Genomic DNA, 113,987 nt, shown 5'->3' with positions numbered 1-113,987 from the left:
CATGTAGAGCCGCAGCGGCGAGTGCACGAACATCGAGCCGCCGCCGGGCAGCCGCACGAGCTCGTCGCCGATGGTGTGCAGCATGCGGGCGTCGGCGACCCCGACGAGCTGCAGGCCGGCGGCCTTGGCGCGGAAGCACCACTCCATGTCGACGCTGTCGATGAAGAGGCCCTCGTCGAACGAGCCGGCCTGCTCGAGCGCGGTGAGCGGGATGAGCGAGCCGGAGGAGATGAGGAAGTCGGCGTCGACGTCGCCGCCTGCGGGCGCGTGGAGCTTGTGATTGAGCGGGAAGCCGAAGCGCACGAACGGCGCGCGCTCGCCGCTGCGGGCATCGATGAAGGTGGGGCCGACGGCGCCGAGCGGGCCGCGGGCCTCGCGGCGATCGGCGTGCAGCAGCAGCGCGTCGACGCAGCCGGCGTCGAGCTGGGAATCCTGGTCGAGCAGCAGCACGAAGCGGGCGCCGCGCTCGCGCGCGATGGCGGCTGCGCGGTTGTAGGCGGCGCCGAGGCCGACGTTCGCCCGGCTGCGCTCGAGCTCGACGCCCGCGGGCAGCGCGACGCGGGCGCTCCAGTGGGCGCCGTCGACCTCGGGGCTGTCGTTGTCGAGCACGACCAGGGTGCCGACCTGCGCTGCCGCGCGCTCGAGCACGTCAGCGATGGCGCCATCGTCCGGCCGGTAGGTGACGGCGACGGCGACGACGTCTGCAGCGGTCGATGGCATGCGCACCAGTCTGCCGGATCCACGTGGGGCGGCTAGCCTGGTAGCCGCGATCCGCCATGGTGTAACGGCAGCACAGCGGCCTTTGGAGCCGTTTGTCCAGGTTCGAATCCTGGTGGCGGAGCAAGTCGCGACCGCAGGGAGCGACGGAGCGCAACGCAGAACCCGCGACACCGGCCGCCCAGCCGCAATGTGCACTCGGCCGCCCGCTCTGGCGGGATGAAGGTCGAGGGTCGTGGCGTGCGAGACTGACGCCATGGCCGCGCACCGCGATGACGTCGATCGCATCATGGAGCAGTGGATGCGCGTGCGGCCGGACGCCGACGTCTCGCCGCTCGACGTGCTCAGCCGCATGACCCGCATCTCGCGCCAGCTCGGCCGAGTGCGCGCCGAGGCCTTCCAGCTTGCCGGGCTCGAGTCCTGGCAATGGGATGTGCTGGCGGCGCTCCGCCGTCAGGACGGTGCGCTCAGCCCGAAGGACCTCATCGCGCAGACCATGGTCACGAGCGGCACGATGACGAACCGCATCGACAACCTGGTCGCATCCGGACTCGTCGAGCGCGTCGACGGCTCCAGTGACCGGCGCGTGCGGCTCGTGGCGCTCACCGACGAGGGCATCGACCGGGTCGACGTGGCGCTCGATGCGCTGCTCGAAGCCGAGCGCCGACTGCTGCGAGACATCCCCGCCGACGACCAGGCCCGGCTGGCAGAGCTGCTGCGCGTGCTCGCCGACGCGATGCTCTGAGCCTCCTGGCTCAGGCGGGATCGGCTCAGGCCGGATCGAGCGGCACCCTCGCGAGCCGCAGCTCGGTCTCGAGCTCCCGGGTGCCAGCCACGGACAGGCCGAGATCGGCAGCCTTGGCGAGCCTTGCCCCGTCGTGCCCGAGCACCTCCCACACCTCATAGCTCGATCCTCGGCTCGCCAGCACCAGCCGTCGCCGCACCAGCGCGATCGCCGCCAGCGGCACGCGCGCACGGCCGAATGCGCTGCCCAGCTCGAGCGTGGGCTCCGGCGAGGGCTCCAGCGCGAAGCGGGTGGTGCCGGCGCGCACGGCGAGCAGCCCGCAGACGACGGCCAGCGCGCCCAGCGGCAGCGCCAGCAGCCACACGGGCGTGCCGATCATCAGCAGCGCCATCGCGGCAGTCGTGAGGCCCAAGAAGACGTAGAGCAGCGGTGGCCGTCCCCGCAGCCGCAGCTCGCGCACGTCAGTAGCGGTAGTGCTCGGGCTTGAAGGGCCCCTCGACGGGCACGCCGATGTAGGCCGCCTGCTCGGGGCTGAGCGTCGTGAGGCGCGCGCCGAGCGCGTCGAGGTGGAGGCGGGCGACCTCCTCGTCGAGCACCTTCGGCAGCCGGAACACGCCCAGCTCGTACTCCTTCGTCGCCAGCTCGATCTGCGCCAGCACCTGGTTGGAGAAGGAGTTCGACATGACGAACGAGGGATGCCCGGTGGCGTTGCCGAGGTTCATCAGGCGGCCCTCGGAGAGCACCAGGATCGCGCGGCCCGAGGCGAAGCGCCACTCGTGCACCTGCGGCTTGATCTCGATGCGCTCGGCCCCCGATCGCTCGAGGCCCGCGATGTCGATCTCGTTGTCGAAGTGCCCGACGTTGGCGACGATCGCGAGGTGCTTCATCGACTGCAGGTGCTCGAGCGTGATGACGTGCTCGTTGCCGGTCGTCGTGACCCAGATGTCGGCCGTGTCGATCGCATCCTCGACGCGCGCGACCTGGAAGCCGTCCATCGCAGCCTGCAGCGCGCAGATCGGGTCGACCTCGCTCACGATGACGCGCGCGCCCTGGCCGCGCAGCGCCTCCGCAGCGCCCTTCCCGACATCGCCGTATCCGACCACGAAGGCCGTCTTGCCGCCGATGAGCACGTCGGTCGCGCGATTGATGCCGTCGGGCAGCGAGTGGCGGATGCCGTAGCGGTTGTCGAACTTCGACTTCGTGACCGAGTCGTTCACGTTGATCGCCGGGAAGAGCAGACGCCCTTCGGCGAAGAGCTGCTCGAGGCGGTGCACGCCGGTGGTGGTCTCCTCGGTGACGCCGCGCAGCTGCTCGGCGATGCGCGTCCAGCGCTGCGGGTCGTCGGCGAGCGTGCGAGCGATGAGCGCATCGATCACGTGCAGCTCATCGGGGGCGCCCGCCGGCGTGACCGGCGCGCTGCCCGCGAGCTCGGCATCCCGACCCCTGTGCACGAGCATGGTCGCGTCGCCGCCGTCGTCGAGGATGAGCGTCGGGCCGCCCTCGAAGTCGAAGATGCGGGTGGTGCAGGCCCAGTACTCCTCGAGCGTCTCGCCCTTCCAGGCGAAGACGGGCACGCCCGCGGGCGCCTCGGGCGTGCCGGAGCCGACGGCGATCGCCGCGGCCGCCTCATCCTGCGTGGAGAAGATGTTGCAGCTCGCCCAGCGCACCTCGGCGCCGAGCGCCACGAGCGTCTCGATGAGCACGGCCGTCTGCACGGTCATGTGCAGGCTGCCTGCGATGCGCTGGCCGGCGAGCGGCTGCGCGTCGGCGTAGCGGCGGCGCAGCTCCATCAGGCCGGGCATCTCGTGCTCGGCGAGGCGGATCTGGTGGCGGCCGGCCTCGGCGAGGCCGAGGTCGCGCACGTGGTGCTCGAGGATGCGGGGGGCGGTGTCGGTCATGCCGACCATCCTCCCACCACCGGAGCGGCGTGGCCTGATCAGGCGTCGTCGAACGTGGCGACGAACTCCTTGAGCCAGCTGCGCAGCCCGGGACCGAGATCCTCGCGCTCGACGGCGAGCTGCACGTTGGCCTTGATGTAGTCGAGCCGGTCGCCGGTGTCGTAGCGGCGACCACGGAACACGACACCGTGCACGCCGCCCACCGTGTCGTCGTCTGCCATCGTCAGCAGCGCATCCGTCAGCTGGATCTCACCGCCTCGCCCGGGACCTGTGCGCTCCAGCACCGGATAGATCTCGGGCTTGAGCACATAGCGGCCCACGACCGCCAGGTTCGACGGCGCCGTGCCGGGCTCCGGCTTCTCCACCAGCCCACGCACCCGCACCACGTCGTCCTCATCCGTCGCCTCGACCGTCGCGATGCCGTAGAGGTGCGCCTGCGAGGGCTCGACCTCCATCAGCGCCACCACGCACGTGTCGCGCTGATCGTGCACCTCGAGCATCCGCTCGAGCAGGTGATCGCGGCCGTCGATGATGTCGTCGCCCAGCAGCACCGCGAACGAGTCGTCGCCCACATGCGCCTTCGAGCGCAGCACCGCGTGGCCCAGGCCCTTCGGGTCGCCCTGACGCACGTAGTGCACGTTCGCGAGATCCGTCGACTCCGCGACCCGCTGGAGCTTCTGCTCGTCACCCTTGTTCCGCAGGATCGCCTCGAGCTCGGTCGCCCGGTCGAAGTGGTTCTCCAGCGCGTTCTTGTTGCGGCCGGTGACGAACAGCACGTCCTCGAGGCCGGCGCGCACCGCCTCCTCCACGACGTACTGGATGACGGGCTTGTCGACGACCGGGAGCATCTCCTTCGGGAGCGCCTTCGTCGCGGGCAAGAACCTCGTGCCCAGCCCAGCAGAAGGGATCACGGCCTTGGTGACGGAATGCGGCATGAGGAACAGGCTACTTCGGCTCGGGCTCACTGCTGCACCGCGACTGGCGGCGTTGGCACAACGGTAGGCGGAGATCTGCCGTCAGGCGCGGATGAGCGCCAGCACCTCGTCACGGATCTGCACCATGGTCGCCTCAGTCTCGGCCTCGGCGTTCAGCCGCAGCAGCGGCTCGGTGTTCGACGGGCGCACCGAGAACCACCAGGCACCGTCGGGCGAGGTGACGGTGAGGCCGTCGAGCTCGTCGAACTCGCCGCGGCCCGAGAACGCCTCGACCACCCGCGTGTAGGCGGCAGGCACGTCGGCGACGGTGGAGTTGATCTCGCCGGAGGAGCAGTAGGGCGTGTAGCGCCCGGCGAGCGCGGACATCGGCTCGTCGTTCGAGCCGAGCGTCGCGAGCACGTGCATCGCGGCCAGCATGCCGTTGTCAGCGCCCCAGAAGTCGCGGAAGTAGTAGTGCGCCGAGTGCTCGCCGCCGAAGACGGCACCGGTGCGCGCCATCTCGTCCTTGATGAGCGAGTGGCCGACGCGAGTGCGCACGGGCGTGGCGCCGGCATCGGCGATCACCTCCGGCACGACGCGGCTGGTGATGAGGTTGTGGATCACGACGACATCGCGCTCCCCCTCCGCCTGCACCCGCCGGATCTCGCGCTCGGCGACGATCGCGGCGACCGCAGAGGGTGACACCGCGCCGCCGAGCTCGTCGATGACGAAGCAGCGGTCGGCGTCGCCGTCGAAGGCGAGGCCGATGTCGGCACCGTGCTCCACCACGGCGGCCTGCAGATCGACCAGGTTCTTCGGCTCCAGCGGGTTCGCCTCGTGGTTCGGGAAGGTGCCGTCGAGCTCGAAGTACATCGGCACGATCTCCAGCGGCAGGCCCGGCAGCCCCGCAGCCTCGCCGAGCACCGCAGGCACCGTCATCCCGCCCATGCCGTTCGCCGCATCCACGACGACCTTCAGGGGCCGGATGCCGCGCAGGTCGACGAGCGAGCGCAGGTGCGCCGCGTAGTCGGCGAGCACGTCGCGCTCGGTGAGCTCACCGTGCTCGGCGACCTCGGTCAGCCCCTCGTCGAGGTAGCGCTGCGCGCCGTCGCGGATGCTGGCGAGGCCGGTGTCGAGGCTCACGCCGCGCGCGCCCGCGCGCGAGAACTTGATGCCGTTGTAGGCGGCGGGGTTGTGGGATGCGGTGAACATCATCGCGGGGGCGTCGAGGTCACCGGAGGCGAAGTAGGTGCCGTCGGTGGAGCACAGCCCGATGAGCACCACGTCGGCGCCGCGCGCCCGCACGCCATCGGCCGCAGCTGCGGCGAGCGCGGGCGAGGAGGGGCGCATGTCGTGCCCGATGACGATCGGCTTCGCCGTGCCCACCTCGTCGGCGAAGGCGGCGCCGAGCGCCCGCACGACCTGCTCGGTGAGCTGCCCGTCGACGAGGCCTCGCACGTCATAGGCCTTCACGATGTCCGTCAGCGCCATGGTTCCTCTATCGTTCGTCGAATCTGGTGTCGGCGGCAGGCTCGTAGCGGACGACCTGCCACCCGGTCGGTCCCGCGTGACGATCGGCGTGGGGCTCGCACAGGTCGTAGCTGCCCTCGATCGCGCCGCGCCTGCTGGCGGGCTGCAGGGGGCCGACGACGAGGAGCTGCTCCGCGTAGTCGACCGTCACGCTGCGGTCGGCGTACCGGCGGCACCCGGGCCGCGAGCACATCCTGTCATCCATCCGCCCAAGGGTAGCGGCGCCGCGGCCCACTGCCGCGCGACACGTAGGATGTCGCCATGCCTGCGCGCCAGCACTCCCGCGGATCGCGCCACGGCCGCGAGGTCCGTTCGTCCGTCGCCGGCCCCGTGCTCCCCTTCCTCTCCTCGCGCGAGACGCGCTTCGAGGACATCGCGGCGGATGCTGCCGACTACGTGCTGTCGCTGTGGCCCGCCGAGCTCGGCGACGTGCGGTTCCGCTGGGCCGACATGCCGCCGAAGGCGCTCGCCGATCACCTCGACGAGGTGCCGGAGTGGGCGATCGACCCGCAGCGGCGGACGATCACGATCTACCGACTGCCGCTGCAGCGGCTGCCGCGCGTGCACATCGACGACCCGTGGCACCGCCAGGTGGCCATCGAGGGCGCGGTGTTCCGCGCGGCGGCAGAGCTCATCGGTCGCGACCCCTGGGAGGTCGCGCCGGATCGCTGGCGGCACCATTGAGCCCGGAGGACGCAACGTCGCGAAGCGACGTTGCGTCCGGAGGGCTCAAGGTCGAGGAGCCCGCGGCCGCAGGCCGCAGGCGTCGCGAGACCTCGCCGCTCCCCGGGTCTCGTGACGCGTGCCCGCTCCGCGGGCGCGCTCCTCGACCAGCGGAACAACACGCCCCGGTCTCGTGACGCGTGCCCGCTCCGCGGGCGCGCTCCTCGACCAGCGGAACAGCGCTAGTGCAAGACCTGCACGCCCTGCGCCGCCGGCCCCTGCGGGCTCGCGGTGAAGCTGCCGATCTCCCTGTCGCTCCGGTAGGAGACCGACATCACGAGATCCTCGCCCGTCACCTCCACGGTGCCTTCGCCGACCGGTCGAGCGAGCGCCCCGCCGGCCGCGAGCGGCACGGCCTCGCCGTCGACCGTGATCTCCTGGTCGGCGCCCGCCGTGCTCACGATGTGCAGCGTGGCGCCCGGCCCGGCAGGCACGGCGATCGCAGCGCTGCCCGAGCGCGCCTGACCGCCGGCGATCCAGTCGAAGTCGAGCCCCTCGCCCGAGGTGGCAAGCGCCCTCGCGCCCGCGACGACCGGCGCATCCGACTCCACCCTGATCGCCATCACGCCCACCGGCAGCTCCTCGAGCGGGAAGTCCGTGACGATGCCGGCCTCGAGGGTGCCCTGCGACTCGATCGACTCGTCGTCCGCCGTCTGGAACACGAGGCGCACGTCGCCGCCGTCGGGCGAGAGCAGCCGCAGCACCGGCACGATGTCGTCATAGCCGTCCTGGGTCTCGAGCCCCGTCGCAGCCGACACCTCGACGCCGGGCAGCACAGCGCTCGTGAGCGCCGCAGCGGGGTCGATGACGTCGAAGCCGCCGCGCTCGAGTCCGCGAGTGGTGGTCTGCTGCAGATGGGCGACGACGGGGGCACCGGTGGATGCGACGTGCACGACGGCGTCGGCGACGCCCGGCGCGATCGCGGCGAGGTCGAGCACCGCTTGGGTGCCGGGTGCGACGGCGATGCCGGTCGAGCCGACCGATTCGATCGGCCCGTCCGGACCGTAGACGGTGACGTCGACGCTCGCGCCCACCTCTGCCGCGTTGGCGACCGTCAGGACCGTCTGCCTGCCGGTGCGCGTCGATCCGCCGACGAGCCACTGGTCGAGACTCGTCTCCGCGCACTCGCTGGCCGCGAAGCCGCGCACGCCGTCGAGCTCGAGCCCGAGGCTCTGGGCAGCTGAGAGCGTCGTGGCCTCGTTGCGCTGCACGACGGAGTCGCCGCCGTCCACCTCCTCGGGGCCTGCGACGCTCAGCGTCGTCTGCTCGACGTCGCCGCCGAGGCTGCCGATCGCGACGGAGGGGTCGCCGATGCCGGCGACGGCGAGGGCGTTGTCGCCGTCGGAGGAGCCGACGCGCAGCGCTGGCCCGGCGCAGACGCGCGACTGCAGCGGCGACGCGGGCTGCACGGTCGTCGCCGGGGCCGCGGACTGGATGCGCGTGTCCTGCGGCATGGCGTTCGCGCCCAGCACCGCGCCGACGCCGAGGGCCGCGGCGACGAGGCCGGCGGCTGCGCGTGCGCTCCAGCGCGCGACGTCGCGGCGCTCCATGCGCTTCGACTCTGCGCGGTCGTTCGCCGCAGCCTCGCGATCGGTCAGTGCGACGTCGCTCGCGATGTCGCCGGTCGGCTCGGCCCCTGCCTCGACGGCGAGCTCCTCGGGCGCGGGGCGGTGCCCGCGCGGCACCTCGTCCTCGATGGGCGAGGGGTCGTCGAACTCCTGCGAGTCATCGAGCGGCTCTACCTCACGGTCGCGATCGGTCACTGCCACTCCCCCGTTCCCTCGAGTCGTCGTGTGCGCACGCGCGCACCTCGGCGCAGCGACGGCAGCGCGGCGACGACTGCCCCGCCGAGCGCCACGAGCTGCGCGAGCAGCAGCCAACCCGCCCACGTGGGCCGGTCGGGCTGCGGGCTGCTCGGCACGTCGTCGCGCTGCCACAGCAGCCCTGCCTCGGTCTGGCCGATGGCCTGCAGGTCGCCGCGGGCGTCGAGCGAGCGCTGCGCCCGGTCGTGCTCGGCGGCGGCGCCCTCGCGCTCCTGCTCGAGCAGCACGAACTGCACGCCCTGCGCATCCAGCAGGGCTGCCACGTCGACGTCGCCGCCGGCGGCCATGTCGACGGCGACCTGCGCGAGCTCCGCCTCGATCTCGCCTGCCTCGTCGCGCACGAGCTCACCCGTGGAGACGCTGTCGAGCGTCGTGCCGCGGCCGCGCTCGATGTCGACGCCCAGCACGCCGGGTGCGAGCGGATGCAGCACGAGCGTGCCGATCTCGGGGTCGCCCTCCGCAGCCGCATCGACGAACGCGGGCATGCGGCGCTCGGGTGCAGCGATCACGGTCGCAGGCATGAGGAACGAGGTCGCGATGATCGGCACCGCAGCGGCGACCGCCGCCAGCGTGACGAGGCCGCCCGGGATGGCGCCCCGGCGGTCGTCGAGGTCGACGGCGACGACGGCGAGCGCGATGAGTGCCGCGAGGGTCAGCGATGCGCCAGAACCCGCCCAGACCGTGACGGGCTCGCCGTCCAGGCTCGTGACTGCCAGCCGTGCGGAGACGATCGCGGTGGCATAGCCGGCCAGCAGCAGCACCACCCACTGCCATGACCGGGTCGGGCGCAGCACGATGCCCGTGAGGGCGCAGAGCGCCAGCGGTGCCAGCAGCCCGAGCGCGAACCACGCGGGATCGGCGCCCGGAGCCAGCCACGCGATCACGCCCTCGAGCGACGCGAGCGTGCCGTCGGGCGAGAGCAGCGCCGCCTCGACGGCGGTCGGCGGCGTCGAGGGCATCGGCACGCCGGGGTCGGCGAGCGCCGCGAGCGGCGAACCGTCGACCCAACGGGCGATCGCGATCGGCGCGAAGAGCACGGCGGCAGGCAGGAGCGCCGCGAGCGGGCGCAGCGGCGTTCGCCAGCTCGTCGCGATCGCGAGCAGCACGAGCAGCAGCATCGCCGGCAGCAGCACCGGTGCGCCTGCCACGACGACGGCCACCGGGATGGCCGCAGCGCCCGCCGCGCGCCACGACTCCGCGGCGCGCAGGACGCCGACGATCGCGAGCGGCAGCGCGAGATGGGCGAGCACCGCGCCGAGCCGGCCCTCGACGATGGCAGCGAGCAGCAGCGGCGAGAGCGACCACAGCGCGGCCGCGACCGCCGGCGCCCAGCGTGAGGTCGTCATCCGCCGCACCGCGAAGAACCCGGTCAGCGAGGCGATCGCCGGTGCCAGGAACAGCAGCAGGACGATGGCGGTCGATGGCTGCCACGGGGTCAGCGAGCCCAGCAGCGCCAGCAGCAGCACGAAGGGATCAGCCGGCCCCGTGAGCTCGCCCAGCGCGTCGCGCGTGCCGGCGAGCGTGTGCGACCAGAGCTCCGCCAGCGAGCCCGTGAGCGGCAGCAGCGCACCGCCGGTCGCCGCACCCGCGCCGATCAGCTGCGGGGTGAGCACGATGCCGACGACGATCGCGAGCGCCGTGACCCAGAGCCCTGCGCCCTCGACGAAGCCGACGCGCTCGTCGACCACCGTCTGCATCCGCTCGGGGTCGCCGAGCGCCCGCCGCTGCGATCGCACCGTGCGCCACGACGCGCGCAGCGGCCGCAGCGAGCTCCATCCGGTCGTGCGCGCCGCCACGATCCGCCGACGCGCCCGCGCGGTCGCCGGGAAGGCGACGAGCGTCGCGAGCGTCGCCTGCCACTCGGCGACGACGGCGGCCGGGCGCTTCGCCAGCAGGTGCGCGACGGTGCGCACGAGACCGAACGGCACCAGCAGGAGCCACTGGAGCACCGACGCGATCGGGTTCGCGTAGGCGAGCCGCCTGTGGAGCTGCGCGCGACGAGCGGTCGCCACGCGCTGCGCATCGCTCACCGAGCGCGCCGCGAAGTGCTCTGGGCCGCCGGCGCGGCGCACCTTGGCGCGCGGCTCGACGGCGACGCGGTGGCCCGCCAGCCGTGCGCGAACGCCCACGTCGAGGCCCGCGTCGATCGAGCGCAGCGCCGGGTCGAAGCCGCCCAGCGCCTCGAAGACGTCGCGCCGCACGAGCATGCCGGACTCCGCCACGCCCAGGCGGTCGCTGTCGTCGTCGTGCTGGCCCTGGTCGAGCTCGCCCTCGTGCAGCAGCAGGCTCCTGCCGAACGGCGTGACCGTCTGGCCGAACTCCGCGAACCGATCGGGAGCGTCTGCCCGCATGACCTTCGGCCCGACGACGCGCACGCTCGGGTGCGATTCGACGTGCGCGAGCAGTGCCTGCAGCGCGCGCGGGTGCGGCGAGGCGTCGTGCGCCAGCAGCCAGAGCCAATCGCCGTCCTCGCCCGGGGGCAGCGACGCGACGCCCTTGGCGATCAGCTGGCCGTAGGGCAGCCGCTGCGCGGCGACGACGCTGCGCGCGCTCGACGCCTCCAGCATCGCGCGTGTGTCATCCTTCGAGGCGCCGTCGACGGCGACGAGTCGCTCGGGTGCGACGGTCTGCGCATCGACGGCGGCGAGCGTCGCCGGCAGATACGCGGCGCCGTTGCTGGCCGCGAGCACGGCGAAGACCCTCTGATGCACTTGGCAAGGCTAGGTGCCAACGGTGCCGTCACCTGCGGTTGCGGTCGGTGTGCCGCCGATCGCCTCAGCGACGGATGCGGCGGATCCTCGCCCCGGCACCGCGCACGACGCGCTTCGCACCGCGCACGAGCCGCTCCGGCGTGATCGCACGCCGCTCGAGCGCCTGCCTGCGCGCGATCTCGGTGGCGACCTCCGCATGGAACGCCTCGTCGAGCGCGTGCAGGTCGCGCTCCCTCGACAGCAGCGCACGCACCTCTTCGGGGTCGAAGGGTGCATCGCGCGCCGGGTCGACCGCCTCGGCGAGCCGCGCGGGCAGCACCGCCTCGAGTGCCGCGAGCCGCGTCGCCAGCCGGTCGTCGCGCACGAAGCCCTCGCCGAAGTCGGCCTCGTCGACGGGCGTCCTCGCCAGATAGAACGGCAGCAGGATGCCGGCCTTCCAGCGGCGCCAGTCGCGCATGCCGTGATGGTTCGGGCTCGGATCGAGCGACGGCGACGCCTCGTAGCCGCGTCCCATGCTGATGGTCTTGCGCTCGAACTGCTCCCAGGAGCGCCACGGCACGTGCAGCACCTCGAGCCCGAGCGCATCCGGCACCGCACCGCGCTGCGGCGTCGAGACGGCGTGGTTGCCCTGCGCGACCTCGACGTGCGGGTCGCCGACATGGATCGCGTTCGGAGTCGGATGCGCCTGCACGCCTGCGGCGGCGAGCTGCTGCGCTGAGCGCTCGTCGCGCCAGTGCATGCGGGTCGCGAGCCCTGCGCCGCTGCGCGCTGTCGGCCCGACGAGGTTGCGCACCGGCACGGGGAAGGAGCCGAGCGTCGCGGGCGCCAGCGCAAGCGCCTCGGCGACCGTGCGCTCCCCCGCCAGCACGAACTCGTCGGCGTCGCCGTTGATGACCCAGTCGGCAGCGTGCTCGGTCGCCGCGAGCCGGGCCATCCGCGTGACGACCTCCGCCTGCTGCTTGCGGTGCTCCGGATCGTCGAAGACGGTCACCGGTGCCGCCCGCGCATAGTCGGCGAGGATCTCGCGCGTGCCGTCGACGGATGCGTTGTCGGTCACGAGGATGCGGTCGACACCCTCGGCAAGATGGTGCTCGATCGTGGCTGCGATGACATCCGCCTCATCGCGGACCATCATCGTGAGGACGACCCTCACCGGGCTGCCGCCGCTCAGGCGAGCTTGCGCAGCTTGCGCCGCTCGCGCTCGGACAGGCCGCCCCAGATGCCGAAGCGCTCGTCGTTCTCGAGCGCGTACTCGAGGCACTGCTGCCGCACCTCGCAGGTGTCGCAGATGCGCTTCGCGTCGCGCGTCGAGCCGCCCTTCTCGGGGAAGAATGCCTCTGGGTCGGTCTCGGCGCACAGTGCGTCTGCCTGCCAGCCCAGTGGGTGGTCGTCCGCCTCGTTGCGGACGCCCGGGACCCCGAGCATGACCGGATCGACGAACCAGTCGCCGGGCACGCCGCGATGCAGCCCGCCATCGTCGATGCCTCGCGCTGCCGTCGTGCTGCGCTGCACTCCCTCTCGCATGGCTTCCCCCGATTCCTGCGAGACCCCGGCCGGGCTCGCGTTGGACCAATTACACCGGTGTAGTTCGCCCCGCGTCAAGTCGGGGATTCTAGGAGTGTCGCGGGCTCCCGGCGCGGAGGCCGCCGCTACGGCGTGTCGCGCTCGAGCGCCAGCCAGGCCTCCGCCGAGTCGACGGTGAAGGGTGCTGCGGTGTCGATCCAGGCCGCCTCCGCTGCAGAGAGCACGTGGCGCTCGCCGTCCACGTCGATGGTCGCGGGCGAGACCGCGAGCAGCAGCGCCCTGCCCGCCCCGACCGCGTGGACGCCCTCGACGCGGCGCAGCTCGAACGGCGCAGCCGGGCGGTAGGCGAGCGCGCCGTCGAGCTCCTGCGCGGGCAGCCGCGGCTCGATCAGCGGCGTCGCGTCGACGACCGCCAGCAGCTCCGGCACGTCCACGTGCTTGGGCGTCAGCCCACCGCGCAGCACGTTGTCGCTCGCCCCCATGAGCTCGATGCCGAGGCCCTCGAGATAGGCGTGCAGGTTGCCGGCAGGCAGCGAGAGCGCCTCGCCCGGCTTGAGCGAGACGCGGTTGAGCAGCAGGCCGACGAGGATGCCGGGGTCACCGGGGTGCGCGGCATGCAGCCGGGCGACGGTGTCGGCCTCGACGGGCAGCCGATCGGCGAGCGCCGCTGCTGCGGCGACGGCGCCGGCCACCGCGGGGGCCACCGCCGCGTCTCCGCCGAGCAGCCACTCGAGGGCCGCGCCCGCGCGCACGCGCTCCGCTGCCGGCACGACGCGCGCGTCGACGGCGGCGAGCGCGTCGAGCACCTCGGCGGCCTGCTCGGCCGGCCGGAACCCGCTGAGCGCCTCGAAGGGCGTCACCGCGACGATCAGCTCCGGCTTCGGGAACGGGTCCCGGTAGTTGCGGTGCGGGGCGTCGCGCGGGATGCCCGCGGCATCCTCACGCTCGAAGCCCTCTCTGGCACGCGCCGCATCCGGGTGCGCCTGCAGCGAGAGCGGCTCCGCCGCGGCCAGCACCTTCAGCAGCATGGCTGGCGGCCGGCCGTCCTCGGCGTCGATCGCAGCGCCCAGGTCGAGGCCCGCGTGCGCGCCGGTGGTGACCGTCGAGGGGCATCCGGGATGCGCGCCGAGCCAGAGCTCCGCCTCCGGCCCTCCGGAGGGGGTTCGTCCGAGGTAGTCGGCGAGCAGCCGGTCGCTGCCCCACGCGTAGTCCCTCGGCTCGTTGGCGATCGGCACAAACACGCGGCGGTCTCCTTCGGGCAGATTGGCACGAGCGTACCAACCGAGCGTCGGCAGACGCGCCTGCGACGTAGCCTGACGTCGACGGCCGTCGGCCGCGAGCACCGCGGCTTCGGCCGCCCATCGACAGGAACCGAGGAGCAATGACGTTCACGCCGCTCACGAGCGACTTCTACGGCTTCGCCGCCGATCTCACCGAGGCCGAGCAGGCATCGCTGGCCGAGATCCGCACGTTCATGGAGGAGCAGGTGCGACCCGTCATCGACGACCACTGGCACCGCGACGCGTTCCCGATGGACCTCATCCCGGGCATCGCCGCCCTCGGCGTCGTCGGGCCGGGCTGGGCAGAGACCGCCCGGTTCGAGAACTCCGCCGTCTACCGCGGCTGGGTGGCGCTCGAGATGAGCCGCATCGACGCATCCGTCTCGACCTTCGTGGGCGTGCAGAACGGCCTCGTCGCCGGCTCCATCGGCGTCGGAGGCAGCGACGAGCAGCGCGCAGAGTGGCTGCCGAAGCTCGCCGACTGCTCGGTGGTCGGCGGCTTCGGTCTCACCGAGCCGCTCTCGGGCTCGGACTCCGCGCAGGGCCTGCGCACCACCGCCCGGCGCGAGGGGGACGAGTGGGTCATCGACGGCGCGAAGCGCTGGATCGGCAACGCCACGCACGCCGACATCGTCGTCATCTGGGCGAAGGATGCCGCGGACGGCCAGGTCAAGGGCTTCATCGTGCCGACCGACACCGAGGGCTTCACAGCCACCAAGATCGAGCGCAAGATCTCGCTCCGCATGGTGCAGAACGCCGACATCGTGCTCGAGGGCGTGCGCGTGCCGGAGTCGTTGCGACTGCAGGGCGCCACCAGCTTCCGCGACACGGCGCGCGTGCTGCGCCTGACGCGCGCGGAGGTCGCCTGGAGCGCCGTCGGCGTGATGGTCGGCGCCTACGAGGCCGCCGTGCGCTACACGACCGAGCGCGTGCAGTTCGGCACGCCAATCGCCGGGCACCAGCTCGTGCAGGACCTGCTCGCGAAGTCGCTCGGGCACATCACCGCCTCGATCGCGCTGTGCGTGCAGGTGTCCCGGATGCTCGACGAGGGTCGGCAGGAGGATGCCCACTCGGCGCTCGCGAAGGCCTACGCGACGACGCGGATGCGCGAGGTCGTGTCGTGGTGCCGCGAGGTGTGCGGCGGCAACGGCATCGTCACCGACTATGACGTGGCGCGCTTCTTCGCCGACGCGGAGGCGCTCTACACCTACGAGGGCACCGCGCAGATGAACTCGCTCATCGTCGGCCGTGCGATCACCGGGCAGTCGGCGTTCGTCTGAGGGCAGCCCCGTAGGTTGAGGAGGCCGCGGGCGCAGCCCGCAGCCGTCACGAAACCGGAGGGTCGGCGAGCCGTGCGCGCCTGTCGATCTCGTGACGCGGGCGTGCTCCGCACGCGCGCTCCTCGATCTACAGGACGGACCGGCGGGTCAGGTCCCGTGTGGCGCGCAGCGCCCTTCCGACCGCCCAGCCGGTCACGCTCGTGAGCGCCTCGCGCACGATGCCGGGCGTCATCTTCGAGCTGCCGAGCTCCCGCTCACGGAACAGGATCGGCACCTCAGCGACCGTCGCGCCGACCTCGTGCGCCCTGCGCGTCATGTCGATCTGGAAGCAGTAGCCCTGGCTGCGCACCTGGTCGAGCGGGATGCGTCGCAGCAGCTCGGCCGTGTAGGCGCGGCAGCCGGCCGTCATGTCCTGCACCGGCGAGCCGAGCAGCACCCTGGCGTAGAGGTTGCCGAGCCGCGAGATCGCCTGCCGGTGCCACGGCCAGTCGACGATGCCGCCGCCCGGCACCCAGCGCGAGCCGATCACGAGGTCGGCGCCGCTGCCGTCCGCCCTGCGCAGCGCAGCGAGCATGCGCGGCACGGCCTCTGCGGGGTGCGAGCCATCGGCGTCGAACTCGACCACGACATCCGCCCCCCGCTCCAGCGCGACGCGCATGCCGTGGAGGTATGCGGCGCCGAGTCCTTCCTTCGCGCTGCGGTGCAGCACGTCGACGCGCGGATCGGCCGCAGCCATGCGGTCGGCGAGCTCGCCCGTGCCGTCTGGACTGCTGTCGTCGACGACGAGCACCTCGACCTCCGGTGCCGCCTGCAGCAGGTGGTCCATCGTCACCGGCAGCGCCTCGAGCTCGTTGTAGGTCGGCACGAGGACGACGACGCGCATGTGGCTCCGGTTCGATGAACGGTGAGGGCGAGCAATCCTCGCACACCGTCGCGGCGATGCCGCTGGGCGAGCGACCGGTTCGCTCACGGCCGCGGCGTGGCACGATGGTGCGGTGCCAGGGCAGAGCAGGAGGACGTTCCTCGCGACGTGGATCGTCGCCAACGCCGCCTGCGGCGACGCCGTGCGCAATGTCATCGGCTACCCCGCATGGGCAGCCATGGCGGTCGCCACCTTCCTGTGGGTCGGGATCGAGCTGGTGCTGCTGCGCGTGCGGCTGCTGCGGATGCCGGTGCCGGTGGTCGCCTTCGCCGCGATGGCGCTCGTCTCGGCCATCTGGGCGATCTCGCCGGCCTGGTCGCTCGTCGGCTCCTTCATCCTGATCGGCACCATCGCCAGCGCGCTGCTCATCGCGTCGCTGCCCTACCGGGTGATCCTCGACGTCACGCACTGGACCCTGCAGGGCCTGCTCATCGCATCCTTCCTGTTCGAGTCCCTCGTGGCCCTCGTGCTGCGGCATCCGCTCTTCCCGCTCTGGTCCGACTACCCGCCGGACGCCAGCGGCGAGCTGCACTGGTCGAGCGGGCTGCTGTTCGAGGGCGGCAGGGTGCAGGGCATCATGGGCAACGCGAACCTGCTGGGCATGGTGGCGCTCATCGCGCTCGTGATCGCCGGCTGCCGCGCCGCTGCCGGCCTTGACCGCTGGTGGCCCATCTGGGTCGCGCTGCCGGTGCTCGCCCACGTCGTCACACGCAGCGCCACGGTGCTCTTCGCGACCGCGATGGTCGCCGTGCTGACGCTGCTGGTGGTCTGCTGGGTGCGCTGGCGCGGCGCGATCTTCTATCGGATCTTCGGCATCGCGGTCGCCGTCGGCCTCCTCTGCATCGGGCTGCTGGTCGCGAACTGGGCGCTCGTGACCGACTTCCTCGGCCGCGATGCAGACATGACCGGCCGCTTCGACATCTGGGGTCGGGTCATCGACCTCGGCCTCACCAGCCCCGTGGTGGGCGTCGGCTATCTCGGTTACTGGCTGCCATGGGTGCCGCCCTTCGACTCGCTCGGCGAGATGCACGGCATGGTCTACCTGCAGGCCCACAACGTCTGGCTCGATGTCTTCATGCAGCTGGGCATCGTGGGCGTGCTGGTGTGGGGCGCGGTGCAGTACCGCGCGGTGGCGAACAGCCTCGGCACGCTCTATCGCGCCCCGGTCGGCCAGCGCGCGCTCAACGCCATCCCGCTGCTGCTGTGGGTCGCGCTGTTCGTGCAGGGGCTCGCGGAGTCCCGCCCCTGGATCGAGTTCGGCATGATGCTGCTGGTCATCTTCGCGATCGGGCCGCTGCGCAAGCAGATCGCGCCGCGGGCACCGCGCACGGAGGCCATGACGATCGTCGGCTGACCTGCCAAGCGCGAAGAGGCCCGGGATGCACCCGGGCCTCTTCGCGCAGCGGCAGCGTCAGCGGATGGTCAGCTGGTTCAGCACCGTGGCGTCGACCGTGAGGATGCGCTGGCCCTGTGCGGCGGCGCGCTCTGCTGCCGTGTCCACGAGGTTGCGCGTGCCGTTGGTGACGTACCAGACACGACCGTCGGCGTCCCTGACCCACCGCGACATCCAGCCGGAGACCGTCAGCTTGTTGAACAGCGTGCCCGAGATCGTCGTGAAGTTGCCGGTGCCGAACTGCACGGCGTCCTGCCACGGGAAGCGCACCAGCTCACCGTCGATCAGCGCGTAGCGGATGCCGTTGTGCTCGAGCAGCGTCGTCGTCAGCGCTCCACCGGAGGGGAAGGTGCGGATGACGGCGTCCGAGACTCGCACGGACAGCGGCGACTCGAGCTCGCGCACGATCGTCGCGTTGATCCGCAGCAGGCGGTGGTTGTCCACCAGGTACTGCTGACCGTTCGTCGTCGACGTCACGATGGTGCCCGAGAAGTAGTACGGGCGCATCGGCGTGCCCACGGGGCGGGCATGGAGCGCATAGCCGCTCACGCGCACCTGCGGCACGGAGCCCAGGCCGTGGTACGACGCCGTGCGCTGGGTGTCGATCGCCCTGCGCGTGCCGTTGTCGATCAGCCAGAGGCTGCCGTCGCTGTCGACCGCCACGCGATCCACCGCACCGGCGCGCGTGACCTGCGCGCAGACATCCGCAGGCAGCTGCTCGTGGGTCAGCGCCCACTCCGCGCGCGCCGTGGCGTTGCGGTACGGGTGCAGACCGCCCCAGAAGGCGACCCCGTCGACGCCGCAGCGCACGCCGTAGTCGGCGTCGATCGTGACCCCGACGCGCGGCAGGCCGTTGCGCACCGAGCGCGAGATCGAGGTCGGCGAGTCGTCGAGCCCGAGCTGCGTGAGCACCCGTGCATCCGTCACGCGCAGCGTGGTCGACGCCGAGGTGAGCAGCAGCTCGCCGTTCGAGGAGTCGCGCAGCAGCGTGCCAGCCGCGAAGCTCGATCGCTCCGGCACCCAGTTGAGGTAGCCGGCGACGCCGCGATGGATCGTCGACGGCACCGAGGTGCCTGCTGCAGCCCGATCGGCCTGCGGCACCGGCTGGCGCATGCCGTCGCGCATCAGCCACACCGTCGAGGAGCCCAGCTCTGCCTGGTAGTGCGGGCCGAAGGCGCGGCCGGCGATCGGGATCCCGCGCAGGCGCGGGCTCGGCACCTTGGTGAAGAAGCTCGGGCCGCCGAACTCCGCGGTCTGCACCTGCAGCAGCCCGCGATCGGTGAGCAGGTAGGCCGCTGTGCCGTAGTGGATGCGGTTCGGCAGGTCGGTCGCGGCCGCTCTGGCGGGGCTGAAGGCGAGCCAGGAGACGCGGCCGAAGTCAGCGAAGGCCGAGAGCTGCATCTGCTTCTGGTCGAGCCACACCAGCCCGCCGCCGGTGCGCATGACCGCCTGCGTGCCACCGTAGTTGCGGGCACCGTAGCCCTCTGCCAGGAACGGGATGCCGACGCCGAGCTCGTCGAGCGCGCCCGGAGACATCCAGCTGTTCGCGTAGGACATGTTGCGCGCACCGATGTTGGCGGTGTCGCCGATCGGGTGGCGGCGGCCGTCCTGCACGTACCACCACTCACCCTGCCAGCCGACGATGTTGCGCAGCTGGCCGCCGTCGCGCAGCGCGGCCATCACCTCGGCAGTCACCCCGATGCCGTAGCCGCAGGAGCGGCCCCACTCGCCCACCTGGTTGCAGTCGGCGAAGCGGTACCGGTTGCCGTCGTCGACGAAGTAGTTGCCGCCGCTGCCGTCGCGCAGCCAGCGGGTGACCGCTTGACCGATGGTGAACTGACGGAGCGAGCCGCTCGCGACGATCTGCGTCGCGCCCAGGGCTCGGCCGTACTCGTTCAGCACCGTAGTGCTGGTGAACGGATGGATCCAGGTGCCGTTGACGAGATAGGTCGTCGAGGAGCCCTGCTCGCGCACGATCAGCCGGTTGACCTCGCTGGTCGGGTTGCCGAACCAGTCGGTCCACATGCGCCAGAAGTTGCGGTTGCCGTACGAGGAGCAGGAGTCGCCCGTGCCGTAGAGGTTGCCGAGCGCCGCGGCGTTCGGCTGGTACGGCGTGTAGTTGTAGAGGCCCGCGGTGGCCTGGTTCTGGATCATGACGCTGCTCGAGCCGCACGCCGCATTGGGGTGCCAGAGCACGCGGTTGGTCTGACCGGCGCGGTGGTTGTAGCTGGTGGGATGCTCCGCGTAGCGCTGGAACTGCCTTGCGGCGTAGTAGATCTGGTAGAAGAAGCTGCCGTAGCTCGAGTCGCACGGGGCCGTGTCGGGGCAGGCGAAGCCGGTCGCGCGGTCGTAGCGGATCTGGGTCGGACGCGTGAGCGAGACGAGGCTCTGCTCCTTCTGCAGCAGCACGAGCAGCACGCGGGGGCTGATGTCGCAGGCGACCGAGACGCGCGTGATGATCGAGGCGGCGGTGTCGTTCGCCCGCGCGGGCATCGAGGCGCAGTAGGCGTTCGCCGGCATCGCCGGCGCGTTCTGCCGGTAGTCCTTCAGGCAGGTGTAGCCGGTGTCGCACCGCGGCACCTGCTGATTGAGGAAGGACTGCACCTCGGTCGCCGACATGGCCCGACCGTCGAAGAAGTTCTCATCGCTGATGATGTTCCCGGCGTTGAACGCCGACGCCTCTGCGGCCTCTGCAGGCTCGTCTGGCGTGGCGACGAGGAACCCTGCGGCCAGCGCGAGCGCGAGTGCGACGGCGAGGCTGCGGCGGAGGAGGCGCATGGACGGCATCCAATGTGTCGTGACAAGGGGGACAAGGAGAGGGTAGCGAACCTTCGATGCTTCGTCGAAGGTTAATCTGCTCCGCGCGTCGCGGGCCCGACAGCTGGCTGCGGCGGCCGACTATGTTGGAGGCAGCATCACGCACCGGGATGAGGAGGTCAGGGATGTCCAATCTCCTCGCCGTGCGAGCCGACAGCAACCGGGCAGCGGCAGTCGAGGCGTGGCTCGGCCAGCAGGCAGACGCGACCGACGTCGCCGTCGTCGAGCTCGGCGCAGGCGCCCGCCTCTTCCTCGTCAGCGCAGGGGTGGAGCGCTCGCTCCGCCGCGAGCAGTCGGTGCTCTTCCGCGGCTTCGCGGTCGACACGGAGCGCGCCACGATCGCGATCGGTGCAGACGGCTGGCTCGACGCCCCTGCGGCGCTGCGCGACGACCCGTGGTCGCTCGGCGGCACTTTCGCGATGGTGCGCTGGCACGAGGGAGCGGTCGATGTCAGCCGTGACCTCTGGGGCAACCAGACGATGCTGCGCACCGATGGCGCGGGGTGGTCTGCCGCCTGCGACTCGATGCTCGTGCTGCGTCGGCTGCGCGACGCGCTCGGCGAGCCGTCGACTCCCGACGAGCGGGAGCTGCTCGCGCGCACCGCACTCTCGGGCATCGCCCAGACCGCGTTCGGAGCTGGCACCTCGCTCCAACAGATCGCGTTCGTGCCGAACGGCTGCTCCGTCAGGCTGGATGCGCACGGCGCCACCACGGTCGGCCGACCGGTCACCGCGGTGCTGCAGCAGCGCGCCGGCGACTACCGATCCACCGTCCGCGCCGCGGCCGAGGGCATCGCCGGAGAGATCGGCGCGATCCTGTCGCTCGACGCCACGACGCCGCGACTGCGCATCTCAGGCGGTCAAGACTCACGGGTCGTGCTCGCCGCCGCCCTCGCGCTCGGGCGGTCCGAGCTGCCGCAGCTCGTCGTGCAGGATCAAGCCGAGACGCATCGCGAGGATGCGAAGGTCGCCGCGTCGCTCGCGCGCCGGTTCGGACTCGAGCTGCAGACGATGCGTCCCATCGACGTCGACTACGCGGGGCAGCTGGAGCTGTGGCTGGCGACGCTCGCCGGCACCTACGACGGCTTCGGCATCGACGCCGACGCGCAGGTCGATGGCGTCTTCGGCATCAGCGGCATCGGCGCGGAGACCTACAAGGGCAACTTCGGATGGCGCAGCTGGTGGCAGCTGCGCCAGGATCTCGACCTGCCGCTGCAGCTCGAGCTCGCCTTCCTCGAGCAGACTGACCGCGGCCTCGCAGCGATCGGCGTGCAGCCATCGCAGGACGACGCCACAGAGAGCCACTACCTCGCGCACCGCGCCGGCGTGCACTGCGGTGCCGGATACGTCGGCCTCTCCCCACTGACGGCGAACCCGCTCCAGCGCGCAGACCTCGTGCGACTGGGCCGCACCCCCTGGAGCGACGACCCGCAGATCCCCGGCCCGGAGCGACGACACGTCGGGCATCCGCTCATGGTCGCCGACCTCGCCGCGCTCCTGCACCCGGAGGCCGCAGCGCATGCCTACGAGCGCGACGTGGGCGTCGACGCCGCGCTCGTGGAGCAGCGCCTCAGCACGCTCGGCGGCCCCGTCGACGTCGTCGGCAGCGCGTTCGCCGTGCACGGCTCACCCGCATCCGTGCCGCTCGGCCCGAGCTCGCTCGCGCGGCGACTCGCCGCTGCCGAGGCGCCAGGCGACTTCACGTTCGAGGCCGTCGAGGCGCTCGGCAGGCGCGGCATCGACCGGCTGCAGGCATCGCCGGTTCGCGAGCGCTACCTCGAGGTGCTCGAGAACGCGAGCTGGCGGGCCGAGGAGCGCGCGCTGCCGCTGATGTTCGCGGGTCAGTCCCCTGCGCGCTTCGCCTCGTTGGCGTTGCTCGGCTGAGCGCCGCGGACGACGCGCTTCGCGCCGCCGATCGCACTCGCCACGACGCGCTGCAGGCGCGGATCGAACCGACGGGCGACCGCGCGCGCAACGCGGCGGCGGGTGGTCGCGAAGGCGTGCAGCTTGACCTCGTAGCGCTCGCCGACGCGGCCGTGCACAGTGACGCGGTCGGCCTTCGACGATGGCTCCGCGAAGGCCTCGGCCGACCACCGCAGGCGCGAGACGAACTCTGCTTCGGGGCCCTCGGCATCCGCCAACCTCACCAGCAGCCGCCAGACACCGTCCGGCAGGCCGCCGGGCTCGACGACGAACGACCACGCGGCGCCATCGCCCGAGCGTTCGATGGCGATCTCTGCCAGCGACTGCGCGGCACCGCCCGCGTCGGGCTCCGCCATCACCCGCAGCCGAGCGCCGACCGCCCGCAGCGGCGCAGCGCCCTCGATGCGGAGGCCGCCGGCCGTGCGGCGCGCGAGCTGCACGACGATGCTGCCGCTGCCGAGCGCGCTCAGATGCTCGAGCACCGGGTGCTTGCCTGACAGGCTCGCAGCGACGATCACGCCGATGCGCGGATCCTGCGACGGCCCGTCCGCCGGTGCGCGCCCTGCGATGCGGGCGACGGCAGCGGCGGCGCTGGCGGCGTCGCGCTCGCCGTTGTCGACCGCGGCGAGCGCGACGCGGGCGGAGGCGAGCGCGAGCGCGTTGTGGAGCGCGGTGTCGGCCGAGCCGGTCGCGAGCGCGTCTGAGGCTTCCACCAGCCGGTCAAGGCCGCCGATCGCGCGAGCGGCGTCGAGCAGCGTCTGCTCTCCCAGTGCCGCGGCGGCGCCGCGCAGGTCACCGGCGGCGATCAGCGCGAAGACGATGGCGCGCTCGAGCGGCATGGACGCGATCGCGTGCGGCGAGAGGCCGGCCAGCAGCACGCGCATGCGGTCGGCGATCGCGGCCTCATCCTCGGCCGACGACTCGATGAGCGTCTCGAGCACGCGCGTGATGAGCACCCAGCCATCCGACTGCACGATCATGCGCGTGTACTCGGCCAGCAGCGCGGCGTCGCCCGTCTCCCTGACGAGCTCGAGGCACAGGCACTCCTGCGTCAGATAGCTGCGCAGCCCACGAAGCTGGCCCGCCTTCGCCGTCATCGAAGTGCCGCCGGGGCGGTCGCGGTAGAGGTAGACGCGGTCGCGCACCACATCGATCGTCTTCGCGCGCACATATGCCGTGACGACGGGCACGATGTCGTTGGAGCGCGGCACATCCGGGAAGGTGATCTGGGCGCCGCGGAAGAACTCGGCGCGGTAGAGCTTGTTCCAGCAGGCGCGACCGCGGATGATCGACGGCTGGCTGACGAGGTCGACCCCCGAGCGCTCCTCGCGGAAGACCGCCCAGGCTCGCGTCGGATCCCAGGTGCTCGAGGCCGAGAACTTGAGGAAGCGGCCGAGCACGAGGTCGCTGCCGCTGCGCTCCCCCGCGTCCATGAGCGCACGGTAGGCGCCGGCGGGCACGAGGTCGTCGCCGTCGGCGAAGGCGAGATAGGTGCCGCGGGCGAGCTCGACGCCCAGGTTGCGGGCGCTGCCGCCGCCGGTGACGGCGCCCGCGATCACCCGCACCCGCCGATCCCGTCTGGCGACGGCGCGTGCGCGCTCGACGGTGCCGTCGGAGGATCGGTCGTCGACGACGATCACTTCGAGGTCGTCGAGCTCTTGCGTGAGCAGCGAGTGCAGACACTCGTCGATCCAGGTGGCGACGTTCGAGGTCGGCACCACGACCGAGACCGCGGGCGCGCGCCACAGCTCTGCCGGGAAGGCGGTGCGCAGCGCCTCGATCTCGATCCGAGGGGCTGGCAGGGGCTCGCCCTCGAGCGCCTCGGCGACGGATGCGGCGAGGTCGGGCCGCTGGCGGCCGGTCGCGAGCGCGTGGTCGTCGATGTGCGCGCGCAGGGTGGCCGGGTCTCGCACGAGCCGCACAGGGATCCCGAGCGCGTCGGCGATCGCGAGCGACTCCGCGTCGGCGACGATGAGCGACTCGCAGGCCGCGAGCTGCGCGACGGCGCGGAAGGGGTCGGGATCGAGCACGATCGCCCGCACGCCTTCCAGCGCGGCGAGCGCGGCGGGGTCGACGTCGGCGAGCACACCGACGCCGGAGCGCACCTCCGGCGCCGTGCGGAGCTCGGGGAAGAGCGCCCCCAGCATCAGCAGCGGGTCGCCGGTGGACTCGATGCCGTCATCGCCGCTCGCCTCCCGGATCGCCCGTGCGGCGAGCGGGCCCGCCGCCCCGCGATGCTCGACGCCGGCAGTCGCGACGAGTCGCTGCTCGAGCGCTCCGCCCAGACCGCCGCCCCAGACGATGTCGCCCGGCTCGGCCTCGGGGAGCGCGCCGGCGCCGACCAGCAGACGGCCTCGCGTGTGCGACAGCGCATTCCCTGCACCCGGGGGGACGAGCGCCTCGACGATCGCGGCGCGCAGCGCGGCAGCCAGGCGCGCGATGGCGGTCTGTGCGCGACCGGTACCATCGATGCGCACACCCGTGAGGATCTCGACGCCGACGATCGATCCGCTGTTCGCTCCCTGGAGCGACTCGCCATCGGCATCGGTCATGATCACCGAGTATAGGGATCGGGCTCCCCACCGACATCGACCAAGAGGCCATCATCTCCGGTACCACCGCCACCCGCGTCCAGCGCAGGGACATCCAGGGACTGCGGATGATCGCGGTCGTCGCCGTCATCGCCAACCATCTCGCCGGCTGGCCGATCGGCGGCTTCGTCGGCGTCGACGTCTTCTTCGTGATCTCGGGCTTCCTGATCACCGGTCTGCTGATCCGTGAGCACGAGCGCAACGGCCGCATCTCGTTCCTCGACTTCTATCGGCGCCGCATCAAGCGCCTGATGCCGGCTGCGCTGCTGGTGCTCGCGGTGACGGTGGCCGCCGCAGCCTTCCTGCTGCCGCAGCCGCGCGCGATCTCCGCGGCGATCGACTCGGCCTTCGCCGCGCTGTTCACCGTCAACTGGCGGCTGGCGGCCGTCGGCACCGACTACTTCGCCGCCGGCCAGGCTCCGTCGCCGGTGCAGCACTACTGGTCGCTGTCGGTCGAGGAGCAGTTCTACATCGTCTGGCCGATCATCATGGTCATCGTGCTGTGGCTGGCCGCGCGCATCGCCGGCGAGTCGAAGGGACGTCGCCGGGTGCTGTTCGGCTCGGCAGCGCTCATCTCGGTCGCCTCGTTCGCCTGGGCGATGCACGAGACGGCGACCGCGCCTGACATCGCCTACTTCTCGACCCTCTCGCGCGCCTGGGAGCTCGGAGTCGGCGCGATCGTCGCGATCGTGGTGCAGACGACGAAGGTGCGCATCCCTGCGCGACTGGCGCCGTGGGCGGGACTGGCGGGCACCGCGGGCATCGTGCTCAGCTGCTTCGTCGTGCTCCCGATGCCGGGCTTCCCCGCCCCGAGCGGCCTGCTGCCCGTGCTGTCGACCGCGCTCGTCATCTGGGCGGGCGTCGAGGGCGGCAGGGTCTACGAGCGGGTCAACGTCGTGCTCACGAACCGCGCATCGCAGTTCCTCGGCGACATCTCCTACTCGCTGTACCTGTGGCACTTCCCGGTCATCATCTTCGGCCAGGCGCTGCTGCCGACGGACTCCATCGCGCTCTACGGGGCCGCGCTGCTGACCACGCTGCTGCTGTCGTGGGCGTCGTTCCGCTGGGTCGAGGACCCCGCTCGCAAGTCGGCGTGGCTCACCGACCGCTGGCGCTGGCGGCCGCGCGTCGTGGTGGGCTGGGTGGCGGCCGCGGCCGTCGTGCTGGGGGGCGGCATCGCCGTCACGAACGAGCTGACGCGACCGGCGGAGGCCGTCGCGCCCGAGGAGGTCGCAGACGTCGACTGCTTCGGCGCCGCATACTTCGCCAACGACTGCTCGCCCGACGACCTCACCGGCGAGATCGCACCGGCCGTGGATGTGATGGCGGAGGACACCGCCGGCGCATACGACTGCTGGACCGTGCAGGGCGGCGAGCTGCAGACCTGCACCTACGGCAGCGAGGAGGCCGATGCGACGCGCGTCGCCATCGTCGGCGACAGCCACGCGGCGATGCTCATGCCCGGGCTCCTGCCACAGCTCGAGGAGCAGAACTGGCAGCTCGACACCTACCTCGGCTACGGCTGCCAGTGGCGCGACACCGGCGGGGCGAGCGACTGCGCCGAGGTCATGACCGGGATCGACGAGCGACTCACGAGCGGTGACTACGACCTGATCATCACCGGCTCGGCCCGCTGGGCTGCGGGCGGCAACGCGGCGGAGGGCTTCGCCTCGTCATGGACGAGAGCGATCGATGCCGGCACGGCGGTGGTCGCGGTCGCCGACGTGCCGACGGTCTCGGAGGAGACGCTCACCTGCATCCAGCGCGTGAGCGGCGACCCGGCCGAGTGCGTCACGCCGCTCGCCGAGGCATCGGAGCCCGTCGACCCGCTCGTCGAAGCGGCCGCGCTCGAGCCGCGAGCCGGTCTCGTCGAGGTCGTCGACCGGTTCTGCACGGCGGATGGCTGCCCGGGTGTCATCGGCGGCGTGATCGTCTACCGCGACGCCGTCAGCCACACCACCGGCACCTACATGACGTCCTTCGGTCCGGAGCTCGTGGAGCGCATCCGGAACGCGGCCGGGCTGTGAGCCCGGTGGTATCGTCAAGGCTGTCAAATTGCCCGGTTCGGGCCGGGCGAGTGGAGGAGCATGTCGGCGACCGCTGAACCTGCACGATCGCGGTCCCGCAGGATCACGCTGAACCTGCTCAAGAACCTGACGCTCCGTGAAGTTCGCTCGGAGTACAAGCGCACCGCACTCGGCCGTGCCTGGTCGCTCATCAACCCGCTGGCCCAGATCACCATCTACGGCATCGTCTTCGGGCTGCTGTTCCGAGCGCAGCCCGATCCCGGCATCAACTCCGGCATCAACATCTTCGCCCTCTGGCTCGGCATCGGCATCGTCACGTGGGGCTTCATCAACATCGGCATCCGCGAGGCCATGCAGTCGTTCCTGGGCTACCAGGGCCTGCTGAAGAAGGTGTCGCTCCCGCGCTGGACGCTCCCCGCATCCAAGGTGCTCGCGCGCGCGATCACCTACCTGACGGAGATCGCCGTGGTCGCGGTCATCTGCGGCATCATCGGCGGCTGGGAGATCATCCTGCGCATCTGGATGCTCGTGCCGCTCATCGCGCTCACGACCGTGTTCGTCTACGGCATCGGCCTGGTGCTGGCGATCGGCATCGTCTACTTCCGCGACATCGAGCACTTCTGGGGCATCCTCACCCAGGTCTTCTTCTACGCATCCGGCATCATGATCCCCCGCAGCACGATCGAGACGGTGCAGGTCGAGACGCTGAACGCGGGCGGCTACACCTTCCTGGGCGGGCCTGTGCCGCTGCTGCAGCTGTTCGAGGCGAACCCGGTCTACCAGTTCCTGACGGCATACCGCAGGGTGCTGTACGACTTCGCCTTCCCCGAGTGGCAGCTGCTGCTGTCGCTGACGCTGTGGTCGGCCGGCACGCTGATCGTCGGGCTGTTCGTCTACACCCGCTACCAGGCCAGGATCGTGGAGGAGCTCTGATGAGCGAGAACGCCGTCGAGGTGCGAGACGTCTCGAAGACCTTCCGCGTCTATCACGACCGGAACCAGTCCATCAAGGCCACCGTGCTCAAGGGCGGGCGCGCGAAGTACGAGGAGTTCTGGGCGCTGCGCGACGTCTCGCTCGATGTGCCGAAGGGCGAGACCTTCGGGCTGCTCGGGCTCAACGGCTCTGGCAAGTCGACGCTGCTGAAGTGCATCGCGGGCATCCTCAAGCCGAACGCGGGGTCGATCACGACCCGCGGTCGCATGGCCGCGATGCTCGAGGTCGGCTCGGGCTTCCACCCAGAGCTCTCCGGCCGCGAGAACATCTACCTCAACGGCGCCATCCTCGGCATGTCCGACAGCGAGATCGACCGCAAGCTCGACGCCATCATCGACTTCGCCGGTGTCGAGCGGTTCATCGATCATCCCGTCAAGAACTACTCGAGCGGCATGTATGTGCGGCTCGGGTTCTCGGTCGCCATCCACACGGAGCCAGACCTCATGCTGGTCGATGAGGTGCTCTCGGTCGGGGACAAGGACTTCCAGGCGAAGTGCCTCGCGAAGTTCGACGACTTGAAGTCCGAAGGCAAGACCGTCGTCGTCGTCTCGCACTCGATGGGCACCATGCGCACGTTCTGCGACCAGGTCGCCTGGCTCGAGGACGGCGAGCTGCAGGCGGTCGGGCCGGCCAGCCAGGTGGTCGATCGCTACACCGGCAGCGGGCTCGAGATCCTCGAGCTCGAGGGCGGCATCAAGCGCTTCGGGTCCGGCGAGGTGCGCTTCACCGACATCGAGGTGCTGAGCCCCGATGGTCGCCACCTCGAGTCCGTCGACCCCACGAGGCCCATCGTCGTGCGGCTGTCGTTCTTCGCCGAGACGGCGGTCGAGCGCCCGAACTTCGCGGTCTCGATCCGCGACTCGCAGCGGGTCAACGTCTTCGTGATCTCGGGCCAGGACCGCGACTGGATCCCCGAGCGTCTCGAGCCCGGCCACGGCTCGGTCGAGATCCACATGTCGTCGCTGCCCGTGCGCGCAGGCGGCTACAGCCTGATCGCAGACGTGCGCACCAAGGGTGCGGAGGTGCCGTCCGACAACGTGCGCGGCGCTGCCAGGTTCACGGTCGACCGCGGCGACCACAGCACCAGCGGTGGCACCCTCTACCTGCCGTCGGGCTTCGAGTCGCTGCGGATCGGCGAGAGCGTGGCGACCGGCACCATGCGGCTCATGCCGGATTGAGCTCGCGCTCCACCACGCCCCGCCCTGCCTCGACATCGCGCACCAGCTCGAGGAATGCCTGCGACATCGGATACGGGCTCCACGTGCGGGCGGCATCGAGCGCTGCACGCTGCGCCTCGACGTCGTTCACCGGTGCCGCTGCGATCGCCTCGGCGAGCGCGTCGACCGGGCGCGTCCTGTCGTACAGCCGCACCCATCGCTCGTCGCCGTAGTGCGCGACGAGGTGCTGCTCGTCCGGCACCAGCACTGGCGCGCCGAAGGTCTGTGCGAGCAGGATGCTGCTCGAGTTCAGGATCTTCCGGTACGGCAGCGCGACCAGATCGGCGGCGGCGAACCACCACGGTGTCTCCGCATCCGGGACGAAGCCGAAGTGGCGGATGATCCGCACGTCCAGTGGCATCGCAGCGTCGAGCGGCGCGACGTCCTCCGGTCGCACCTTGCCAGCGAGCATGAGCACGACGCGGCCGCCTCGCAGCCGCTGGGCCGCGCTCGCCGATCGCAGCAGGTCGAGCACACCCTTGTACGGTCGCAGATGACCGAGGAACACCACGGCGAGCTCATCGGGCGCGAGCCCGAAGCGACGGCGAGCCCGCGCACGCTCGATCGGCGAGCCGTACACACCCTGATAGCTTGAGAGGCGGATGCAGCGCGTGCGGTCCGCCGGCAGCTCGTAGTGCTCCGACACGATCTCCGCTGTGCTCGGGTTGATGATGTGCACCGCGTGCGCGAGCCGTGCGAGCACCCGGTGCAGCTCGATCTCCAGGTCGCGGTGGATGGCGTCATGGGGCAGTGCGTTGTGCACCGTCCAGATGATCTTGAGCCCGGCCCGCACGCCATCCTCCAGCGCACCCAGGAACAGGTCGACGCGTTCGCGTGCCTCCTGGGGATCGGGCGTGTGCTGGCAGATCGGCGACGTCCAGTTCATGTGCAGGATCGTTCTGGCCGGATCCTCGGCGATCGACTCGAGCATGTCCTCGAGCGTCTTCACGCGGTCGAGCCAGTAGCCGTCGGCGCCGGTCGCCAGGTGCAGCAGGTTGAGGTAGGGATTGTCCTGCCACGCGGGGAAGATCACGATGCGCATGGGCACCGCGTCGCTCATGCGGCCGATCCTGCCCGGCCCGAGCGCCTCGTCGTCATCGTCGTGCCTTCGCGGCGAGTCGCTGCGCGGCGAGCCGCACGGCGAGCCGCACGTGCCGGGGGCGCGTCTGCTGCGCGATCGTCACGAGATCGTGGGGCCGGACGTCGCGAGCCGCGCGCACGCTGCGGCGGACGTCGCCCCGTGCAGCGGCTGCGGCGATGTCGCGCAGCTTCCGCGCGCTCGTGCCGAGCGACCCCACCTCGACCGCGCGCTCGGCGGCCGCCCGGATCGTGGTCGGCGACGACTCAGGGGGCAGATCGACGAGCGTGCGCGTGTGCCGCGTGAGCGCCGCCGGCGAGACCCCCGCGCGCGCCACGGACTGCAGCAGCCGGTGCAGGCGCACGACCTCGTCGTCGGGCGTCGTCACGTCGGTCATCGGCACGATGAGCTCGGATCGGAGGACGATGGCCAGCGACCGGTGCGCCTCGCGGTCGGCGAGCACCGCGGCCGCGATCTGAGCGTCGAGATCCCGGGCCGCGAACGCCTCGAGGGTGCCTTCGTGGCCCGCGACGACCGCTCTGGCGAGCTCCCAGGAGCGGCGAGCGATGAGACCGTAGGCGAGGCGGCGGATCGGGTCGAGCGCCGCGAACGACGATGACGGCGCAGCCGCGACGAGCTCCACCAGCAGGTTGCGCGCCTCGTCGAACTCCGGCGAGTCGTCGAGCACGGCCGCGATGCCGTGCGCCCAGATGTCGAACTCGAGGATGCCGGCGTAGTAGCGCTCGATCAGGGCTCGATCTCTCAGCCGCGCGACCGCGTCGCGGCAGGCGATCTCCTGCGTGAAGTGGTCGCGGAGCGGCCCGGGCTGCTGCTTGGACGATGTCATCGAGGTGGAGCCGACGCGGCGCCGGTAGGCGTAGACCGGCTGTGGCACCACGTCGAAGGCGAAGGCGCAGTAGGCGTGCGTCATGGCCTGGATGTCGTTCGACCGGCGCGAGTCGGCGAACTCCATGCCCGTCGCGACCCAGCTGGCACGACGGATGACGCGGTTCCAGCAGATGCGATCGCGCAGGAACTTGGGCTCGTCCACGATCGTGATGCCGGTGCGCAGTCGGTCGTAGACCGGCAGGCTCTGCGCTCGGGTCGTGACGCGCTGAGGCTCCACGACCAGGTAGTTGCCCACCACCATCTCTGCGCCCGTGCTCGCGGCCTGCTCGTAGAGGATGCGATAGGCGTCGGCGGGGACGACGTCGTCGCCGTCGGCGAAGGCGAGGTACTCGCCACGAGCGTGGCTGATGCCGAGGTTGCGTGCGCTGGCAGCTCCGCGGCCTTCGCCCTGCAGGATCTGGAAGCGCGGGTCCCCGGCGATCGCGGCCTCGGCGCGCGCGACGGTGTCGTCGCTCGATCCGTCGTCGACGAGCAGGATCTCGATGCGCTCGAGCGTCTGGTCGCGCAGCGAATCGACGGTCTGCGACACCCATTCGCCCACATCCCGCATGGGCACGACGACGCTCACGGCGGGAGCGGCTGCGCCCGTCGCTCGCGTGGCTTCGCGTGCTGGACTCACCCTCGGCTCCCTAGACTTGCTGTGCATCCCGACGAACAGGAGCACATGGTGGCAACCTCGCCGACCGAACTGCGGCACGACCAGGCACTGGTGTCGATCATCGTACCCGTGTACGGCACAGAGGCCGTGCTGCCGGAGCTGCTCGACTCGTTCATCGCGCAGTCCTGGGAGTCGTGGGAGGCGGTGCTCGTCATCGACGGCTCACCCGATGATGCTGCGGGCGTCGCTCGGCGATACGCGGAGCGTGACGCGAGGTTCCGGGTGATCGAGGTGCCCAACGGCGGCATCGGTCGTGCACGCAATCTCGGTCTCGACGCCGCACGAGGCGAGCTCATCGCATTCTGCGACTCGGACGACATCCTCGAGCCTGACGGCCTGCAGGTGCTCGTCGCGGCGCTGCAGTCGTCGCGCGCCGACATGGCGACGGCGATCGGCGTCGACTTCTTCCCCGGCACCCGCAAGCGCCGCTCTCGCTACTGGACGATGCGCGGCAAGCAGTTCCGGCGCACCTGGGCGACCTACGAGCTGTCCCAGATGCCCTCGCTGCTGGAAGACCACGTCGTGTGGGCGAAGCTCTTCCGCCGAGACCTGCTCGAGCGGATCGGACTGCGATTCCCCGAGGGCGTCCAGTGCGAGGACATCCACCCGATGCTTCGGCTGCAGCTCGCCGCTCGCGAGATCGCGGTCGTGCCCGTCGAGATCTACCTGCACCGCCGCCACGAGCAGACCATCAGCGCCGACTACCTGCGCCCGAACACGCTCGGCGACTGGCTCGGGCAGGCGACCGCGAGCCTCGAGGAGGTGGTCGCGCACGGCGATCGCGCCGCGGTCGTCCACTACGTCGGCATGCACATGCTCGGCCAGTGGTGGACGCGAGCCGAGCTCATGCCGCTCGTGGAGGACGGCGCGCTGGTCGAAGGGATCGAGCTGCTCGCCGCCAGGATGGTGGAGGTGCTCGGCGACGACCTCGACGACCTCGACCCGGTTCGTGCCGCCGCGCTGCGATTCTTCGCCGAGTCTGGCGCGAGCCGAAGGTGGTCGGGCCTCGCGGCATCGCTGACGCGGTTGGGCTCGTCGTCGCGCAGGTCATGGGATGCGCGATCGGCCGATGTTGTGGTCAGCCCGCTGGTCGCGCCGACGCCGCGCACGGGCCGGGTGGTGGCCGAGGCAGCGCTGGAGGCGGCATCGCTGCTCGACCTCGATGCGCCCGTCGAGGCGCGGCTGGCAGCCGAGCTGCTGGTCTGCAGATCCTTGGTGCCCATCGCGCACGGCTTCATCGACGATGACGACGCCGTCGAGCTGCTCGACCGCATCCAGGTCGCGCTCGCGGCGGTGCCCGGGTCGGCGTACGCAGCGGTCGCGCTGCCGAGCGCTCCCCTGCGACGCGTTCGGACCGAGCTCGCGCGCGCTGCGTGGTCTGCGATCGACGCACTGCCGCTGCGGCACGGCAGGCTCACCACGGTGCGCTTCGAGGCCGACCACCTCGTCCTCAGGGGCGAGCTCGAGCTGCCCGCCGGACTCACCGACGAGGACGAGCTCTCCGTGGCGCTGCGGTCGGCCGACGGACGCCATCAGCACGTCACGCCCAGCTGGGCGCGCGCGACGGACGGCACCACCAGCACGTGGAGCGCTCGTGTCCCGCTGCAGTCGATGGCTTCGGATCGGACCATCGCTGTGGCGCTGCGACGTCAGCGGCGCGGGCGCGGCCCGATCGAGGTGCCGCTCGTGGCGAGCGAGGCGCCCACGCTGCGCCACGACGGCGCGGTGGCCGTGCGATTGACCTTCGAGTCGACGTCCCCCGTGACGCTGCGGATCGAGCGGCGCGCGGGCTCCGGCCCATCCGCCCCCGCCGCCGAGCTGCCCGCCAAGGGCCGCGTCTTCACCTTCCCCGACTGGATGTCGAACCCCTACGTCACGATGCTGCAGATCGGCGCTCGTGCGCAGGGTCGACGGTTCGACGGCACCCAGGATGCGCGCGCGCTCCTGGCAGAGCTGCGCAGCGGCCGCGATGGCATCGTGCACGTGCAGTGGACGAGCCCGATCACCGAGAAGGCCCGTGACGCCGCCGAGGTCGAGGCGCTCGTCGACGAGGTGCTCGCGGCGCTGGAGCATGCCCGCGCCGCGGGACGCCCGATCCTGTGGACGGTGCACAACGTGCTGCCGCACGACACGCGCTCCCCAGAGGCTGCGATCCGGCTGCATCAGGGCATCGCCGACCTGTCGCACCTGATCCACATCTTGGGCACGACCGCCCAGGAGGCGATCGGCGACCTGTACCGGCTGCCGCCGGAGAAGCTGCGCGTGCTGCCCCACTCGTCCTACGCCGGCATCTACGGCGCCCGCATCCCTCGGTCGGATGCGCGTGCCGCGCTCGGCTCGGGCGCCGACACCACGCAGGTGCTCTTCTTCGGGCAGATGCGGCCCTACAAGGGCCTCGAGCACCTGTTCGGTGCCGCTGTCGAGCTCCAGGCCAGCGCTCCGGTGGAGCTGCTGCTGGCCGGAAACCCGACGCCCGACGTGCGCGCGCAGATCGAGGAGCTCGAGGCCACCGACGTCGCCGTCACGAGCGCGCCGCGCTTCATCGAGGACGACGAGGTCGCCGACTGGTTCTCGGCGGCCGACGTCGCGGTGTTCCCGTACCGGCGCATCCTGAACTCGAGCTCGATGCAGCTGGCAGCGACCTACGGACTGCCGGTCGTGCTCCCTGACGAGCACACGATCACCGCCGACTTCGGCGACCAGAGCTGGATCCGGTTCTACGACCCGGAGGACGCCCAGGCATCGATCGCGGCGCTGCTGCGCGACGACTGGTACCGGGACCCGGCCGTGCGCTCTGCAGCGCTCGAGTACGCGCAGGAGCGTTCGCCGCACGCGATGGCTCGCGGATTCGTCGAGCTGCTCGCCGAGGTCGAGGAGATCGCGGCTCGGGGTGCCGACGCGACGCGCTGAGCCTCACCGGGCCGCACACGCGCGTCAGCGCGGGTGATCGAGCTCTTCCAGCAGCGCGAGGAAGGCGTCGGATGCGTCTGCGGCCGTCCACGCGGCCGCGGCTGCGAGGGCTGCGGCCCTGGCCGCGCCGTCGTCGACGCGAGCCTCCTCGAGGGCGCGACGCAGCCCATCCGCACCGTCGAAGAGCGTGACCCACGCGGCATCGCCGTGCTCGCGCACCAGGTGCGGCACCGCGGGCAGCAGCACCGGCACGCCGTAGGTCGCCGCGAGTAGCAGGCTGCCCGAGTTCAGGATGTGCCGGTAGGGCAGCGCGACCACGTCGGCGGCTGCGAACCATCCCGGCAGCTCGGCATCGGCGACGAAGTCGAGGTGGCGCACAGCGGTGAGCTGCGGATGCGCGGCGAGCGCGGCGTCGATCGCCACCGTCTCGTCGGCGGTCGCGTTGCCCGCGAGCAGCAGCACGAGCTCGCGGCCACCGGCTGCCTGCCCCGCGGCCTCGATGAGCTCGAGCACGCCCTTGTAGGCGCGCATCTGGCCGAGGAAGAGCACCGCGAGCGCACCGTCGCTGATGCCGAGGCGAGCGCGCGCGGCCGCCCGATCGGCCGCGGGCGGCACCGCGTCGATGTAGCTCGGGTGCGGGATGTGGCGCACGCGCTCGGTAGGCAGCGTGTACTCGCCAGCCGCGAGCGCCGCCGTGTCGGGGTGCATGACGTGGATGCGGTCGGCCGCCCCCGCGAGGAAGCGGTGGATGCCGCGCTCGACGCGCGCGTGCTTGGCGTTGTGCGGCAGCACGTTGTGGACGGTCCAGACCACGCGCGCCCCCTGCCGCTGCGCGCGCTCGACCATGCGGCGGAAGCGGTGCGCGTTGCGAGCGGCGACGATCGGGTTGTTCGTCGACTGGGCGATCGGATTGGTCCAGTGGGCATGCAGGACGGTCTCGGCCGGGCGCACGGCGAGCGCCGCCTCGAGCTCGTCGAGGGTGCGGGTGTCGACGATCTCAGCGCCGGCCCGCTCTGCGGCGCCCAGCAGCATGCCGAGGAACGGGTTCTCGCGGTAGGCGGGGAAGACGACGATGCGCATCGGGCGGCTCACCGGCTCCGGCGGAGGCGTCCGAGCGCGCCCTTCGCGCCCTGCACGGCCCGGCCGCCGAGCCTGCCGGCCTCGCGTGCGGTGCGCACGACCGCGCCGGCTGAGACGGCTGCGGCGCGCGTCGCTGCCTTCGCGAGCTGCACCTGCTGGCGCGAGGTGCCGGGCACGTCCTGCAGGATCTCCTGCAGCTTCCACTCGAGCATCTGGTGCGACTCTGCGGCGATCTCGGGCGTCGTCACGGTGCGCACCGTGTAGCCCTCGCTGATCGCCGCGTAGGCGAACAGTCGCTCGACGGCGTGCGCCGTGCCGCCGTCCTTGTAGCCAGACTCGTCGGGGAAGTCCTGCCAGCCGAAGGCGTCGACGAGCGGCCGCAGCGCTTCGGGGCGAGCGGCGAACATCGAGCCGAAGGGCGCGAGCGGCGAGCCCTCGTCGAAGGGCACGTCGATGCCGAGGCGGCTCGCGAGCTGCTCGGCGAGCGGCCGGTTGCCGAACCAGGCGCGGCCGAGGGTCGGGTAGCCGACGTGGATCTGCGGCGGCATCGCCATGCCGAGCTCTGGCTCGTCGATGAAGAGCGATGCGACCGCGTCGAACCGGCTCATCAGGCTTCGCATCAGGTGCTCGCTGAATCGATTCGCCCGCGGGTAGGGGTCCTGCGGAGAACGCTTCGAGTGCAGCTTCACGATGAGGTCGTGCGCATATTCGCCGTCTGGCCCGGGGCGCAGCACGTCAGCGCACGTCAGCAGGAACGCCGTGACGTCACGCCCGCGATTGGACTCGACGACCCGGATCTCGATCGCCTTCGGGCCGGGGATGAAGGAGTTGTCGGCGACGAGCTGCTCGAGGCGCGCTCTCGACTCCTCGCTGCCCGTAGTGATGATCCAGGTAGTGTCCTTCGGCAGGTCCTGGAGCCACAGCTGCATGGCGACGAATGCATCCGAGTAGTAGAGGTGCGTGACGACGGCGATGCGCAGCGGCTGGAAGGGCGGATGCTGGACGCGCTCGAGGATGGTCAGCGCCTGCAGATTGGTCATGGCCTGCCGGGGGGTCGTCACGCGTCGGAGATCACGCGCGACCAGATCCATCGCATACGCCTCGCGACGCAGGCGATGCATGGCAGACGCACTGCGCAGCGCGTGCTCCTCGAGCGCTAGCGGGTCGGCAGTGAAGAGCAGCCGTTCCAGGAACGGCACCGGCATCCAGGGCTCCTCCAGCGTGAGCCGCTGGATTCTCGAGTCGGAGTGGCTGACGAGCGGCACCACATCGATGCTCGCATCGCGCAGGGCGAGCACGAGGTCGTGCAAACCGAGCGATCCCGTGTCGTCGCGGGACGACCTCCACCATGCGCGCCAGGTTTCCGCAGCGAGGGTTTCTCGGTCGGCCCAGAGCCACGGCGATGGCTCGAGCGCCTGTCTCGGCGCCGTCTCGACCCAGGTCCACGCGCCCGACGCAGGCGCACGTCTCACGACTTCCTCAGAGAGCGTGAACTCGCCGCGGACAGGCCCATACCGCTCGGTGTCCGTCACGAGCACCGACGCCGCCGCCCGCACCTCGTCGTCGACGGCCGCGAGCCCCGCCGCGAGCAGCGCGATCGCCGACCTCGCCGGTGCCTCCACGACCCGGTCTGCGAGCGCGTCGGCCCGCTCCCGTCCGACTGCATGCAGCCCATCCGCGACCAGCACGACGCGGTCGACGATCGTGCGCAGGCCCTCGACCAGCAGGTCGACGCGCTCGCCCACCTCGCCGCGGGGATCCCGGTGGGCGACGATGGCGAGTCTCAGCGGCGCAGCAGTCATCGGGCCAAGGCTAGCGACCCGCGCCCATGGCCGTCTCAGAGGATCCGCCGAGGCGGCACCGACCGATCCGGCGGTACGCTTGGGCCTCGGATCGCGCCCCGCGCGCCGAACGCCACGGAGGGCATCCCGATGACTGACGAGCACGCCGAGAGCGCCACCGCGCTGCCCCTCGTCGCCGTGCTCATGGCGACCCACAACGGTGCCGAGTTCGTCGAGGAGCAGGCGCGCACGATCCTCGATCAGCAGGGCGTCGACGTGCGCCTGATCGTCTCGGACGACGGGTCGACGGATGCGACCCTCGAGATCCTGCGCGGGCTCGGCGACGAGCGGGTCGTCATCCTGGAGCCCGGCAGGTTCGGCACGCCGCAGTCCAACTTCCTGCGGCTCATCCGCGACGCCGACGTGGCCGGCGCCACCGCCGTCGCGCTCGCCGACCAGGACGACCGCTGGCACCTCGACCGCTTCCAGCGGCAGCTGGCGCTGATCGCCGAGCACGAGCTCGACGCGATCTCCTCGAGCGTCACCGCGTTCTGGCCGCAGCCCGACGGCAGCGAGCGCAGCGAGTATCTCGAGAAGTCGCAGCCGCAGACCGAGCTCGACTACCTGCTCGAGTCGGCGGGCCCCGGCTGCACCTTCGTGCTGACCGCCGCGAGCTTCCAGTTCGTGCGCGAGGTCATCGAGGCGCACCCGCTGGTCGACGAGACCGTGCCGCACGACTGGATCGTCTACGCCATCGCGCGCGCGACCGACCGCCGGTGGCGCATCGACCCGACCCCGACGATCGACTACCGCCAGCACGGCGCCAACGCGACCGGCGCCAACATGGGCCTCACCGCCGCGATCTCTCGCGCGCGCAGGCTCGCGAGCGGCGACTACCGGCGCCAGTGCGCCTCGGTCGCGAGGCTCGCGGCCGCGCTCGCCACCGGTGAGACGGGTGCGCGGCTCGAGCGCATCGCACCGCTGTTCGAGCGCAGCGACCGCGGCTCCCGCGCGGCCCTGCGCAGGCTGGTGCCCGAGCTTCGCCGCGAGCCGGCTGAGCGCCGCTGGCTCGACCTGGTGCTGCGGCTCGGGCTCTGGTGAGCGGCCGCTACGCCATCTGCGGCAGCCGCTGCAGGTACTCCCCGTAGCCGCTCTTCACCAGCGGCTCCGCGAGCGTCGCCAGCTGCACGTCGTCGATCCAGCCGGCCCGCCAGGCGATCTCCTCGATGCAGCCGATCTTCGTGCCCTGTCGGTGCTCGATCACCCGCACGTACTCGCTCGCGGCCATCATCGACTCGAAGGTGCCGGTGTCGAGCCATGCGACGCCGCGATCGAGCGTCTGCACCTGCAGGCGCCCCTCGCGCAGGTAGTGCTCGTTGACGGCGGTGATCTCGAGCTCGCCGCGGGCGGAGGGGCGGATGCCGCGGGCGACGTCGACGACGCCCGCCTCATAGAAGTAGAGGCCGGGCACCGCGTACGACGACTTCGGCTCCTCGGGCTTCTCCTCGATGGAGACGGCGATCCCCGCCTCGTCGAACTCGACCACGCCGTAGGCGCGCGGGTTCGAGACCCGGTAGGCGAAGATCAGCCCGCCGTCGACCTCGTGGTGCTGTCGCAGGCTCGACCCAAGGCCCGAGCCGTGGAAGATGTTGTCGCCCAGCACGAGCGCCACGGGCTGGTCGCCGATGAACTCCTCGCCGATCAGGAAGGCCTGCGCGAGGCCCTCGGGCCTCTCCTGCTGCGCATACTCGATGCGCATGCCGAGCTCGCTGCCGTCGCCCAGCAGCCGCTGGAACTGCTCGGCGTGCTCCGGCGTCGTGATCACGAGCACCTCGCGGATGCCGGCCATCATGAGCGTCGACAGCGGGTAGTAGATCATCGGCTTGTCGAAGATCGGCACGAGCTGCTTCGAGATGCCGCGCGTGATCGGCCACAGCCTCGTGCCAGACCCGCCCGCCAGGATGATGCCGCGCATCCGGACCCCTCTCGTCAGCCGCGAGTCTACGGTGCGGCGACGGGCCGGTGAGGCAGGCCGGCCCCTGGGCGCGCGCCCGTAGACTGTGGCTTCACGCGCCGGCGAGCCGGCGCCAGGAAGGGAACGACGCGTGCAGATCCTCGTGACCGGCGGCGCCGGCTTCATCGGCTCGAACTTCGTCCGGATGGCGCTCGACGACCGCCTGCCAGGGCTGGAGGGCGCCTCGGTCACCGTGCTCGACGCCCTCACCTACTCCGGCAACCTCGCCAACCTCGCGTCCGTCGCCGAGCACCCGCACTACAGCTTCGTGCACGGCGACATCCGCGACACCGGCCTGCTCGACCGGCTGCTGCCCGAGATCGACGCCATCGTGCACTTCGCGGCCGAGAGCCACGTCGACCGCTCGGTGCGCGACGCATCCATCTTCGTCGAGACCAACGTGGTCGGCACGCAGCGGCTGCTCGACGCCGCCCTGCGCCACGACGTGCGCCGCTTCGTGCATGTCTCGACCGACGAGGTCTACGGCTCCATCGAGGAGGGCTCGTGGGCCGAGGATCGCCCGCTCGAGCCCAACAGCCCCTACTCGGCGTCGAAGGCCGGCAGCGACCTGCTGGCCCGCAGCTACCACCGCACGCACGGGCTCGACGTGCGCATCACGCGCTGCTCGAACAACTACGGGCCGTACCACTTCCCCGAGAAGCTCATCCCGCTGTTCGTCACGAACCTCATCGACGGCCTCGACGTGCCGCTCTACGGCGACGGCAGGAACGTGCGCGACTGGCTGCACGTCGACGACCACTGCCGCGGCATCTCGCTCGTGCTCACCGGCGGCCGGCCGGGCGAGGTCTACAACATCGGCGGCGGCACCGAGCTGACGAACCGCGAGCTCACCGAGCAGCTGCTCGAGGCGACCGGTCGCGACTGGTCCGCGGTGCGCCAGGTCGAGGATCGCAAGGGCCACGACCTGCGCTACTCGGTCGACATCTCGAAGATCTCCGCCGAGCTCGGCTACGCGCCGCAGGTGCCGTTCGAGCAGGGCCTCGCCGACGTCGTGCAGTGGTACCGCGACCACCGCTCCTGGTGGGAGCCGCTCAAGGAACGCGCGGCGCTCTAGATGGTGGGGCGGATGCGCATCCTCGTCACGGGCGGGACAGGCATGCTGGGCGTCGACGTCGTCGATGCCCTCGCCGGCCACGACGTGCGCGCGGTGGGCTCTGCCGAGCTCGACATCCGCGACGCCGAGGCGTGCATGCGGGCAGCGACCGACCACGGCGGCGCCCCGGTCGACGCGATCGTGAACTGCGCTGCCTACACGCGCGTCGACGACGCCGAATCCGATGAGGGGGCCGCCTTCGCGCTCAACGCGCTCGGGCCCGCCAACCTGGCGGCCGCGGCGCGCGCGGTGGGCGCCGTGCTCCTGCAGGTCTCGACCGACTACGTCTTCGACGGCGACGCATCCGCCCCCTACGCCGAAGATGCGCCGGTCGCCCCGGTCTCTGCCTACGGCCGCACGAAGGCGGAGGGCGAGCGCCTGGCGCGCGAGGCCAACCCAGACACGATCGTCGTGCGCACCGCGTGGCTGTATGGCGCGGGTGGCCCGAGCTTCCCGCGCACCATGCTGCGCCTGGCCGGCGAGCGCGAGACGCTCACGGTCGTCGACGACCAGCGCGGCCAGCCCACCTGGACGCGCGATCTCGCGGCACAACTGCGAGCGCTGCTCGAGGCGGATGTGCGCAGCGGCGTCTTCCACGGCACGAACGAGGGGCAGGCCACCTGGTTCGACTTCGCGCGCGCGGTCTTCGCCGAGGCAGGGCTCGACCCCGAGCGCGTTCGGCCGACCGACTCCGCCGGCTTCGTGCGCCCCGCTCCCCGACCCGCGTGGTCGGTGCTCGGCCACGACGGCTGGGCGGCGGCCGACATGACGCCGATGCGCGACTGGCGCGAGGCCCTGCACGACGCATTCGCACGAGGAGAGGTGACGGCAGCATGAACGACCGGCTCACGGTGGTGCTCGACGAGGTCGCGGAGCGCTCGCGGACGATGGTGGGCCGCTACTCGGCCGAGCTCACGCGCGGGCTCGTCGAGACCGCGCCGGAGGGCTTCGAGATCGGCGCGCTGTCGGCGAAGATCTCGGAGTCGCGCGAGGCGCGGCTGCGCGAGCAGGTGCCCGGGCTCGCCGAGCTGAAGCAGACCGCCGTGCCCGCGCGAGAGCTGCGCGAGGCCTGGCTGCACACCATCACGACGATCCCCGTGCGCGGCCTCGTGCACGCCACGAGCCTGATGGCGCCGCTCGTGCGCGAGCCGGAGCCCGGCGACCAGGTGACGGTCACCGTGCACGGCCTGCAGTCGTTCTCCGACCGCTCCGAGCGCAAGCAGCGCTGGTTCGACCGGGCGCTCAAGCGCGCGCTCGCGCGCGCCCACGGCATCATCGTGCCGACCGCTGCGGTCGCCGAGGATCTCGCGCTGCTCGACGACGTCGAGGGTCGGGTGCGCGTCGTGCCGCCCGCGCCGTCCGCATCGCTGCGGCTCGCATCCGCCACCCCGCCCGCGCGGGAGCTCAGCCTGCCCGACGAGTACGTGCTCGCGCTCACGCAGCCGGGCAGCATCGGCCAGGCGGAGCGCCTGGTGGAGACCGTCGCGAGCTCGCAGATGCCGGATGTGCGGGTCGTCGTCGCGGGGCCGGTCGGCTGGGGCGAGGCTCGGCTCGCGGGGCTCGCGGTCGAGGCCGGGCTGCCCGCCGGACGGCTCGTGATGCTGGGCGAGCTCTCGGACGCCGATCTGGCGGTCGCCTACCGCCGCGCGCTCGCGCACCTGCACGTCTGGGAGCAGGATGCCCTCGGGCTGTCGCTGCTGGACGCCGCGCTGCTCGGCACTCCGACCGTGCACCCATCGACCCGCTCGCTCGACGAGATCGCGGGCGACGCGAGCGTGCCGGTCGCGGGCGGCGCGCATGAGCTCGCGGCGGCGCTCGCGCAGCTGCTCGGAGACGACGCCGAGCGCGCCCGCCTCGGCATGCATGCGCAGGACCGCGCGCAGTCGTTCACCTGGGAGGCTGCGGCCCACCAAGTGTGGCAGCTCCACGCGGAGCTGTAGCCTCCGGAAGCAGACGACCTCGGCCCGAGACGGGCCTCGACGCTGGCGTCGCGGCGGCGGCCCGAAAGGGCCGCCGCTCCAAGCTCCAGCGCGCTACGGCGTCGGCGTCTCCGTCGGCGGCACGATCGCGTCCGCCTCGGCGAGCGCCTGCTGCACCATGGCGTGGATCTGCTCGAAGTCGGGGGCGCCCGTGTTCACCCCGGAGTCGGGCACGAGCTCGAGGTTCGTGATCGGCAGCTGGCGGGTCTCGAGCGCGAGCTCGGAGAGCGAGCCGATCATCGCCTGCGGCACATCCGACTGCACCATGTCCTGCCCCGCGCGCGAGAGTTCCGTGTACTTCGTGAGCAGCGTCTGCGGCGTGAACTGGCGGATGATCGCCTCCTGCACCTCACGCTGCCGCGCCATCCGGTCGTAGTCGCTCGTGCCGGCGCGGCTGCGGGCGTACCAGAGCGCGTCGTGGCCGTCGAGCGTCTGCGTGCCAGGCTCGATCCACTCGCGCACGGGCTCGCCCTCGATCGCGATCGGCACCCGCTGCGTGACCTCGAGCTCGAGGCCGCCGAGCGCGTCGACGAGATCCTCGAAGCCGTGCATGTCGACGAGCACGTAGAACTGCATCTCGAGGCCGGTGACGCCCTCGACCGCGTCGCGGGTGGCCTCGATGCCGGGGCTCGAGCCGTTCGCCTCCGCATCCGGGTACAGCTCGGGGTTCGCCTCGCCGTAGGTGTAGGTGCCGTTGAGCAGGCAGTCGCTCGACTCGCAGTTGAAGCCGTTCGGCCACGGCCCCCACATGGGCGAGCCCTCCGAGAAGGGCGCGTTGCGCATGTTGCGGGGCACGCCGATCATCGTCGCGGCGCCCGTCTCGGCGTTGACGGTGACGGCGGTCATCGAGTCGGCGCGCAGGCCGACGCGGTCGTCGCCGGCGTCGCCGCCCAGCAGCAGGAACGTGTAGCGGCCGTCGATCGGCTCGACGGCGGGGCGGGCGAAGTCGAAGATGCTGCCGACCAGGCCGCGGGTGGCGTCGACCAGCGTGGCGCCGTAGCCCGCGAGCGCCACGGGCGCGACCGTGACGAGCACCGAGACGATCGCGATCGCTGCGCGCGCCCTGCCCTGGATCTTCGGCAGCCGCGCGAGCCGCAGGGTGTCGAGCCCCAGCACCAGCCAGAGCACCGCGTAGGCGATGAGCAGCACCTCGACGACCAGCAGGCCGATGGAGTTGCCGAGCAGCGTGAGCAGCGCGCCGCGCCACGCGAACCACATGATCGCGGCGATCACGAGCAGCACGAGCAGGGTGATCGTGGCGGCCAGGCCGAAGCGGCCGAGCCGCTTGCTGCCAGCGAGCACCTGGGCGCTGCCGGGCAGCAGGAAGCCGACCGCGACCAGCCACCAGCCGCGACGCTGCATGACCTCCGGGTGACGCGCATCCGGAGTGCGCAGCGGCGTGCCGGCCTGCAGCAGGCTCATGCGCCAGCTTCCACGCGGTCGCGCAGCGCCTGCGCCTTGTCGCCCACCTGGCGCTCGAGCTCTGCGGCGTAGGCGTCGAGGCGCGTCGCCAGCTCGGCGTCGAAGGCGCCCAGGATGCGGGCGGCGAGGATGCCGGCGTTCTTGGCCCCGCCGATCGAGACCGTGGCGACCGGGATGCCGGCGGGCATCTGCACGATCGAGAGCAGGCTGTCGAGCCCGTCGAGCTGGCCGAGCGGCACGGGCACGCCGATGACCGGCAGACGGGTCATGGATGCGACCATGCCCGGCAGGTGCGCGGCGCCGCCGGCGCCCGCGATGATCACGCGCACGCCGCGGTCGGCAGCGCCGTGGGCGAAGTCGACCATCTTCTGCGGTGTGCGGTGCGCCGAGACGACGTCGACCTCCGATGGCACGCCGAGCTCATCGAGCACGGCCTTCGCCGCCTCCATGACCCGCCAATCGGAGTCTGATCCCATGATGATGCTGACCTGCGCAGGCATGGGGACAAGGGTACGCGTGCTCGCGCCGCCGCCCGACCGCGCCTCGCCGCGTGCCTCCGCGTGCCTCGCGCCTCCCCGTGCCCCGCATCCGCCCGGTTGGCCGCCCTCGCTTGCTTCGGCCGACCCGTTCCACCGAAACCGACCCGGTGCACCAGGTCGCGCTCGGTGCAACGGGTCGGCACGCGAGGGACGCTGAGCGGCACGACGGCGACGGAGCGACGACAGGCGGCGGGCAGCGGGCGACGGGCGGCGGGCAGCGGGCAGCGGGCAGCAGGCGGCGGGCAGCGGGCAGCGGGCGACGGGCGACGGGCAGCGGGGCGCGGGGCGCCGCTCAGGCGTCGAAGTGCGCGGCGGCGGCGCGGGCGCGGTAGGCGACCTCGTCGAGCTCGTCGCCGACGGCCGTGACGTGGCCGACCTTGCGGCCGGGCCTGGTGGCCTTCGCGTACGAGTGCACCTTCACATCCGGGTGCGCCGCGAGCGCAGCGGCGTAGCGGTCGGTCATCGCACCTGAGGAGGGCCCGCCGATCACGTTCACCATCACGCTCGCCGGCGCCACGATGGCCGTCGCGCCCAGCGGCAGGTCGAGCACCGCGCGCAGGTGCTGCTCGAACTGGCTGGTCACCGAGCCGTCGATCGTCCAGTGGCCCGAGTTGTGCGGGCGCATCGCCAGTTCGTTCACGAGCACGCGGCCGTCGCTGGTCTCGAACATCTCGATCGCCAGCACGCCGGTCGCGCCGACGCCGTCCGCCACCTTCCGCGCCACGTCGTCGACGACCGGCTGGATGCCGGAGGCGTGCGGCGCGGGCGCGAGCACCTCGACGCAGATGCCGCCCTCCTGCACCGTCTGCACGAGCGGCCACACCATCGCCTCGCCGGAGGGCCGGCGCGCGATCAGCTGCGCGAGCTCGCGTCGGAACGGCACGAGCTCCTCGACCAGCAGCCGCGGCCCGCCGCTCGCGGCGCCATCGAGCCAGTCGCTCGCCTCCGAGACGCTCCGCACGACGCGCACGCCCTTGCCGTCGTAGCCGCCCGTCGCGGTCTTCACGACCCCGACGCCGCCGTGATCGGCCAGGAACCGCTCGAGGTCCTCCGGCGCATCCACCGCCGCCCAGTCGGGCTGCGGCACGCCGAGCTCGGCCATGCGCGTGCGCATCTCGCGCTTGTCCTGCGCGAAGCGCAGCGCGTCGGGCCCCGGGTGCACCGCGACACCCGCGTCGACCAGCGCGCGCAGCACCTCCTGCGGCACGTGCTCGTGGTCGAAGGTGATGACGTCGACGCCCTCCGCGAAGGCGAGCACGGCGGATGCGTCCCGGTAGTCGCCGACGGCGGTGGCGGCGAGCGAGGCAGACATGCCCTCCGCCTCGGCCAGCACGCGCAGCTCGACGCCCAGCGCGACGGCCGCGGGGATCATCATGCGGGCGAGCTGCCCGCCGCCCACGACGCCGACGATCATGCTGCGGCAGCGGTGTCCGGGCGGCCCAGCCCGATCACCTTGAAGCCCGCCGCCGCCCATGCCTTGGCGTCGAGCGTGTTGCGGCCGTCGACGACGACGCGCGCCTCGGTCTTCGTGGCGACCTCCGCGGGGTCGAGGTCGCGGAACTGCTGCCACTCGGTGCCGAGCGCGATGACGTCGGCATTCTGGATCGCCTCGTCGATCGAGCCGACGATGTCGAGCGTCGGCACGGAGCGGCCGGCGGTCTCGGAGGCCTCGGGGTCATAGGCCTTGACGACGCGGCCGCCCTCCTGCAGCATGCGGGAGACGTCGAGCGCGGGCGAGTCGCGCACGTCGTCGCTGTTGGGCTTGAACGCCAGGCCCAGCATGGCCACCCGGTCGCCGCCCACGCGGGCCAGCTCGCCCTCGATGAGCTCGACCATGCGGTCGCGGCGGCGCAGGTTGATCTGGTCGACCTCGCGCAGGAAGCCGAGGGTCTGGCCGTGCCCGAGCTCTTCGGCGCGCGCCTGGAAGGCACGGATGTCCTTGGGCAGGCAGCCGCCGCCGAAGCCGAGGCCGGCGTTCAGGAAGCGGCGGCCGATGCGGGCGTCGAGGCCGATCGCGTCGGCGAGCTGCGTGACGTCGGCGCCCACCGTCTCCGACAGCTCCGCCATCGCGTTGATGAACGAGATCTTCGTGGCGAGGAAGGCGTTGGCGCTCACCTTGACGAGCTCTGCGGTGGCGAAGTTGACCACCAGGCGGTCGGTGCCACGCGCCAGGATGCCGGCGTAGACCTCGTCGAGCTTGGCGACGGATGCGTCGTCACCGTCGGCGACGCCGTAGACCAGGCGGTCGGGGGCGAGGGTGTCCTCGACGGCGAAGCCCTCCCGCAGGAACTCGGGGTTCCAGGCGAGCCGTGCGCCGCTGGGCGCCAGCACCTCGGCGAGCCGCTGCGCGGTGCCGACCGGCACGGTCGACTTGCCGGCGACGAGCGAGCCCTCGCCGATGTGCGGCAGCAGCGACTCGATCGAGGCGTCGACATAGGTGAGGTCTGCCGCGTCGGAGCCGGCGCGCTGCGGCGTGCCGACGGCGATGAAGATGACGTCGCTGCCCGCGACCTCTGCGACGTCGGTCGTGAAGCGCAGCGTTCCTGCGTCGACGCCTGCCCGCAGCAGCTCCGGCAGGCCGGGCTCGTAGAAGGGCGGCTCGCCGCGGCGCAGCCGCTCGATCTTCGACGCGTCGACGTCCACGCCCACGGTCTCGTAGCCGAGCGACGCCATCGCGGCAGCGTGCACTGCGCCCAGGTAACCGCATCCGATCACGGCGATCTTCATGTGAGCTCCTCTTTGCCTTGCGCCGAAGGCGCGGGTGGTGGTCAGTGTGCAGTCTCAGCCGGCGTCGCCGACGTCAGGGGTCACGATGCCACGCGAGCCCAGCTGCTCGGACAGCATGCGCTGCACGAGCGAGGCGACGGGCACGTCGGACAGGATGACCGCGCGGTCGCCGCCAGTCGACAGCAGCACGTCGCCGGCGCCGAAGAGCGCCTGCAGCCCGCGCCGCCGCACGGTCACGTCGTGGACGCGCGAGAGCATCGTCTCGCGCCTGGTGCCACCGAAGCCGGTGCGGATGATGACCCGCTCGGTGGTGAAGGTGAAGCCGCGCGAGAGCCACGCGAGCGTCGGGACGACGGTGAGCAGCACGACGACGACCGCCGCGACCGTCAGCACCGAGATGTTCCAGAGCGCCCACTCGACCCGATCGAGCAGCAGCACGGCCAGCCCGACGCTCAGCCAGAGCACGAGCACGGGCACGACAAGGGCACGCCCATGCGGTCGCATGCGCGCGATGACTCGCTCCTCGCCGGCTGGCACCCGACGATTCTCTCGCATCAGCGCACGTGCACGACGTCACCGGCCCGCACGTCGACGATTCCGTCGCCGCTGTCGACCTGCAGCTCGCCAGCGGGGCCGAGCCCGACGGCACGTCCGAGCAGCTCTCCGTCGGGCAGCTCGACACGCACGTCGCGGCCGATCGTGGTGAGCGCGGCGGTCACGGCAGCGTGCAGGCCCTCGCCGCCCAGCGCCGGCAGCAGCGCATCGAGCGAGCGCAGCATGTGCCACAGCACGGCATCGGCGAGCACCGCGGGGGTGCCCTCCGCGCCCTCGAGCGTCAGCGAGGTGGCGTGCGGGGTCGGCAGCTCGTCGCGCTCGAGCGTCAGGTTCACGCCGAAGCCCACCGCCACCGCGCCCTTGCGGCGCTCGCAGAGCACCCCGGCGATCTTCTTGCCGTCGATCAGCACGTCGTTCGGCCATTTGAGGCCGGCGCGGTCGCCCACGAGCGTGTCGAGCGCATCGGCCAGCGCCAGCCCTGCCGCCAGGGGCATCCATGCAACGGCGTCCTCGCGCATCCGCCGCGTGTGCACGAGCACGGTCGCCGACAGGCACTTGCCTGCGGGGCTGACCCACTCGCGCCCGAGCCGGCCGCGCCCGGCGCGCTGATCGAGCGTCGCCCAGGTGGTGAGGTGGTCGGCGCGCTCGTCGACGGCATCGAAGGTCGAGCCGATGGTGTCGAGCTCGACGACCCTTGCGATGCGCGCAGCGCCGGGGAACAGCATGCGTCCAGGCTAGGCCGCACCGCGCTGCGACGTGCGCATGAGATGGAGAGGATCGCCACCGATCTGCCGCCGGACGCTGTGGGAGTCCACAAAGGCCGCGCATGCGGCGACCTCTAGAGTTGCATCCGTGACCGACGACACCGCGACCGATGGCCCAGTGACGAGTGAACCAGTGACCGACGAGAGCACCGCCGCCCGCCTCTCCACCACCGCCGACCGCATCGCCGATCTGCGGGTGCGCCACCGCGAGGCGGTGACCGACAAGGAGTCGCGCGCGAAGGAGCGCCAGGGCGCCAAGGGCAAGAAGACCGCACGCGAGCGCATCGAGCAGTTCGTCGATCAGGGCTCGTTCGTCGAGTTCGACGCCTACGTGCGCCACCGCACCACCGCGTTCGGCATGGAGAAGAACCGGCCGTACGGCGACTCCGTGGTGACCGGCATCGGCACGGTGCACGGCCGGCGCGTGGCCGTCTACTCGCAGGACTTCACGACCTTCGGCGGCTCGCTCGGCGAGGTCGCGGGCGAGAAGATCACCAAGATCCAGGAGTACGCGATGAAGGTGGGCGTGCCCATCGTCGGCATGCTCGACTCGGGCGGCGCGCGCATCCAGGAGGGCGTCGTCGCGCTCGGCAAGTACGGCGAGATCTTCCGCAACAACACCGCCGCCTCCGGCGTGATCCCGCAGATCTCGATCATCATGGGCCCGGCAGCCGGCGGCGCCGTCTACTCCCCCGCGCTCACCGACTTCGTCATCATGGTCGACAAGTCGAGCCACATGTTCGTCACCGGGCCGGATGTCATCAAGACGGTCACGGGCGAGGAGGTCGGCTTCGAGGAGCTCGGCGGCGGGCGCGCGCACAACACCGTCTCCGGAGTCAGCCACTACCTGGCCGCCGACGAGGACGACGCGCTCGACTACGTGCGCGCGCTGCTCGCCTTCCTGCCCGACAACAACCAGTCGGAGGTGCCGGCCTACGACCACACGGCCGAGCGTGTCGTGAGCGACGCCGACCGCCGCCTCAACACGATCATCCCCGACTCGCCGAACCAGCCGTACGACGTGCTCGCGATCATCGAGACGCTCGTGGACGACCGCGAGTTCCTCGAGGTGCAGCCGCTCTACGCGCCCAACATCGTGATCGGCTTCGGCCGCCTCGAGGGCCGCACGATCGGCGTGATCGCCAACCAGCCCAACGCCATGGCCGGCACGCTCAACATCGAGGCCGGCGAGAAGGCCGCGCGCTTCGTGCGGTTCTGCGACGCGTTCTCGATCCCCATCCTCACCGTCGTCGACGTGCCCGGCTACCTGCCCGGCACCGATCAGGAGTGGTCGGGCGTCATCCGCCGCGGCGCGAAGCTGCTCTACGCCTACGCCGAGGCGACGGTGCCGATGGTGACGGTCATCACCCGCAAGGCCTACGGCGGCGCATACATCGTGATGGGATCGAAGCAGCTCGGCGCCGACATCAACATCGCCTGGCCGTCGGCCGAGATCGCGGTGATGGGCGGCCAGGGCGCCGTCAACATCCTCTACCGCAACGAGATCAAGGCGGCGGAGGCGAACGGCGAGGACGTCGCGGCCGTGCGCCAGCGCCTCGCGAGCGAGTACACCTACAACGTCGCCTCGCCGTTCCTCGCGGCGGAGCGCGGCGAGCTCGACGGCATCATCGAGCCGGCCGAGACCCGCGTCATGATCACCCGTGCGTTCCGCGCCCTGCGCACGAAGCGCGTCCAGCGCCCGGAGCGCAAGCACGGCAACATCCCGATGTGATCGAGCCGACGATGACCGAACCGCAGCAGCCTGCCCCGCACCGTCCGGCACACGCCGACGCATCCGAGCCCATCATGCGCGTCGTCGCGGGCTCGCCGACCGCGGAGGAGCGCGCCGCGGTCGAGGCCGTGCTCGTCGGGCTCGCCGAGGAGTGGGCCGAGACGAAGCACCGCACGGTGCTCGACGCCGAGAGCGAGTGGCAGGCGAAGTCGCGCACGGCCACCGGATTCCGCTGGAAGCAGGACTGAGCAGCCGCAGGGCTAGCATCGGGCCATGACGAGGCTGCGCCGCGCGCACCCGGGGTCGGATGCGGGCATCCGGCGCCGCAGGTCGGGGCGCGGCTGGGCGTACACGCACGACAGCGGTCGGCGGGCGTCAGGGGCGGATCGCGAGCGGGCCGAGGCGCTCGCGGTGCCGCCGGCCTGGACCGAGGTGTGGATCGCCGCGGACCCGCTCGCGCACATCCAGGCGACGGGCATCGACGACGCCGGCCGCATGCAGTACCGCTATCACCCCGATTGGCGGGAGCGGCGCGACCGCGTCAAGCACGAGCGGGCGCTCGATCTGGCCGAGGCGCTGCCGGCCATGCGGCGCCGCGTCACCAGGGATCTCGCGCTCGACGGGCTGCAGCGCGAGCGGGTGCTGGCGGCGGCGCTGCGCATGCTCGACGCAGTCGCGGTGCGCGCGGGCGGCGATGCCTACGCCGAGTCGAACGGCTCGCGCGGGCTCATGACGCTGCTCTGCAGGCACGCGCGCGTCGACGGCGACGAGGTGCGGCTGCGGTTCCCCGCCAAGTCGGGTCAGCGGTTCGACGTCACGATCACGGACGGCGCGCTGGCCGCCTGCCTCGCGGCGCTGCGCGACGGGCGCTCGGGGGCGTCGCGTCTGCTCGCCTGGCGCGACGAGAGCGGCGCGCATCCGCTGCGTGACGCCGACCTCAACGACGCCGTGCGCGAGGCGACCGGCGGCGAGTTCACGGCGAAGGACTTCCGCACCCTGCACGGCACCATCGTCGCGGCGGTCTCGCTCGCGAGGGCGCGCGAGGTCGGCACGCAGGCGGCGCGACGCCGGGCGGTGCGGGCAGCCGTCGAGGAGGTCGCCGAGGCGCTCGGGAACACGCCGGCGGTGGCGCGCTCGAGCTACATCGACCCGGAGGTCTTCGAGCGCTTCGAGGCCGGCACGACGATCGGGCTGCAGGGGTCGAGGGAGCGCGCCCTGCTGGCGCTGCTTCGGTGAGTCCGCCCGAAGACTGCCGCGCTGCAGGCGAGTAGCGTCGCGGGTATGCATGCGATCGTCTCGGGCGCCGGTGTCGCCGGCCTCGCGCTGGCCGGCCGGCTGGCGCTCGACGGATGGACCGTCGAGGTCGTCGAGCGCGCCTCCGCACCCCGTGCATCCGGGTACCTGATCGACTTCTTCGGGCCCGGCTACGAGGCGGCAGACCGGCTCGGGCTGCTGCCGGCACTCACGCAGCGCGCCGAGTCGTTCGACGAGCTGCGGTCGGTGGATGCGTCGGGGCGGGTCCGCGCGACCTTGCCGATCAGGCTCGTGGGCGATGCCGTGGGCGGGCGGTACATGACCATCCTGCGCCAGCAGGTCGTCGACGCGCTGCACGCGCAGCTGCCCGCATCGGTGCGCATCCGCTGGGGCGTGCAGGTCGAGACGGCGCATGACGACGGCACCCACGTGCAGCTGCTGCTCTCGGACGGCGAGCGCGTGCAGACCGACCTGCTGGTGGGCGCCGACGGCGTCGGCTCGCGGGTGCGCCAGCTCGGCTGGGGTCGCCACGAGCGGTTCGTGCGCCCGATCGAGCGGCTGCTGTTCGCCGCCTGGTTGGGCGAGGATGCCGGCTTCGCCGCCGACCTCGACGGCAAGGTCGCCATGCAGACCGAGCTCGACCGGCAGCTCGTGGTCGCCCCGCTCGGCGACGGCCGCGTGACGGGCTTCGCGGTGCTGGGCGGCGTGGCGCCGGCGGATGCGAGGCAGGCCATCGCCGGCATCGGCGTGCTCGGCCGCCGCGCCGTGCGCGCGATCCGCGAGCCCTACATCGACGACGTCGCGCAGACAGTGGTCGAGCCGTGGGTGCGCGGCAGGATGGTGCTGCTCGGCGATGCCTGCGCGGCCGTCTCGCTGCTCGCCGGCCAGGGTGCGTCGCTCGCGATCGCCGGGGCGGAGCGGCTCGCCGAGGAGCTCGCCTTCGCCAAGCATCCGAGCGACGTCACGGCCGGCCTGGCCACCTACGAGCGCGACTGGCGGCCGGTGATCGAGCGCGAGCAGGCGCGCGGGCGGGCGGCGGCCGGCACCTTCGCGCCGCACACCCGCTTCGAGCTCGAAGCGCAGCGCGCGGTGCTGAAGGCCACCGCGCTCCCGGGCGTCGCGCACCTCGTCGCGCGGGCGGCGGGCGGCGTCACGAAACGCTGACTAGACCCAGCCGCTGCGGCGGGCGATGCTGAGCGCCTCGCCCCGATTGCGCGCCCCGAGCTTGCCGATCGCGGCCGAGAGGTAGTTGCGCACCGTGCTCTCCGAGAGGTGCAGCCCGATCGCGACATCCGCGATCGTCGCGCCGTCGGCGGAGGCCACCAGCACCTCGCGCTCTCGCTCGCTCAGCGGGTCGGGGCCGGCGCGCAGCGCCTGCGCCGAGAGCGCCGGGTCGACGACGATGCCGCCGGCGCACACCTCCCGGATCGCGCGCGCCAGCTGCTCGACCGGGTCATCCTTCACGAGGAAGCCGCTCGCGCCGGCCGCCATGGCGCGGCGCAGGTAGCCGGGCCTGCCGAAGGTCGTCACGATCACGACGCGCATCCCCGGCGCCGCCTGCAGCAGCTCCGCGATGAGATCGAGCCCGTTGCGACCGGGCAGCTCGATGTCGAGCAGCACCACATCGGGCACGGTGCGCTCGACGGCGGCGAGCACCTCGTCTCCGCGCGCGACCTGCTCGACGACCCGCAGGTCGTCCTCGAGCTCGAGCAGGCTGGCGAGCGCCGAGCGCATCATGCCCTGGTCCTCGGCGATGAGGATCGAGATCGGCGCGGTCACGAGGTGCGCTCCGGATGCGTCGGGCCGGTCCCCGCGGGCAAGTCGCGGAGGGGCACGGTGGCGGCCAGGCGGTAGCCGTCCGGGCTCGCACCGGCGGTGAGCACGCCGCCGAAGCGGTCGACGCGCTCCCGCAGGCCGGCGAGGCCGCTGCCGTCAGCGTGCGCGTCGACCGGGTCGGCGCCGCCGTCGTCTCGCACCTCGATGCGCACCGTGTCCCCGTGGACGGCGACCGTGACACGGCATGTGGCCGCGCCGCGGGCATGACGCAGGACGTTCGTGGTGCCCTCCCGCACGATCCAGCCGAGCAGCGCATCCGTCTCCTCCTCCAGCGGCTGCTCAGGCAGGTTCGCCCGCAGCGCGATGCCGCGGGGCGCAAGCGCGGATCGCGCGGCCTCGATCGCGTCGGCCAGGCTCGCGGCGCGGTAGCCGGAGACCACCTGCCGCACCTCGGCGAGCGCGTGGCGGCCGACGGTCTCGATCTCGGCGGCGTGGGCGGCCGCGGCGCGAGGGTCGCGCTCCGCCAGGCGGCGCACGGCCTCCGCCTTGACGACGATGACCGACAGCGTGTGGCCGAGCAGATCGTGGAGGTCGCGGGAGAAGCGCTGGCGCTCCTCGGCGACGGCAGCCTGCGCCAGCTGTCGCTGCAGCCGGCGCAGCGCGCGGTTCTGCTGCACGAGGCGCTGCACCAGGAAGCTCGTGCCGCCCGCCATGAGCGTGGCGAAGCCCAGCAGCATGGCGTCCTCGAGCGAGCCGCGCTCGATGCCGAGCGCGGTGGCGCCGCTGATCGTGAGGCCGACGACGACGCCGAGCGCGAGGCGCGGGCGCACGGCGACGGCGGCGCCGATCGCCATCAGCGGGTGGAGGAAGGCGCTGTCGCGCTGCCAGAGCGCGAAGTAGACCACGAACAGCACGATCAGCCCAGCGAAGGCGAGCTCTGCGTGCCAGCGCCGCCCTGCGCGGAAGGGCAGCTGCACCGTGCCTGCGAAGGCAGCGCCGAAGACCAGCAGGGCGAGGCCGCGCAGCCAGTCGAGGTCGATGGCCGCCTGGATCACAGGCCCGGCGAGCAGGATCGGCAGCCAGAGCAGCGGGAACCACGCCCCCGGCCAGCGAGCGATGCGCTCGAGGCCGGGGACGTGCTCCCGGTGGGGCAGGACGCGGGTTGCGTCGTGCGGCATGGGCACCTCCGTCGCGCCCACGCTACGCACCAGCTCGGGGGTGCGCGAGGCCGAGGATCACGGTGACACCCACGACGAGGTGCATGGCGAGCAGGGTGAGCAGCACGGCCGGCGCGCCGCCCATCGCGATCGGGCCGGCGAGCGAGAGCACCAGCACGATCCAGCCCGCCGCCTGCCAGAAGCGCCGGCCGCGCTCGCCCAGCTTCTCGAGCAGTACGAGCAGCGCCCATGCCGCGAGGCCCAGCAGGAGCGAGGAGACCGCGACGCCGTCGGGCCCGATGACCTGCGTGCTCGGGCCGGTGCCGACGGCGAGCTCGAGGCCCGCGATCGGCACGGCGAGGGCCCAGACGGCCGTGGCCAGCAGCACGGCAGCCGCGATGGTGCCGAGCCGCCACAGCCGGCGGCTGCGCGTTGCGGACTGCGCCGCGAAGACGTCTCCCGCGGTCTCGGCGGTGGTGTCGAAGTCGGTGGACATGGTGCCTCCCTGAGACTTTTCCAATGGGTCGACTTCGACGCTAGGAACCGGGGCGGCCTCAGCCCAGGGCGGGGTGTCCTGTCTCGAGCAGGACGAATGTCACGCCCGAACTCCTCGCGGCCGTCGCCGGTTCAGGCGGCAGCGGGGCACAACGCAAGCTCGCGCGTCGGAACCGGGGGCGCACCAGGGTCCGGCGAGGACGACCAGCGGAATGGAGCCAGAGGGCTTGCGTTGTGCGCGACGCGCCGGCTCGCGGGATCAGCTGCGGCGGAAGGCCGCCACCGCCTCGACGTGGTGCGTGTGCGGGAACAGGTCGAACGCCTCCAGCGAGTCGATGCTCCAGCCCTGCTCGCCGAGCAGCTTCGCGTCGCGCGCGAGTGCCACAGGGTCGCATGCAACATAGATGATCTGCGCCGGCTCGATCTCGACGAGCCGCTCGATCACCTCGCGCCCCGCGCCCGCGCGCGGCGGGTCGAGCACGACCACGCCGTTCGAGAGGCGCTCGCGCTCCTGCGCGCTGGCGCGCCCGACGAGCTCGCGCAGCCAGCGGTCGACGCGGCCGGTCTCTGCGGACGCCCCCAACCACTCCGCGAGATTCTCGCCCGCGTGGTCGGTGGCGACCTCGTCGCCCTCGACGCTCGTCAGGCGGGTGCGCTCCCCCAGCGACTCGGCGATGGTGGCCGCGAACAGGCCGACGCCGCCATAGAGGTCGAGCGACCAGCCCGCGGGATCGACGCGAGCGACGTCGATGACGCGACGCACGGCATCCGTCAGCACGCCCGCAGCCTCGCGGTGCACCTGCCAGAAGCCCGAGCGATCGACCTGGAACTCGCGCTCGCCGACCGTCTCGACGATGGTGTCGGTGCGGCCGCGCTCCGGCTCGCCCTCCATCGCGATGACGTCGACCTCGCCGTCGCCCCACTCGACGTAGTCGACGGCGGTCACGCCCGGCAGGCGCTGGTCGAGCTGCGCGGAGCGCTGGATGCCCTCGGTCGCCAGCGGCAGGCTCGTGACCGGCACGACCTCGTGGCTGCGGGGCGCGAACGGGCCCTGGTTGCCGCGATCGTCGACGCGCAGGCGCACGCGCGTGCGCCAGCCGAGACCGCCGCGCTTGTCGTCGCCGGGCGCCGCCTGCACGTGCACTTCGCGGGTGATGCCGCCGGTGCGCTGCAGGGCGTCCTCGAGGACGCGCTGCTTGAGCTCGCGCTGTCGGGCGAGCCGGATGTGGCCGAACTCGGCGCCGCCGGCGCGCTCGGCAGGCGTGCGGTCGATCGCGGCCTCTGGCCAGATGTGCGGAACGCGATCCTCGGATGCCGTGACCACCTCGATCGCGACGGCGGTGGCGAACGACTTCTTCACCTCGACGATCTGCGCCCGCACGGTCTCGCCGGGCATGGTGTCCGGCACGAAGACCACGCGGCCGCGCTCACTCTCGCTGGCACCGTATCGGCCGACGAAGCGGCCGCCGTGGGCGACGTTGTCGATGGTGAGCTCGACGATCTGACCGGGCTCGATGGAGTCGTTCGTTGCAGGCATGCACCCATCCTCCCGCATGCGCCGCGCGCGAGCGGCAGTCAGAGCAGGAAGCTCCAGAGCAGCACCGCGACGCAGAGGACGAGCATGCCGGTGGCGTTGACGAACAGGTTGCGGCTGAAGTCGCGCGCTCGGATGTGGAAGGCGATCGCGACGACGAAGTAGGCGACCAGGCACGCCGTGGTGAGCAGGCCGAGGAACGGGATCCAGAGCCCTGCGATGAGGCCGACGCCCGCGGCGATCTTCAGCCACGCGAGCACCCGCCAGTAGCGCTTCGGGAACCGCACGTCCTCCCAGCACTGCGCCACGAACGGCACCGGCTTCCAGCTGATGGCTGCGTCGCCGAGGCTGATCACGGCGAGCACGACGACCGGCCAGATCGGCTCGGGGAGGATGAGCGTCATGCAGTGACCGTACCATACGGTACGGTATGGCGGATGGATGGGGCCGGCACACGCGGGCGACGACGACGGGAGCGACGATGCCGAGCAGGGACGACTGGATCCAGGCGGGGCTGCGCGCCCTGGCCGACGGCGGCGAGCAGACCATCCGCGTCGACCCGCTCGCGGCGGCGCTCGGCGTGACGAAGGGATCCTTCCACCACCACTTCCGCGGCGCCGGCGCGCTGCGCGAGGCAGTGCTCGAGGCGCACGAGCGGTCGCAGGCCGAGCTGGTCGAGGCCGTCACCGCCGAGGTCGACGGCCTCGAGGCATCCGACGCCATCGCTCGGCTCGGTGCGCTCGTCGCGCGGGTGCCCGACGACGGGCTCGAGCGGGCTGTGCGGGCGTGGGCCGCGACCGACGAGGCGGCCGCGAGCGTGCAGGCGCGCATCGACGGCGGCAGGCTCGCGGCGCTCGAGGCGCTGTGGCGGCGGGCCGTGCCCGCAGCGGATGCCCGCACGGCGGCGCTCGTGCCGCTGCTGGTGCTGATCGGCGCGAGCGCCTCGACGGTGGCCTCCCGCGCCGATCTCGAGTCGGTGCTCAGCATGCTCGCCGGGCTCGCCCAGCACGTGCCAGCGGCCGTCGCCGAGCGCTGACGTTCCTTCCACAGCAGAGCGGATGCGAGGATCGACGCGTGCAGCTCATCCTCGCCTCCGCCTCCCCCGCCCGCCTCGCGCTGCTGCGGCAGGCGGGCATCGAACCGCTCGTGCGGCCGACCGACCTCGATGAGGAGCTGCTGATCGAGTCGCACGAGGCCGAGCACGGGCCGCTCTCCCCCGCCGACTACGTGCTGCTGCTCGCGCGCGCGAAGGCCGAGGCGCTGCTCGACCAGGATCCGCTCACGGGCTTCGACGGCCTGGTGCTGGGCGGCGACTCGTCGCTCGAGCTGGACGGCGCGATGCTCGGCAAGCCGCACACACCCGAGCGCGCCCGGGCACGCTGGCTCGCACAGCGTGGACGCTCCGCGACGCTGCATTCGGGGCACTGGATGCTGCACGTGCGCGAGGGGCGGATCCAGGATTCCGCGGGCACCACGACCGCGACCCACATCGACTTCTCCGCCGACATCGACGAGGCCGAGATCGACGCCTACGTCGCCACCGGTGAACCGCTCGAGGTCGCCGGCGCCTTCACGATCGACGGCAGGGGCGCAGCCTTCATCGACCGCATCGACGGCGATCCCTCGACGGTCGTCGGCATGAGCATCCCCGCCGTGCGGCGGCTCGCGCGGGAGCTCGGGGTGGGGTGGCCGGCGCTGACGAGCTGATTGGGGCGGCGTGATCTCGAGACGCGTCCGGTCTGCGGCCGGGCGCTCCTCGATCAGCGGAGGCCCGGCCGGGGTGGGGCTGCGCTACGTCGTCTGCTGCGTGGGGATCGTGCCCGTCTCCGCCAGCTCGTCCTCGAGGTCGAGATCGTTCGCCGCCTGCTCGAACTGCGCGTTGAGCAGTCGCCAGTAGGCGCCCCGCTGCTCGACCAGGTGCTCGTGCGAGCCCTGCTCGACGATGCGACCCGCCTCCATCACCAGGATGAGGTCGGCGTCGCGGATCGTCGAGAGCCGGTGCGCGATCACGAACGAGGTGCGGTCGGTGCGCAGCGCCGCCATCGCGTGCTGCAGCAGCAGCTCGGTGCGGGTGTCGACCGAGGAGGTCGCCTCGTCGAGGATGAGCACGCTCGGTTGCGCCAGGAAGGCGCGGGCGATCGTGATCAGCTGCTTCTCGCCTGCGGAGAGGTTGGATGCCTCCTCATCGATGACGGTGTCGTAGCCATCGGGCAGCGAGTGCACGAAGCGGTCGACGTAGGTGGCCTCGGCGGCCTCGCGGATCTGCTCCTCGCTCGCGTCGGGCCTGGCATAGGCGATGTTCTCGCGGATCGTGCCGCCGAACAGCCACGTGTCCTGCAGCACCATCCCCGTCTGCGCGCGCAGCGCATCCCGCGTCATCGTCGAGGTGTCGACGCCGTCGAGCGTGATGCGGCCGCCGTCGAGCTCGTAGAAGCGCATCAGCAGGTTCACGAGCGTGGTCTTGCCCGCGCCCGTCGGGCCGACGATCGCGACCGTCTGGCCTGGCTCGACCTCGAGCGAGAGATCCTCGATGAGCTGCCGCTCGGGAGAGTACGAGAAGCGCACGTGCTCGAAGGTGACGCGGCCGGAGCCCGCTGCGGGCGTCGTGCCGCCTGCATCCGAAGACTCGTCCTCTGCGTCAAGCAGCTCGAAGACGCGCTCTGCGCTCGCGACGCCCGACTGCACCATCGTGATCGTCTGACCGATCTGGCCGAGGTTCTGCGAGAACTGCTGCGAGTACTGGATGAACGCCTGCACGTCGCCGACCAGGATCTGGCCTGCGGCGACGAAGAGCCCACCAGCGACCGCGACGAGCACGTAGCCGATGTTGCCGACGAAGGTCATGAGCGGGAACACCAGGCCAGAGATGAACTGTGCCTTGAAGGAGGCGGCGAAGACGCCGTCGTTCTCCTCCGCGAAGCGTGCCCGGACGGCCTCTTCGCGGCCGAAGACCTTCACGAGGGCGTGGCCGGTGAAGGCCTCCTCGACGATGGCGTTGAGCTTGCCCGTGCGCTTCCACTGCTCCTTGAACAGCCCCTGCGCCGGCCCCATCACGACGCCCAGGATGATGCCGGTCAGCGGCACGGCGATGAGCGCGATGAGCGCCAGCCAGACGTTGATCGACAGCATCATGACGAGCACGCCGACCACCGTCAGCAGACCGGTGACGATCTGCGACATCGTCTGCGACACCGACTGCGAGACGTTGTCGAGGTCGTTCGTGACGCGCGAGAGCAGCTCGCCGCGCTGCGTGCGGTCGTAGTACGACAGCGGCAGGCGGTGGATCTTGTGCTCGACGTCGCGGCGCAGGCCCTGGACGGTGCGCTGCACGACGCGGTTGATGACGTAGCCCTGCAGCCACTGGAAGAGGGCGCCGATGAGGTAGACGCCGAGCACCAGCAGCAGGATGCCGCCGAGCGCCTCGAAGTCGATGCCCTGGCCGGGCTGCAGATCGGGCATGCGCTCGATCATGTTGGCGAAGTCGCCCTGGCCCTGCTGCCGCAGCCCTTCCACGACCTGCGCCTGTGTGGCACCGGCCGGCAGCGAGCGCTGGATGAATCCCTGCACGATGACGTTCGTCGCCTCGCCCAGGAGCCTGGGGCCGAGCACGACGAGCACGACGCCGATCGCGCCGAGCGTGAACACCAGTGCGAGCCACCAGCGGTAGGGGTGCATGAGGCCGATGAGTCGCCGGCCGGAGGACCAGAACGACTTGGCCTTTCCGGGCGGCGGCTCCCAGTCGCCGGCCCCCAGGCGCGCGGCCTCGGCGAGCTCCTCCTCGAGGCGCTCCTCCTCGGTCAGCTCCCGCTCCGGCTTCGCGAACCGCGCCTTGCGCGCTGCGATCTTCTCCTCGCGGGTGAGCTTCTGCTTCACGACGTCATCCTTCGCGGCGCCATCCTGCGCGGCGCCTGCATTCTCGTTGCGTGCCATCTCAGGCCTCCACAGCCATCTGCGACTCGACGATCTCGCGATACGTCTCGCTGCTCTCGAGCAGCTCCTCATGGGTCCCGGTGCCGATGACCTTGCCGGCCTCGAGCACCACGATGCGGTCGGCGTCGACGATCGTCGACACTCGCTGGGCGACCACGATCTGCGTGGTCTGCCCGACCGCCTCGGTCAGCGCGGCCCGCAGGCGCGCATCCGTCGTCAGATCGAGCGCCGAGAACGAGTCGTCGAAGACGAGCACGTCAGGCTCGGCGACGAGCGCTCGCGCGATCGAGAGCCGCTGGCGCTGACCACCGGAGACGTTCGTGCCGCCCTGCGCGATTCGCGCGTCGAGCTGCCCATCCATCTGCTGCACGAAGCCGGCGGCCTGCGCGATCTCGAGCGCTCGCCAGAGCTCCTCGTCGGTCGCCGCCTCGTTGCCGTAGCGGAGATTGGATGCGACGGTGCCGCCGAACAGGTAGGGCCGCTGCGGCACGATCGCGATGCCGCGCCAGAGCGTCTCGGCGTCGACCGCCGTGACGTCGGCACCGCCGACGAGCACACGGCCGCCGGTGGCGTCGAACAGGCGCGGGATGAGGTTCACCAGCGTCGTCTTGCCGGCGCCGGTCGAGCCGATGATCGCCAGCGTCTCGCCGGGGGCCGCCTTGAGCGAGACACCGTCGAGCACCGGCGTGTCAGCGCCCGGGTACCGGAAGACGACATCCTGCAGCTCGACCGTGCCAGGCGTCGGCATCGGCGCGCCCTGGCCCGGCGCGACCTGCACGACCGAGGCCTCGGTCTCGAGCACCTCGCCGATGCGGTTTGCCGAGACGGCGGCCCTGGGGATCATGATCGTCATGAAGGTCACCATCAGGATGCCCATCAGGATCTGCATGAGGTACTGCAGGAACGCCATCATGGTGCCGACCTCGAGCTCGCCCGTCTCGACCAGCCCGGCGCCGAACCAGATCACGGAGATCGACGAGACCTCGACGATCAGCATGATGATCGGGAACATCAGCACGAACAGGTTGCCGGTGCGCAGCATCGCATCGGTGACATTGTCGTTGGCGACGGCGAAGCGCTGCTTCTCGCGCTTCTCCTGCACGAAGGCGCGGATCACGCGGATGCCGGTGAGCTGTTCGCGCAGCACCTTGTTGATGGCGTCGATGCGCTCCTGCAGCTGACGGAAGATCGGCACCATGCGGGAGACGATGATGCCGAGCACGACGAGCATGAGCGGCACCGCGATGGCGATCAGCCACGACAGCGTCGGGTCCGCACGGATCGCCATGATGACGCCGCCGATCGCGAGCATGGGCGCCGACAGCAGCATCGTGCAGCTCATCAGGATGAGCATCTGCACCTGCTGCACGTCGTTGGTGTTGCGGGTGATGAGGCTCGCGGCACCGAAGCGCTGCACGTCCTGCTCGCTGTAGTCGCCGACCTTGCGGAAGATGTCGGCGCGCAGGTTGCGGCCGGCGCGCATCGCGAGGCGGGCGCCGAACAGGATCGCGAGGATGTTGGCGGCGACCTGGCCGAGGCTCAGGCCGAGCATGACGAAGCCGAGCCGCCAGATGAGCTCGGTGTCACCGGCGAGGACGCCGTCGTTGATGATGTCGGCGTTGATGGTCGGCAGCATGAGCGACAGCACCGACTGCGCGAACTGGAACAGGACCACGAGGATGAGGGGAAGCCAGGACGGCTTCACGTAGCGGACGATGAGCTTCCAGAGCATGATTCAGGCCTTCTGGTTCTCGGATGCGGATGCCGGGACGCCGGCGGGGGAAGGAGCGGCAGGAGCTGCTGCCGCCTCGGATCGGACGATGCCGTGCAGGAGCACCTGCAGGATGTCATCGACCGATGACACGGGGCTGTGCTCGCCCCAGCCGGAGGCAGCCGACCAGGCTAGCGTACGGAGCACCTCTGCCGCCACCAGGGGCGGCACTCGCAGCTCAGCGCCGAACGGCTCGAAGTGAGCGGCGAGCCAGAGCTTGGACCGATCGAAGACCTCGCGGTGCTCTTCGGCAACGCGCTGTGCGATCGGACCGAGCGCCACGACGAGCTGGAACATGAACCGCATCCGCTCGACCAGCACGACCACGAGCGTGGCGACGAGCTCCTCGAGCGAGTCGCTCGTGAACTCCGCGATCGCGTCGTCGTCGGTCATGTGGTGCTCGGCGAGCGCGACGAGCAGCGACTCCTTGTCGCCGAAGGCCTTGAACAGCGTGCCCTCGGCGACCCCGGCGGCCTCGGCGAGCTGGCGGCTCGTGATCGCGGCCCCGTGCTCGAGCACCGCGGGCGTCACCGCCTCGATGATCTGGGCTCGACGGTCGTCGCCGCTGAGGCGGGGGATGGCGTTCACAGACTCGATGCTAGGTGAGTGAGCGCTCACTTACCAAACTCGGGGTGCGCGGCGCGTCGCCGCCGCGCTCAGCGTCCGCGGCGCCTGCGCCGGCGGTCGCGGTCCGCGCGCTCCCACGCCTGCGCCGACCGCTCGAGCGCCTGCTGCGCCGTGTCGAGCAGCCCCTGCGCGAGCGCGCTCCAGTCGGAGCGCTCGCCGATCGGCTCGCCGCGCCCGGCACCGCGTCGGGCCTGGCGCTCCGCCTCCTCGAACGCCTGTGTCGCCTGCCGCACCGCATCGCGATACGCCGCGAACTCCTGCGGAGCCATGCGCGCGTCGCGGCTGGCGGGCCGCAGTCGCATCGCGTCCTGCTGGGCGCGCAGGAACGCCTGCAGCGCAGGCGACGAGGCGTCGCTCATCGCCGGGAAGTCGATCGCCAGCGCGGGATCGGTCTCGTACGCGATCCAGCGCGCCGTCAGCGCGTCGTGCTCCGATCGCAGCCGGACGAGCGGCATCGCCTCGAGCGGAGCACCGCTCGGGGGCATCATCGCGCGCGCGACCTGCACCGAGGCGCGTCGCACGCGCAGCTCGGCGACGGCGGCCTTGGCCGCGCGCTCCGCCGCCTGGAGGCGTCGCTTCGCCTCGTGGCCCACCCCGAACGCCCCGCCGGCTGCGGGCTGCTCCGCGCGCGCTCGCAGCAGCTCGGCCTGCGCGACCTTGAGCTCCGCGCGCGTGCGCGTCACCTGCCGATGCGCGTCGCGCACGTCCTGCCTCGCCGCAGTGAGCTCGAGCAGTCGCCCCGAACGCCGTCGACGACGGAGCCCGACCCAGCCGAGCGCTCCCGCTCCGGCACCGGCAGGCGCGACCCACCACCACTCGGCAGCGAGCAGCAGCACGGGTTCCACACCTGCATGCTAGGCCGCCTGGCTGGGCGAGCGAGCGGTTGCGCTCCCGCTCGCGGGCGACCACCACTGTGGGATTCGGCAACGGAACGCCCGTGTTCTGTGTGCCGAGTGCACGCATCCGTCATGCTCCGCCACCTAGGCTGAGGAACCATGCCCCGCATCACGAAGGTCCTGATCGCCAACCGCGGTGAGATCGCCGTCCGCATCATCCGCGCAGCGCGTGACGCAGGCATCGGCTCGGTCGCCGTCTACGCCGACCCCGACCGCGACGCGCAGCATGCGCAGCTGGCCGACGAGGCCTACGCGCTCAACGGATCGACCAGCGCTGAGAGCTACCTCGTGATCGACAAGATCCTCTCGGTCGCCAGGCGGTCTGGGGCGGATGCGGTGCACCCGGGCTACGGGTTCCTGGCAGAGAACGCCGACTTCGCCCGCGCGGTGATCGAGGCGGGTCTCATCTGGATCGGCCCGAGCCCGGAGGCCATCGAGCAGCTGGGCGACAAGGTCTCAGCGCGCCACATCGCGGAGTCGGTCGGTGCACCGCTCGCACCGGGCACGATCGAACCTGTCTCGGGTGCCGCGGAGGTGCTCGAGTTCGTCGACGTGCACGGGCTGCCGGTCGCGATCAAGGCGGCGTTCGGCGGCGGCGGCCGCGGCCTCAAGGTCGCGTTCACGCGCGAGGAGGTCGAGCAGCAGTTCGACTCCGCCACCCGCGAGGCGGTCGCGGCGTTCGGGCGCGGCGAGTGCTTCGTCGAGAAGTACCTCGACAAGCCGCGGCACGTCGAGACCCAGTGCCTCGCCGACGCGCACGGCACCGTGGTGGTCGTCTCCACCCGCGACTGCTCGTTGCAGCGCCGCCACCAGAAGCTCATCGAGGAGGCGCCCGCGCCCTTCGTCACCGCAGAGCAGGAAGCCGAGCTGCGGAGGGCGTCGAAGGAGATCCTGCGCGCCGCGAAGTACGTCGGCGCCGGCACGTGCGAGTTCCTGATCGGCGCAGACGGCACCATCTCGTTCCTCGAGGTGAACACCCGGCTGCAGGTCGAGCATCCGGTCTCCGAGGAGGTCACCGGCATCGACCTCGTGCGCGAGCAGTTCCGCATCGCCGAGGGCGAGGCGCTCGGCTACGACGACCCCGAGGTGCGCGGCCACTCGATCGAGTTCCGCATCAACGGCGAGGATGCCGGCGCAGGCTTCATGCCGCAGCCCGGCCCTGTGCGCATCTTCCGCACGCCCTCCGGCCCCGGCGTGCGAATCGACTCCGGCGTCGTCGCCGGCGACGTCATCGGCGGCAACTTCGACTCGATGCTCGCGAAGCTCATCGTCACCGGGCGCGACCGCGCCGAGGCGCTCGAGCGCTCGCGTCGGGCGCTCGCCGAGTTCGAGGTCGACGGCCTGCCGACCGTGCTGCCGTTCCACCGCGCGGTCGTCGACGACCCCGCCTTCGCTCCGGAGGGCGACACCCCGTTCTCGATCTACACCTCCTGGATCGAGACCGAGTTCGAGAACGACATCCCCCCGTGGGGCGGCGAGCCCGGTGCGATCGACGGGCCCGAGGCGCGCCGCACCGTGGTCGTCGAGAGCGACGGCAAGCGCATCGCGGTGTCGATGCCGAAGCGGCTCTTCTCTGACGTCAGGGATGCGAAGGGCCCGGCCCCGCGTCGCACGCGCCGCGCGCTCGAGGGCGGTGCGGGCTCGGGCTCGATCGTCTCGCCGATGCAGGCGACCGTCGTGAAGGCGGCCGTGGTCGTGGGCGACCGCGTCGTGGCCGGCGACCTGCTGGTCGTGCTCGAGGCGATGAAGATGGAGCAGCCCCTCTCCTCCCCCATCGACGGCACGGTCGCTGCGATCGACGCCCCCGTCGGCAAGACGGTCCCCTCGGGTCACCCGCTGGTGACGATCACCCCAGACGCGTAGCCCTTCGACACGATCAGCGCCCTTCGGGCGCGGAGCGGCTCAGGGGCCGACTGCCCCGCCTGGAGCGCGCTGCTCAGCCCGCGTCGACGTGGTGCATCGCGCGAGCGGCGTCGGTGATCGAGCCGGTCAGCGACGGGAAGACCGGGAACACCCGCGCAAGCTGGTCGACCGTGAGCCGGTGCTCCATCGCCATCGTCACCGGGAAGATGAGCTCGGAGGCCTTGGGCGCGACGATGACGCCACCGATGATCGTGCCCGAGCCGGTGCGGGCGAAGAGCTTCACGAAGCCCACCTCGATGCCCATCATCTTCGCGCGCGCATTGGTCGAGAGGTCGATCCGGTAGACCTCGCCCTGCGCGACGCCCTCCTCGATCTGCTTCTGCGTCCAGCCGACCGTCGCGATCTCGGGCTGCGTGAAGATGTTCGACGCGACCGTGCGCATCGAGATCGGGTGCACGGCATCGCCGAGCGCGTGGAACATCGCCGTGCGGCCCTGCATGGAGGCGACGGATGCGAGGGGCATGGCGTCGGCGCAGTCGCCGACCGCGTAGATGTTCGGCAGGTTGGTGCGAGCGACGCGGTTGACGAGGATGTGGCCCGACTCGGCCATCTCGATGCCGGCCTCCTCGAGGCCGATGCCGGTGGTGTTGGGGATCGACCCGACCGCCATGAGGCAGTGCGAGCCCTCGACGGTGCGCCCGTCGGTGAGGGTCACGATGACGCCGCGCTCGGTGCGCTCGACCTTCTCGGCGCGCGACTTCGAGAGCACGTGCATGCCCTGGCGGCGGAAGACCTCCTCGATGACGCCCGCAGCGTCGGCGTCCTCGCCCGGCAGCACCTGCTCGCGACTCGAGACGAGCGAGACCTCGGCACCGATGTGGCTGTAGGCGCTCGCGAACTCGGCGCCGGTGACGCCCGAGCCGACGACGATGAGGTGCTCGGGCACCTCGTCGAGCGAGTACAGCTGGGTCCAGGTGAGGATGCGCTCGCCGTCGGGCATCGCCGACGGCAGCTGGCGGGGAGTCGCACCGACCGAGACGACGATCGTGTCGGCCTCGAACTCGTCGAAGTCGTCGCCCTGCCTCCCGGTCGAGACCACCACTCTGCCGGGTCCGTCCAGGCGACCCTCGCCCTGCACGATCGTCACGCCCGCCTTCTCGAGGTCGGCCTTCATGTCGAGCGACTGCTTCGCCGCGAGCGAGAGCAGGCGGCGGTTGACGGCGCGCAGGTTGACGACGACCTCGGGCTTCTGCGGCCTGCCGGACTCGCCGCGCACCGAGAACTGCACGCCCAGCTGGTTGGCGTCGCGGATCGCAGCGGCCGACTCCGCAGTCGCGATGAGCGACTTGGAGGGCACGACGTCCGTGAGGATGGCGCTGCCGCCCACTCCGGTGCGCTCGATGAGCGTGACGCGCGCCCCGAGCTGCGCGCCCGCCAGCGCGGCCTCGTAGCCGCCGGGACCGCCACCGATGATCACTACGCGCTGCTTGCGCTCGAATGCACTCACGCGCTCCATCATCCCGCATCCTCGCCCCGCCGCCCGCCGCCGAGTGAGGGACCTCTCATCCAGCCGCTCTGCTGCGCCTCATCGACCCTGCCGAGACTGATCGCAGCGCGAGCGCATCGCCTCGCCACGCAGCATCAGGAGCCGCCATGTCCGTCATCCAGCCAGCGCCCGTCACCCGACCCGCCCTCTCCCCGCACGGCGCACCGCACGTGAGCGCGCCTCCTCTGCCGCCCCGTGCATCCACCCCTGACCGCACCTCGGCCACCGAGCCGCTCCCCTGGTGGCTGCCGGTCGTGCCGCTCGCGCTCGTGCTCTGCGGCATGCTCGTGCTCGCGGGCTTCGACGTGGTCGAGACCGCCCCGACCGGCTCGCTCACCTGGTGGCTGCAGCTGCTGATCGGGCACCTGCCGTTCCTGGCGATCCTCGCCTTCCTGGTCGGTGGGCTCATCGAGCGCGTCGGCTACCTCTGGCATGGGCGCGCGGCCGCCACGGGTGGCACGCTGCCGGCCGTGCCGCCGAAGATCGTGGTGCAGCTGCCGATGTTCAACGAGCCGGCCGTCGCCCGCCGCGCGATCCTCGCCTCCGCCGCGCTGCGCTGGCCGGCCGGGCAGCTCTGCATCCAGGTGCTCGACGACTCGACGGATGCCACGGCCCGGCGCATCGTGAACGAGGCCGTCGACGATGCCCGCGACCACGGCGCCGACGTGCGCCTCATCCGGCGCGGCCTGCGCACCGGATACAAGGCCGGGGCGCTCGAGGCAGGCAGGAAGCTCGTCGACGCCGACTTCTTCGTCATCCTCGACGCCGACTTCGTGCCGCGCCCCGAGTTCCTCCTGGCTGCGATGCGCCACTTCACTGACGAGCACGGGCAGCTGCTGCCCGACCGTGCGCTCGTGCAGGCACGCTGGGGGCATCTGAACGCGGATGCCTCGTGGTTGACGCGCGCGCAGTCGCTGTGGGTGGACGACCATCACATCGTGCAGAAGTCCTACCGCTCAGCGAGGTGGCAGTTCGTGAACTTCACCGGCACCGCCGGCATCTGGCGGGCGGACGCGATCGAGGCGGCGGGCGGCTGGCGGGCGGCGAGCCTGGTGGAGGACTGCGAGCTGAGCTTCCGCCACCTGTTCGGCGGCTGGCGCACGACTGCCGTGAAGGAGATCGTGGTGCCGAGCGAGCTGCCTGCGACCGTCACGGCCTACAAGGCGCAGCAGAAGCGATGGACGGCGGGGTGGGTGCAGCTGCAGCGCCTGCACCTCGGCACGCTGCTGGGCGAGCACCGCGAGCGCTCGGGCCGCAGACTGCAGCTGATCTACCACATGACGATCGCCTGGCAGTGGCCGCTCTGGGCGCTGTGGGTGTGCACGTTGCCGTTCCTGATCTCGACTGGGCTGTGGGTCGGCGCGCTCGACCTCGGCGCGGGTCTGGCGGTCTACCTGCTGCCGACGCTCGGCTGGCTGCTGCTCTCGACGGTGCTCGCGAGCGTCGAGGGCATGCGCCTCGACGACGCCAGGCCGACCGCGCGTGGACTGCTGAGACGGCTGGCGCGAGTCGTGCCCTACGTCGCGCTCAACGCCGGCATGCTGCCGCACCAGCTGATGGCGTTCATCGAGGGGCTCCACGGGCCGATGCACTCGGAGTTCGAGCGCACCCCCAAGGCCGGCGACGGGACGGCGAGGCAGAGCGTGCGCATCCACTGGCCCGCGGTGCTCGCGGAGCTCGGCTTCATCACGCTGCAGCTGGGCTGGGCCGTCGTGCTCTTCGCCGCGGGCCTCGGCTGGTGCGCGGCCGGCGCGGTGCTGCTGGCCGCCGCGGTGGCGTGGCTCGGATGGTTCTACGGCGACCACGAGGGCAGGCGAGCGTTCGTGCTCGGCCGCTGAGCGCTGCCGGGCGGGCTCAGCCCGCGCGGCGCTCGTGGATGCTCGACGAGAGTGTCGTGCCGTTCACCTCGAGGTAGAGCTCACCCTCCGTCACGGACACCGACATCGCCGTCCGCCGTGTGATGGCCTCGGCGACCGCGTCGACGAATCCGGCATCGAACCAGACGAGCCGCACGTCCTCCGCGCGGTGGATGCGCTTGCCCGACCACCGTGCCGCGACGCGCTCCGGATCGCGATGCGTGTAGACGGCGGTGCGCTCTGCTGCCATGCTGCCGCGGTGCACGCGCTCGGCATCGGGCGCGCCCACCTCGATCCATGCGACGAGCGCCCCGGTGCGGTCGCGCACCAGCACGGCGGGCTCGTCGCCACCGGAGATGCCGCCGCCGAACGCGATGCCCTCCTCGTGCTCGAGGCACAGGGCGAGCACCCGCGTCGTCATGAACTGCACGGTCTCTGAGGGGTGCTGCGCGACCTTGAGCGTCAGCTGCTCGTACACCCCGCGGTCGACATCAGAGAGCTGCACCTCGAAGGTGTGGATCGTCGCGCCGCTGGCCATGGTGGTCAAGCCTAGGTGCGCGCAGCACGGGCGAAGCGGCTGCCCGCTCTAGAGTGGGCGCCATGACGCACCCGCTCGACCCCCCAGCAGACCCTCGTGACGTCGCCCAGAAGGCCGCCGACGACATCCGCCGCATCACCGGCGTCGACCAGCATGACATCGCCCTCACGCTGGGCTCCGGCTGGGCGAAGGCCGCCGATCTCATCGGCGAGACAACCCACACGATCCCCGCCACCGAGGTGACCGGCTTCTCGAAGCCCGCGCTCGAGGGGCACGTGGGCACCATCCGCTCCGTGCTCACCGACGACGGCCGCCGGGCGCTCGTGATCGGCGCCCGCACCCACTACTACGAGGGCCACGGCGTGCGCAGGGTGGTGCACTCGGTGCGCACCGCGGCCGCGACGGGCGCGTCGATCATGGTGCTGACCAACGGCGCGGGCGGCATCAAGCCCGACTGGACGCCCGGCCAGCCCGTGCTCATCAGCGACCACCTCAACCTGACGGCCGACTCGCCGCTCGAGGGGGCCACCTTCGTCGACCTCACCGACCTCTACTCCCCGCGGCTGCGCGATGTCGCGCGCACCGTCGACGCGAGCCTCGACGAGGGCGTCTACGTGCAGTTCCGCGGCCCGCACTACGAGACGCCCGCCGAGGTGCAGATGGCGAAGGCGATCGGCGGTCACATCTGCGGCATGTCGACCGCCCTCGAGGCGATCGCGGCCCGCGAGGCCGGCATGGAGGTGCTGGGGCTCAGCCTCATCACCAACCTGGCCGCCGGCATCCAGTCGACGCCGCTCTCGCACCAGGAGGTCATCGAGGCGGGCCGCGAGGCCGAGGGCCGCCTCGGACGCCTGCTGGCCGACGTCGTCGCGGCGATCGGCAACGCGGCATGAGCGCCGAGGCCCTCACCGCGGCCCGCGCCTGGCTCGCGGGCGACCCCGACGCCGAGACGCGCGCCGAGCTCGAGGCGTCGATCGCCGCCGCTGAGGCTGGCGACGAGGTCGCGCTGGCAGAGGTGACGGATGCGTTCACGGGCCGCCTGCAGTTCGGCACGGCCGGGCTGCGCGGTCGGATCGCGCCCGGCCCGAACCGCATGAACCGCGTCGTCGTGCAGCAGGCATCCGCCGGACTCGCCGCCTTCCTCGTGGGCCGTGAGCCGCATCCCTCGATCGTCATCGGCTGGGACGGCCGGCGCGGCTCCGAGCAGTTCGCGCGCGATGCCGCAGAGGTCTTCGCGGGCGCCGGGGTGCGCGCGATCCTGCTGCCGCGACTGCTGCCGACACCCGTCGCCGCCTTCGCCGTGCGGCACCTGGGCACGAGCGCCGGCGTGATGGTGACGGCGAGCCACAACCCGCCTGCCGACAACGGCTACAAGGTCTACCTGGGCGGCGCAGACGAGGGCAGCCAGATCGTGCCGCCGGTCGACGGCGAGATCGCCGCGCGCATCGAGGAGGCCGCCGCGACGCCGGTCTCCGACTACCCGCGCGGTGAGGTCGAGATCGCTGGCGAGGGTGTCTGGCGCGCCTACGTCGAGGCCACCGCGGCGATCGGGCAGCCCGACCAGGGCATGCCGGGCTCCACGGGCCCGAAGGTCGTCTACACGCCCCTGCACGGCGTGGGGCTCGAGACGGTCGAGGCCGTGCTGGCGGTCGCGGGCTTCCCCGCCGTCATCCCGGTGCCCGAGCAGGCGCAGCCCGACGGCGCCTTCCCCACCGTCGACTTCCCCAACCCCGAGGAGCCGGGCGCACTCGACCTCGCCATGGCGCTCGCGACCGCGGAGGGCGCAGAGCTCATCGTCGCGAACGACCCCGACGCCGACCGGCTCGCGGTGGCCGTGCCCGATGACGGGCCGACCGGCTGGCGCATGCTCACCGGCAACGAGGTGGGCCTGCTGCTCGGCTGGGATGCCGCACGCTCCGCCCGCGGGCACGGCGTGCTCGCCGCGTCCATCGTCTCCTCCCCCGGGCTGGGCGTGATCGCCGAGGCGCACGGGCTGGAGTTCGTGCAGACGCTCACGGGCTTCAAGTGGGTCTCGCGCGTGCCGGGCCTGAGCTACGGCTACGAGGAGGCGCTCGGCTACCTCGTGAACCCCGGCACGGTGCGCGACAAGGACGGCATATCGGCGCTGGTGCGCGTGCTGACCCTCGCGAGCGAGCTGCACGAGCGCGGCTCGTCCCTGTCGGAGGAGCTGCTGGCCCTCGCCGGTGAGTTCGGCGCCTTCGAGTCGGGCCAGGTGAGCGTGCGCGTCACCGACCTGGCGCGCATCCCCGCCACCATGGCCGCGCTGCGCGCCGAGCCGCCGACCGAGCTCGCGGGCGCCGCGGTGCTCGCGGCGGACGACCTCTCGCTGCCCGAGCACGGTGCGATCGGCGACATCCTGCGCTTCACGCTCGACGACGGCTCGCGCCTCATGGTGCGCCCGAGCGGCACCGAGCCGAAGGTCAAGGTCTACATCGACGCGACGAGCACCGAGGGCCCTCCGGCGCAGCGCATCCGCACCGCCCGTGCGCGCGTCGCGGCGCTCTCGGAGGCCGCGCGGCCGCTGCTCGAGGGCTGAGCCGGGACGGGCCGCAGCCGGCGCCTGTGGCATACTGGCGCCACTACTCAGCCAAGCACGCAGGAGGTCATCTTGGGCCAGAGGTCGGCGCTCATCACCGGTATCACGGGGCAGGACGGCGGGCACCTCGCGCAGCTGCTGCTGGAGCAGGACTACCAGGTCTTCGGTGTCATCCGGGGCCAGAGCAACGTCAAGAAGAGCGAGTTCCTCGACGAGTACCCGAACGTCACGCTGATCGAGGCTGACCTGCTGGACTCCGCGTCGATCATCCGCGCGGTCGAGCAGGCCGACCCGGACGAGTTCTACAACCTCGCCGCGATCAGCCACGTCGGATACTCGTTCAAGAACCCCACCTTGACGCTCGACACGACCGCCGGTGGCGTGCTGAACTGCCTCGAGGCCATCCGCCTCACCGGTCGAGGATCGTCGACTCGCTTCTACCAGGCCTCCACGTCGGAGATGTACGGCGGGCTCGACTACAACCGTCCCGGACTGGGATACGACGAGCACTCGCCGTTCCATCCCCGCAGCCCTTACGGCGTCGCGAAGCTCTACGGGCACTGGATCACGAAGAACTTCCGTGAGAGCTACGGCATGTTCGCCTCGTGCGGCATCCTGTTCAACCACGAGGGCGAGCGACGCGGGCTCGAGTTCGTCACGCGCAAGATCTCGAACGCGGTCGCGCGGATCTCGCTCGGCCTCCAGGACCACGTCGAGCTCGGCGACCTCTGGCCGAAGCGCGACTGGGGCTACGCGGGCGACTACGTGCGCGGCATGTGGCAGATGATGCAGCACAGCGAGCCCGACGACTTCGTGCTCGCCACCGGTGAGACGCACTCCATCGAGGACTTCCTCTCGCAGGCGTTCAACGCGATCGGCGTCGACGACTGGCACCCCTACGTCCGCCGCAACGAGGCCTTCACCCGCCCGGCAGAGGTCGACATCCTGCTGGGCAACCCCGCGAAGGCCGAGGATGTGCTCGGCTGGAAGCGCGAGGTCGACTTCGCAGGGCTCGTGAGCCGGATGGTGGCGCACGACATCAGCCTCCTCGACGGCAACCGCTCATCCTGACGTCGCGCACCGACGAGAGCGCCGAGGGCAGGATGAGGTCTGGTCGCGTGCTCGTCACCGGCGCGAGCGGGTTCGTGGGCATCGCACTGACGCAGGAGCTCGTGGCTGCTGGCCATGCGGTCTACGGAACCTCGGCCGGCGATGCCTCGCACACGGTCGGCCTGACCGACTACTTCTCGCACGATCTGACCGCGGAGCCGCTGCCCACGAGCGACTACGACGCCATCGTGCATCTCGCTGCGCTGGCTGCGGTCGGCCCCTCGTTCGACGACCCGCAGCGCTACATCGAGTCGAACAGCGCGATGATGACGAACCTGTGCGAACCGCTGCTGGCGAGCCAGAGCCAGAGCCGAATCCTGGTCGTCAGCAGCGGCTCGGTGTACGACGCGCAGGCCGAGTCGCCGACCACCGAGTCGGCGCCGTTCGGGTACGACTCGCCCTACGCCGTCTCGAAGGTGCTCGTCGAGAGCCAGGCGGCCTACTACCGCAAGCGAGGTCTCGACACCGTGGTGGTGCGGCCCTTCAACCACATCGGCCCCGGGCAGCGGCGCGGCTTCATCGTGCCGGATCTCGTCTCGAAGCTGCAGGCGCTCGGGCCGGGTGAGCCGCTGCAGGCCGGCAGCCTCGATGGCCGTCGCGACTACACCGACGTCCGTGACGTCGTCCGGGCATACCGACTGCTGCTCGAGGCCGAGCAGCTCGCATCGCCGGTCTACAACGTCGCGAGCGGTGCGTCCGCCAGTGGCTGGGAGGTCCTGCGCACGATCTGCGCGGTGCTCGGGATCGACGAGCCACCGGTGCAGATCCAGCAGCGCCGCGCACTCGATCAGTCCTCCGTGACCGGCGACGCATCCCGTCTGATCTCAGAGACCGGATGGTCCACCGAGCACGACCTGCGCAGATCGATCCACGACTTCGTCGCGTCGCTGTCGGAGCGAGGCGCGTAGAGAGGGATGCGGATGCTGCGCACGATGCTGCAGGGCAAGATCCACCGGGCGACAGTCACGCAGGCCGAGCTGCACTACGTCGGCTCGATCACGATCGACCAGGATCTGCTCGACGCCGCAGACATCCTCCCCGGCCAGCAGGTCGACGTCGTCGACGTCGACAACGGCTCGCGGCTGACGACCTACGCCCTCCCCGGCGAGCGCGGCAGCGGCATCCTCTGCATCAACGGCGCCGCGGCGCGCCTCGTGCACGTCGGCGACACCGTGATCGTGATCGCCTACGCACAGCTCGACGACGCCGAGGCGCGCACGTTCTCGCCGTCGGTCGTCTTCGTCGACGACGCCAATCGCGTCGTCGAGCTCGGCACCGATCCCGGCCATGCGCCCGAGGGCAGTGGCCTGCGGACGGCGGCGCGCTCGCTGGCCGACTGATCGCTCCGACGCCCCAGCGCCCCGCGGGCGGCGTCAGCCCTGCAGCGCTGCGATCGCCTCGTCGCGCGACGCTGCGGCACCCAGGCGGTCGATGACCCCGGATGCGTCCAGGGCGTTGGCGAGCTCTGAGAGCATGCGCAGATGGCGCTTGGGGCTCGTCGCGGCGAGCCCGATCACGACCTGCACCGGGTCGTGGTGCGGGTGCCCGAAGGCGACCGGCTCGTCGAGCACGACGATCGCGAGCGCGTCGCGGCGCACGACGGCGCTGGCCTTCGCGTGCGGCACGGCGACGCCCGGCGCCACCACGCAGAAGGGGCCGGACTGCTCGATCTGCTGCACGAGCTCCTCGACGTAGGCGCGCCCGACCGCGCCGGCGGTCACCAGATCGACGCCCGCGGCGCGCACGGCGGCACGCCAATCGGCGGCGTGGACCCCCGGCGAGAAGGTCGCCCGATCGAGCGGCAGGGTCATCGGAGGTCGTCGAACCCGTCGGAGATCTCGTCGGCGAGCTGCTCGCTCTCCTCGAAGGTGCAGAAGGCGCTGGCCGCGGCGTTCTGCGCCACCTGCTCGAGGTCGTCGAGATCCCACTCGAAGGTCTCGACCAGCAGCCCGAGCTCGCGCGTCAGCGTCGTGCTCGACTGCAGGCGGTTGTCGGTGTTGACCGTGACGCAGAAGCCCAGCTGGTGCAGCAGATCGATCGGGTGATCGGCGAGCGACTCGCCCCACTGTGCGATCGTGCCGGTCTGCAGGTTGGAGGAAGGGCTGACCTCCAGCGCGATCTGGCGATCCTTGACCCACTCTGCGACCTCGCCGAGGCGCACGACGATCGCCTCGTCGGACTCCTCCTCGACCACGATGTCCTCGGCGATGCGCGTGCCGTGGCCGAGCCGCAGCGCACGACCGGAGAAGAGCGCGTCGGTGATCGAGTCGATCCCTGCACCCTCGCCCGCGTGCACGGTGGCCGGGAAGTGCGCCTTCGCGAGGATGTCGAACGCGGACTGCAGGCGCGAGGCCGGGAAGCCGTCCTCCGGCCCCGCGATGTCGAAGCCGACGGCGCCCTTGCCGCGGTGCCGGAGCGCGAGCTCTGCGATCTCGTCTGCGCGGTCGAGGTGGCGCATGGCGCTCACGAGCTGGCCGACGCGGATGCGCCCGCCGTGGCTGGCGACGAGACCGATGGCCTCCTCGATGCCGGCCTGCACGGCCTCGACGGCTGCGTCGAGCGAGAGGCCGCGCTGCAGGTGCTGCTCGGGTGCCCAGCGGATCTCGCCGTAGATCACGCCGTCCTCGGCGAGGTCGAGCACGAACTCCTTCGCGACGCGGTGCAGGCCGTGCTCGGTCTGCATGACCGCCGTCGTGATGTCGAACGTCTTCAGGTACTCCGGCAGCGAGCCGGAGTTCGACTGCGTGGCGAACCACTCGCCGAGCGACGCAGCGTCGCTCGCGGGCAGCTCGAGCCCGATCTCGTCACCGAGCTCGAGGATGGTCTGCGGCCGCAGCCCGCCATCGAGGTGGTCGTGGAGGCTGACCTTTGGCAGCGTCTGGATGTCGACGCCATCGACCTCGTACCGGCTCATTCCGCCTCCATCGTCCGGGTGCCTGGGGCTTCGATCGTATCTGGCCGCGACACGCGACACGGCACCATGGCGCGGATCAGGCTCCGGATGCCGCCGCGATGCCCAGCGCGGCCAGGATGAAGCCGCCCACGAGGATCCAGAGCAGGATGCCGACCACGAGCATGACGATCGAGAGCCAGATGCCCCACAGGGCGATCGTGCGACCGGCGGGCTCCCGCTTCCGCGCCATCGCGCCGGTGACGATGCCGGCGATCGGCACCAGGAACGTCAGGCCGAGGAAGACGGATGCAAGGCCCAGCACGAGGCTGACGATGCTGAGGGTCTTCGGCTCGGCGGGCGCGTAGCCGCCGGGCTGGACTGCCGACGGCGTGGCGGGGTTCGGGCTCTGGGTCATGACGGACTCCTTCGATTCCGGGAGCCTCAGCCAAGCACCGATCGCCAGCGGTCGGCTGGACACCTGCTGGGCGCACGCTCAACCTCGGCCCGGGACGGGCCTCGGCGCTGGCGTCGCGGCGTCGACCCGAAAGGGTCGACGCTTTCAGCTCCAGCGCGCTAGGCGATGCGCTCGCGCACGATCGGCGGCACCTCGACGACGGTGCCGGGGGCAACGAGCTCCCAGGCGCCCTCGAGCGCTTCGAGCGCCCGAGGGATGCGGGATGCGTCGTCGGCCGAGATCGTCCAGAGCGGATCGCCCGCGCGCACGGCGTCGCCGGGCTTGACATGCAGGTCGATGCCCGCGGCGTGCACGACCGGGTCGCTCGCCCGCGCGCGCCCAGCGCCCAGGCGCCACGCGGCGATGCCGAAGGGCAGCGCCTCCTGGCGCGCCAGCACGCCGTCGGACTCCGCCACCACCGTGTGCGTCTCGTTGGGGGTGGGCAGCGCCGCGTCGGGGTCGCCGCCCTGCGCGAGGACGAACCGGCGCCACACATCCATCGCCCGTCCGTCGGCGAGCGCCGCCTCGACGTCCGCATCCGGCTTTCCCACCGCATCCAGCATCTCGCGCGCCAGCGCGACCGTGAGCTCGACGACGTCGGCCGGGCCGCCGCCCGCGAGCACCTCGACCGACTCGCGCACCTCGTTGGCGTTGCCGATCGTGAGGCCGAGCGGGGTGTCCATGGTCGTGAGCAGCGCGCGCGTCTCGACGCCGGAGTCGCGGCCGAGCTCGACCATCGTGAGCGCCAGCTCGCGCGCCCGCTCGAACTCCTGCATGAAGGCGCCAGAGCCGAACTTCACGTCGAGCACGAGGGCGCCGGTGCCCTCAGCGATCTTCTTCGACATGATCGAGGATGCGATGAGCGGGATGGCCTCGACCGTGCCGGTGATGTCGCGGAGGGCATAGAGCCGCTTGTCGGCGGGAGCGAGACCGGAACCGGCCGCGCAGACGACGCCGCCCACCGTGCGGAGCTGCTCGAGCATCGCCTCGTTCGTCAGGTCGGCGCGCCAGCCGGGGATCGACTCCAGCTTGTCGAGCGTGCCGCCGGTGTGGCCGAGACCGCGGCCGGAGAGCTGCGGCACAGCGGCGCCGAAGGCCGCCACGAGCGGCATGAGGGGCAGCGTGATCTTGTCGCCGACGCCGCCGGTGGAGTGCTTGTCGACCGTCGGCGCGTCGAGCGAGGAGAAGTCCATCCGCTCGCCGGACGCGATCATCGCCAAGGTCAGGTCGTGGATCTCGCGCCGCTCCATGCCGTTGAGCAGGATGGCCATCGCGAGCGCCGCCATCTGCGGGTCGTCGACGTAGCCGCGCGTGTAGGCGTCGATGAGCCAGTCGATCTGCTCGGTCGAGAGCGCGCCCTTGTCGCGCTTCGTGCGGATGATGTCGACGGCGTCGAAGGCCTCAGCCACGGGGTTCGCTCCTCTGCTGCTGTGCGTAGTCGTCCAGCGCTGCCGGGCCGAAGGCATCCGGCAGCACCTCGTCCATGGTCCGGATGCCGCTGACGGTGTCGAGCAGCATGCCGGGCGCCGCGTGCTCGGAGAGCAGCTGCCTGCAGCGGCCGCACGGCATCAGGCGGTCGCCGTCGCCGTTGACGCACGCGAAGGCCACGATCCTGCCGCCGCCGCCCATGATCATCTCGCTCACGAGCGAGCACTCGGCGCAGAGCGTCACGCCGTAGGCGGCGTTCTCGATGTTGGCGCCGGCGACGATGCGACCGTCGTCGACCAGCGCGGCCGCGCCGACGGGGAAGCCCGAGTAGGGCGCATAGGCGCTGGCTGTCGCCTCGATGGCGCGCGCGTGCAGCACCTGCCAGTCGATCTCGATCATCGCGGCCCCTATTGCTTGATGTATGGCTTGCCGCTGGCCGCCGGCGCCCGCGACTGCCCGATGAAGCCGGCCACCGCGAGGATCGTGATGATGTACGGGAGCATGAGCATGAACTCGCTCGGCACCGGCGAGCCGATCGCGCCCAGCGTCTGCTGCAGGGCGGAGGCGAAGCCGAACAGCAGCGCTGCCAGGGTCGCCTTGATCGGGTGCCACTGGCCGAAGATGACCGCCGCGAGCGCGATGTAGCCCAGGCCCGCCGTCATCTCTCGCGTGAAGGCGCCGTTCGAGTCGAGCGTGAAGTAGGCGCCGCCGAGGCCCGCGACCGCACCGGCGAGCGAGACGTTCCAGAACCGCACCTTCGTGACCTTGATGCCGACGGTGTCGGCCGCGAGCGGGTGCTCGCCGGTCGCACGCAGGCGCAGGCCCCAGGTGGTCTTGAACAGGCCCCAGGCGATGAGCGGCACCACGATGTACATCGCGTAGACGATGATCGACTGCTTGAACAGCGCCGGGCCCAGGAGCGGGATGCCCTCGAGCAGCGGGATGGGGATCTTCGGCAGGCGCTCGGGGCTGTTGAGCGCAGGGTTGTCGGTGAGCACCGAGGAGTAGAAGAAGTTCGTGAGCCCTGTGACCAGCACGTTGAGCACGACGCCGACGATGACCTGCTCGACGAAGTAGCGGATCGCGAAGACCGCGAGCACCATCGACACCAGCACGGCGGCGAGCATCGCGGCCAGCACGCCGAGCATCGTGACGCCGGTGGTCGAGGCGACGACGGCACCGGTGAAGGCGCCGCAGAGCAGCTGCGCCTCGATGGCGATGTTGACGACGCCGGCGCGCTCGGAGATCACCCCGCCCATCGCACCGAAGATCAGCGGCACCGAGAGGCCGACGGTCGCGAACAGCAGACCGGCGATCGGGATCATGGCGCCCGCGCCCGCCCAGGTGAGGAAGCCCACCACGAAGAGCACGCCGAACACGATGGGCAGCCACATGCCCACCTTGCGCGCCGTGGCGGCCGCCCAGAACGACAGGGCGGTGAGCGCGGCGAGCAGGACGACGACGACGATGCCGGTCGGCCGCGCGGGCAGCACGGCGTCGGGGAGCGCGAAGAAGTCGCCGCGGGACGCGAGGCGCAGGGTGGCGTCGCCGTCGCGGCCGAGCAGCACCATCAGGATGAGCGCCACGACCGTGAGCACCGCGTAGGAGATCGGTGCCTTCCAGTGCTTGACGACGGCCCGCTCGAGCTCGATCGTCTCGACGGGAGAGGGCGCCTGCGCGCCGACGGGCTGCTGGGCGGTCATGCCTGCGCTCCCTTCTGCTCGGTCATGGCCTTGAGCGCTGCCTCATCGCGGCGCTGCCTGCGCGACTTCTTGCCCGCCTGCGGCAGGCCGAACATCGCGCGCACGAGCGGTGGCGCTGCGATGAACAGCACGATGAACGACTGCACGACCAGGATGATGTCGATCGGCACACCCTCGGCGGCCTGCATGCGGAAGCCCCCGGCCTTGAACGCGCCGAAGAGCAGCCCGGCGAAGAAGGTGCCCCAGGGGGTCGAGCCGCCGAGCAGCGCGACCGTGATGGCGTCGAAGCCGATGCCCGCGTCGATGCCGGAGGTGAAGCCGGTGGTGACCGAGCCCGTCACCTGCTGGGCGCCGGCGAGGCCCATGAAGCCGCCTGCGAAGGCCATCGCCAGCATCGTGATGCGCTTGACGTCCATGCCGGCGTTGAGCGCTGCGGCCGGGTTGTAGCCGACCGCACGGAACTGGAAGCCCAGGTTCGAGCGGTTGATGAGCCACGAGCAGAAGATGACGGCGGCGACCGAGAGCACGAAGCCCCAGTGCAGCGTGAACGGTGGGCCGAAGATCGAGGGCAGCACCGCGGTGTCGGGCATCGGCGGCGAGATCGGGTTGTTGCTGCCCGAGTTCTGCAGCAGGCCCGGCGTGCGCAGCATCCAGGTGATGAACCAGAGCGCGACGAAGTTCAGCATGATCGTCACGATCACCTCGTGCGCGCCCGTGTAGGCCTTCAGCACACCGGCCAGGGCGCCCCAGAGCGCGCCGGCCACGATGCCGACCGCGATCGCGACGAGCACGTGCAGCACGGGCGGGAGCTGGAAGGAGAAGCCGACCCAGCCGGCAGCGGCAGCGGCCCACAGCATCTGGCCGCGACCGCCGATGTTGAACAGGCCGACGCGGAACGCGATCGCGACGCCGAGGCCCGCAGCGATGAGCGGGGTGGCGAAGTTGAGCGTGTCGGTGAGCGGCTTGATGAGCTGCGCGAAGCCGGCATCGGCGCGCGAGATGTTGAGGATCGACCCCTGGAAGAGGGCCGAGTAGGCGCCGAAGACGGCGTCCCAGGTCGCGGCCAGCATGTCCATGGGGCGCGCGAAGAAGTAGCCGCTGGTCTCCTGCACCCGCTCGTCGGTGAAGGCGATGAGGATGCCGCCGACGATCAGGGACGTGACGATCGCGAGCAGCGCCATGACCAGGTTGCCGCCCATGATGCGCTGGAAGGCGCTGTTCCAGGGATCCTCGTCGTCGACCCGACGGTCGTCGGTCGGGGCCGTGATGACCGGGGCCTCGACCTTCGCCGCCTCGGGGGCGTGGACCACGGTGGGGGTCTCGCCGGAGTCGGGCGGCCCGCCGACGCGAGGCTGCGCGCCGGGCTCGATCGGGTCGTCGGCGTCGCGGGGCTTGTCGTTCACGCTGCGGCTCCTTCCGGGGTCGCGGCTTGGCGCTCGCCGGCCATCATGAGACCCAGCGTGTCGCGACTGGTGTCCGCCGGCACGATGCCGACGACGCCACCGCGGTACATGACCGCGATGCGATCGGACAGCCCGACGACCTCGTCGAGCTCTGTGGAGACGACGATCACGGGGATGCCCGCATCGCGTGTGGCGATGATCTGGCTGTGCACGAACTCGATCGATCCGACGTCCAGGCCGCGGGTCGGCTGCGAGGCGACGAACAGCGCGAGCGGGCGCCCGAGCTCGCGCGCGAGCACGACCTTCTGCTGATTGCCGCCGGAGAGCGTGCCGACGTGGGTGTGGATGCCCTGGGCACGGATGTCGAAGGCGCCGAGCTTCTCGGTGGCGAACTCGTCGCGCGCAGCGCGGTCGACGGTGCCCGCCGACACGAACGGCGCACCCCGGTAGCGGTCGAGCATGAGGTTCTCCGCGATCGAGTACTCGCCGACCAGGCCATCGACCTTGCGGTCCTCCGGCACGAATCCGACCCCGGAGTCGAGCACTTCGCGCACCGACTTGCCGAGCAGCTCACGGCCGTTGAGGCTGATCGAGCCGATGGACTTGGGCTGCAGGCCCAGGATCGCCTCGGTGAGCTCGGTCTGCCCGTTGCCCTGCACGCCGGCGATGCAGAGCACCTCGCCGCCGCGCACCGTGAACGAGACGTCGTTGACGACCTTCTGCCCGATCCCGTCGAGCACGGTCAGGCCCGTGACCTCGAGCGTGTTGTCGGTGAGCACCGGCGGGCGCTTCTGCACGGTGAGCTCGACGGGGCGGCCGACCATCATGGAGGCGAGCTCGGTGCTCGACGACTCCGGGCTCGCCTCGCCGACGACCTTGCCGAGGCGGATGACCGTGATGCGGTCGGCGATCGCGCGGACCTCGCGGAGCTTGTGGGTGATGAAGACGATCGCGGTGCCCTCGTCGCGCAGCTGCTGCATGATCGCCATCAGCTCGTCGGTCTCCTGCGGCGTGAGCACAGCGGTGGGCTCGTCGAAGACCAGCACCTTGGCGTCCTGCGAGAGCGCCTTGATGATCTCGACGCGCTGCTGCACCCCCACCGGGAGGTCCTCGATCTTCGCATCCGGGTCGACGTGGAAGCCGAAGCGCTGCGAGATCTCGCGCACCTTCTGCTTCGCGCCGCTGAGGCCGCCGAGCGCGCGCTCGTGGCCGAGCAGCACGTTCTCTGCCACCGTGAAGACGGGGATCAGCATGAAGTGCTGATGCACCATGCCGATGCCGGCGCGCATGGCGTCGCCCGGGCCCGCGAAGTGCTGCACCTCGCCGTCGAGGAGGATCTCGCCCTCCTCTGCCCGGTACAAGCCGTAGAGCACGTTCATGAGCGTGGACTTGCCAGCGCCGTTCTCACCGAGCAGGCAGTGGATCTCGCCAGCCTTGACCTCGAGATCGATGTGATCGTTCGCGGTGAGCGCTCCGAAGCGCTTCGTGATGCCACGAAGCTCGAGTGACACGTGCTCGCTCATAGGCCCTTCCTCCGACGACGCTGAAGACGCATGCGAATCTAGTCGCAATCGAGCATTGCTCGCTCGCGGACCGATGTCCGGTCACACGCGTGGGGGCCGACCGGAGCCGACCCCCACGCATGCATGCCGTGCCCTACTCGGGGCTGGCGGGCGAGACGACCTCGATCTCACCGGCGATGATGCCGGCGCGGATCTCGTCGAGCTGGGACTGCAGCTCGGGGTCGACCGCATCCTCGAACTCGTGGAACGGCGCGAGGCCGACGCCATCGTTCTCGAGCGTGCCGACGTACGGCGCGTTCGAGAACTCGCCTGCGGCTGCCTCCTCGACGACCGTCTGGACGCCCGTCGACATGCCCTTGAGCACCGAGGTGAGGAAGATGTCGGCGTTCTCCGGGGAGGTCTCGACCAGGTCGGCGTCGACGCCGACCATCGTGATGCCCGAATCGTCGCCCGCATCGCGGATGGCCTCGACGGCCGAGAGGAAGATCGGGCCACCGACCGGCATGAGCACATCGGCGTTCTGGCCGATGAAGGTCTCAGCCATGGCCTTCGCCTCGACACCGGCGGCGAACGCACCGGTGAACGAGCCGGTCTGCCCCTCAGCATCCCAGCCGAGCACCTGCACGTCGGCGTCGTTCTGCTCGTTGAAGTACTCGGCGCCCTCGACGAAGCCGTCCATGAAGATCGTCACCGGCGGGATCTGGATGCCGCCCCAGGTGGCGATGATGCCCGTCTCGGAGTACGAGGCGGCGGCGTAGCCGGCGAGGAACGCTGCCTGCGCCGTGTCGTAGACGATCGGCTGCACGTTGTCGGCGACGACGGAGTTGTCGTCGATGATCGCGAAGTTGACGTCGGGGTTCGCGGTGGCAGCGGCGCCGGTGGCCTCGGCGAGCGAGAAGCCGACCGAGACGACCATGTTGCAGCCCTGGTCGATGACGCTGGCCAGGTTCGGTGCGTAGTCGGATGCCGACGAGGACTCGACCTCGATGGGCTCGACGCCCAGGCCCTCGGCAGCGGCACGGAGACCCTCTGCACCGAGCTGGTTGAACGAGCGGTCGTCGAAGCCGCCCTCGTCGGAGACGATGCAGGGCTGGATGTCGACGGTGGGCTCCTCCGCAGCGGGGTCGCTGTCGGTCGGGGCCTCGGGGGCGGCGGCGCAGCCTGCGAGCAGCAGCGCAGCGCCGATGGCGATGGCGCCGCCGCGCGCGGCGGAACGGGTGAACTTCCTCAAGGGATCCTCCAGTGCAAAGGATGCTCGCCGCGACGCGGCCGAGCGCATGTTGGATTGAGCATAGGGCCGCGAAAGCCGGCCCCGAGCCGCTGCCGGTGCACTGCAACCCAATCGTTGCAATCGCCCCTCAGGTCAGGGGCTGGAGGGCGACTCGATCGTGATCTCGCCTGCGATGATCTGCTCCCGCAGCGCCTCGAGCTCTGCCTTCGTCTCGTCGCTCACCCGGCTCTCGAGATCGTGGAACGGGGCGATGTCGACCCCGCCGTTCTCGAGCGTGCCGATGATCGGCTCCGCCGAGATCGTGCCGTCCGCCGCGTCGCCGACGGCGGTGACCACCGCATCCTCCGTGTTCTTGAGGATGCTCGTGAGCAGCAGCGGCCGGAACTCGGCGGGCAGCGTGTCGTAGCCGTCGTTGTCGACCCAGATCACGAGCGCCTCGCCGCCGGCGTCGAGCGATGCGCGGAAGGCGCCCTCGCCGACCTGGCCGGCGACCGGCAGGATCACGTCGGCGCCCTGCGCGAGGAAGGCCTGCGTCTGCGTCTGGCCGAGGCCGACGTTCTCGAAGTCACCCGTGAAGGTGCCGTCCTGCGACTCCGGGTCCCAGCCCAGCAGCTGCACGTCGGCGCCCTTCGCCTCGTTGTAGGCGTCGATGCCGGCCGCGAAGCCGTCCATGAAGAGGGTGACGGGGGGCTGGTTGCCACCGCCGAAGGTGGCGACGATGCCGGTCTCCGAGACGGATGCGGCGGTGTAGCCGGCGAGGTAGGACGCCTGGGCCGTGTCGAAGACGATCGAGCGCACGTTGTCGCCGTCGACGATCTCGTCGACGATCGCGAACTGGACATCCGGGTTGGCCCCGGCCTGCGCTTCCGTCGCGGCGACGAGCTCGTAGCCGACCGTCAGCACGAAGCCGCAGCCGGTGTCGACGGCCGCCTGCACGTTGGGCGCCAGGTCGCTCTCGGTGGTGGAGACGAGCGCGTTGACCTCGACGCCGAGCTCCTGCTGGGCGCGCTCCATGCCCGCCCAGCTGGTCTCGTTGAAGGAGCGGTCGTTGAGGCCGCCGGAGTTCGTGACCATCTGCGCGCACTCGAGCGACTGCGCTGCGGGGTCGGTCGGGGCGTCGGACTCGGCGGGCGGCGTGGCGCAGCCGGCGAGCAGGATGAGTGCGGCGAGCGCGGGGACAGCGAGCGTGCGAGACAAGGGCGACTCCTTCGTGCGGTGGCGCAATCGTAACCGGCGTCATGTACGCGCGCCGCACGATGCACCGTCGATCAGCGGGGCGTCGCGCCGAAGACCCCGCGAGATCCGAGGTTCGACCGCACAGCGCAGTCGAGGGGCCGCCCTGCCGGGAACTCCGGCCTTCGGCTTGCGCGCACCTGCCCTGCTGCCCGCGTCGGCAGTGCGCCACGAGCAGCGCCAACGCTCGCGAGCCGCCTGCCCTGCTGCCCGCGTCGGCAGTGCGCCACGAGCAGCGCCAACGCTCGCGAGCCGCGCGTCGCTCTTCGCTCGCGAGCGTCTCTCCACATGCGGCACGCAAGCGCCAACGCCGCGCGAGCCCATCCGTCACCATCCGCGGATGGACCACATCGAGCTCTTCCGCGCCTCTCTCGGCGTGCTCTCCACCGCGCAGCTGCTGCGCGCCGGCATCACCCACGCCGAGATCAGGAGACGTCTCGCTGCCGATGGCGTGCAGCGGCTGCGCCGGGGCTGGTACGGGCAGCAGGCGCACCCGGATGCGATCCGCGCGATCGCGCTGGGCGGCTGCGTCAGCTGCATGGATGCTCTCCAGCATCACGGCGCGTGGCACCCCCGAGACCAGCGCGAGCATGTTCGAGTCAGCGAGGAGCGCCGCCGCGATCGGGGTTCGCGCGGCCGAACGCGAGTCGACACGCAGCGCCCTCGCCCGGGCAGGCACCCGCGATGCCGCCCGTATGGCGTGAACCCGCCGGTGGCTGCGGTGCTCGATGACCTGGAGACCTCGTTCCGCTGCGCGCTGCGGTGCGCCGATCGAGAGCAGCTCGTCGCAATCGCGGACTCACTCGTCTACCGGAGGCTCGCCACGCTCGAGCAGCTGCGCTCCTGGGCGGCAGACGCTCCGAGCAGCGGCCGCCGCTGGCTCGACCTCGTGCGCGGCGAGGCCGAGTCTGGCACGGAGTCGATGGTGCGGCTGCGGCTGCGCGCACTGGGCGTGGCTCTGGAGATCCAGGTGCGGATGTGGCGCGGGCGTCGGGTCGACATCCTCGTCGGCGACCGACTCATCATCGAATGCGATTCGGTCGCCCATCACACCGATCTCGAGGCCTATCAGCGCGATCGCCGCTACGACCGCATGCATCTGGCGCAGGGGTATCTGGTGATCCGGCTCACCTGGCAGCAGATCCACGACGACTGGCCGGCCGTCGAGCGCGACATCCTTGCGGTCATCCGGCGCGGCGACCATCGCTGGCCGCGACGCAAGCCCCGCGAGAGCGAACCTTCAGCCGCAGAGCGCGACCGCTGCTGCGCTCTCGCGGGGATTCGGTGCGGCAGTCGCGTCGGAGCGCGTCACAGCGGCAGTCGCATCACAGCGGCCGTCGCCTCAGAGCGCGTCGGTGTTGCCGCTGCGACGCACCGCGTCGACGATCTGCTTCACGCGCTGCGCGTTGTCCGTGGTCGTCACCAGCAGCGCATCCGGGGTGTCGACGACCACGACGTCGTGGATGCCGATCACCGAGACGATGCGCTTCGACTGCGAGACGACGATGCCGCTCGCGGAGTCGGCGAGCACGGTGCCCTCGGAGCCCAGGATCGCCAGCCGGCCGCGGCGGCCGTTGTTGTGCAGCTTCGCCACGGCGGAGAAGTCGCCGACGTCATCCCAGTCGAAGTCGCCGGGCACGACGACCATGCGTCCTCGTGCGGCGGCGGGCTCCGCGATCGAGTAGTCGATGGCGATCTTCTTCAGCTGCGGCCAGAGGCGGTCGACGGCTGGGCCGCGGCGAGCAGGCTCGTCCCACGCCTCGGCGAGCTCCTCGATCTGCGCGGCGAGCTCCGGCTCCTCCTGCGCGAGCTCCTCGAGCAGCACGTCGGCGCGGGCGATGAACATGCCAGCGTTCCAGAGGTAGTCGCCGTCCTCGACGTAGCCGCGGGCGACCTCCGCAGAGGGCTTCTCGACGAACTCGTCGACGACCGCGGCGTGCGGGGCACCGTCGACGCCGAGGTTGTTGCCGGCGCGGATGTAGCCGAAGGCGATCGCTGGCTCGGTGGGCGTGATGCCGATGGTCGCGATGTAGCCGGCGCGCGCCGCCGCGACGGCCTCTGCCGTCACGCGCCGGAAGGCGCGCTCGTCGTCGATCACGTGGTCGGCCGCGAACGAGCCGACGATCACGTCAGGCTCGCGCCTGCGCAGGATCGCCGCCGCGAGCGCCACGGCGACGGTGGAGTCGCGCGGGTCGGCCTCGAGCACGATGTTGGCGTCCTCGAGCTCCGGGATCTGCGCCTCGACCGCTGCACGGTGCGCGCGGCCGGTGACCACCATCGTCCGTCCCGTCCCCGTGAGCGGCGTCAGCCGGTCGTAGGTGGCGCGCAGCAGCGTCTTGCCGCTGCCCGTCAGGTCGTGCAGGAACTTGGGAGCGTCCGCCCGCGAGAGCGGCCAGAGCCGAGAGCCCACGCCGCCTGCCGGGATGATGCTGTAGAAGTCGTCGATCGTGGCCACGAGGCGAGCCTAGTCATCCACTCCCAGCAGATCCCCACGGGACGTTCACATCCCGTTCACCGCGTGCTCCCCGCCCCCGCCACCGGCCAGTCCTACCGTGGAGCCGTGAGCATCGAGCGAGTTGCCATCGTGACCGAGAGCTTCCTACCGACCGTCAACGGAGTGACCACCTCCGTCTGCCGTGTGCTCGACCACCTCGTCGAGACCGGCCGCGAGGCCATCGTCATCACGCCGCGCTGCGGCGCCCCGGTGCACTACCGAGGCGTGCCCGTGCACGAGATGCCCTCCTTCGCCTATCGACAGTTCCCCGTCGGCCTGCCCAGCCCGCAGGTCGCTGCGCTGCTCGCGCGCTTCCAGCCAGACGTGCTGCACGCCGCGAGCCCCTTCATGCTCGGCGGCCAGGCGATCGCCGAGGCGGCGCGCATCGGCCTCCCGAGCGTCGCGATCTACCAGACCGATGTCGCCGGCTTCGCGCGCCGCAACCGGCTGGGTGCGGGCTCCGCCTTCGCCTGGCAGGTCATCCGCCTCATCCACAACACGGCCGACCGCACGCTCGCGCCCTCGAGCGCCGCGATCGCCGACCTGGAGGGCGCGGGCGTCAAGCGCGTGCACCGCTGGACCCGCGGCGTCGACCTCGACGGCTTCCATCCCGACAACCGGCAGGGCCCGGCGGCCGCCAACCTCCGCCGTCGCATCGCCCCCGAGGGCGAGACGATCGTCGGCTACGTCGGCCGGGTCGCGCCCGAGAAGGGCCTCGACCGGCTGCGCGCACTCGGCGGCATACCCGGCATCCGCCTCGCCATCGTCGGCGACGGCCCCGGCATGGCCGACACGCGCAGGCAGCTCGCCGATCTCAAGCCGATCTTCCTCGGCCAGCTCGCAGGCAGCGCGCTGCGCGCCGCCTACGCCGCGATGGACGTCTTCGTGCACACCGGCGCCGAGGAGACCTTCGGCCAGACCCTGCAGGAGGCGGCCGCGAGCGGGCTGCCCGTGATCGCGCCGCGCGCCGGCGGTCCGATCGATCTCGTGGACCACGGCGCCACCGGATTCCTCTTCGAGCCCGACGACGCATCCGAGCTGCACACCGCCGTCGCGCAGCTCGTCAGCGACCCGGGGATGCGGGCACGGATGGGCGAGGCCGGGCGCCGTCGCGTGCTCGGCCGGTCATGGTCTGCAGTGACCGATCAGCTGCTCGGCCATTACGAGCACGCGGCGCGCCGCGCGCTCCGCGGTGTGGACGGCCTCGTCGACGCCTGACGCCGCCGGGGCCGTCGGCTGTTCGCCAGAGGCATAGGATGGTCGTACCTTGCCCGGTCGAACAACGGAGGGAACGCGCGTGTCTGAGACATCGAGCAGCCTCACCCTCCCCGACCCCAAGCCCCGGAAGACCACGTTCAGCGGCACGCTGTATCGCGGCAACGAGGGCATGTGGTCGTGGGTGCTCCACCGCATCACCGGTGTGGCGATCTACTTCTTCCTGCTCGTGCACGTGCTCGACACCGCGCTCATCCGCGTGAGTCCCGAGGCGTACAACGCAGTGATGGCGACGTACAAGAACCCGATCATGGGCCTGGGCGAGGTCGCCCTCGTCGGCGCGGTCGTGCTGCACGCCATGAACGGGCTGCGCATCATCCTCGTCGACGCCTGGCCGTGGGCCACGAAGCACCAGCGGCTGCTGTTCTGGATCGTCATCGGTCTCGTCGTGGTGCTGATGGGCTACTTCGTGCCGAACCACCTCATGAACGTGTTCGCGCCGATCGCGGAGGGCCACTGATGACCACCACGATCGAGAACCCGAACTACGCCTACCCGGCGCGCTCGAAGGGCCGTCGCGGCCCGAACCTCGAGAAGGCCGGCTGGATCTTCATGCGCGCCTCCGGCGTCGTGCTCATCGTGCTGATCTTCGGCCACCTCGCCTACAACCTGATCTGGACGCCTGGCGGCATCCACGCGATCGACTTCGGCTTCGTCGGCGGCAAGCTCGCGAACCCGTTCTGGCAGTGGTGGGATGTGCTGATGCTGTGGCTGGCGCTGCTGCACGGCTCGAACGGCATGCGCACCATCGTCAACGACTACGTGCACAAGCCGCGGACCCGCGCGGTGGCGATCTGGGCGATCGGCATCGCCGCGGCGATCCTGATCATCCTGGGCACGCTCATCACCTTCACGTTCGACCCCTGCCCGCCGAACGCGGACCCCTCACTGCTGCCGTCGTTCTGCGCAGACCTCTAAGCAAGATTCGGAGACCCTCAGGTACATGGCTGATCAGAGTTCCGTCACGGACGGCATCCACTACCACCAGCACGATGTCGTCATCGTGGGAGCCGGCGGCGCCGGTATGCGCGCGGCGATCGAGTCGGCCCCCAAGGCCTCGACGGCCGTCATCACGAAGCTCTACCCGACGCGATCCCACACGGGCGCGGCGCAGGGCGGCATGGCCGCCGCGCTCGCCAACGTCGAGGAGGACAGCAACGAGTGGCACACGTACGACACCGTCAAGGGCGGCGACTACCTCACCGACCAGGACTCCGCTGAGATCCTGACCCGCGAGGCGATCGAGGCGGTCTACGACCTCGAGAACATGGGCCTGCCGTTCAACCGCACCGAGGACGGCAAGATCGACCAGCGCCGCTTCGGCGGCCACACGCGCGACCACGGCAAGGCTCCCGTGCGCCGCGCCTGCTACGCGGCCGACCGCACCGGCCACATGATCCTGCAGACGCTCTACCAGAACTGCGTCAAGCACGGCGTCGAGTTCTTCAACGAGTTCTACGTGCTCGACCTCGTGATGGCCGAGATCGACGGCGTCAAGCGCGTCTCCGGCGTCGTCGCCTACGAGCTCGCGACAGGCGAGATCCACGTCTTCCAGGGCAAGTCGGTCATCTTCGCGACCGGCGGCTTCGGCAAGATCTACAAGACCACCTCGAACGCCCACACCCTCACGGGCGACGGCGTCGGCATCATCTGGCGCAAGGGTCTGCCGCTCGAGGACATGGAGTTCTACCAGTTCCACCCGACGGGCCTGGCCGGCCTCGGCATCCTCCTCACCGAGGGGGCCCGCGGCGAGGGCGCGATCCTGCGCAACGCCTCCGGCGAGCGCTTCATGGAGCGCTACGCCCCCACCATCAAGGACCTGGCGCCGCGCGACATCGTCGCCCGCTCCATGGTGCAGGAGGTGCTCGACGGCCGCGGCGCCGGCCCGCACAAGGACTACGTCTACCTCGACTGCACCCACCTGGGCGCCGAGGTGCTCGAGACGAAGCTGCCCGACATCACCGAGTTCGCCCGCACCTACCTGGGCGTCGACCCGGTCACCGAGCGCGTGCCCGTCTACCCGACGGCGCACTACGCGATGGGCGGCATCCCGACGAACAATGACGCCGAGGTGCTCGCCGACAACGACACCGTCATCCCGGGTCTCTACGCCGCCGGCGAGTGCGCCTGCGTCTCGGTGCACGGCGCCAACCGCCTCGGCACCAACTCGCTGCTCGACATCAACGTGTTCGGCAAGCGGGCCGGCAACAATGCCGTCACGTACGCGCAGACCGCCGACTTCGTCGACCTGCCGTCGGATGCGGCGGACGGCGTCGTGAAGCTGCTCGCCCTGCTGCGGGAGGGCAGCGGCTCCGAGAACGTGTCCGAGATCCGCAAGGCGCTCCAGGAGACGATGGACCGCAACGCCCAGGTGTTCCGCACCGACGAGACGCTGCAGACCGCGCTTGCCGACATCGCGGTGCTGCGCCAGCGCTACCCCAACGTGCGCATCCACGACCGCGGCCGCCGGTTCAACACCGACCTGCTCGAGGCCGTCGAGCTGGGCTTCCTGCTCGACCTGGCCGAGATCGTCGTGGTCGCGGCGATCAACCGCAAGGAGTCGCGCGGCGCCCACATGCGCGACGACTTCCCGACGCGCGACGACGTGAACTACATGCAGCACACCATGGCCTACCGGACGGCGGGCGACGTGGGCGTGCCGCAGGAGATCCGACTGGACTGGAAGCCCGTGCGCGTGACGCACTACGAGCCGCAGGAGAGGAAGTACTGATGGCTGCGACGCAGATCAGCGAGACGCCCGGCGAGGACACCGCCGCGCAGGCTGCCGCCACCGAGGGTGGCACGGCTCCCCAGGAGGTCGACTCCGCGCAGGCGGGCCACGACCGCCCGCTCGAGCAGGCCGCCGAGGTGGTCGAGGAGCCCCAGAGCTTCCCGGTGACGGTCATCGTCCGCCGCTTCGACCCCGAGGTGGATGACGAGCCCCGCTGGGTCGACTACGACGTGCAGATGTTCGCCACCGAGCGTATCCTCGACGCCCTGCACCGCATCAAGTGGGAGCAGGATCCCTCGCTCGCCTTCCGTCGCTCCTGCGCACACGGCGTGTGCGGCTCGGACGCCATGCGCATCAACGGCAAGAACCGTCTCGCCTGCAAGGCGCTCGTGAAGGACTTCGACACCTCGAAGCCGATCTACGTCGAGGCGATCAAGGGCCTGCCGCTCGAGAAGGACCTGATCGTCAACATGGAGCCGTTCTTCGACTCGTTCCGTGAGATCCAGCCCTTCCTGCAGGCGAGCTCCAAGCCCGAGAAGGAGCGCCACCAGACGATCGCGCAGCGCGAGCGCTTCGACGACACCACCAAGTGCATCCTGTGCGCTGCGTGCACGACCTCGTGCCCCGTGTTCTGGACCGACGGCCAGTACTTCGGCCCCGCCGCGATCGTGAACGCGCACCGCTTCATCTTCGACTCGCGCGACGAGGCGAGCCAGGTGCGCCTCGACATCCTGAACGACCAGGAGGGCGTCTGGCGCTGCCGCACGACCTTCAACTGCACGGATGCCTGCCCTCGCGGGATCCAGGTCACCAAGGCGATCGCAGAGGTCAAGCAGGCCATGATGACGGGCGTCAAGCTCTGATCTGACCGTACGACGAGAGGGCCGGCATCCGCGAGGGTGCCGGCCCTCTCGTCGTCGGCACGATCAGGAGCGGCGCACGGCGATGACGTTCGCGACCGCCCAGGCCGCCATGAGGAAGAGCACCTGGCCCAGCGCGAGCCAGAACACCGCCCCCTCGCCGCCGGTCGAGACCGCGACCACGACGAACACGCCGAGCGAGAGCAGCAGCGCGACGACGCCGACGATCGCGAACGCGTAGGCGCCGATCGCGCGGTCGCGCTCGTCGATGTACTCGACGGCGTTGAGTCGCGTGATGTCGCTCGCCCGGCCGGAGCGCGCGTAGAGCGCGCTCAGCACGAACGCGATCGCCGCGAGCGTCATGAGACCGGCCGCGAACCAGTCGCCCAGGATGGCGAGCACGACGGCGGTGAGGAGCGCGCCCGCAGCGATCACGGCGTTCCACCACGACATCCGCAGCGCCTTATGCGTCGACATGGAACAGCTCCTCGACGGTCGTGTGGAAGTGCCGCGCCAGGTGCACGGCGAGCGTCAGTGACGGATCGTAGCGGCCGGTCTCGATCGCGTTGATCGTCTGTCGCGAGACAGCCATCGCCTGCGCGAGCGCTTGCTGCGACAGCTCCTGCTGCAGCCTGAGCTCGCGGACACGACTCTGCATGTGGAAAGCGTACTTGACACATCCGTCGGTGACAAGCAGACTTGTCATGTCAAGCAGACTTGTCACCGGATGAGTCGCCCCGAATCGGAGGATCCACTCGTGCTCGAAGCCCTTTCTGACTTCACCGCAGGCCTGCCGGCGTGGGCCCAGTGGCTCGGGATCATGGCGATCAGCGCCATCCCGTTCGTCGAGAGCTACTTCGGCGCCGTGATCGGCATCCTGGTGGGCCTGCACCCCGCCGTCGCCATCGTCGCGGCGATCGTCGGCAATGCGATCTCGATGCTCGGCTTCGTGTTCGCGGCGGATGCGGCGCGGAAGAAGGTGCTGGATCGACGCGAGACGCTCGAGGAGCTCTCCCCGCGCCGGCAGCGCCTCAAGCGGATGTTCGACCGCTTCGGCGTGCCGGGCGTGAGCCTGCTGGGTCAGACGCTGCTGCCGAGCCAGATCACCTCTGGGGCGATGGTCTCCTTCGGCGCCTCGCGCAACGCGGTGATCCTCTGGCAGTGCATCTCGATCGTCGTCTGGGGCGTGGCCTTCGGCCTGCTGGCGACGGGCGGGGTGGAGCTGCTCTCGCTGCGCTGAGCCGCGGCGGCAGGGCGCCTGCCGCCGGGTGGGGCAGACTAGCCGCGTGACCGACGCCACCATCGCCGCACTCGACCGGCTCGACGCCCTGCGCTCCGCGCTCGACGGCGTCGCCCTGCCGCTCTCGATCGCCGGCTCCGACACCGCCCGAGACGGCCGGCGTTCGGCGGTGCGGCAGATCGACGACTACATCCAGCCGCGGCTCAGCAACCTCGAGGCGCCCCTGCTCGCCGTCGTCGGCGGCTCCACCGGCGCCGGCAAGTCCACGCTCGTGAACGCCCTCATCGGCCTGCCCGTCACCCGCACGGGCGTCATCCGCCCCACGACGCGGCAGCCCATCCTGCTCCACTCCCCCGTCGATGCTGGCTGGTTCGCATCGTCGCGCATCCTGCCCGGACTGGCGCGCGTGACGGGCGTGGTGCGCGACGCCCCCGCGAGCGAGGCGGGCGAGGAGCCCGACGCCGCGCAGATCGGCTCGGTGGTGCTCGTGGCCGACGAGCGCGTGCCGAGGGATCTGGCCATCCTCGACGCCCCCGACGTCGACTCGATCGCCGACGAGAACCGCGAGCTCGCAGCGCAGCTGCTCGCGGCCGCCGACCTGTGGCTGTTCGCCACCACCGCCAACCGCTACGCCGACGCTGTGCCGTGGAAGCTGCTCGACGACGCCGCCGCCCGCGACATCACCGTCGGCGTGGTGCTCAACCGGGTGCCCCCGGGCGCGGAGGCAGAGGTCGAGGCAGACCTGCGGCAGATGCTGGGCGAGCGAGGCCTGGGCACCGCGCCCGTGTTCGTCGTCGGCGAGTCGCAGCTCGACGACCGCGGCATGCTGCCCGCCAGCGCCGTCGGGGCCATCCGCGGCTGGCTCACCGGCATCGCCGGCGACCGAGCCGAGCGCGCCCGGATCGCCGGCCGCACCCTCGCGGGCACGGTCTCGCGCCTCGCCGTCACCGCCCGCACCGTCGCCGATGCCCGTGACGAGCAGGTGGTCGTCGCGAACGACCTGCGCGAGACCGTCGCCACCGTGCACACCGACGCGGCCGAGCGGGTCGGAGACGCGACGCGCGACGGCGTGCTGCTGCGCGGCGAGGTGCTCGCCCGCTGGCAGGACTTCGTGGGCACCTCCGATGTCTTCCGCACCCTCGAGTCCTGGTTCTCCCGCACCCGAGACAAGGTCACGGCCTGGTTCCAGGGCAAGCCGGCCCCGGCCATCGAGGTCGAGCACGAGATCGAGTCGGGCCTGCACGCGGTGATGGTCGACGAGGCGGGCCGCGCGGCCTCCGACGCCTGGACGCGCGTGCGACAGAGCGCCGTCGGCAGGCAGCTGACCAGCGGCGCCGACCTCGCGCATCCGTCTGCCGACCTGCCCTCGCGCGCCTCGCAGCTCGTGCGCGACTGGCAGCAGGGACTGATCGAGCTCATCACCGACCAGGCGGCGGGCAAGCGCACGAAGGCGCGGGTCATGTCGCTCGGCCTCAACGTCATCACCGTGGCGCTCATGGTGGTCGTATTCGCCTCCACCGGCGGCCTCACGGGCGGCGAGATCGCCATCGCGGGCGGCTCGGCCGTCGTCGGTCAGAAGCTGCTCGAGACGATCTTCGGCGAGGATGCGGTACGTCGCCTTGCCGCGCAGGCGCGCGAAGATCTCGAGACGCGCGTGCATGCGCTGATGCACGAGCAGGCCGCCCGCTGGGATGCGCTGCTCGACCCCGTCGAGGCCGGTGCCGACGGTGCTGCGCTGCGCGACGCGGCCGCCGAGCTCGAGCGCGCGATGGCGCTCGTCGGGCGCCCGTCTGCCACGGCGGAGCATCGCGCGCTGCTGCCGATCGATGTGGTGGAGGGCGAGGCGATGGATGACGCGGCCGAGTCGCCGCTCGAGGCCGAGGCCGACGAGGTGCGGGAGCTGGAGCGCGGCACCGGGCCGCTGCCCGCGATCGAGCACGACGAGCCGTCGGCGGATGGGCACCGTTCGGGCGAGCAGGAGACGAGCCGGTGAGCGAGCCAACCGTCGACCAGCTGCTCAGCGCGCTCTCGGAGGCGGCAGAGCTCGGCGCGGGCCGCGTGCCGGAGGGCGAGCTCGAGACCGTGCGCCGCATCGCCGGCCGCGCGAGCGAGCGGCGCGCGCTCTCGTCGGAGCACACCGTCGTGGGCTTCTTCGGTGCCACCGGATCCGGCAAGTCGTCGCTCATGAACGCGCTCGCGGGTGAGTCGGTGGCGCGCACGCACGTGCGCAGGCCGACCACCTCGGTGCCGCTCGCCGCCGTGTGGAACCCGCGCGGCGCATCCGACCTGCTCGACTGGCTGCAGGTGAGCGATCGGCGCATCATGGATCGGCCGTTCGCCGCCGATCGCGACGGTCGCGGGCAGGATCTCTCGCTCATCCTCATCGACCTGCCCGACTTCGACTCGGTCGCGCTCGAGCACCGCGCCATCGCCGAGCGACTGGCCGGCCAGGTGGACGTGCTGGTGTGGGTCGTCGACCCGCAGAAGTACGCCGACGCCGTCATCCATCGCGACTTCATCGCGCCGCTGGCGACCCACGCATCTGTCACCGCCGCGGTGCTCAACCAGGTCGACCGGCTGCCCGAGCACGAGGTCGGCCGGGTCGTCGACTCGCTGCGCGGGCTGCTGCGGGGCGACGGGCTCGAACGCGTGCAGGTGCTGCCGGTCTCGGCGACGCAGGGCACCGGCATCGACGACCTGCGGCGCCTGATCGCGCGCTTCGCATCCGAGCGGAAGGCCGCCTCGCAGCGCCTCGCCGCCGATGTGCGGGGCGCGGCAGCGCGCCTCGAGGCCGCCGGTGTGCCCGGCAAGCTGCGAACCGCCGATGCGCAGGCGCTCGAGCGCGGGCTCGGGACGGCCGCGAATGTCGACGCCGTCGCGCAGGCGGTCGCGAGCAGCTATCGCAAGCGCGCCGGGCAGATCACCGGCTGGCCCCTCACGGCCTGGCTGCTGCGGCTGGCGCCCGACCCGCTGCGGCGCCTGCACCTGTCGTTCGGTCGCGACCGGCGCGACGCCGGGCAGCACCGCGCCGAGGTCAACCGCACGGGCATGCCTCCCATGAATGCGGCACAGCGCGCGCAGGCCGGCCTGGCGGTGCGCAGCTACGCAGACGCCGCGGCCGCAGGGCTCGGCGAGGGATGGACGGCGGCGATCCACGAGCATGCAGCGGATGCGCTGGAGTCGCTGCCGTCGGAGCTCGACCGGGCGGTCGCACGCACCGACCTGGGCGCGCGCGGCTCCTGGTGGTGGCCGCTGCTCGCAGCCCTCCAGTGGCTCGCGCTCGTGGTCGCCGTGATCGGCGGCATCTGGCTGCTGCTGCCGATCCTGCTGCCGCTGTGGAGCATGGTCGCGCCCGTCATCCCGCAGGTCGAGGGCACCGAGAGCTGGCTCGACGGCTGGCCGATCCCGCTCGTCGGCCTCATCGGCGGCGTGCTGCTGGGCATCGTGCTGGGCATCATCGGCGCGCTCGTGGGCGGCGCCATCGGTGCCGCCCGACGATCGCGGGCGCGCCGGCGGCTGCGCAAGCAGGTCAGCGCTGTCGCACACGCATCGATCGTGCTGCCGATCGAGGGTGAGCGCGAGCGGGCTCGCGAGTTCGCGGTGGCGGTCGCGCGGGCGTCGGGGCGCAAGCGGTAGCGGTTCCGGTCTCGTGACGCGTCGCGCTGCGCGCGGCGCTCCTCGACCTACGAGGCGGCGGCTCGCTGCGCGGCATCGACCTACGAGGCGGCGGCCTGGCGGGCCTCGGCCGGCGAGCGGGCGCCGAGGGCGCGCTCGGCACGCGCCTTCGCCTCGTCGAGCGTGACGGTCAGCAGCTCTGCGCGCACATCGGCGAGCGCCGTGGCGCTCATCGAGAGGCTCGTCGCGCCCAGGCCCACGAGCACGACCGCCAGCGCGGGGTCGGCTGCCGCCTCGCCGCAGACGCTGACGGGCTTGCCCGCCGCGGTGCCTGCCTCGCCGATGAGCTTCACGAGCCGCAGCACCGCCGGGTGCCACGGATCCTGGAGCGCTGCGACGGAGCCCAGCTGCCGGTCGGCAGCCATCGTGTACTGCGTGAGGTCGTTGGTGCCGATCGAGACGAAGTCGGCCACCTCGAACACCTGATCGGCGAGCACCGCGATCGACGGCACCTCCGCCATCGCGCCGACGCTCGCCAGCCCCAGCTCCTTGCCGAGACCGACGAAGTAGGTCGTCTCCTCGTGGTCGGCGATCATCGGCGCCATCACGTGCAGCTCTGCCTCGGTGGCCGCCTGCGCGTTCGCGAGCGCCGTCAGCTGGTCGCGCAGGATCTGCTCGCTCGCCCGCAGCGCGCGGATGCCGCGCAGTCCCAGTGCGGGGTTCTCCTCGTGCGCGTCGTTGAGGAACGCCAGCGGCTTGTCGGCGCCGGCGTCGAGCACCCGCACGACCACCTTCTTGCCGGGGAACGACTCCAGCACCGCGGTGTAGGCCGCCGTCTGCTCCTCGACCGTGGGGGCCGAGGAGGCGCCGAGGAAGAGGAACTCGGTGCGGAACAGTCCGACGCCCTCCGCCCCCAGCTCCACCGCGTTCGGCACATCCTTCGCCGATCCCACGTTGGCCAGCAGCGGCACCTTCGTGCCGTCTGCGAGCGCGCCTTCGGTGATGGGCGCGGAGGCCGCAGCCAAGCGCGTCTCGCGCTCTGCGGCGGCGGCGGTGACGGATGCCTCGTCAGGGTCGATCACGACGGTGCCGGCCTTGGCGTCCACGATCACGAGCTGCCCGTCGACGAGCGCATCGAGCACGCCGACGACGCCGACGATGGCTGGCAGCGACTTCGAGCGCGCGAGGATCGCGGTGTGCGAGGTGGGGCCGCCGTCCTGCGTCACGAGGGCGAGCGTCTTCTCGAGGTCGAGCGTCGCGGTGTCGGCGGGCGCGAGGTCGCGCGCGATCAGGATGAACGGCTCGTCCGAGACCGGTACGCCGGGGGCAGCGACGCCGCGCAGGCGCGCCACGACGCGCTGGGCGACGTCGTCGAGGTCGGTGGCTCGCTCTGCCATGTAGCCGCCCATCGCCGTGAGCATCTCGCGGAACGCCGCGTACGCATCCCACGACGCCTTCTCGGCGTTGGCGCCGCCCTCGAGGCGCGCCTTCACGTCGTCGAGGATGGCCGGATCCTGCGCCATGAGCGCTGCCGCCTCGAGCACCTGCTGGGCGTCGCCGCCCGCGGCCGCAGCGCGCGCGTTGAGATCTGCGGCGACCTCCTGCAGCGCCGCCTGCACCCGCTGGTGCTCGCCATCGACCGGCGCTGCGAGCGGCTCGTCGCTCGGCGGTGCGAGCGGCTCCGGCATCTTCAGCACCTTCGCGGCAGCGACGCCCCGACCGACTCCGACCCCTGAGAGCACACTCATGATGGCAACACTACGCTGAGCCGTCGGAGGGCCGCCACGCGATCCGGAGCTGGCTGCCGCGAGAGCCGGAAGGTTGGGATGAAGCAGCTGATCGAGCGCATCATGCGGTCATGGCCCGTGCGGGCGTGGCAGCGATTCGGCGACATGCGCGGGCCGGTGCTGGCGCAGGGCATGACGCTGCAGGCATTCCTGTCGCTGTTCGCCGCGCTGTTCGTCGCGTTCGCGGTCTTCTCCTCGGTGCTGAGCGGCAACCCGGAGCTGCGCAGCGCCGTGATCGACTCGATCTCCGCATCGATCCCGGGGCTGTTCGGTGAGGGCGGTGCGGTCGACGTCGAGCTGCTGCTGAGCACCCGCATCGCGGGCTGGGCGGGCGCGATCGGTGCCGTTGCCATCCTGTTCACAGCGATCGCCTGGATCGCCGTGAGCCGCGAGGGCTTTCGCGCCATGTTCGACCTCGGCTCGCCGCCCTCGAACTTCGTGCTGCTGAAGCTCGGCGACCTGGGCGTCGCGGTCGGCATCGGGCTGCTGGTGGTCGTGTCGGCGGGCGTGCTGATCGTGACCGAGGGCTTCGCCGAGGCACTCGGCCTCGGCTGGGCGACCTGGTTGCTGGCCATCGCCGTGCAGCTGGTGCTCGACACCACGATCGTGCTGCTGCTCTATCGCTTCGGCGGCCGGCTGCGGCTGCCCGCCAAGGTCATCGTGCCCGCCGCGATCGCCTGCGCGATCGCCTTCTTCGGCCTCAAGCAGGTCGCCTCGATGCTCTTCGGCGCCGTCGACAACAATCCGCTGCTCGGCGGTGTCGCCGCCCCCGTGATCATCCTGATCTGGTTCGGGTTCATCATGCAGATCCTGCTGCTGGCGCTGGCGTTCGTCGCGGTCACGCCGGTCGGCCGCGCCTATACCCGGCTCGTCGAGGCGGGCGGCATCGACGCGACGCTCACGCCGGCGCAGGCGAAAGCGCTGCTGACCGAGATCGAGGAGGGCAGGCGTCCCAGCCTCAACGCCGTGCGCGCGCACAAGCGGCTCGCGAAGCGGTTGCGCTGAGACACTCGGAAAGGTTTCCGCGGCCCTCGAAGCATCCGCTGTCCTCGCCCCACTCGGGACGCGCCACGTCAGCGGGGCTCGGTAGGCTCGAGGGCATGGTCCGAATCGCCTCCGTCAACGTCAACGGCGTCCGCGCCGCGTTCCGCAAGGGCATGGGCGACTGGCTCGAAGCCGGCGGCTTCGACATCGTCGCGCTGCAGGAGGTGCGGGCGCAGGATGAAGACCTCCTCCCGCTCGTGCCCGGCTGGCACATGCTGCACGACCCCGCGACCGCGAAGGGCCGCGCCGGCGTCGCCGTGCTCTCCCGCGAGCCCTCGATCGCGCACCGCACCGACATCGGCCTGAAGACCTTCGACACGAAGGGGCGCTGGCTCGAGGCCGACTTCCTGATCGGCGAGACGCCGCTCACCGTCGTCTCGACCTACGTCCACTCCGGCGAGGTGAACACGCCCAAGCAGGTCGCGAAGTACCGCTTCCTCGACGCGATGGCCAAGCGCCTGCCGCAGCTGCGTGCGCACACCGAGCACGTCGTCGTGATGGGCGACCTCAACGTCGGCCACACACCGCTCGACATCAAGAACTGGCGCGGCAATCAGAAGAGCGCCGGCTTCCTGCCCCAGGAGCGCTCCTACTTCGATCGCTTCCTCGGCACCGGCATGGTGACCGGCGTCGACGGCGTGCGCGGCCGCGGCCACGGATGGGTCGACGTCGGCCGTGCCGCGCATCCTGACGTCGACGGGCCCTACACCTGGTGGTCGCAGCGCGGCAAGGCGTTCGACACGGACACCGGCTGGCGCATCGACTACCAGCTCGCCTCCCCCGCGCTCGCGGCCGTCGCCACCGACTACCGCGTCGACCGCTACCCCTCCTACGACACGCGCTGGTCCGACCACGCCCCCGTCGTCGTCGACTACAACCTCTAGGGATCCCCATGGCACACCCCCGGCTCTACTCGGGGATGCAGCCCTCCTCGGGCTCGCTCCACCTCGGCAACTACATCGGCGCGCTGCAGCAGTGGCGCGGCCTGCAGCAGGATCACGATGCCTTCTTCTCGATCGTCGACCTGCACGCGATCACCGTGCCGCAGGCTCCGGATGTGCTGCGCGAGCAGGTGCGCACGCTCGCCGCGCAGTACATCGCGGGCGGCATCGACCCCGACCGCGCGTGCCTCTACGTGCAGTCGCACGTCGCCGCGCACGCGCAGCTCGCCTGGCTGCTGGGCACCATCACGGGCTTCGGCGAGGCGAGCCGGATGACGCAGTTCAAGGACAAGACGGCCCGCGGCGGGCAGGAGGCGGCCTCGGTCGGCCTGTTCACCTACCCGATCCTGATGGCGGCCGACATCCTGCTCTACGACGCCGAGATCGTGCCGGTCGGCGACGACCAGAAGCAGCACGTCGAGCTCACGCGCGATCTGGCCGAGCGCTTCAACAAGCGGTTCGGTCCGACCTTCACCATCCCGAAGCCGCGGATCCTGGCCGACGGCGCCCGCATCTACGACCTGCAGGACCCGAAGGCGAAGATGTCGAAGTCGGCAGACAACGACAAGGGCATCGTCTGGCTGCTCGACGACCCGGCGAAGACGGCGAAGAAGATCCGCTCGGCGGTCACCGACACCGACGGTGCGATCCGCGCCGACAAGGAGTCGAAGCCGGGCGTCACGAACCTGCTCGACATCCTCAGCGCCATGACCGGCACACCGGTCGCTGACCTCGAGGCGCACTTCGACGGCCAGGGCTACGGTGTCTTCAAGACCGAGGTCGCCGACGCGGTGGTGGCCGAGCTGGCACCGGTGCGCGAGCGCACGCTCGAGCTGCTCGCCGACCCCGCCGAGCTCGACCGGCTGCTGGCTGCGAACGCCGACCGCGCCGCCGAGGTCGCCGATGCGACGCTGGCTCGCGCCATGGGGGCGATGGGGCTGCGATGACCGCGCAGAGCTCGCAGTGACCGCCCTGGCCGGGCCCATGCTGCCGATCATGGGCGGCAAGGTCGTGCTGACGGCCCTCCGCGAGGAGGACGTCGACCGCGTCGTCGAAGCGTGCTCGACCGAACAGGCGGAGCGCTTCCTCGAGGTTCCCGTGCCCTACGGGCGCACCGACGCCGAGGAGTTCGTGCGTGGCTTCGTGCCCGCCGGCTGGCGCGGCGAGCACGATGAGCGGGTGTGGGCGATCCGCGAGTCGCTGCGCGGGCCGCTGGCGGGCGTCATCGGCCTCCGCACGGATGAGGGCGAGGTGGGCTTCTGGCTGCACCCGTCCGCGCAGGGCAAGGGCCTGATGGCGGATGCGCTGCGCACGTTGGTCGGGCACGCGGAGGGCTGCTTGACGTGGCCCGAGGTCATCTGGAGCTGTTTCGACGGCAACCTGGGTTCGATGCGGGTCGCCAAGGCCGCAGGCTTCACCTATCTCGGCACCCGAGAGGGCACGCAGCGGGGCGAGCCGGTCACGCAGCACTTCGCGGTGCGAGTCGCTGGCGGCGCGCCTGCCGGCGCGCGCCCCTGGCCGCGACTCGACTGAGCCCGCCGCCGGGGCGCCTGCCGGCCTGCACCCCAGCACGCCTGCACCCCTGCACCCCTGCACCCCTGCACCCCTGCATCCATCCTCTTGCGCAATCGTCCGCGTGCATAACGCAAGCCCTAGCCACTGATCGCGCGGGGCATGCGCCGTGGTCCACGGGCTGCCGCGAGTTGCCTCGCGTCTGCTTGCGTTGTGCCGGGACGCCGAGGCCCCTGGGGCTCAGCCGCGAGGGTGTAGCGCCAACGCAGCACGGACCACGGCGACGAAGCGGTGCGCGTTGCGGTCCAGCCAAGCGGCTGAGAGCCGAACCGTGACGTAGCCCTGGAGCAGAGCCTCTGTGTCGCGGGCCCTATCCCCCTCAAACGTGTCTGCGTGCGTCTCTCGGCCATCGATCTCGACGATGACGCAGCCACCGACGACGAAGTCGACGATCCCGACACGAGGGATGCGCACCTGCTGGCTGAAGTCCAATCCGGCAGCACGGAGGAGAAGTTTGGCGTCAGTCTCGTAGCCGGAGCCGCAGAGGGCATCGACGGCGCTGATGGCCGGCTCCTCAAGCCAATCGAATCCCTCGAGCGCCGCTCTCATCTCGGCGAGACTTGCGAGCCCTCGCTGCAGCGCGGAGTCAGCCACGCGGATCGCCTCCTGCACGCCGAGGCAGCGCGCGATGCAGCGCACAGCCGCACCGGCCGAGGTCGAGCAGCGAGTGCCGTCATTCTCGTCAAGGTCCGCCCAGTGCAGCACGATCCCGTCGCGGCGCTGGAGCCGACGCTTGGCATCCCGTGGGTCTCGAAGTCGCGTCGAGCCATCCCAGAGGTGCACGTGCAGCCGACCGTCTCGTGGCACCCAGAGCCCCAGCGCCTCAGCCGCGGATGCGCAAGCCAGACGTCCACCGATCCTGAGCGCCTGCATCAGTTGCTCGGAGGCGGGCTGCCAGACATAGACGTCGCGGCGCGCACGCATGATCAGCCCGAGCCGCAGGCCCTCGTCGATCGCCGCGCGCGAGCTGCCCTGCGCCAGAAGCTCCCGGTATTCATCGACTCGGGTCTCCCCTTGCGGCAGCGGCCGGAGCGTAGACATGCGCGCCAGGATGCGCCAGTTCCCGAGACCCGGCAGGGTCGATCTCCGCACCTGTGCACAACTCGTCGCCCTCTGGACTGCACAACGCAAGCCTCCCGCACCGCTCTTCGCCTGACACAGCGGCCACGATCCACAGGGACTGCACTCTTTGGCGCTCGGGCTTGCGTTGTGCAGGACGGCGCGGCGGCAGCGGGGCCGCGGGACCGCGGGGTCGCCGCATGACGGCGGGAATGAGCGCGGCTGCAGCCGAGTTGTAGGGTGTGAGAGCAACGTGCCCGGGGTCAGTGCAAGTCTGAACCGGCGGTGAGAGTCCGCGACCCGAGCGAACGCGTCACGATGAGCGCTCGCCCGGTTGAGCTGGTGGAATTCCAGCACCGACGGTGAGAGTCCGGAGGGGAGGCGCACGCGGGGTCGCTTGCGACCCCTCGGATCCCCGCGCGCGTTCGGAGAGGAACGGATGTCCGGGATCACCGCCGCAGAGCGCGCCGCGATGGCGCGCGCTCGCGAGCTCGCACTGCGCGGTCCGCGCGGCATCAACCCGCAGGTGGGCGCCGTCATCCTCGCTGCCGATGGCCGGATGCTGGCAGAGGGCTGGCACCGCGGTGCCGGCACCGCGCACGCCGAGGTCGATGCGCTCTCGCGCGTGAATCCCGCGCAGGCGCGCGGCGCGACGGCCGTCGTCACCCTCGAGCCCTGCAACCACACCGGCCGCACCGGCCCTTGTGCCGCCGCGCTGCTGAGCGCCGGCATCGGCCGCGTCGTCTACGGCGCCGCCGACCCCGGGGAAGCCTCGAGCGGCGGCAGCACGCGCCTGGCTGAGGGCGGCGTCGACGTCCACCGCCACGGCGAGCACGAGGCCGATGCCCTGATCGCCGACTGGCTGTTCGTGCAGCGCACCGGGCGCCCGCGCGTGACCGTGAAGTGGGCGCAGTCCCTCGACGGCCGCGCCGCCGCCGCTGACGGCACCAGTCAGTGGATCACCGGCCCCCAGGCCCGCGCCGACGTGCACCGCGAGCGCAGCGCCCACGACGCGATCGCCGTCGGCACGGGCACGGTGCTCGCCGACGACCCTCGACTGACCGCACGCATCGAGGGCGTCGACGACGTCCCGCAGCCGATCCCGATCGTCTTCGGCGAGCGCGCCATCCCCGCCGACGCTGCCGTCCGGCAGCACCCGCGCGAGCTGCGCACGGCCGGCCACGAGCTCGAGCGCGAGCTCTTCGCCCTCGCCGCCTCCGGCATCCAGACCCTCTACGTGGAGGGCGGGCCGACCCTCGCGAGCGCGTTCATCCGCGCAGGGCTCGCCGACCGCCTCACCGTCTACCTCGCGCCGACCCTGATCGGGGGCCCGCGCACGGCTCTCGACGACCTCGGCGTCGAGACGATCGACGAGCAGCGCCGCCTCACGGTGACACGGCTCGAGCAGCTTGGCAACGACCTCCTGGTCGAGGCCACGACAGAGAGCGAGCAGTGATGTTCACCGGCATCATCGAAGAGCTCGGCGAGGTCATCTCGTTCGAGCGCAGCGGCCAGGCGTGGCGCCTCACCGTGCGCGGACCCCTTGCGGTCAGCGACGCATCCCACGGCGACTCGATCGCCGTCAACGGGCTGTGCCTGACGGTCGTGGAGCAGACGGCGGATGCGTTCACGGCCGACGTCATGCAGGTCTCGGTCGACATGTCCACGCTGGGCGACCGCACGGCGGGTGACCGCGTGAACCTGGAGCGCGCGGCCGCGGTCGGCGACCGGCTGGGCGGCCACATCGTGCAGGGCCACATCGACGGCACGGCCGAGGTGCTCCTGATCACCGAGGGCGACGGGCAGCGCACCGTGCGCTTCTCGCTCGATCCCGAGCACGCCCACCTCGTGACCACGAAGGGCTCGATCGCGATCGACGGCATCTCGCTCACGGTCTCGGGCATCAGCGCACCCGACGAGGCCGCGCAGTGGTTCGAGGTCTCGCTCATCCCCGAGACGCTCGCGACCACGACGCTCGGCTTCCGCGAGGTCGGCGAGCGCGTCAACATCGAGACCGACATCGTCGCCCGCCACGTCGAGCGCATGCTGCAGCTGGAGGCCAGGCGATGAGCATCACCACCATCGACGTCGCGCTGCGCGCCCTCAAGGAGGGCAAGCCCGTGATCGTCGTCGACGACGAGGGCCGCGAGAACGAGGGCGACCTCATCATGTCGGCGCAGCTCGCGACCGCGGAGTGGATCGCCTTCATGGTGCGCCACACCTCCGGCTACCTGTGCGCGCCGCTCACCGCGGATCGCGCCGACGACCTGGGCCTGCCGCTCATGGTGCTCGAGAACGAGGATGAGCGCGGCACGGCCTACACGATCACGATCGACGCGGCCGATCGCTCCTCCACCGGCATCTCGGCCGACGACCGCGCGCACACGCTGCGGGTGCTCGCCGACCCGACGTCGGATGCGACGAGCCTGCGCCGCCCCGGCCACATCGTGCCGCTGCGGGCTGTCGAGGGCGGCGTGCGCGCTCGCGCAGGGCACACCGAGGCTGCCGTCGAGCTCACCCAGCTCGCGGGCCTGTCCCCCGTCGGCGTCATCGGCGAGCTCGTCGAGGATGCCGGCGAGATGCGCCGGCTGCCGTCGCTCATCGCCTTCGGCGAGGAGCACGACCTGCCGCTCATCACGATCGCGGACCTCATCGACTACCTCGACGCCGGCGGTCTGCCCACCGCGTGCGGCGGAGCCAACGAGGAGTCGGCACGCGTCTCCTTCGAGGTCGAGACGAACGTGCCGACGCAGTTCGGCACCTTCCGCATCGCGGCCTACCGCGACCGGCAGACCGGCGCAGACCACCTGGCGATCATCGCCGGTGACGCGCTCGCCGATGGCGCGCTCGTGCGGGTGCACTCCGAATGCCTCACGGGCGAGGCGCTGCACTCGCTGAAGTGCGAGTGCGGGCCGCAGCTCGACGCGGCGATGCAGCAGATCCAGGAGGCCGGCAACGGCATGGTGGTCTACCTGCGCGGCCAGGAGGGGCGCGGCATCGGCCTCATCAACAAGCTGCGCGCCTACCGGCTGCAGGAGGACGGCCTCGACACGCTCGATGCCAACCTCGCACTCGGCCTGCCCGCCGACGCCCGCGAGTACGGTGCGGCCGCGGCGATCATCCGGCTGCAGGGCGTGGAGTCCATCCGCCTGCTGTCGAACAATCCACTCAAGCGCGACGCGCTCGAGCAGCACGGCGTCGCCGTGGAGGAGCTGGTGCCGCTGCTGGTGGGCGTGGGCGCCTTCAACGAGCACTACCTCGAGGCCAAGCGCGACCGCATGGGTCACCGCCTGCCGGCCGTGATCGCACAGAACGACGAGCAGGGAGAAGGCTGAGCCATGGCTGGAGAAGGACGCCCCGAGAGCACAACAGCGGATGGCACGGGTCTCGACGCGAGCGGGCTGCGGATCGTGATCGTGCACGGCCGCTGGCACGAGCAGATCGCGACCGGGCTGCTCGAGGGTGCGCGCCGCGCGCTCGCCGAGATGGGCGCGGAGGTGACAGAGCTGCCGGTCCCGGGCTCGTTCGAGCTGCCGGTCGTGGCGCAGGCCGCGCTCGAGGCCGGCTTCGACGGCGCGGTGGCGCTCGGCGTCATCATCCGCGGCGGCACGCCCCACTTCGAGTACGTCTCGGAGGCCGCGACGATCGGCCTCACCCACGCGGCCCTGCGCACGGGCAAGCCGATCGGCTTCGGCGTGCTCACCCTCGACGACGAGCAGCAGGGCATCGACCGCGCGGGCCTGCCCGGCTCCAAGGAGGACAAGGGCCGCGAGGCGGCGGAGGCCGTCGTCGAGGCGGCGCTGGCGCTGCGCTCGCTGGAGCACTGACGCCGGCGCCCCGCAGACGGCACCCAGCGGCGTCGCCTACGGTGAGCGCATGCGTACCGCTGCTCGCTGGGTGGCCGCGGCAGGCGTCGCGGCGGTCGTCGGCCTCGCCGCCACCGGCTGCGTCCTGCCGCCCCACCTGGATGACCCCGACATGCCGTGCGCTGCGCTGCATCCGCGCTGCAGCGTGACGCCCGTGGCAGACATCAGCCGCGCAGAGGCGTCGCAGGCGCAGGCGATCCCAGACTTCGACACTGCGACCTACGTCATCGAGGATGCGGCGGAGCTCGATCGCCTCGAGATCCTGCTGACCGACGCGGGCATCCTCGGCGACTACCGATCCAGCGGCGACGCGTGCCCCGGCTCCATCACCACCGACATCGCCTACGTCTCCGCCGGTGCGACGCACACCCTCGAGATCCGCACATGCGAGCCGACCGAGTTCGACGAGGCAGTCACCGACCTCGCATCGGAGTGGCGCACGAGCGGCGACTTCGCCACCGCCCCGTAGCCCGCACCTGGCCCTCGTCGGAGTGCGGGCGAAGGCCCCCCTGCTCGTTACACTGGATCGTCGTCCAAGCGGAGCCAAGGGTGTCTCCGACACGACCGGACCGTCACAAGCGGACCGCTCTCCACACGCGCATCGCACACCCGCACCGTCCCCGCGCGTGAACCCATCCAGGAAGCAGCATGTCCCTCTCCGCAAGCCAGGCGACCGCCGAGTCGTCACAGCAGCAGCCGGCCAACTCCCGCGGCCGCGTCATCTTCGCAAGCCTCATCGGCACGACGATCGAGTTCTACGACTTCTACGTCTACGCGACCGCCGCCGTGCTGGTGTTCCCGCACCTGTTCTTCCCCACCGGGGATGACACCACGGCCCTGCTCGCATCGTTCGCCGCATTCGGCGCCGCGATGGTGGCGCGCCCGATCGGATCGGTCGTGTTCGGCCACCTCGGCGACAAGCACGGGCGCAAGCTCACCCTCGTCGGCGCGCTGCTCACCATGGGCATCGCCACCTTCCTCATCGGCGTGCTGCCGACGTACGGCCAGATCGGCTGGTTCGCCGCGGCCCTGCTCGTGCTGATGCGCCTCGCGCAGGGCTTCGCCCTCGGCGGCGAGTGGTCGGGCGCTGCGCTCGTCGCGACCGAGAACGCCCCGGCGGGCAAGCGCGCCTGGTACGGCACGTTCCCGCAGCTGGGCGCCCCGATCGGGTTCATCATCGCCAACGGCCTGTTCCTCCTCATCGCCGCGGTGCTGCCGAGCGACGACCCCTCGATGCCGTCCGAGGCCTTCCTCGAGTGGGGCTGGCGCATCCCCTTCCTGTTCTCGGCCGTGATGGTGATCGTCGGCCTCTGGGTGCGGCTGAAGCTCGTCGAGTCGACCTCGTTCGAGAAGGCGAAGTCGACGGGCACGATCCAGCGCCTGCCGCTCGCGACCGTGTTCCGCGACCACTGGAAGGAGCTGCTGCTCGGCACCTTCTTCATGCTCGCGACCTACGTGCTCTTCTACCTGATGACGGCGTTCTCGCTCACGTACGGCCGCGCGCCCGTGGACGCCGACGTGCCGGGGCTGGGCTACTCGTACAACACCTTCGTGCTGATGCTCATCGTCGGCGTGGTGTTCTTCGGCATCTTCACGCTGGTGTCCGGGCCGCTCGCTGACCGCTTCGGCCGTCGCAAGCTGCTCATCTGGGTGACGCTCGCGATCATCGCGTTCGGCCTGCTCTGGGTGCCGCTGACCGGTGGCGGCACGTTCGGCGTCATGCTGTGGCTCATCCTCGGCATGTCGCTCATGGGCTTCACCTTCGGCCCGATGGGCGCGCTGCTGCCGGAGCTCTTCCCGACCAACGTGCGCTACACAGGCTCGGGCGTGAGCTACAACGTCTCGTCGATCCTCGGCGCCGCGCTCGCCCCGTTCATCGCGGTCGCGCTGTGGACGGCAGGCGGCGGCAGCCCCTTCTGGGTGGGCGTCTACCTCTCGGGCGCGGGCGTGCTCACGCTCATCGCGCTGCTGGTGTCGAAGGAGACCAAGGACGTCGACATGGAGCGCTGAGCGCTCGAGCCGACACAGAGCGCTGCGCGCTCGACGACGGATGCGGCCGGCTGCCCGAGGAGGGCGGCCGGCCGTCGCCGTATCGGCCGAACGTCAGGCTCGACGTTCGGCGATCGTCTGCACGACGGTGATCGTGGCGAACCCGGAAGCCAGCCGCTCCATGTCGCTGCCGGGCGCGTCGGCGGCGCTGTGCTCACGGATGGAGAGCCGCACCTCGTCGCCCGCCACCTCGGTCAGGGTCGTCTGCACGATGCCGAACCGGGCCAGCGGCGCCTCGACGAGCTCGAGGCCGGTCGCGTCTGCGACGTTGGGCACGTTGAGGTTGAGCACTGTGCCGGCGGGCTCGCCGACCAGCCGGGCGAGCGCACGGGCGCTCAGCGCTGCCGCAGTGGCCCAGTGCTGCTCGCCGTCCTCGGCGAGCCCGACGTGGAGCGAGACCGCGAGCGACCGCACGCCGCCCTGCCCGGCCGTGAGCGCGGCGCCCACCGTGCCGGAGTGCATGATGGCGCCGCCGACGTTCGCACCGCGGTTGATGCCGCTGAGCACGACGTCGGGCGCTCCGCCGAAGGAGCCGTGCAGCGCCAGCAGCGTGATGAGCGCCGGTGCGGCGTGCACCGCGTAGGCATCCGCGTCCAGGCCGGGCAGGGCGCGGCGCTCCGAGCGCACCGTGCCCTTGCCGCCGGCCGCAGTCACGGCGGCGCCCTGCGTGGCGATGATGGATGCGCTGGCACCGGAGTGCTCGTGCGCGGGCGCCGCGACCACCACATCCATGCCCGCCTCGATCGCGACTCGCGCCAGTGCCAGCAGTCCTGGCGAGTCGATGCCGTCGTCGTTCGTGATGAGCGCCCGCATCAGCGCGCCGCCTCGTCGTCGAGAGCCTGGAGCTCGACCCGCGCGGCGATCGCCCGGATCGCCTCGGCGTCGCCGGTGCCGAGCCCGCGCCGCGTGGCGTTCACCGCGCCGGCGGCGGCACCCGTGCGCACGGCATCGGCGTGGCTGCCGCCTGCGGCCAGCACCGACGCCAGCCCCGCGGTGTAGGAGTCGCCGGCGCCGCGCGTGTCGACCGGCTCGAGCTCAGGGGCGACGACGCGCCAGGTGCCCTCCTGACCGACCACGATCGAGCCGGCTGCTGCGCGAGTGACCGCGACGAGGCCGACACCGCCCGCGGCGATCTCCCTGGCAGCCGCGAGCAGCTGGGCCTCGTCGTCTCCGTCGGCGACGCGGCCGTCGGCGACGAGCTCTTCGTGACTGACCTTGAGCACGTCGACGCCGCCCTCGAGCGCCGCCTCCAGCCGATCGCCCGCGAGGTCGACGAGCACCGTACGACCGAGCTCGCGCATGTCGCTCGCGAGCCGCCGGTAGACGTCGGCCTCCAGCATGTCGTCGCCCTCGGGCCCGGAGAGGATGACGAGGTCTGCATCCGCCGATTCCCGCAGCGTCGCAGAGTAGAGCGCGTCGAGCTCATGGCGCGAGAGCGGCTCGCCCTGCGCCTCCACGATGGGCTGTCGCTCACCGCCGCGCCGGTCGTGGATGTAGGCGGGGCTGACCCCCTCGCGCTCGATCGCGACCACTCGGAAGCCCTCGTCGGCGAGCAGGTGCCGGGCGACGGTCCCCGCCTCTCCCGCCACGCTGCACACCAGCACCACGTCGGCGCCGAGCGCGACGAGCATCCGCGCCTGCCAGACTCCCTGCCCGCCCACGTGCAGATGCACCTCGGGCTCTCCGCGATGCGCCTCGACCGTGATGGTGAGGATGGGTGCCGGGGCGAAGACGAGCACGCGTGCCATGCGCTCACCCTAGGCTCGGCGACTGTGCGTCAGCGCAGGAAGAGCGCACGCAGGCGGGCGGTCGTGAACCACAGCCCGGCGACGATCATCACGGCGAAGTAGAGCAGGTGGATGCCCAGCGAGGGCTGGATGATGCCCGTGGTCAGCTGCCGGATCATGTCGACGCCGTGCCACAGCGGCATCGCCTGGATGACCCACTGCACGCCCTGCGGGTAGACCTCGATCGGGAAGAACGTGGCCGAGAGCAAGAACATCGGCATCATGAAGAAGTAGACGTAGTCGAGGTGCTGGAACGTCTTCATGTAGCTCGTGATGGCCATGCCGAACGAGGCGAACCCGAACGCCACGACGAGCGCGGCCGGGATCGCCAGCACCGCCGTCCAGGAGAGGTTGAGGCCCATGAGCGTGGTCACGACCATGAAGCCGCAGGCGTACAGCAGGCCGCGGAACAGCGCCAGCAGGATCTCGCCGAGCGCGACGTCGAGCGGGCCGAGCGAGGTCGAGAGCATCTGCTGGTAGAGCTTGGCGAAGTTCATCTTGAAGAAGACGTTCATCGTCGAGTCGTAGACGGCGCCGTTCATGGCGCTGACCGCCATCAGCGCCGGCGCGATGTAGGCGGCGTAGGGCACATCGGTGCCGTAGAACTCCACCGAGCCGATGAGCGCGCCGAGCCCGACGCCCATGGAGAGCAGGTAGAAGACCGGCTCGAAGAAGCCGGTGAGCACGACCACCCAGTTGGTGCGCGCCATCACCTGCAGGCCGCGCATCACCACCGAGCGGGTGTTGCCGGCATAGAGGCCGCGCAACGGGCCGCGGATGGAGGGGGCGGGCGCCTCGATCAGCTCGGATGGGTGCAGCTCGGTCACTTGTCGAGCCTCCGTCGGAAGGTGCGGATCGAGAGCCAGCATGTGACGGCCGCCAGCAGCACGAGGTAGCCGAGATGGACGAGCAGCATGAGCGGCGTCAGCGGCGCGCCGTAGAGCGCTGCGCGCCCCAGCTCTGCCGCGTGCCAGAGGGGCGAGATCCAACCGACCCAGTGCAGGAAGACCGGCAGCGTCTCGAGCGGGAAGTAGGTGCCGGAGAAGAGCGTGAGCGGCACGACCACGAACCGCTCGACGAAGGAGAGCTGCCCGCGGTCCTCCGTCTGCGTCGCCACCCAGGCCATCACGGCGAAGCCGACGGCGGTCGCGAGCAGCAGGCCGATCGGCAGCAGCAGCAGGGCGCCGAACGGGTCGCCGATGTCGAACAGCACCATCACGGCCGAGAAGGCGATCAGCGGCAGCATCACGCGCACGAGCACCGAGACCTGGAAGCCGACCACGATGTGGGCAGGGCTGATGGGGGTGCCGTTCATCGCGAAGAACATCGGGAACCACTTGAAGCCGCCGAAGACGCCGTAGGTGTTCTCCTGCGCGGCCGTCTGCATGGCCGTCGCCATGGCGAGCGCGGGCGCGATGAAGGTCAGGTATGGCACGCCGTCGACGCCTTGCGCACCCTGGTTCGCATCCACCAGCAGGCCGAGGCCGAGGCCCAGGCCCATGAGGTACAGGAACGGCGAGCCGATGCCGATCGCGATCCACGAGGCGACGTAGGAGCGCATGGCGCGGATGCGGTGCTCGGCGACGAACCACCAGCCCCAGGCCCTCGCACGACGGGCGACGACGGCGTGATCGACACCACCGGCATCCATCGTGCCGGGGCGCGCAGCGACGTGCTCGCTCATTCGATCAGCGACCTTCCCGTGAGCCGCAGGAAGACGTCCTCGAGGCTCGAGCGGCGCACGAGCGACGTGATGGGGCTGAGGCCGCGCTCGTGCACCGCCGCCATCGCGGCCTCGCCGTCGTTGTCGTAGATGAGCACGCGATCGGGCAGCACCTCGATGCGGTCGCCGATGCCCTCGATCGTCTTCGCCGCCGCCTCGTTGTGGGCGGAGCCGAAGCGCACCTCGAGCACCTCGCGGGTGGAGTACTGACGGATGAGCGCCGAGGGGCTGCCCTCCGCGACGATCGTGCCCTTGTCGACGACGACGAGCCGGTCGCAGAGCTGCTCTGCCTCGTCCATGTAGTGCGTCGTGAGCACGAGCGTCGTGCCCTCCTCCTTGAGCCGGAAGAGCCGATCCCAGAGCACGTGCCGAGCCTGCGGATCGAGGCCCGTGGTCGGCTCGTCGAGCAGCATCGCCTTCGGGCTGTTGATGAGGCCGCGGGCGATGGTGAGGCGGCGCTTCATGCCGCCGGAGAGCCCGTCGACGCGCGACTTGCGCTTGTCGGTGAGCTGCGCGAACTCCAGCAGCTCCTCAGCGCGGCGCTTCACGTAGGGCAGCGGCAGCCCGAAGTAGCGGCCGTAGACGATGAGGTTGTCGATCACCCGCAGCTCTTCGTCGAGCTGGTCGGCTTGCGGCACGATGCCCAGCTGCGCGCGGATCTCCGGCCCGTGGCTCTCCGGGTCGAAGCCGAGCACCGTGAGGTCGCCCGCGGTGCGGGTGGAGGTGGCGGCGATCATGCGCATCGTCGTCGACTTGCCCGCGCCGTTGGGGCCGAGGAAGCCGAACGCCTCCCCTGGCTGGATCGCGAAGTCGATGCCGTCGACGGCCGTGAAGTCGCCGTAGCGCTTGGTCAGGCCCGTGGCCTCGATGACAGGTG

The 113,987-nt window shown here is 71.4% G+C and carries 101 protein-coding genes, 1 tRNA gene and 1 riboswitch (2 of these 103 only partly in view); of the genes, 45 read left to right on the top strand and 57 right to left on the bottom strand.

Going from position 1 to position 113,987, the window contains the following annotated elements; genetic code table 11:
* Positions 1-720 carry the 5' portion of a glycosyltransferase family 2 protein gene (locus MKD51_RS05300; RefSeq protein ID WP_240238926.1) on the bottom strand. Its footprint begins 204 nt before the window's first position, so the window shows 720 of its 924 coding nt (coding positions 1-720); the start codon lies at positions 718-720; its stop codon lies off the left edge, out of view.
* A gap of 50 nt (positions 721-770) precedes the next feature.
* Between MKD51_RS05300 and MKD51_RS05295 the strand changes: the two genes are divergently transcribed.
* Positions 771-841, top strand: a tRNA-Gln gene (locus MKD51_RS05295).
* Between the two features lie 132 nt (positions 842-973).
* Complete coding sequence (locus MKD51_RS05290; protein ID WP_240238924.1) at positions 974-1,462, top strand: MarR family transcriptional regulator; 489 nt, start codon at positions 974-976, stop codon at positions 1,460-1,462.
* Between the two features lie 25 nt (positions 1,463-1,487).
* On the opposite strand, the gene MKD51_RS05285 is transcribed toward MKD51_RS05290, so the two are convergent.
* The 5 genes from MKD51_RS05285 to MKD51_RS05265 form a co-directional block, all read right to left on the bottom strand.
* The gene (locus MKD51_RS05285; protein ID WP_240238922.1) at positions 1,488-1,922 is read right to left on the bottom strand and encodes a hypothetical protein; all 435 of its coding nucleotides are present in this window, start codon (positions 1,920-1,922) and stop codon (positions 1,488-1,490) included.
* A gap of 1 nt (position 1,923) precedes the next feature.
* A complete protein-coding gene (ahcY, locus tag MKD51_RS05280; RefSeq protein ID WP_240238920.1) occupies positions 1,924-3,360 on the bottom strand; it encodes an adenosylhomocysteinase in 1,437 nt (478 codons plus the stop codon).
* A 38-nt stretch (positions 3,361-3,398) separates the two neighbouring features.
* A complete protein-coding gene (gene galU / locus MKD51_RS05275) occupies positions 3,399-4,295 on the bottom strand; it encodes a UTP--glucose-1-phosphate uridylyltransferase GalU (protein ID WP_240238918.1) in 897 nt (298 codons plus the stop codon).
* Between the two features lie 81 nt (positions 4,296-4,376).
* Positions 4,377-5,765 (bottom strand): phosphomannomutase/phosphoglucomutase, encoded by a 1,389-nt coding sequence (locus tag MKD51_RS05270; RefSeq protein ID WP_240238916.1) that lies wholly within the window; start codon positions 5,763-5,765, stop codon positions 4,377-4,379.
* Between the two features lie 7 nt (positions 5,766-5,772).
* The gene (locus MKD51_RS05265; protein WP_240238914.1) at positions 5,773-6,009 is read right to left on the bottom strand and encodes a DUF3499 family protein; all 237 of its coding nucleotides are present in this window, start codon (positions 6,007-6,009) and stop codon (positions 5,773-5,775) included.
* 56 nt (positions 6,010-6,065) lie between these two features.
* Between MKD51_RS05265 and MKD51_RS05260 the strand changes: the two genes are divergently transcribed.
* Positions 6,066-6,488 (top strand): hypothetical protein, encoded by a 423-nt coding sequence (locus MKD51_RS05260; RefSeq protein WP_240238912.1) that lies wholly within the window; start codon positions 6,066-6,068, stop codon positions 6,486-6,488.
* Positions 6,489-6,709: 221 nt separating this feature from the next.
* On the opposite strand, the gene MKD51_RS05255 is transcribed toward MKD51_RS05260, so the two are convergent.
* The 5 genes from MKD51_RS05255 to manA all read right to left on the bottom strand — a co-directional run bounded on the left by MKD51_RS05255 (position 6,710) and on the right by manA (position 13,826).
* Positions 6,710-8,290 carry a DUF5719 family protein gene (locus MKD51_RS05255; protein ID WP_240238911.1) on the bottom strand — a complete coding sequence of 527 codons (1,581 nt, stop codon included), beginning with the start codon at positions 8,288-8,290 and terminating at the stop codon, positions 6,710-6,712.
* Positions 8,287-11,061, bottom strand: a complete 2,775-nt coding sequence (locus MKD51_RS05250) for a glycosyltransferase (protein WP_240238909.1) — start codon at positions 11,059-11,061, stop codon at positions 8,287-8,289. The genes MKD51_RS05255 and MKD51_RS05250 overlap by 4 nt, the downstream gene beginning before the upstream one ends.
* A 64-nt stretch (positions 11,062-11,125) precedes the next feature.
* Positions 11,126-12,196: a glycosyltransferase family 2 protein gene (locus tag MKD51_RS05245; RefSeq protein WP_240238907.1), complete on the bottom strand. Its 1,071-nt coding sequence runs from the start codon at positions 12,194-12,196 to the stop codon at positions 11,126-11,128.
* A 32-nt stretch (positions 12,197-12,228) separates the two neighbouring features.
* On the bottom strand, positions 12,229-12,486 hold the full coding sequence (locus tag MKD51_RS05240) for a WhiB family transcriptional regulator (protein ID WP_177220369.1): 258 nt from the start codon (positions 12,484-12,486) through the stop codon (positions 12,229-12,231).
* A 224-nt stretch (positions 12,487-12,710) separates the two neighbouring features.
* Entirely contained in the window at positions 12,711-13,826 is a 1,116-nt protein-coding gene (gene manA, locus MKD51_RS05235) for a mannose-6-phosphate isomerase, class I (protein WP_240238905.1), read from the bottom strand.
* Between the two features lie 140 nt (positions 13,827-13,966).
* On the opposite strand from manA, the gene MKD51_RS05230 reads away from it, so the two are divergent.
* The gene (locus MKD51_RS05230; RefSeq protein WP_240238903.1) at positions 13,967-15,145 is read left to right on the top strand and encodes an acyl-CoA dehydrogenase family protein; all 1,179 of its coding nucleotides are present in this window, start codon (positions 13,967-13,969) and stop codon (positions 15,143-15,145) included.
* Between the two features lie 127 nt (positions 15,146-15,272).
* On the opposite strand, the gene MKD51_RS05225 is transcribed toward MKD51_RS05230, so the two are convergent.
* Complete coding sequence (locus MKD51_RS05225) at positions 15,273-16,028, bottom strand: polyprenol monophosphomannose synthase (protein ID WP_240238901.1); 756 nt, start codon at positions 16,026-16,028, stop codon at positions 15,273-15,275.
* 112 nt (positions 16,029-16,140) lie between these two features.
* Here MKD51_RS05225 and MKD51_RS05220 point away from each other — a divergent pair, with 112 nt between their 5' ends.
* On the top strand, positions 16,141-17,421 hold the full coding sequence (locus tag MKD51_RS05220; protein WP_240238899.1) for an O-antigen ligase family protein: 1,281 nt from the start codon (positions 16,141-16,143) through the stop codon (positions 17,419-17,421).
* Between the two features lie 57 nt (positions 17,422-17,478).
* On the opposite strand, the gene MKD51_RS05215 is transcribed toward MKD51_RS05220, so the two are convergent.
* Positions 17,479-20,238 (bottom strand): hypothetical protein, encoded by a 2,760-nt coding sequence (locus tag MKD51_RS05215; RefSeq protein ID WP_240238897.1) that lies wholly within the window; start codon positions 20,236-20,238, stop codon positions 17,479-17,481.
* 164 nt (positions 20,239-20,402) lie between these two features.
* Here MKD51_RS05215 and MKD51_RS05210 point away from each other — a divergent pair, with 164 nt between their 5' ends.
* Entirely contained in the window at positions 20,403-22,160 is a 1,758-nt protein-coding gene (locus MKD51_RS05210; RefSeq protein WP_240238895.1) for a hypothetical protein, read from the top strand.
* Here MKD51_RS05210 and MKD51_RS05205 read toward each other — a convergent pair.
* A complete protein-coding gene (locus MKD51_RS05205) occupies positions 22,118-24,751 on the bottom strand; it encodes a glycosyltransferase family 2 protein (RefSeq protein WP_240238893.1) in 2,634 nt (877 codons plus the stop codon). The two genes, MKD51_RS05210 and MKD51_RS05205, sit on opposite strands and share 43 nt — an antisense overlap.
* Positions 24,752-24,762: 11 nt before the next feature.
* Between MKD51_RS05205 and MKD51_RS16305 the strand changes: the two genes are divergently transcribed.
* Genes MKD51_RS16305 through MKD51_RS05190 form a run of 3 tightly spaced genes read left to right on the top strand, consistent with a single transcriptional unit; the run spans position 24,763 to position 28,988 of the window.
* Positions 24,763-26,817, top strand: coding sequence for an acyltransferase family protein (locus MKD51_RS16305; protein WP_346986722.1), 2,055 nt, complete (start codon positions 24,763-24,765; stop codon positions 26,815-26,817).
* A 60-nt stretch (positions 26,818-26,877) separates the two neighbouring features.
* Positions 26,878-27,750, top strand: a complete 873-nt coding sequence (locus MKD51_RS05195) for an ABC transporter permease (RefSeq protein ID WP_240238889.1) — start codon at positions 26,878-26,880, stop codon at positions 27,748-27,750.
* Positions 27,750-28,988, top strand: coding sequence for an ABC transporter ATP-binding protein (locus tag MKD51_RS05190; RefSeq protein ID WP_240238888.1), 1,239 nt, complete (start codon positions 27,750-27,752; stop codon positions 28,986-28,988). Before MKD51_RS05195 ends, MKD51_RS05190 begins: the two co-directional genes overlap by 1 nt.
* Here the strand turns inward: MKD51_RS05190 and MKD51_RS05185 are convergent.
* Both MKD51_RS05185 and MKD51_RS05180 read right to left on the bottom strand, forming a co-directional pair.
* The gene (locus MKD51_RS05185; protein WP_240238886.1) at positions 28,975-30,087 is read right to left on the bottom strand and encodes a glycosyltransferase; all 1,113 of its coding nucleotides are present in this window, start codon (positions 30,085-30,087) and stop codon (positions 28,975-28,977) included. The two genes, MKD51_RS05190 and MKD51_RS05185, sit on opposite strands and share 14 nt — an antisense overlap.
* A 34-nt stretch (positions 30,088-30,121) precedes the next feature.
* A complete protein-coding gene (locus MKD51_RS05180; RefSeq protein ID WP_240238884.1) occupies positions 30,122-31,582 on the bottom strand; it encodes a glycosyltransferase family 2 protein in 1,461 nt (486 codons plus the stop codon).
* 99 nt (positions 31,583-31,681) lie between these two features.
* On the opposite strand from MKD51_RS05180, the gene MKD51_RS05175 reads away from it, so the two are divergent.
* Positions 31,682-34,582, top strand: coding sequence for a glycosyltransferase (locus MKD51_RS05175; protein ID WP_240238882.1), 2,901 nt, complete (start codon positions 31,682-31,684; stop codon positions 34,580-34,582).
* Between the two features lie 24 nt (positions 34,583-34,606).
* Here MKD51_RS05175 and MKD51_RS05170 read toward each other — a convergent pair whose 3' ends face one another.
* Both MKD51_RS05170 and MKD51_RS05165 read right to left on the bottom strand, forming a co-directional pair.
* Complete coding sequence (locus MKD51_RS05170) at positions 34,607-35,662, bottom strand: glycosyltransferase (protein WP_240238881.1); 1,056 nt, start codon at positions 35,660-35,662, stop codon at positions 34,607-34,609.
* 8 nt (positions 35,663-35,670) lie between these two features.
* Entirely contained in the window at positions 35,671-37,464 is a 1,794-nt protein-coding gene (locus MKD51_RS05165) for a rhamnan synthesis F family protein (protein WP_240238879.1), read from the bottom strand.
* 129 nt (positions 37,465-37,593) lie between these two features.
* On the opposite strand from MKD51_RS05165, the gene MKD51_RS05160 reads away from it, so the two are divergent.
* Positions 37,594-38,544, top strand: coding sequence for a glycosyltransferase (locus MKD51_RS05160; protein ID WP_240238877.1), 951 nt, complete (start codon positions 37,594-37,596; stop codon positions 38,542-38,544).
* 7 nt (positions 38,545-38,551) lie between these two features.
* Here MKD51_RS05160 and rfbA read toward each other — a convergent pair whose 3' ends face one another.
* Complete coding sequence (gene rfbA, locus MKD51_RS05155; RefSeq protein WP_240238875.1) at positions 38,552-39,418, bottom strand: glucose-1-phosphate thymidylyltransferase RfbA; 867 nt, start codon at positions 39,416-39,418, stop codon at positions 38,552-38,554.
* 130 nt (positions 39,419-39,548) lie between these two features.
* Here rfbA and rfbB point away from each other — a divergent pair, with 130 nt between their 5' ends.
* The 3 genes from rfbB to MKD51_RS05140 are packed head-to-tail and all read left to right on the top strand — an operon-like array spanning position 39,549 to position 42,511.
* On the top strand, positions 39,549-40,532 hold the full coding sequence (gene rfbB, locus MKD51_RS05150) for a dTDP-glucose 4,6-dehydratase (RefSeq protein WP_240238873.1): 984 nt from the start codon (positions 39,549-39,551) through the stop codon (positions 40,530-40,532).
* A gap of 12 nt (positions 40,533-40,544) precedes the next feature.
* On the top strand, positions 40,545-41,408 hold the full coding sequence (gene rfbD / locus MKD51_RS05145; protein ID WP_240238871.1) for a dTDP-4-dehydrorhamnose reductase: 864 nt from the start codon (positions 40,545-40,547) through the stop codon (positions 41,406-41,408).
* A complete protein-coding gene (locus tag MKD51_RS05140; RefSeq protein ID WP_240238869.1) occupies positions 41,405-42,511 on the top strand; it encodes a glycosyltransferase in 1,107 nt (368 codons plus the stop codon). The genes rfbD and MKD51_RS05140 overlap by 4 nt, the downstream gene beginning before the upstream one ends.
* Positions 42,512-42,604: 93 nt before the next feature.
* On the opposite strand, the gene MKD51_RS05135 is transcribed toward MKD51_RS05140, so the two are convergent.
* The 6 genes from MKD51_RS05135 to MKD51_RS05110 form a co-directional block, all read right to left on the bottom strand.
* A complete protein-coding gene (locus MKD51_RS05135) occupies positions 42,605-43,972 on the bottom strand; it encodes an LCP family protein (RefSeq protein ID WP_240238867.1) in 1,368 nt (455 codons plus the stop codon).
* Positions 43,969-44,472, bottom strand: a complete 504-nt coding sequence (purE, locus tag MKD51_RS05130; protein ID WP_240238865.1) for a 5-(carboxyamino)imidazole ribonucleotide mutase — start codon at positions 44,470-44,472, stop codon at positions 43,969-43,971. The genes MKD51_RS05135 and purE overlap by 4 nt, the downstream gene beginning before the upstream one ends.
* 331 nt (positions 44,473-44,803) lie before the next feature.
* On the bottom strand, positions 44,804-45,925 hold the full coding sequence (locus tag MKD51_RS05125) for a 5-(carboxyamino)imidazole ribonucleotide synthase (RefSeq protein WP_240238864.1): 1,122 nt from the start codon (positions 45,923-45,925) through the stop codon (positions 44,804-44,806).
* Positions 45,922-47,238 carry a UDP-glucose/GDP-mannose dehydrogenase family protein gene (locus tag MKD51_RS05120; protein WP_240238862.1) on the bottom strand — a complete coding sequence of 439 codons (1,317 nt, stop codon included), beginning with the start codon at positions 47,236-47,238 and terminating at the stop codon, positions 45,922-45,924. The genes MKD51_RS05125 and MKD51_RS05120 overlap by 4 nt, the downstream gene beginning before the upstream one ends.
* A gap of 54 nt (positions 47,239-47,292) precedes the next feature.
* Entirely contained in the window at positions 47,293-47,775 is a 483-nt protein-coding gene (locus MKD51_RS05115) for a PH domain-containing protein (protein ID WP_240238860.1), read from the bottom strand.
* A 17-nt stretch (positions 47,776-47,792) separates the two neighbouring features.
* Complete coding sequence (locus MKD51_RS05110) at positions 47,793-48,518, bottom strand: biotin--[acetyl-CoA-carboxylase] ligase (RefSeq protein WP_240238858.1); 726 nt, start codon at positions 48,516-48,518, stop codon at positions 47,793-47,795.
* A gap of 172 nt (positions 48,519-48,690) precedes the next feature.
* On the opposite strand from MKD51_RS05110, the gene MKD51_RS05105 reads away from it, so the two are divergent.
* The 4 genes from MKD51_RS05105 to MKD51_RS05090 are packed head-to-tail and all read left to right on the top strand — an operon-like array spanning position 48,691 to position 52,707.
* Positions 48,691-50,289, top strand: a complete 1,599-nt coding sequence (locus MKD51_RS05105; protein WP_240240835.1) for an acyl-CoA carboxylase subunit beta — start codon at positions 48,691-48,693, stop codon at positions 50,287-50,289.
* Positions 50,290-50,300: 11 nt separating this feature from the next.
* On the top strand, positions 50,301-50,537 hold the full coding sequence (locus MKD51_RS05100) for an acyl-CoA carboxylase epsilon subunit (protein WP_240238856.1): 237 nt from the start codon (positions 50,301-50,303) through the stop codon (positions 50,535-50,537).
* A gap of 25 nt (positions 50,538-50,562) precedes the next feature.
* Positions 50,563-51,525 carry a DNA topoisomerase IB gene (locus tag MKD51_RS05095; protein WP_240238853.1) on the top strand — a complete coding sequence of 321 codons (963 nt, stop codon included), beginning with the start codon at positions 50,563-50,565 and terminating at the stop codon, positions 51,523-51,525.
* Positions 51,526-51,570: 45 nt separating this feature from the next.
* Positions 51,571-52,707, top strand: a complete 1,137-nt coding sequence (locus tag MKD51_RS05090; RefSeq protein WP_240238852.1) for an FAD-dependent monooxygenase — start codon at positions 51,571-51,573, stop codon at positions 52,705-52,707.
* Here MKD51_RS05090 and MKD51_RS05085 read toward each other — a convergent pair whose 3' ends face one another.
* The 5 genes from MKD51_RS05085 to MKD51_RS05065 form a co-directional block, all read right to left on the bottom strand.
* Positions 52,708-53,322, bottom strand: coding sequence for a response regulator transcription factor (locus tag MKD51_RS05085; RefSeq protein ID WP_240238850.1), 615 nt, complete (start codon positions 53,320-53,322; stop codon positions 52,708-52,710).
* Complete coding sequence (locus tag MKD51_RS05080; protein ID WP_240238848.1) at positions 53,319-54,497, bottom strand: sensor histidine kinase; 1,179 nt, start codon at positions 54,495-54,497, stop codon at positions 53,319-53,321. Before MKD51_RS05080 ends, MKD51_RS05085 begins: the two co-directional genes overlap by 4 nt.
* Positions 54,498-54,519: 22 nt before the next feature.
* Entirely contained in the window at positions 54,520-54,972 is a 453-nt protein-coding gene (locus MKD51_RS05075) for a DUF6069 family protein (protein ID WP_240238846.1), read from the bottom strand.
* Positions 54,973-55,230: 258 nt separating this feature from the next.
* A complete protein-coding gene (locus MKD51_RS05070; RefSeq protein ID WP_240238844.1) occupies positions 55,231-56,508 on the bottom strand; it encodes a TRAM domain-containing protein in 1,278 nt (425 codons plus the stop codon).
* A gap of 38 nt (positions 56,509-56,546) precedes the next feature.
* Positions 56,547-56,909 carry a DoxX family protein gene (locus MKD51_RS05065; protein ID WP_240238842.1) on the bottom strand — a complete coding sequence of 121 codons (363 nt, stop codon included), beginning with the start codon at positions 56,907-56,909 and terminating at the stop codon, positions 56,547-56,549.
* A gap of 77 nt (positions 56,910-56,986) precedes the next feature.
* Here MKD51_RS05065 and MKD51_RS05060 point away from each other — a divergent pair, with 77 nt between their 5' ends.
* Together MKD51_RS05060 and MKD51_RS05055 are read left to right on the top strand one after the other, a co-directional pair.
* A complete protein-coding gene (locus MKD51_RS05060) occupies positions 56,987-57,541 on the top strand; it encodes a TetR/AcrR family transcriptional regulator (RefSeq protein ID WP_240238839.1) in 555 nt (184 codons plus the stop codon).
* Between the two features lie 38 nt (positions 57,542-57,579).
* A complete protein-coding gene (locus MKD51_RS05055) occupies positions 57,580-58,212 on the top strand; it encodes a Maf family nucleotide pyrophosphatase (protein ID WP_240238833.1) in 633 nt (210 codons plus the stop codon).
* A gap of 84 nt (positions 58,213-58,296) precedes the next feature.
* Here MKD51_RS05055 and MKD51_RS05050 read toward each other — a convergent pair whose 3' ends face one another.
* The 4 genes from MKD51_RS05050 to MKD51_RS05035 form a co-directional block, all read right to left on the bottom strand.
* On the bottom strand, positions 58,297-60,435 hold the full coding sequence (locus MKD51_RS05050; protein ID WP_240238831.1) for an ABC transporter ATP-binding protein: 2,139 nt from the start codon (positions 60,433-60,435) through the stop codon (positions 58,297-58,299).
* A gap of 1 nt (position 60,436) precedes the next feature.
* Positions 60,437-62,167, bottom strand: coding sequence for an ABC transporter ATP-binding protein (locus tag MKD51_RS05045; RefSeq protein WP_240238825.1), 1,731 nt, complete (start codon positions 62,165-62,167; stop codon positions 60,437-60,439).
* Between the two features lie 3 nt (positions 62,168-62,170).
* Positions 62,171-62,794: a TetR/AcrR family transcriptional regulator gene (locus tag MKD51_RS05040; RefSeq protein WP_240238823.1), complete on the bottom strand. Its 624-nt coding sequence runs from the start codon at positions 62,792-62,794 to the stop codon at positions 62,171-62,173.
* 68 nt (positions 62,795-62,862) lie between these two features.
* Positions 62,863-63,678, bottom strand: a complete 816-nt coding sequence (locus MKD51_RS05035) for a hypothetical protein (RefSeq protein ID WP_240238821.1) — start codon at positions 63,676-63,678, stop codon at positions 62,863-62,865.
* A 150-nt stretch (positions 63,679-63,828) separates the two neighbouring features.
* Here MKD51_RS05035 and MKD51_RS05030 point away from each other — a divergent pair, with 150 nt between their 5' ends.
* Positions 63,829-65,592 (top strand): biotin carboxylase N-terminal domain-containing protein, encoded by a 1,764-nt coding sequence (locus tag MKD51_RS05030; RefSeq protein ID WP_240238820.1) that lies wholly within the window; start codon positions 63,829-63,831, stop codon positions 65,590-65,592.
* 73 nt (positions 65,593-65,665) lie between these two features.
* Here MKD51_RS05030 and MKD51_RS05025 read toward each other — a convergent pair whose 3' ends face one another.
* A complete protein-coding gene (locus MKD51_RS05025; protein ID WP_240238818.1) occupies positions 65,666-67,108 on the bottom strand; it encodes an NAD(P)H-quinone dehydrogenase in 1,443 nt (480 codons plus the stop codon).
* Between the two features lie 137 nt (positions 67,109-67,245).
* Here MKD51_RS05025 and MKD51_RS05020 point away from each other — a divergent pair, with 137 nt between their 5' ends.
* Positions 67,246-68,976, top strand: coding sequence for a glycosyltransferase family 2 protein (locus tag MKD51_RS05020; protein WP_240238815.1), 1,731 nt, complete (start codon positions 67,246-67,248; stop codon positions 68,974-68,976).
* Between the two features lie 16 nt (positions 68,977-68,992).
* On the opposite strand, the gene MKD51_RS05015 is transcribed toward MKD51_RS05020, so the two are convergent.
* On the bottom strand, positions 68,993-69,532 hold the full coding sequence (locus MKD51_RS05015; protein ID WP_240238813.1) for a YaeQ family protein: 540 nt from the start codon (positions 69,530-69,532) through the stop codon (positions 68,993-68,995).
* A gap of 62 nt (positions 69,533-69,594) precedes the next feature.
* Here MKD51_RS05015 and MKD51_RS05010 point away from each other — a divergent pair, with 62 nt between their 5' ends.
* The 5 genes from MKD51_RS05010 (at position 69,595) to panD (ending at position 74,539) form a co-directional block, all read left to right on the top strand.
* Complete coding sequence (locus MKD51_RS05010; RefSeq protein ID WP_240238811.1) at positions 69,595-70,425, top strand: purine-nucleoside phosphorylase; 831 nt, start codon at positions 69,595-69,597, stop codon at positions 70,423-70,425.
* On the top strand, positions 70,422-72,089 hold the full coding sequence (locus MKD51_RS05005; protein WP_240238809.1) for a phospho-sugar mutase: 1,668 nt from the start codon (positions 70,422-70,424) through the stop codon (positions 72,087-72,089). The genes MKD51_RS05010 and MKD51_RS05005 overlap by 4 nt, the downstream gene beginning before the upstream one ends.
* Before the next feature lie 72 nt (positions 72,090-72,161).
* A complete protein-coding gene (locus MKD51_RS05000; protein ID WP_241428855.1) occupies positions 72,162-73,160 on the top strand; it encodes a GDP-mannose 4,6-dehydratase in 999 nt (332 codons plus the stop codon).
* Positions 73,161-73,192: 32 nt separating this feature from the next.
* Positions 73,193-74,107: an NAD-dependent epimerase/dehydratase family protein gene (locus tag MKD51_RS04995; RefSeq protein ID WP_240238807.1), complete on the top strand. Its 915-nt coding sequence runs from the start codon at positions 73,193-73,195 to the stop codon at positions 74,105-74,107.
* Between the two features lie 12 nt (positions 74,108-74,119).
* Positions 74,120-74,539, top strand: coding sequence for an aspartate 1-decarboxylase (panD, locus tag MKD51_RS04990; RefSeq protein WP_240238805.1), 420 nt, complete (start codon positions 74,120-74,122; stop codon positions 74,537-74,539).
* Between the two features lie 33 nt (positions 74,540-74,572).
* Here the strand turns inward: panD and MKD51_RS04985 are convergent, their stop codons facing one another.
* The 12 genes from MKD51_RS04985 to MKD51_RS04930 form a co-directional block, all read right to left on the bottom strand.
* Entirely contained in the window at positions 74,573-75,010 is a 438-nt protein-coding gene (locus tag MKD51_RS04985) for a PTS sugar transporter subunit IIA (RefSeq protein WP_240238803.1), read from the bottom strand.
* Positions 75,007-76,113 (bottom strand): adenosine deaminase, encoded by a 1,107-nt coding sequence (locus MKD51_RS04980; RefSeq protein ID WP_240238801.1) that lies wholly within the window; start codon positions 76,111-76,113, stop codon positions 75,007-75,009. The genes MKD51_RS04985 and MKD51_RS04980 overlap by 4 nt, the downstream gene beginning before the upstream one ends.
* Positions 76,114-76,189: 76 nt before the next feature.
* Positions 76,190-76,507, bottom strand: coding sequence for a DUF4190 domain-containing protein (locus MKD51_RS04975; RefSeq protein ID WP_240238799.1), 318 nt, complete (start codon positions 76,505-76,507; stop codon positions 76,190-76,192).
* A gap of 158 nt (positions 76,508-76,665) precedes the next feature.
* Positions 76,666-77,955, bottom strand: coding sequence for a thymidine phosphorylase (locus tag MKD51_RS04970; RefSeq protein ID WP_240238797.1), 1,290 nt, complete (start codon positions 77,953-77,955; stop codon positions 76,666-76,668).
* Positions 77,948-78,373, bottom strand: a complete 426-nt coding sequence (locus tag MKD51_RS04965; RefSeq protein WP_240238795.1) for a cytidine deaminase — start codon at positions 78,371-78,373, stop codon at positions 77,948-77,950. Before MKD51_RS04965 ends, MKD51_RS04970 begins: the two co-directional genes overlap by 8 nt.
* A gap of 8 nt (positions 78,374-78,381) precedes the next feature.
* The gene (locus tag MKD51_RS04960; protein WP_240238793.1) at positions 78,382-79,677 is read right to left on the bottom strand and encodes an ABC transporter permease; all 1,296 of its coding nucleotides are present in this window, start codon (positions 79,675-79,677) and stop codon (positions 78,382-78,384) included.
* Positions 79,674-81,080 (bottom strand): ABC transporter permease, encoded by a 1,407-nt coding sequence (locus MKD51_RS04955; RefSeq protein WP_240238791.1) that lies wholly within the window; start codon positions 81,078-81,080, stop codon positions 79,674-79,676. Before MKD51_RS04955 ends, MKD51_RS04960 begins: the two co-directional genes overlap by 4 nt.
* Complete coding sequence (locus tag MKD51_RS04950; protein ID WP_240240833.1) at positions 81,077-82,591, bottom strand: ABC transporter ATP-binding protein; 1,515 nt, start codon at positions 82,589-82,591, stop codon at positions 81,077-81,079. The genes MKD51_RS04955 and MKD51_RS04950 overlap by 4 nt, the downstream gene beginning before the upstream one ends.
* A gap of 145 nt (positions 82,592-82,736) precedes the next feature.
* Positions 82,737-83,834, bottom strand: coding sequence for a BMP family ABC transporter substrate-binding protein (locus MKD51_RS04945; protein ID WP_240238789.1), 1,098 nt, complete (start codon positions 83,832-83,834; stop codon positions 82,737-82,739).
* 132 nt (positions 83,835-83,966) lie between these two features.
* A complete protein-coding gene (locus tag MKD51_RS04940; RefSeq protein WP_240238787.1) occupies positions 83,967-85,031 on the bottom strand; it encodes a BMP family ABC transporter substrate-binding protein in 1,065 nt (354 codons plus the stop codon).
* Between the two features lie 835 nt (positions 85,032-85,866).
* The gene (locus tag MKD51_RS04935; protein ID WP_240238785.1) at positions 85,867-86,271 is read right to left on the bottom strand and encodes a hypothetical protein; all 405 of its coding nucleotides are present in this window, start codon (positions 86,269-86,271) and stop codon (positions 85,867-85,869) included.
* Between the two features lie 138 nt (positions 86,272-86,409).
* Positions 86,410-87,522 carry a mannose-1-phosphate guanylyltransferase gene (locus tag MKD51_RS04930; protein WP_240238784.1) on the bottom strand — a complete coding sequence of 371 codons (1,113 nt, stop codon included), beginning with the start codon at positions 87,520-87,522 and terminating at the stop codon, positions 86,410-86,412.
* Between the two features lie 105 nt (positions 87,523-87,627).
* Here MKD51_RS04930 and MKD51_RS04925 point away from each other — a divergent pair, with 105 nt between their 5' ends.
* The 5 genes from MKD51_RS04925 to sdhB all read left to right on the top strand — a co-directional run bounded on the left by MKD51_RS04925 (position 87,628) and on the right by sdhB (position 92,430).
* Positions 87,628-88,779, top strand: coding sequence for a glycosyltransferase family 1 protein (locus tag MKD51_RS04925; RefSeq protein ID WP_346986690.1), 1,152 nt, complete (start codon positions 87,628-87,630; stop codon positions 88,777-88,779).
* Between the two features lie 79 nt (positions 88,780-88,858).
* Positions 88,859-89,296, top strand: coding sequence for a succinate dehydrogenase, cytochrome b556 subunit (gene sdhC, locus MKD51_RS04920; protein ID WP_346986689.1), 438 nt, complete (start codon positions 88,859-88,861; stop codon positions 89,294-89,296).
* Positions 89,296-89,754, top strand: coding sequence for a succinate dehydrogenase hydrophobic membrane anchor subunit (locus MKD51_RS04915; RefSeq protein WP_240238782.1), 459 nt, complete (start codon positions 89,296-89,298; stop codon positions 89,752-89,754). Before sdhC ends, MKD51_RS04915 begins: the two co-directional genes overlap by 1 nt.
* Positions 89,755-89,779: 25 nt before the next feature.
* A complete protein-coding gene (gene sdhA / locus MKD51_RS04910) occupies positions 89,780-91,567 on the top strand; it encodes a succinate dehydrogenase flavoprotein subunit (RefSeq protein ID WP_240238780.1) in 1,788 nt (595 codons plus the stop codon).
* Complete coding sequence (gene sdhB / locus MKD51_RS04905) at positions 91,567-92,430, top strand: succinate dehydrogenase iron-sulfur subunit (RefSeq protein WP_240238771.1); 864 nt, start codon at positions 91,567-91,569, stop codon at positions 92,428-92,430. Before sdhA ends, sdhB begins: the two co-directional genes overlap by 1 nt.
* Positions 92,431-92,493: 63 nt before the next feature.
* On the opposite strand, the gene MKD51_RS04900 is transcribed toward sdhB, so the two are convergent.
* Positions 92,494-92,904 (bottom strand): hypothetical protein, encoded by a 411-nt coding sequence (locus MKD51_RS04900; RefSeq protein WP_240238769.1) that lies wholly within the window; start codon positions 92,902-92,904, stop codon positions 92,494-92,496.
* Complete coding sequence (locus MKD51_RS04895; RefSeq protein ID WP_240238767.1) at positions 92,891-93,085, bottom strand: helix-turn-helix transcriptional regulator; 195 nt, start codon at positions 93,083-93,085, stop codon at positions 92,891-92,893. The genes MKD51_RS04900 and MKD51_RS04895 overlap by 14 nt, the downstream gene beginning before the upstream one ends.
* Before the next feature lie 99 nt (positions 93,086-93,184).
* Here MKD51_RS04895 and MKD51_RS04890 point away from each other — a divergent pair, with 99 nt between their 5' ends.
* From MKD51_RS04890 to MKD51_RS04880, 3 genes are read left to right on the top strand one after another with little or no spacing between them, the layout of a single operon-like run.
* Entirely contained in the window at positions 93,185-93,667 is a 483-nt protein-coding gene (locus MKD51_RS04890; RefSeq protein ID WP_240238766.1) for a hypothetical protein, read from the top strand.
* A gap of 46 nt (positions 93,668-93,713) precedes the next feature.
* Positions 93,714-95,660 carry a dynamin family protein gene (locus MKD51_RS04885; protein WP_240238765.1) on the top strand — a complete coding sequence of 649 codons (1,947 nt, stop codon included), beginning with the start codon at positions 93,714-93,716 and terminating at the stop codon, positions 95,658-95,660.
* Positions 95,657-97,303 carry a GTPase gene (locus MKD51_RS04880; RefSeq protein WP_240238763.1) on the top strand — a complete coding sequence of 549 codons (1,647 nt, stop codon included), beginning with the start codon at positions 95,657-95,659 and terminating at the stop codon, positions 97,301-97,303. Before MKD51_RS04885 ends, MKD51_RS04880 begins: the two co-directional genes overlap by 4 nt.
* Before the next feature lie 80 nt (positions 97,304-97,383).
* Here the strand turns inward: MKD51_RS04880 and ptsP are convergent, their stop codons facing one another.
* Positions 97,384-99,030, bottom strand: a complete 1,647-nt coding sequence (ptsP, locus tag MKD51_RS04875; RefSeq protein WP_240238755.1) for a phosphoenolpyruvate--protein phosphotransferase — start codon at positions 99,028-99,030, stop codon at positions 97,384-97,386.
* Positions 99,031-99,108: 78 nt separating this feature from the next.
* On the opposite strand from ptsP, the gene MKD51_RS04870 reads away from it, so the two are divergent.
* The 4 genes from MKD51_RS04870 to MKD51_RS04855 all read left to right on the top strand — a co-directional run bounded on the left by MKD51_RS04870 (position 99,109) and on the right by MKD51_RS04855 (position 102,587).
* Positions 99,109-100,074, top strand: a complete 966-nt coding sequence (locus MKD51_RS04870) for a YihY/virulence factor BrkB family protein (protein WP_240238753.1) — start codon at positions 99,109-99,111, stop codon at positions 100,072-100,074.
* Between the two features lie 95 nt (positions 100,075-100,169).
* A complete protein-coding gene (locus MKD51_RS04865) occupies positions 100,170-100,997 on the top strand; it encodes an exodeoxyribonuclease III (RefSeq protein WP_240238751.1) in 828 nt (275 codons plus the stop codon).
* Positions 100,998-101,005: 8 nt separating this feature from the next.
* The gene (gene trpS / locus MKD51_RS04860) at positions 101,006-102,001 is read left to right on the top strand and encodes a tryptophan--tRNA ligase (protein ID WP_240238749.1); all 996 of its coding nucleotides are present in this window, start codon (positions 101,006-101,008) and stop codon (positions 101,999-102,001) included.
* Between the two features lie 16 nt (positions 102,002-102,017).
* The gene (locus tag MKD51_RS04855) at positions 102,018-102,587 is read left to right on the top strand and encodes a GNAT family N-acetyltransferase (RefSeq protein WP_240238747.1); all 570 of its coding nucleotides are present in this window, start codon (positions 102,018-102,020) and stop codon (positions 102,585-102,587) included.
* Between the two features lie 219 nt (positions 102,588-102,806).
* On the opposite strand, the gene MKD51_RS04850 is transcribed toward MKD51_RS04855, so the two are convergent.
* On the bottom strand, positions 102,807-103,667 hold the full coding sequence (locus MKD51_RS04850; RefSeq protein WP_240238745.1) for a DUF559 domain-containing protein: 861 nt from the start codon (positions 103,665-103,667) through the stop codon (positions 102,807-102,809).
* Between the two features lie 268 nt (positions 103,668-103,935).
* A riboswitch (FMN riboswitch) is annotated at positions 103,936-104,075 on the top strand.
* A 49-nt stretch (positions 104,076-104,124) separates the two neighbouring features.
* Between MKD51_RS04850 and ribD the strand changes: the two genes are divergently transcribed.
* The 6 genes from ribD (at position 104,125) to MKD51_RS04820 (ending at position 109,561) form a co-directional block, all read left to right on the top strand.
* A complete protein-coding gene (ribD, locus tag MKD51_RS04845; protein WP_240238743.1) occupies positions 104,125-105,141 on the top strand; it encodes a bifunctional diaminohydroxyphosphoribosylaminopyrimidine deaminase/5-amino-6-(5-phosphoribosylamino)uracil reductase RibD in 1,017 nt (338 codons plus the stop codon).
* Positions 105,141-105,755: a riboflavin synthase gene (locus MKD51_RS04840; RefSeq protein WP_240238741.1), complete on the top strand. Its 615-nt coding sequence runs from the start codon at positions 105,141-105,143 to the stop codon at positions 105,753-105,755. The genes ribD and MKD51_RS04840 overlap by 1 nt, the downstream gene beginning before the upstream one ends.
* On the top strand, positions 105,752-107,020 hold the full coding sequence (gene ribB, locus MKD51_RS04835; RefSeq protein ID WP_240238739.1) for a 3,4-dihydroxy-2-butanone-4-phosphate synthase: 1,269 nt from the start codon (positions 105,752-105,754) through the stop codon (positions 107,018-107,020). The genes MKD51_RS04840 and ribB overlap by 4 nt, the downstream gene beginning before the upstream one ends.
* A gap of 3 nt (positions 107,021-107,023) precedes the next feature.
* Positions 107,024-107,512 (top strand): 6,7-dimethyl-8-ribityllumazine synthase, encoded by a 489-nt coding sequence (gene ribH, locus MKD51_RS04830; RefSeq protein WP_240238737.1) that lies wholly within the window; start codon positions 107,024-107,026, stop codon positions 107,510-107,512.
* 49 nt (positions 107,513-107,561) lie between these two features.
* Complete coding sequence (locus tag MKD51_RS04825; RefSeq protein WP_240238736.1) at positions 107,562-108,020, top strand: hypothetical protein; 459 nt, start codon at positions 107,562-107,564, stop codon at positions 108,018-108,020.
* A gap of 179 nt (positions 108,021-108,199) precedes the next feature.
* A complete protein-coding gene (locus tag MKD51_RS04820) occupies positions 108,200-109,561 on the top strand; it encodes an MFS transporter (RefSeq protein ID WP_240238734.1) in 1,362 nt (453 codons plus the stop codon).
* Between the two features lie 93 nt (positions 109,562-109,654).
* Here MKD51_RS04820 and MKD51_RS04815 read toward each other — a convergent pair whose 3' ends face one another.
* The 5 genes in view from MKD51_RS04815 to MKD51_RS04795 are tightly spaced (at most 29 nt apart) and all read right to left on the bottom strand, a layout consistent with a single transcriptional unit that may run on beyond the window.
* The gene (locus MKD51_RS04815) at positions 109,655-110,413 is read right to left on the bottom strand and encodes a 5'/3'-nucleotidase SurE (RefSeq protein WP_240238732.1); all 759 of its coding nucleotides are present in this window, start codon (positions 110,411-110,413) and stop codon (positions 109,655-109,657) included.
* Positions 110,413-111,348: a PfkB family carbohydrate kinase gene (locus MKD51_RS04810; RefSeq protein WP_240238730.1), complete on the bottom strand. Its 936-nt coding sequence runs from the start codon at positions 111,346-111,348 to the stop codon at positions 110,413-110,415. Before MKD51_RS04810 ends, MKD51_RS04815 begins: the two co-directional genes overlap by 1 nt.
* 29 nt (positions 111,349-111,377) lie before the next feature.
* A complete protein-coding gene (locus tag MKD51_RS04805) occupies positions 111,378-112,205 on the bottom strand; it encodes an ABC transporter permease (RefSeq protein WP_240240827.1) in 828 nt (275 codons plus the stop codon).
* A 5-nt stretch (positions 112,206-112,210) separates the two neighbouring features.
* Entirely contained in the window at positions 112,211-113,071 is an 861-nt protein-coding gene (locus MKD51_RS04800) for an ABC transporter permease (RefSeq protein ID WP_240238728.1), read from the bottom strand.
* Positions 113,068-113,987 carry the 3' portion of an ABC transporter ATP-binding protein gene (locus MKD51_RS04795; RefSeq protein ID WP_240238726.1) on the bottom strand. The gene runs 7 nt beyond the window's last position, so only the last 920 of its 927 coding nucleotides appear in the window; the start codon falls outside the window, past its right edge — the gene reads right to left on this strand; the stop codon is at positions 113,068-113,070. Before MKD51_RS04795 ends, MKD51_RS04800 begins: the two co-directional genes overlap by 4 nt.

Source organism: Agrococcus sp. ARC_14 (genome assembly GCF_022436485.1).
Taxonomy (GTDB): Bacteria; Actinomycetota; Actinomycetes; order Actinomycetales; family Microbacteriaceae; genus Agrococcus.
This window is presented reverse-complemented; position numbering and strand designations above follow the sequence as displayed.

What these genes read in the sequence shown, in the direction of transcription:
- MKD51_RS05225 (WP_240238901.1), bottom strand. Translation starts at nt 16,028, where the DNA reads ATGCGCGTCGTCGTCCTCGTGCCGACCTACAACGAGCTCGAGGCGCTG.
- MKD51_RS05170 (WP_240238881.1), bottom strand. Translation starts at nt 35,662, where the DNA reads ATGCGCATCGTCGTCTTCCCCGCCTACCGCGAGAACCCGTTCCTCGGC.
- MKD51_RS05110 (WP_240238858.1), bottom strand. Translation starts at nt 48,518, where the DNA reads ATGCTGTTCCCCGGCGCTGCGCGCATCGCAAGGGTCGTCGAGCTCGAC.
- MKD51_RS04870 (WP_240238753.1), top strand. Translation starts at nt 99,109, where the DNA reads ATGAAGCAGCTGATCGAGCGCATCATGCGGTCATGGCCCGTGCGGGCG.
- MKD51_RS05045 (WP_240238825.1), bottom strand. Translation starts at nt 62,167, where the DNA reads ATGCTCTGGAAGCTCATCGTCCGCTACGTGAAGCCGTCCTGGCTTCCC.
- MKD51_RS04800 (WP_240238728.1), bottom strand. Translation starts at nt 113,071, where the DNA reads ATGAGCGAGCACGTCGCTGCGCGCCCCGGCACGATGGATGCCGGTGGT.
- MKD51_RS05095 (WP_240238853.1), top strand. Translation starts at nt 50,563, where the DNA reads ATGACGAGGCTGCGCCGCGCGCACCCGGGGTCGGATGCGGGCATCCGG.
- MKD51_RS04995 (WP_240238807.1), top strand. Translation starts at nt 73,193, where the DNA reads ATGAGGTCTGGTCGCGTGCTCGTCACCGGCGCGAGCGGGTTCGTGGGC.
- MKD51_RS05190 (WP_240238888.1), top strand. Translation starts at nt 27,750, where the DNA reads ATGAGCGAGAACGCCGTCGAGGTGCGAGACGTCTCGAAGACCTTCCGC.
- MKD51_RS05030 (WP_240238820.1), top strand. Translation starts at nt 63,829, where the DNA reads ATGCCCCGCATCACGAAGGTCCTGATCGCCAACCGCGGTGAGATCGCC.
- MKD51_RS05005 (WP_240238809.1), top strand. Translation starts at nt 70,422, where the DNA reads ATGAGCGCCGAGGCCCTCACCGCGGCCCGCGCCTGGCTCGCGGGCGAC.
- galU (WP_240238918.1), bottom strand. Translation starts at nt 4,295, where the DNA reads ATGCCGCATTCCGTCACCAAGGCCGTGATCCCTTCTGCTGGGCTGGGC.
- MKD51_RS05215 (WP_240238897.1), bottom strand. Translation starts at nt 20,238, where the DNA reads ATGCGCCTCCTCCGCCGCAGCCTCGCCGTCGCACTCGCGCTCGCGCTG.
- MKD51_RS04895 (WP_240238767.1), bottom strand. Translation starts at nt 93,085, where the DNA reads ATGCAGAGTCGTGTCCGCGAGCTCAGGCTGCAGCAGGAGCTGTCGCAG.
- MKD51_RS05230 (WP_240238903.1), top strand. Translation starts at nt 13,967, where the DNA reads ATGACGTTCACGCCGCTCACGAGCGACTTCTACGGCTTCGCCGCCGAT.
- MKD51_RS05270 (WP_240238916.1), bottom strand. Translation starts at nt 5,765, where the DNA reads ATGGCGCTGACGGACATCGTGAAGGCCTATGACGTGCGAGGCCTCGTC.
- MKD51_RS05015 (WP_240238813.1), bottom strand. Translation starts at nt 69,532, where the DNA reads ATGGCCAGCGGCGCGACGATCCACACCTTCGAGGTGCAGCTCTCTGAT.
- MKD51_RS05260 (WP_240238912.1), top strand. Translation starts at nt 6,066, where the DNA reads ATGCCTGCGCGCCAGCACTCCCGCGGATCGCGCCACGGCCGCGAGGTC.
- MKD51_RS05025 (WP_240238818.1), bottom strand. Translation starts at nt 67,108, where the DNA reads ATGGAGCGCGTGAGTGCATTCGAGCGCAAGCAGCGCGTAGTGATCATC.
- MKD51_RS04900 (WP_240238769.1), bottom strand. Translation starts at nt 92,904, where the DNA reads ATGTCGACGCATAAGGCGCTGCGGATGTCGTGGTGGAACGCCGTGATC.
- MKD51_RS05075 (WP_240238846.1), bottom strand. Translation starts at nt 54,972, where the DNA reads ATGTCCACCGACTTCGACACCACCGCCGAGACCGCGGGAGACGTCTTC.
- MKD51_RS05265 (WP_240238914.1), bottom strand. Translation starts at nt 6,009, where the DNA reads ATGGATGACAGGATGTGCTCGCGGCCCGGGTGCCGCCGGTACGCCGAC.
- MKD51_RS05080 (WP_240238848.1), bottom strand. Translation starts at nt 54,497, where the DNA reads ATGCCGCACGACGCAACCCGCGTCCTGCCCCACCGGGAGCACGTCCCC.
- MKD51_RS04915 (WP_240238782.1), top strand. Translation starts at nt 89,296, where the DNA reads ATGACCACCACGATCGAGAACCCGAACTACGCCTACCCGGCGCGCTCG.
- rfbD (WP_240238871.1), top strand. Translation starts at nt 40,545, where the DNA reads ATGCGCATCCTCGTCACGGGCGGGACAGGCATGCTGGGCGTCGACGTC.
- trpS (WP_240238749.1), top strand. Translation starts at nt 101,006, where the DNA reads ATGGCACACCCCCGGCTCTACTCGGGGATGCAGCCCTCCTCGGGCTCG.
- MKD51_RS04825 (WP_240238736.1), top strand. Translation starts at nt 107,562, where the DNA reads ATGCGTACCGCTGCTCGCTGGGTGGCCGCGGCAGGCGTCGCGGCGGTC.
- MKD51_RS04850 (WP_240238745.1), bottom strand. Translation starts at nt 103,667, where the DNA reads ATGTCTACGCTCCGGCCGCTGCCGCAAGGGGAGACCCGAGTCGATGAA.
- MKD51_RS05090 (WP_240238852.1), top strand. Translation starts at nt 51,571, where the DNA reads ATGCATGCGATCGTCTCGGGCGCCGGTGTCGCCGGCCTCGCGCTGGCC.
- MKD51_RS04985 (WP_240238803.1), bottom strand. Translation starts at nt 75,010, where the DNA reads ATGACCCTGCCGCTCGATCGGGCGACCTTCTCGCCGGGGGTCCACGCC.
- MKD51_RS05100 (WP_240238856.1), top strand. Translation starts at nt 50,301, where the DNA reads ATGACCGAACCGCAGCAGCCTGCCCCGCACCGTCCGGCACACGCCGAC.
- MKD51_RS05195 (WP_240238889.1), top strand. Translation starts at nt 26,878, where the DNA reads ATGTCGGCGACCGCTGAACCTGCACGATCGCGGTCCCGCAGGATCACG.
- rfbA (WP_240238875.1), bottom strand. Translation starts at nt 39,418, where the DNA reads ATGCGCGGCATCATCCTGGCGGGCGGGTCTGGCACGAGGCTGTGGCCG.
- MKD51_RS05125 (WP_240238864.1), bottom strand. Translation starts at nt 45,925, where the DNA reads ATGATCGTCGGCGTCGTGGGCGGCGGGCAGCTCGCCCGCATGATGATC.
- MKD51_RS05245 (WP_240238907.1), bottom strand. Translation starts at nt 12,196, where the DNA reads ATGATGGTCCGCGATGAGGCGGATGTCATCGCAGCCACGATCGAGCAC.
- MKD51_RS05135 (WP_240238867.1), bottom strand. Translation starts at nt 43,972, where the DNA reads ATGAGCCTGCTGCAGGCCGGCACGCCGCTGCGCACTCCGGATGCGCGT.
- MKD51_RS05185 (WP_240238886.1), bottom strand. Translation starts at nt 30,087, where the DNA reads ATGAGCGACGCGGTGCCCATGCGCATCGTGATCTTCCCCGCGTGGCAG.
- MKD51_RS05205 (WP_240238893.1), bottom strand. Translation starts at nt 24,751, where the DNA reads ATGACCGATGCCGATGGCGAGTCGCTCCAGGGAGCGAACAGCGGATCG.
- MKD51_RS05160 (WP_240238877.1), top strand. Translation starts at nt 37,594, where the DNA reads ATGACTGACGAGCACGCCGAGAGCGCCACCGCGCTGCCCCTCGTCGCC.
- MKD51_RS05240 (WP_177220369.1), bottom strand. Translation starts at nt 12,486, where the DNA reads ATGCTCGGGGTCCCGGGCGTCCGCAACGAGGCGGACGACCACCCACTG.
- ptsP (WP_240238755.1), bottom strand. Translation starts at nt 99,030, where the DNA reads ATGAGTGTGCTCTCAGGGGTCGGAGTCGGTCGGGGCGTCGCTGCCGCG.
- MKD51_RS05165 (WP_240238879.1), bottom strand. Translation starts at nt 37,464, where the DNA reads ATGACTGCTGCGCCGCTGAGACTCGCCATCGTCGCCCACCGGGATCCC.
- MKD51_RS05140 (WP_240238869.1), top strand. Translation starts at nt 41,405, where the DNA reads ATGAACGACCGGCTCACGGTGGTGCTCGACGAGGTCGCGGAGCGCTCG.
- ribD (WP_240238743.1), top strand. Translation starts at nt 104,125, where the DNA reads ATGTCCGGGATCACCGCCGCAGAGCGCGCCGCGATGGCGCGCGCTCGC.
- MKD51_RS05070 (WP_240238844.1), bottom strand. Translation starts at nt 56,508, where the DNA reads ATGCCTGCAACGAACGACTCCATCGAGCCCGGTCAGATCGTCGAGCTC.
- MKD51_RS05010 (WP_240238811.1), top strand. Translation starts at nt 69,595, where the DNA reads ATGACGCACCCGCTCGACCCCCCAGCAGACCCTCGTGACGTCGCCCAG.
- MKD51_RS04840 (WP_240238741.1), top strand. Translation starts at nt 105,141, where the DNA reads ATGTTCACCGGCATCATCGAAGAGCTCGGCGAGGTCATCTCGTTCGAG.
- MKD51_RS05120 (WP_240238862.1), bottom strand. Translation starts at nt 47,238, where the DNA reads ATGAAGATCGCCGTGATCGGATGCGGTTACCTGGGCGCAGTGCACGCT.
- MKD51_RS04975 (WP_240238799.1), bottom strand. Translation starts at nt 76,507, where the DNA reads ATGACCCAGAGCCCGAACCCCGCCACGCCGTCGGCAGTCCAGCCCGGC.
- MKD51_RS04865 (WP_240238751.1), top strand. Translation starts at nt 100,170, where the DNA reads ATGGTCCGAATCGCCTCCGTCAACGTCAACGGCGTCCGCGCCGCGTTC.
- MKD51_RS04960 (WP_240238793.1), bottom strand. Translation starts at nt 79,677, where the DNA reads ATGACCGCCCAGCAGCCCGTCGGCGCGCAGGCGCCCTCTCCCGTCGAG.
- MKD51_RS05065 (WP_240238842.1), bottom strand. Translation starts at nt 56,909, where the DNA reads ATGACGCTCATCCTCCCCGAGCCGATCTGGCCGGTCGTCGTGCTCGCC.
- sdhB (WP_240238771.1), top strand. Translation starts at nt 91,567, where the DNA reads ATGGCTGCGACGCAGATCAGCGAGACGCCCGGCGAGGACACCGCCGCG.
- MKD51_RS05290 (WP_240238924.1), top strand. Translation starts at nt 974, where the DNA reads ATGGCCGCGCACCGCGATGACGTCGATCGCATCATGGAGCAGTGGATG.
- ahcY (WP_240238920.1), bottom strand. Translation starts at nt 3,360, where the DNA reads ATGACCGACACCGCCCCCCGCATCCTCGAGCACCACGTGCGCGACCTC.
- MKD51_RS04820 (WP_240238734.1), top strand. Translation starts at nt 108,200, where the DNA reads ATGTCCCTCTCCGCAAGCCAGGCGACCGCCGAGTCGTCACAGCAGCAG.
- MKD51_RS04935 (WP_240238785.1), bottom strand. Translation starts at nt 86,271, where the DNA reads ATGGTCGCCGCGCCGGATGACCGCAAGGATGTCGCGCTCGACGGCCGG.
- purE (WP_240238865.1), bottom strand. Translation starts at nt 44,472, where the DNA reads ATGCCTGCGCAGGTCAGCATCATCATGGGATCAGACTCCGATTGGCGG.
- MKD51_RS05060 (WP_240238839.1), top strand. Translation starts at nt 56,987, where the DNA reads ATGCCGAGCAGGGACGACTGGATCCAGGCGGGGCTGCGCGCCCTGGCC.
- MKD51_RS04810 (WP_240238730.1), bottom strand. Translation starts at nt 111,348, where the DNA reads ATGGCACGCGTGCTCGTCTTCGCCCCGGCACCCATCCTCACCATCACG.
- MKD51_RS04815 (WP_240238732.1), bottom strand. Translation starts at nt 110,413, where the DNA reads ATGCGGGCGCTCATCACGAACGACGACGGCATCGACTCGCCAGGACTG.
- ribB (WP_240238739.1), top strand. Translation starts at nt 105,752, where the DNA reads ATGAGCATCACCACCATCGACGTCGCGCTGCGCGCCCTCAAGGAGGGC.
- MKD51_RS05020 (WP_240238815.1), top strand. Translation starts at nt 67,246, where the DNA reads ATGTCCGTCATCCAGCCAGCGCCCGTCACCCGACCCGCCCTCTCCCCG.
- sdhA (WP_240238780.1), top strand. Translation starts at nt 89,780, where the DNA reads ATGGCTGATCAGAGTTCCGTCACGGACGGCATCCACTACCACCAGCAC.
- panD (WP_240238805.1), top strand. Translation starts at nt 74,120, where the DNA reads ATGCTGCGCACGATGCTGCAGGGCAAGATCCACCGGGCGACAGTCACG.
- ribH (WP_240238737.1), top strand. Translation starts at nt 107,024, where the DNA reads ATGGCTGGAGAAGGACGCCCCGAGAGCACAACAGCGGATGGCACGGGT.
- MKD51_RS04965 (WP_240238795.1), bottom strand. Translation starts at nt 78,373, where the DNA reads ATGATCGAGATCGACTGGCAGGTGCTGCACGCGCGCGCCATCGAGGCG.
- MKD51_RS05050 (WP_240238831.1), bottom strand. Translation starts at nt 60,435, where the DNA reads ATGGCACGCAACGAGAATGCAGGCGCCGCGCAGGATGGCGCCGCGAAG.
- MKD51_RS05210 (WP_240238895.1), top strand. Translation starts at nt 20,403, where the DNA reads ATGTCCAATCTCCTCGCCGTGCGAGCCGACAGCAACCGGGCAGCGGCA.
- MKD51_RS04980 (WP_240238801.1), bottom strand. Translation starts at nt 76,113, where the DNA reads ATGAGCCGGTACGAGGTCGATGGCGTCGACATCCAGACGCTGCCAAAG.